The sequence below is a fragment of the Bacillus sp. SORGH_AS_0510 genome, from assembly GCF_030818775.1.
Taxonomy (GTDB): Bacteria; Bacillota; Bacilli; order Bacillales; family Cytobacillaceae; genus Neobacillus.
Genome location: NZ_JAUTAU010000001.1, coordinates 1,235,343 through 1,350,685, shown reverse-complemented (window position 1 = coordinate 1,350,685; position 115,343 = coordinate 1,235,343). Strand labels below are relative to the sequence as shown.

At 41.0% G+C, this 115,343-nt stretch carries 107 protein-coding genes, 1 tRNA gene, 1 other RNA gene, 4 pseudogenes and 2 riboswitches (2 of these 115 cut by a window edge); of the genes and pseudogenes, 22 read left to right on the top strand and 91 right to left on the bottom strand.

Annotation, left to right across the window (positions count from 1 at the left end):
* The 11 genes from QE429_RS06785 to QE429_RS06735 form a co-directional block, all read right to left on the bottom strand.
* Positions 1 to 190, bottom strand: partial view of a DUF72 domain-containing protein gene (locus QE429_RS06785; protein ID WP_307285532.1) — the 5' portion only. Its footprint begins 656 nt before the window's first position; 190 of the gene's 846 nt are visible here — the first part of the coding sequence; it begins with the start codon at positions 188 to 190; the stop codon falls past the left edge of the window.
* Positions 191 to 271: 81 nt separating this feature from the next.
* Entirely contained in the window at positions 272 to 1,669 is a 1,398-nt protein-coding gene (gene sufB / locus QE429_RS06780) for a Fe-S cluster assembly protein SufB (protein WP_307285530.1), read from the bottom strand.
* A gap of 168 nt (positions 1,670 to 1,837) precedes the next feature.
* On the bottom strand, positions 1,838 to 2,275 hold the full coding sequence (sufU, locus tag QE429_RS06775; RefSeq protein WP_307285527.1) for a Fe-S cluster assembly sulfur transfer protein SufU: 438 nt from the start codon (positions 2,273 to 2,275) through the stop codon (positions 1,838 to 1,840).
* The gene (locus QE429_RS06770; protein ID WP_307285525.1) at positions 2,265 to 3,494 is read right to left on the bottom strand and encodes a cysteine desulfurase; all 1,230 of its coding nucleotides are present in this window, start codon (positions 3,492 to 3,494) and stop codon (positions 2,265 to 2,267) included. Before QE429_RS06770 ends, sufU begins: the two co-directional genes overlap by 11 nt.
* A complete protein-coding gene (gene sufD / locus QE429_RS06765; protein ID WP_307285523.1) occupies positions 3,494 to 4,804 on the bottom strand; it encodes a Fe-S cluster assembly protein SufD in 1,311 nt (436 codons plus the stop codon). Before sufD ends, QE429_RS06770 begins: the two co-directional genes overlap by 1 nt.
* A 21-nt stretch (positions 4,805 to 4,825) precedes the next feature.
* Positions 4,826 to 5,611, bottom strand: a complete 786-nt coding sequence (sufC, locus tag QE429_RS06760; protein ID WP_307285520.1) for a Fe-S cluster assembly ATPase SufC — start codon at positions 5,609 to 5,611, stop codon at positions 4,826 to 4,828.
* Positions 5,612 to 6,014: 403 nt separating this feature from the next.
* Complete coding sequence (locus QE429_RS06755; protein WP_307285517.1) at positions 6,015 to 6,854, bottom strand: MetQ/NlpA family ABC transporter substrate-binding protein; 840 nt, start codon at positions 6,852 to 6,854, stop codon at positions 6,015 to 6,017.
* Between the two features lie 14 nt (positions 6,855 to 6,868).
* Positions 6,869 to 7,537: a methionine ABC transporter permease gene (locus tag QE429_RS06750; protein ID WP_307285516.1), complete on the bottom strand. Its 669-nt coding sequence runs from the start codon at positions 7,535 to 7,537 to the stop codon at positions 6,869 to 6,871.
* Positions 7,530 to 8,555, bottom strand: coding sequence for a methionine ABC transporter ATP-binding protein (locus QE429_RS06745; protein WP_307285514.1), 1,026 nt, complete (start codon positions 8,553 to 8,555; stop codon positions 7,530 to 7,532). Before QE429_RS06745 ends, QE429_RS06750 begins: the two co-directional genes overlap by 8 nt.
* Before the next feature lie 164 nt (positions 8,556 to 8,719).
* Positions 8,720 to 8,827, bottom strand: a riboswitch (SAM riboswitch).
* A 133-nt stretch (positions 8,828 to 8,960) separates the two neighbouring features.
* On the bottom strand, positions 8,961 to 10,277 hold the full coding sequence (locus QE429_RS06740) for an O-acetylhomoserine aminocarboxypropyltransferase/cysteine synthase family protein (protein WP_307285511.1): 1,317 nt from the start codon (positions 10,275 to 10,277) through the stop codon (positions 8,961 to 8,963).
* Positions 10,278 to 10,343: 66 nt separating this feature from the next.
* A riboswitch (SAM riboswitch) is annotated at positions 10,344 to 10,444 on the bottom strand.
* 79 nt (positions 10,445 to 10,523) lie between these two features.
* Positions 10,524 to 10,877 carry a hypothetical protein gene (locus tag QE429_RS06735; RefSeq protein ID WP_307285509.1) on the bottom strand — a complete coding sequence of 118 codons (354 nt, stop codon included), beginning with the start codon at positions 10,875 to 10,877 and terminating at the stop codon, positions 10,524 to 10,526.
* A 226-nt stretch (positions 10,878 to 11,103) separates the two neighbouring features.
* Here QE429_RS06735 and QE429_RS06730 point away from each other — a divergent pair, with 226 nt between their 5' ends.
* A complete protein-coding gene (locus QE429_RS06730) occupies positions 11,104 to 12,009 on the top strand; it encodes a nuclease-related domain-containing protein (protein ID WP_307285505.1) in 906 nt (301 codons plus the stop codon).
* A 1,563-nt stretch (positions 12,010 to 13,572) separates the two neighbouring features.
* Here QE429_RS06730 and QE429_RS06725 read toward each other — a convergent pair.
* The 8 genes from QE429_RS06725 to QE429_RS06690 form a co-directional block, all read right to left on the bottom strand.
* Positions 13,573 to 13,878, bottom strand: coding sequence for a thioredoxin family protein (locus QE429_RS06725; protein ID WP_307285502.1), 306 nt, complete (start codon positions 13,876 to 13,878; stop codon positions 13,573 to 13,575).
* Positions 13,879 to 13,884: 6 nt separating this feature from the next.
* Positions 13,885 to 14,241, bottom strand: coding sequence for a toprim domain-containing protein (locus QE429_RS06720; protein ID WP_307285499.1), 357 nt, complete (start codon positions 14,239 to 14,241; stop codon positions 13,885 to 13,887).
* Positions 14,242 to 14,391: 150 nt separating this feature from the next.
* On the bottom strand, positions 14,392 to 14,631 hold the full coding sequence (locus QE429_RS06715) for a YusG family protein (protein WP_307285497.1): 240 nt from the start codon (positions 14,629 to 14,631) through the stop codon (positions 14,392 to 14,394).
* A 140-nt stretch (positions 14,632 to 14,771) separates the two neighbouring features.
* Positions 14,772 to 15,155 carry a glycine cleavage system protein GcvH gene (gene gcvH / locus QE429_RS06710; RefSeq protein WP_307285494.1) on the bottom strand — a complete coding sequence of 128 codons (384 nt, stop codon included), beginning with the start codon at positions 15,153 to 15,155 and terminating at the stop codon, positions 14,772 to 14,774.
* A gap of 85 nt (positions 15,156 to 15,240) precedes the next feature.
* On the bottom strand, positions 15,241 to 15,597 hold the full coding sequence (locus QE429_RS06705; protein WP_307285492.1) for an arsenate reductase family protein: 357 nt from the start codon (positions 15,595 to 15,597) through the stop codon (positions 15,241 to 15,243).
* Between the two features lie 206 nt (positions 15,598 to 15,803).
* Positions 15,804 to 17,588 carry an acyl-CoA dehydrogenase family protein gene (locus QE429_RS06700; RefSeq protein WP_307285489.1) on the bottom strand — a complete coding sequence of 595 codons (1,785 nt, stop codon included), beginning with the start codon at positions 17,586 to 17,588 and terminating at the stop codon, positions 15,804 to 15,806.
* A 64-nt stretch (positions 17,589 to 17,652) separates the two neighbouring features.
* Complete coding sequence (locus QE429_RS06695; RefSeq protein ID WP_307285487.1) at positions 17,653 to 18,828, bottom strand: acetyl-CoA C-acetyltransferase; 1,176 nt, start codon at positions 18,826 to 18,828, stop codon at positions 17,653 to 17,655.
* A 44-nt stretch (positions 18,829 to 18,872) separates the two neighbouring features.
* Complete coding sequence (locus QE429_RS06690) at positions 18,873 to 21,257, bottom strand: 3-hydroxyacyl-CoA dehydrogenase/enoyl-CoA hydratase family protein (RefSeq protein WP_307285485.1); 2,385 nt, start codon at positions 21,255 to 21,257, stop codon at positions 18,873 to 18,875.
* A gap of 210 nt (positions 21,258 to 21,467) precedes the next feature.
* Here QE429_RS06690 and QE429_RS06685 point away from each other — a divergent pair, with 210 nt between their 5' ends.
* The 3 genes from QE429_RS06685 (at position 21,468) to QE429_RS06675 (ending at position 22,652) form a co-directional block, all read left to right on the top strand.
* On the top strand, positions 21,468 to 21,599 hold the full coding sequence (locus QE429_RS06685; protein ID WP_307285483.1) for a YuzL family protein: 132 nt from the start codon (positions 21,468 to 21,470) through the stop codon (positions 21,597 to 21,599).
* 281 nt (positions 21,600 to 21,880) lie between these two features.
* Complete coding sequence (locus QE429_RS06680) at positions 21,881 to 22,159, top strand: hypothetical protein (RefSeq protein ID WP_307285480.1); 279 nt, start codon at positions 21,881 to 21,883, stop codon at positions 22,157 to 22,159.
* Between the two features lie 142 nt (positions 22,160 to 22,301).
* Complete coding sequence (locus tag QE429_RS06675) at positions 22,302 to 22,652, top strand: spore coat protein (protein WP_307285476.1); 351 nt, start codon at positions 22,302 to 22,304, stop codon at positions 22,650 to 22,652.
* A 42-nt stretch (positions 22,653 to 22,694) separates the two neighbouring features.
* Here QE429_RS06675 and QE429_RS06670 read toward each other — a convergent pair whose 3' ends face one another.
* The 5 genes and pseudogenes from QE429_RS06670 to QE429_RS06650 all read right to left on the bottom strand — a co-directional run bounded on the left by QE429_RS06670 (position 22,695) and on the right by QE429_RS06650 (position 26,608).
* A complete protein-coding gene (locus tag QE429_RS06670) occupies positions 22,695 to 22,946 on the bottom strand; it encodes a DUF2573 family protein (RefSeq protein WP_307285473.1) in 252 nt (83 codons plus the stop codon).
* Positions 22,903 to 23,703: a siderophore-iron reductase FhuF gene (gene fhuF, locus QE429_RS06665; RefSeq protein WP_307285470.1), complete on the bottom strand. Its 801-nt coding sequence runs from the start codon at positions 23,701 to 23,703 to the stop codon at positions 22,903 to 22,905. Before fhuF ends, QE429_RS06670 begins: the two co-directional genes overlap by 44 nt.
* Positions 23,696 to 24,516, bottom strand: a pseudogene (locus tag QE429_RS06660) (ABC transporter ATP-binding protein). The gene fhuF and the pseudogene QE429_RS06660 overlap by 8 nt, the downstream one beginning before the upstream one ends.
* 35 nt (positions 24,517 to 24,551) lie before the next feature.
* On the bottom strand, positions 24,552 to 25,607 hold the full coding sequence (locus QE429_RS06655) for a FecCD family ABC transporter permease (protein WP_307285468.1): 1,056 nt from the start codon (positions 25,605 to 25,607) through the stop codon (positions 24,552 to 24,554).
* On the bottom strand, positions 25,604 to 26,608 hold the full coding sequence (locus QE429_RS06650) for a FecCD family ABC transporter permease (RefSeq protein ID WP_307285465.1): 1,005 nt from the start codon (positions 26,606 to 26,608) through the stop codon (positions 25,604 to 25,606). The genes QE429_RS06655 and QE429_RS06650 overlap by 4 nt, the downstream gene beginning before the upstream one ends.
* Positions 26,609 to 26,854: 246 nt before the next feature.
* Between QE429_RS06650 and QE429_RS06645 the strand changes: the two genes are divergently transcribed.
* Positions 26,855 to 27,823, top strand: coding sequence for an ABC transporter substrate-binding protein (locus tag QE429_RS06645; protein WP_307285462.1), 969 nt, complete (start codon positions 26,855 to 26,857; stop codon positions 27,821 to 27,823).
* 244 nt (positions 27,824 to 28,067) lie between these two features.
* On the opposite strand, the pseudogene QE429_RS06640 reads toward QE429_RS06645, so the two are convergent.
* Together QE429_RS06640 and QE429_RS06635 are read right to left on the bottom strand one after the other, a co-directional pair.
* Positions 28,068 to 29,239: pseudogene (locus QE429_RS06640) on the bottom strand (FtsW/RodA/SpoVE family cell cycle protein).
* A gap of 270 nt (positions 29,240 to 29,509) precedes the next feature.
* Positions 29,510 to 30,271, bottom strand: a complete 762-nt coding sequence (locus QE429_RS06635; protein WP_307285460.1) for a DUF4931 domain-containing protein — start codon at positions 30,269 to 30,271, stop codon at positions 29,510 to 29,512.
* Between the two features lie 184 nt (positions 30,272 to 30,455).
* Here QE429_RS06635 and QE429_RS06630 point away from each other — a divergent pair, with 184 nt between their 5' ends.
* A complete protein-coding gene (locus tag QE429_RS06630; RefSeq protein ID WP_307285458.1) occupies positions 30,456 to 31,238 on the top strand; it encodes an undecaprenyl-diphosphate phosphatase in 783 nt (260 codons plus the stop codon).
* Between the two features lie 706 nt (positions 31,239 to 31,944).
* Here QE429_RS06630 and QE429_RS06625 read toward each other — a convergent pair.
* Positions 31,945 to 32,607: an FMN-dependent NADH-azoreductase gene (locus tag QE429_RS06625; protein WP_307285457.1), complete on the bottom strand. Its 663-nt coding sequence runs from the start codon at positions 32,605 to 32,607 to the stop codon at positions 31,945 to 31,947.
* A gap of 245 nt (positions 32,608 to 32,852) precedes the next feature.
* Here QE429_RS06625 and QE429_RS06620 point away from each other — a divergent pair, with 245 nt between their 5' ends.
* The 5 genes from QE429_RS06620 to QE429_RS06600 all read left to right on the top strand — a co-directional run bounded on the left by QE429_RS06620 (position 32,853) and on the right by QE429_RS06600 (position 37,059).
* Positions 32,853 to 33,797 carry a substrate-binding domain-containing protein gene (locus tag QE429_RS06620; protein WP_307285454.1) on the top strand — a complete coding sequence of 315 codons (945 nt, stop codon included), beginning with the start codon at positions 32,853 to 32,855 and terminating at the stop codon, positions 33,795 to 33,797.
* Entirely contained in the window at positions 33,791 to 34,657 is an 867-nt protein-coding gene (locus QE429_RS06615; RefSeq protein ID WP_307285452.1) for an ABC transporter substrate-binding protein, read from the top strand. Before QE429_RS06620 ends, QE429_RS06615 begins: the two co-directional genes overlap by 7 nt.
* Positions 34,658 to 34,741: 84 nt before the next feature.
* The gene (locus tag QE429_RS06610; RefSeq protein WP_307285449.1) at positions 34,742 to 35,440 is read left to right on the top strand and encodes an ABC transporter permease; all 699 of its coding nucleotides are present in this window, start codon (positions 34,742 to 34,744) and stop codon (positions 35,438 to 35,440) included.
* Positions 35,437 to 36,180 carry an ATP-binding cassette domain-containing protein gene (locus QE429_RS06605; RefSeq protein ID WP_307285447.1) on the top strand — a complete coding sequence of 248 codons (744 nt, stop codon included), beginning with the start codon at positions 35,437 to 35,439 and terminating at the stop codon, positions 36,178 to 36,180. The genes QE429_RS06610 and QE429_RS06605 overlap by 4 nt, the downstream gene beginning before the upstream one ends.
* A gap of 123 nt (positions 36,181 to 36,303) precedes the next feature.
* Positions 36,304 to 37,059 carry a (S)-benzoin forming benzil reductase gene (locus QE429_RS06600; RefSeq protein ID WP_307285445.1) on the top strand — a complete coding sequence of 252 codons (756 nt, stop codon included), beginning with the start codon at positions 36,304 to 36,306 and terminating at the stop codon, positions 37,057 to 37,059.
* 267 nt (positions 37,060 to 37,326) lie between these two features.
* On the opposite strand, the gene QE429_RS06595 is transcribed toward QE429_RS06600, so the two are convergent.
* Both QE429_RS06595 and QE429_RS06590 read right to left on the bottom strand, forming a co-directional pair.
* Positions 37,327 to 38,700: a HAMP domain-containing sensor histidine kinase gene (locus tag QE429_RS06595; protein ID WP_307285443.1), complete on the bottom strand. Its 1,374-nt coding sequence runs from the start codon at positions 38,698 to 38,700 to the stop codon at positions 37,327 to 37,329.
* Complete coding sequence (locus QE429_RS06590; RefSeq protein ID WP_307285440.1) at positions 38,678 to 39,388, bottom strand: response regulator transcription factor; 711 nt, start codon at positions 39,386 to 39,388, stop codon at positions 38,678 to 38,680. Before QE429_RS06590 ends, QE429_RS06595 begins: the two co-directional genes overlap by 23 nt.
* 172 nt (positions 39,389 to 39,560) lie before the next feature.
* Here QE429_RS06590 and QE429_RS06585 point away from each other — a divergent pair, with 172 nt between their 5' ends.
* Positions 39,561 to 40,922: a sensor histidine kinase gene (locus QE429_RS06585; RefSeq protein WP_307285437.1), complete on the top strand. Its 1,362-nt coding sequence runs from the start codon at positions 39,561 to 39,563 to the stop codon at positions 40,920 to 40,922.
* A 44-nt stretch (positions 40,923 to 40,966) separates the two neighbouring features.
* Here the strand turns inward: QE429_RS06585 and QE429_RS06580 are convergent, their stop codons facing one another.
* From QE429_RS06580 to nadE, 7 genes are all read right to left on the bottom strand, one after another.
* Entirely contained in the window at positions 40,967 to 42,487 is a 1,521-nt protein-coding gene (locus QE429_RS06580; RefSeq protein ID WP_307285436.1) for a flotillin lipid rafts scaffold protein FloT, read from the bottom strand.
* Positions 42,488 to 42,502: 15 nt separating this feature from the next.
* Complete coding sequence (locus QE429_RS06575) at positions 42,503 to 43,048, bottom strand: NfeD family protein (protein WP_307290739.1); 546 nt, start codon at positions 43,046 to 43,048, stop codon at positions 42,503 to 42,505.
* 340 nt (positions 43,049 to 43,388) lie between these two features.
* Entirely contained in the window at positions 43,389 to 44,123 is a 735-nt protein-coding gene (locus QE429_RS06570; protein WP_307285433.1) for an amino acid ABC transporter ATP-binding protein, read from the bottom strand.
* 32 nt (positions 44,124 to 44,155) lie between these two features.
* Positions 44,156 to 44,854, bottom strand: a complete 699-nt coding sequence (locus tag QE429_RS06565) for an amino acid ABC transporter permease (RefSeq protein WP_307290738.1) — start codon at positions 44,852 to 44,854, stop codon at positions 44,156 to 44,158.
* Positions 44,841 to 45,665 carry an amino acid ABC transporter substrate-binding protein gene (locus tag QE429_RS06560; RefSeq protein WP_307285431.1) on the bottom strand — a complete coding sequence of 275 codons (825 nt, stop codon included), beginning with the start codon at positions 45,663 to 45,665 and terminating at the stop codon, positions 44,841 to 44,843. The genes QE429_RS06565 and QE429_RS06560 overlap by 14 nt, the downstream gene beginning before the upstream one ends.
* Before the next feature lie 158 nt (positions 45,666 to 45,823).
* On the bottom strand, positions 45,824 to 47,245 hold the full coding sequence (locus QE429_RS06555) for an amino acid permease (protein WP_307285429.1): 1,422 nt from the start codon (positions 47,243 to 47,245) through the stop codon (positions 45,824 to 45,826).
* A gap of 305 nt (positions 47,246 to 47,550) precedes the next feature.
* Positions 47,551 to 48,372 carry an ammonia-dependent NAD(+) synthetase gene (gene nadE / locus QE429_RS06550; RefSeq protein WP_307285426.1) on the bottom strand — a complete coding sequence of 274 codons (822 nt, stop codon included), beginning with the start codon at positions 48,370 to 48,372 and terminating at the stop codon, positions 47,551 to 47,553.
* 144 nt (positions 48,373 to 48,516) lie between these two features.
* Here nadE and QE429_RS24420 point away from each other — a divergent pair, with 144 nt between their 5' ends.
* Positions 48,517 to 48,720 carry a spore germination protein gene (locus tag QE429_RS24420; protein WP_373463180.1) on the top strand — a complete coding sequence of 68 codons (204 nt, stop codon included), beginning with the start codon at positions 48,517 to 48,519 and terminating at the stop codon, positions 48,718 to 48,720.
* 89 nt (positions 48,721 to 48,809) lie between these two features.
* Positions 48,810 to 49,322: an acyl-CoA thioesterase gene (locus QE429_RS06545; RefSeq protein ID WP_307285422.1), complete on the top strand. Its 513-nt coding sequence runs from the start codon at positions 48,810 to 48,812 to the stop codon at positions 49,320 to 49,322.
* Between the two features lie 51 nt (positions 49,323 to 49,373).
* Here QE429_RS06545 and QE429_RS06540 read toward each other — a convergent pair whose 3' ends face one another.
* The gene (locus tag QE429_RS06540) at positions 49,374 to 50,348 is read right to left on the bottom strand and encodes a cation diffusion facilitator family transporter (RefSeq protein ID WP_307285420.1); all 975 of its coding nucleotides are present in this window, start codon (positions 50,346 to 50,348) and stop codon (positions 49,374 to 49,376) included.
* A 151-nt stretch (positions 50,349 to 50,499) separates the two neighbouring features.
* Between QE429_RS06540 and QE429_RS06535 the strand changes: the two genes are divergently transcribed.
* The gene (locus QE429_RS06535) at positions 50,500 to 51,207 is read left to right on the top strand and encodes a DNA alkylation repair protein (protein WP_307285418.1); all 708 of its coding nucleotides are present in this window, start codon (positions 50,500 to 50,502) and stop codon (positions 51,205 to 51,207) included.
* 586 nt (positions 51,208 to 51,793) lie between these two features.
* Here the strand turns inward: QE429_RS06535 and QE429_RS06530 are convergent.
* From QE429_RS06530 to QE429_RS06520, 3 genes are all read right to left on the bottom strand, one after another.
* Complete coding sequence (locus QE429_RS06530) at positions 51,794 to 52,027, bottom strand: hypothetical protein (RefSeq protein WP_307285415.1); 234 nt, start codon at positions 52,025 to 52,027, stop codon at positions 51,794 to 51,796.
* A gap of 80 nt (positions 52,028 to 52,107) precedes the next feature.
* Entirely contained in the window at positions 52,108 to 53,121 is a 1,014-nt protein-coding gene (locus QE429_RS06525; RefSeq protein ID WP_307285412.1) for an AI-2E family transporter, read from the bottom strand.
* An 84-nt stretch (positions 53,122 to 53,205) separates the two neighbouring features.
* Positions 53,206 to 54,228, bottom strand: a complete 1,023-nt coding sequence (locus tag QE429_RS06520; protein ID WP_307285410.1) for a polysaccharide deacetylase family protein — start codon at positions 54,226 to 54,228, stop codon at positions 53,206 to 53,208.
* Between the two features lie 348 nt (positions 54,229 to 54,576).
* On the opposite strand from QE429_RS06520, the gene QE429_RS06515 reads away from it, so the two are divergent.
* Together QE429_RS06515 and QE429_RS06510 are read left to right on the top strand one after the other, a co-directional pair.
* On the top strand, positions 54,577 to 54,795 hold the full coding sequence (locus QE429_RS06515; RefSeq protein ID WP_307285408.1) for a hypothetical protein: 219 nt from the start codon (positions 54,577 to 54,579) through the stop codon (positions 54,793 to 54,795).
* A gap of 60 nt (positions 54,796 to 54,855) precedes the next feature.
* On the top strand, positions 54,856 to 55,488 hold the full coding sequence (locus QE429_RS06510; RefSeq protein ID WP_307285406.1) for a DUF2085 domain-containing protein: 633 nt from the start codon (positions 54,856 to 54,858) through the stop codon (positions 55,486 to 55,488).
* A 62-nt stretch (positions 55,489 to 55,550) separates the two neighbouring features.
* On the opposite strand, the gene QE429_RS06505 is transcribed toward QE429_RS06510, so the two are convergent.
* Complete coding sequence (locus QE429_RS06505; protein WP_373463233.1) at positions 55,551 to 56,729, bottom strand: MFS transporter; 1,179 nt, start codon at positions 56,727 to 56,729, stop codon at positions 55,551 to 55,553.
* 419 nt (positions 56,730 to 57,148) lie between these two features.
* Here QE429_RS06505 and QE429_RS06500 point away from each other — a divergent pair, with 419 nt between their 5' ends.
* Together QE429_RS06500 and QE429_RS06495 are read left to right on the top strand one after the other, a co-directional pair.
* Positions 57,149 to 58,771 (top strand): acetolactate synthase large subunit, encoded by a 1,623-nt coding sequence (locus QE429_RS06500; RefSeq protein ID WP_307285402.1) that lies wholly within the window; start codon positions 57,149 to 57,151, stop codon positions 58,769 to 58,771.
* A 532-nt stretch (positions 58,772 to 59,303) separates the two neighbouring features.
* A complete protein-coding gene (locus QE429_RS06495; protein ID WP_307285400.1) occupies positions 59,304 to 59,453 on the top strand; it encodes an LAGLIDADG family homing endonuclease in 150 nt (49 codons plus the stop codon).
* Positions 59,454 to 60,047: 594 nt separating this feature from the next.
* Here the strand turns inward: QE429_RS06495 and ssrA are convergent.
* The 6 genes from ssrA to QE429_RS06465 all read right to left on the bottom strand — a co-directional run bounded on the left by ssrA (position 60,048) and on the right by QE429_RS06465 (position 65,703).
* Positions 60,048 to 60,382: a transfer-messenger RNA gene (gene ssrA / locus QE429_RS06490) on the bottom strand.
* 190 nt (positions 60,383 to 60,572) lie between these two features.
* On the bottom strand, positions 60,573 to 61,040 hold the full coding sequence (gene smpB / locus QE429_RS06485; RefSeq protein WP_307285398.1) for an SsrA-binding protein SmpB: 468 nt from the start codon (positions 61,038 to 61,040) through the stop codon (positions 60,573 to 60,575).
* Between the two features lie 92 nt (positions 61,041 to 61,132).
* Positions 61,133 to 63,466, bottom strand: a complete 2,334-nt coding sequence (rnr, locus tag QE429_RS06480; RefSeq protein WP_373463232.1) for a ribonuclease R — start codon at positions 63,464 to 63,466, stop codon at positions 61,133 to 61,135.
* A 72-nt stretch (positions 63,467 to 63,538) separates the two neighbouring features.
* The gene (locus QE429_RS06475) at positions 63,539 to 64,285 is read right to left on the bottom strand and encodes an alpha/beta hydrolase (protein ID WP_307285393.1); all 747 of its coding nucleotides are present in this window, start codon (positions 64,283 to 64,285) and stop codon (positions 63,539 to 63,541) included.
* 134 nt (positions 64,286 to 64,419) lie between these two features.
* Positions 64,420 to 64,653: a preprotein translocase subunit SecG gene (gene secG, locus QE429_RS06470; RefSeq protein ID WP_307285392.1), complete on the bottom strand. Its 234-nt coding sequence runs from the start codon at positions 64,651 to 64,653 to the stop codon at positions 64,420 to 64,422.
* A 132-nt stretch (positions 64,654 to 64,785) separates the two neighbouring features.
* Positions 64,786 to 65,703 carry a DUF7916 family protein gene (locus QE429_RS06465; protein ID WP_307285389.1) on the bottom strand — a complete coding sequence of 306 codons (918 nt, stop codon included), beginning with the start codon at positions 65,701 to 65,703 and terminating at the stop codon, positions 64,786 to 64,788.
* Positions 65,704 to 66,343: 640 nt separating this feature from the next.
* On the opposite strand from QE429_RS06465, the gene istA reads away from it, so the two are divergent.
* On the top strand, positions 66,344 to 67,633 hold the full coding sequence (gene istA / locus QE429_RS06460) for an IS21 family transposase (protein ID WP_307282676.1): 1,290 nt from the start codon (positions 66,344 to 66,346) through the stop codon (positions 67,631 to 67,633).
* The gene (gene istB / locus QE429_RS06455; protein WP_307282679.1) at positions 67,626 to 68,378 is read left to right on the top strand and encodes an IS21-like element helper ATPase IstB; all 753 of its coding nucleotides are present in this window, start codon (positions 67,626 to 67,628) and stop codon (positions 68,376 to 68,378) included. The genes istA and istB overlap by 8 nt, the downstream gene beginning before the upstream one ends.
* A gap of 289 nt (positions 68,379 to 68,667) precedes the next feature.
* On the opposite strand, the gene eno is transcribed toward istB, so the two are convergent.
* The 9 genes from eno to QE429_RS06410 form a co-directional block, all read right to left on the bottom strand.
* Positions 68,668 to 69,966 (bottom strand): phosphopyruvate hydratase, encoded by a 1,299-nt coding sequence (gene eno / locus QE429_RS06450; protein WP_307285387.1) that lies wholly within the window; start codon positions 69,964 to 69,966, stop codon positions 68,668 to 68,670.
* Between the two features lie 52 nt (positions 69,967 to 70,018).
* Entirely contained in the window at positions 70,019 to 71,551 is a 1,533-nt protein-coding gene (gene gpmI, locus QE429_RS06445) for a 2,3-bisphosphoglycerate-independent phosphoglycerate mutase (RefSeq protein WP_307285385.1), read from the bottom strand.
* Entirely contained in the window at positions 71,544 to 72,305 is a 762-nt protein-coding gene (gene tpiA / locus QE429_RS06440) for a triose-phosphate isomerase (RefSeq protein WP_307285382.1), read from the bottom strand. Before tpiA ends, gpmI begins: the two co-directional genes overlap by 8 nt.
* 40 nt (positions 72,306 to 72,345) lie before the next feature.
* The gene (locus QE429_RS06435) at positions 72,346 to 73,530 is read right to left on the bottom strand and encodes a phosphoglycerate kinase (RefSeq protein WP_307285379.1); all 1,185 of its coding nucleotides are present in this window, start codon (positions 73,528 to 73,530) and stop codon (positions 72,346 to 72,348) included.
* A 146-nt stretch (positions 73,531 to 73,676) separates the two neighbouring features.
* Complete coding sequence (gap, locus tag QE429_RS06430; RefSeq protein WP_307285376.1) at positions 73,677 to 74,684, bottom strand: type I glyceraldehyde-3-phosphate dehydrogenase; 1,008 nt, start codon at positions 74,682 to 74,684, stop codon at positions 73,677 to 73,679.
* A gap of 48 nt (positions 74,685 to 74,732) precedes the next feature.
* Positions 74,733 to 75,755, bottom strand: a complete 1,023-nt coding sequence (locus QE429_RS06425) for a sugar-binding transcriptional regulator (RefSeq protein WP_307285373.1) — start codon at positions 75,753 to 75,755, stop codon at positions 74,733 to 74,735.
* 133 nt (positions 75,756 to 75,888) lie between these two features.
* Positions 75,889 to 76,152, bottom strand: a complete 264-nt coding sequence (locus tag QE429_RS06420) for a glutaredoxin family protein (RefSeq protein ID WP_307285370.1) — start codon at positions 76,150 to 76,152, stop codon at positions 75,889 to 75,891.
* A 76-nt stretch (positions 76,153 to 76,228) separates the two neighbouring features.
* Positions 76,229 to 77,551: an RNA polymerase factor sigma-54 gene (gene rpoN, locus QE429_RS06415; RefSeq protein WP_307285367.1), complete on the bottom strand. Its 1,323-nt coding sequence runs from the start codon at positions 77,549 to 77,551 to the stop codon at positions 76,229 to 76,231.
* Positions 77,552 to 77,784: 233 nt separating this feature from the next.
* Positions 77,785 to 77,856 (bottom strand) — tRNA-Arg (locus QE429_RS06410).
* Positions 77,857 to 78,063: 207 nt separating this feature from the next.
* On the opposite strand from QE429_RS06410, the gene clpP reads away from it, so the two are divergent.
* Positions 78,064 to 78,669 (top strand): ATP-dependent Clp endopeptidase proteolytic subunit ClpP, encoded by a 606-nt coding sequence (clpP, locus tag QE429_RS06405; protein ID WP_307285364.1) that lies wholly within the window; start codon positions 78,064 to 78,066, stop codon positions 78,667 to 78,669.
* A gap of 97 nt (positions 78,670 to 78,766) precedes the next feature.
* On the opposite strand, the gene QE429_RS06400 is transcribed toward clpP, so the two are convergent.
* From QE429_RS06400 to QE429_RS06230, 35 genes and pseudogenes are all read right to left on the bottom strand, one after another.
* Positions 78,767 to 79,024, bottom strand: a complete 258-nt coding sequence (locus tag QE429_RS06400; protein WP_307285362.1) for an HPr family phosphocarrier protein — start codon at positions 79,022 to 79,024, stop codon at positions 78,767 to 78,769.
* Between the two features lie 56 nt (positions 79,025 to 79,080).
* Entirely contained in the window at positions 79,081 to 80,031 is a 951-nt protein-coding gene (whiA, locus tag QE429_RS06395; protein WP_307285359.1) for a DNA-binding protein WhiA, read from the bottom strand.
* Positions 80,032 to 80,190: 159 nt separating this feature from the next.
* The gene (locus QE429_RS06390; protein ID WP_307285356.1) at positions 80,191 to 81,177 is read right to left on the bottom strand and encodes a gluconeogenesis factor YvcK family protein; all 987 of its coding nucleotides are present in this window, start codon (positions 81,175 to 81,177) and stop codon (positions 80,191 to 80,193) included.
* Complete coding sequence (gene rapZ / locus QE429_RS06385) at positions 81,174 to 82,067, bottom strand: RNase adapter RapZ (protein ID WP_307285353.1); 894 nt, start codon at positions 82,065 to 82,067, stop codon at positions 81,174 to 81,176. The genes QE429_RS06390 and rapZ overlap by 4 nt, the downstream gene beginning before the upstream one ends.
* A 68-nt stretch (positions 82,068 to 82,135) precedes the next feature.
* Positions 82,136 to 82,594, bottom strand: a complete 459-nt coding sequence (locus QE429_RS06380) for an NUDIX hydrolase (protein WP_307285350.1) — start codon at positions 82,592 to 82,594, stop codon at positions 82,136 to 82,138.
* A gap of 370 nt (positions 82,595 to 82,964) precedes the next feature.
* Positions 82,965 to 83,915, bottom strand: coding sequence for a thioredoxin-disulfide reductase (gene trxB / locus QE429_RS06375; RefSeq protein WP_307285347.1), 951 nt, complete (start codon positions 83,913 to 83,915; stop codon positions 82,965 to 82,967).
* Between the two features lie 93 nt (positions 83,916 to 84,008).
* Positions 84,009 to 85,499, bottom strand: coding sequence for a tetratricopeptide repeat protein (locus QE429_RS06370; RefSeq protein ID WP_307285343.1), 1,491 nt, complete (start codon positions 85,497 to 85,499; stop codon positions 84,009 to 84,011).
* A gap of 262 nt (positions 85,500 to 85,761) precedes the next feature.
* On the bottom strand, positions 85,762 to 86,388 hold the full coding sequence (gene hisIE / locus QE429_RS06365; protein WP_307285342.1) for a bifunctional phosphoribosyl-AMP cyclohydrolase/phosphoribosyl-ATP diphosphatase HisIE: 627 nt from the start codon (positions 86,386 to 86,388) through the stop codon (positions 85,762 to 85,764).
* Positions 86,385 to 87,146: an imidazole glycerol phosphate synthase subunit HisF gene (gene hisF / locus QE429_RS06360; protein ID WP_307290737.1), complete on the bottom strand. Its 762-nt coding sequence runs from the start codon at positions 87,144 to 87,146 to the stop codon at positions 86,385 to 86,387. The genes hisIE and hisF overlap by 4 nt, the downstream gene beginning before the upstream one ends.
* A gap of 47 nt (positions 87,147 to 87,193) precedes the next feature.
* Positions 87,194 to 87,919, bottom strand: a complete 726-nt coding sequence (gene hisA, locus QE429_RS06355; protein WP_307285340.1) for a 1-(5-phosphoribosyl)-5-[(5-phosphoribosylamino)methylideneamino]imidazole-4-carboxamide isomerase — start codon at positions 87,917 to 87,919, stop codon at positions 87,194 to 87,196.
* Positions 87,916 to 88,542, bottom strand: coding sequence for an imidazole glycerol phosphate synthase subunit HisH (gene hisH, locus QE429_RS06350; RefSeq protein WP_307285338.1), 627 nt, complete (start codon positions 88,540 to 88,542; stop codon positions 87,916 to 87,918). Before hisH ends, hisA begins: the two co-directional genes overlap by 4 nt.
* A 90-nt stretch (positions 88,543 to 88,632) precedes the next feature.
* Positions 88,633 to 89,220: an imidazoleglycerol-phosphate dehydratase HisB gene (gene hisB, locus QE429_RS06345; RefSeq protein WP_307285336.1), complete on the bottom strand. Its 588-nt coding sequence runs from the start codon at positions 89,218 to 89,220 to the stop codon at positions 88,633 to 88,635.
* Positions 89,221 to 89,492: 272 nt separating this feature from the next.
* Positions 89,493 to 90,770 carry a histidinol dehydrogenase gene (gene hisD, locus QE429_RS06340; RefSeq protein ID WP_307285332.1) on the bottom strand — a complete coding sequence of 426 codons (1,278 nt, stop codon included), beginning with the start codon at positions 90,768 to 90,770 and terminating at the stop codon, positions 89,493 to 89,495.
* A gap of 1 nt (position 90,771) precedes the next feature.
* A complete protein-coding gene (gene hisG / locus QE429_RS06335; RefSeq protein WP_307285329.1) occupies positions 90,772 to 91,410 on the bottom strand; it encodes an ATP phosphoribosyltransferase in 639 nt (212 codons plus the stop codon).
* A complete protein-coding gene (locus QE429_RS06330; RefSeq protein ID WP_307285326.1) occupies positions 91,403 to 92,575 on the bottom strand; it encodes an ATP phosphoribosyltransferase regulatory subunit in 1,173 nt (390 codons plus the stop codon). Before QE429_RS06330 ends, hisG begins: the two co-directional genes overlap by 8 nt.
* Positions 92,576 to 92,972: 397 nt before the next feature.
* Positions 92,973 to 93,506: an acyltransferase gene (locus QE429_RS06325; protein WP_307285323.1), complete on the bottom strand. Its 534-nt coding sequence runs from the start codon at positions 93,504 to 93,506 to the stop codon at positions 92,973 to 92,975.
* A 5-nt stretch (positions 93,507 to 93,511) separates the two neighbouring features.
* Complete coding sequence (gene ppaX, locus QE429_RS06320) at positions 93,512 to 94,156, bottom strand: pyrophosphatase PpaX (RefSeq protein WP_307285320.1); 645 nt, start codon at positions 94,154 to 94,156, stop codon at positions 93,512 to 93,514.
* Positions 94,149 to 95,093 (bottom strand): nucleoside recognition domain-containing protein, encoded by a 945-nt coding sequence (locus QE429_RS06315; RefSeq protein ID WP_307285317.1) that lies wholly within the window; start codon positions 95,091 to 95,093, stop codon positions 94,149 to 94,151. The genes ppaX and QE429_RS06315 overlap by 8 nt, the downstream gene beginning before the upstream one ends.
* Positions 95,094 to 95,132: 39 nt before the next feature.
* A complete protein-coding gene (gene lgt / locus QE429_RS06310) occupies positions 95,133 to 95,948 on the bottom strand; it encodes a prolipoprotein diacylglyceryl transferase (protein WP_307285314.1) in 816 nt (271 codons plus the stop codon).
* A gap of 20 nt (positions 95,949 to 95,968) precedes the next feature.
* Positions 95,969 to 96,904: an HPr(Ser) kinase/phosphatase gene (hprK, locus tag QE429_RS06305; protein ID WP_307285311.1), complete on the bottom strand. Its 936-nt coding sequence runs from the start codon at positions 96,902 to 96,904 to the stop codon at positions 95,969 to 95,971.
* A 132-nt stretch (positions 96,905 to 97,036) separates the two neighbouring features.
* Positions 97,037 to 97,405 (bottom strand): phage holin family protein, encoded by a 369-nt coding sequence (locus QE429_RS06300; protein WP_307285308.1) that lies wholly within the window; start codon positions 97,403 to 97,405, stop codon positions 97,037 to 97,039.
* Between the two features lie 14 nt (positions 97,406 to 97,419).
* Complete coding sequence (locus QE429_RS06295; RefSeq protein ID WP_307285306.1) at positions 97,420 to 98,532, bottom strand: DUF4097 family beta strand repeat-containing protein; 1,113 nt, start codon at positions 98,530 to 98,532, stop codon at positions 97,420 to 97,422.
* A gap of 38 nt (positions 98,533 to 98,570) precedes the next feature.
* Complete coding sequence (locus tag QE429_RS06290; RefSeq protein WP_307285303.1) at positions 98,571 to 98,885, bottom strand: magnetosome magnetite crystal formation protein family; 315 nt, start codon at positions 98,883 to 98,885, stop codon at positions 98,571 to 98,573.
* 49 nt (positions 98,886 to 98,934) lie between these two features.
* On the bottom strand, positions 98,935 to 99,840 hold the full coding sequence (locus tag QE429_RS06285; RefSeq protein WP_307285300.1) for an ABC transporter permease subunit: 906 nt from the start codon (positions 99,838 to 99,840) through the stop codon (positions 98,935 to 98,937).
* Positions 99,837 to 100,784, bottom strand: coding sequence for an ABC transporter permease subunit (locus QE429_RS06280; RefSeq protein WP_307285297.1), 948 nt, complete (start codon positions 100,782 to 100,784; stop codon positions 99,837 to 99,839). Before QE429_RS06280 ends, QE429_RS06285 begins: the two co-directional genes overlap by 4 nt.
* 315 nt (positions 100,785 to 101,099) lie before the next feature.
* Positions 101,100 to 103,974: pseudogene (gene uvrA / locus QE429_RS06275) on the bottom strand (excinuclease ABC subunit UvrA).
* A gap of 7 nt (positions 103,975 to 103,981) precedes the next feature.
* Positions 103,982 to 105,961, bottom strand: a complete 1,980-nt coding sequence (gene uvrB / locus QE429_RS06270) for an excinuclease ABC subunit UvrB (RefSeq protein WP_307285295.1) — start codon at positions 105,959 to 105,961, stop codon at positions 103,982 to 103,984.
* 478 nt (positions 105,962 to 106,439) lie between these two features.
* Positions 106,440 to 106,658, bottom strand: coding sequence for a DUF2198 family protein (locus tag QE429_RS06265; RefSeq protein ID WP_307290736.1), 219 nt, complete (start codon positions 106,656 to 106,658; stop codon positions 106,440 to 106,442).
* A 112-nt stretch (positions 106,659 to 106,770) separates the two neighbouring features.
* Complete coding sequence (gene panF, locus QE429_RS06260; protein WP_307285292.1) at positions 106,771 to 108,219, bottom strand: sodium/pantothenate symporter; 1,449 nt, start codon at positions 108,217 to 108,219, stop codon at positions 106,771 to 106,773.
* Positions 108,216 to 108,501 (bottom strand): annotated as a pseudogene (locus tag QE429_RS06255) (YhdT family protein). The gene panF and the pseudogene QE429_RS06255 overlap by 4 nt, the downstream one beginning before the upstream one ends.
* Before the next feature lie 379 nt (positions 108,502 to 108,880).
* Positions 108,881 to 110,659 (bottom strand): hypothetical protein, encoded by a 1,779-nt coding sequence (locus tag QE429_RS06250; RefSeq protein WP_307285287.1) that lies wholly within the window; start codon positions 110,657 to 110,659, stop codon positions 108,881 to 108,883.
* Positions 110,660 to 110,750: 91 nt separating this feature from the next.
* The gene (locus QE429_RS06245) at positions 110,751 to 111,731 is read right to left on the bottom strand and encodes an NHL repeat-containing protein (protein ID WP_307285285.1); all 981 of its coding nucleotides are present in this window, start codon (positions 111,729 to 111,731) and stop codon (positions 110,751 to 110,753) included.
* Positions 111,732 to 111,956: 225 nt separating this feature from the next.
* Entirely contained in the window at positions 111,957 to 112,886 is a 930-nt protein-coding gene (locus QE429_RS06240) for a cation diffusion facilitator family transporter (RefSeq protein WP_307285282.1), read from the bottom strand.
* An 85-nt stretch (positions 112,887 to 112,971) separates the two neighbouring features.
* Positions 112,972 to 115,056, bottom strand: coding sequence for a heavy metal translocating P-type ATPase (locus tag QE429_RS06235; protein ID WP_307285281.1), 2,085 nt, complete (start codon positions 115,054 to 115,056; stop codon positions 112,972 to 112,974).
* Positions 115,031 to 115,343 carry the 3' portion of an ArsR/SmtB family transcription factor gene (locus QE429_RS06230; protein WP_307285279.1) on the bottom strand. 59 nt of this gene lie beyond the right edge of the window, so only the last 313 of its 372 coding nucleotides appear in the window; the start codon falls outside the window, past its right edge; the stop codon is at positions 115,031 to 115,033. Before QE429_RS06230 ends, QE429_RS06235 begins: the two co-directional genes overlap by 26 nt.

Here is a 115,343-nt window from a genome sequence, read left to right as displayed (position 1 = left end):
ACTGGAAGCTCTCAGGGGTGTCCTGCATCCACTTCTCCGCATTCCGCTTGGGCTGAATTGCATAAAAAGCAGAATCTACCTCAACGATTGGAAAATGGCCTGCGTATTCTTTCAGCTTGTCCCGTGAGGAAATCCCGCTTGTGTATAAGCTGTCATGGTCTCCCCAGCCCGTTACACCGATATAAATCAATTCACTCACCCCCCCGTTATTAATAATACCATACAAAAACCCGCCAGCTATAGCCAGCGGGCGGGTTTCGTTTGTAAAATATTAACCGATAGAACCTTCCATCTCGAACTTGATTAGACGGTTCATTTCAACGGCATATTCCATTGGTAATTCTTTCGTGAATGGCTCAATGAAGCCCATAACGATCATTTCAGTTGCTTCCTGTTCAGAAATACCACGGCTCATTAAGTAGAAAAGCTGCTCTTCTGATACTTTAGAAACCTTCGCTTCGTGCTCAAGTGAAATGTTGTCATTAAGGATTTCATTATATGGAATTGTATCTGATGTAGATTGATTATCCATAATCAATGTATCACACTCAATGTTTGCACGAGCACCTTCCGCTTTACGCCCGAAGTGAACGACTCCACGATAGGTTACTTTACCGCCATGCTTAGAAATGGATTTAGATACAATCGTTGAGGATGTATTAGGAGCTAAATGAATCATTTTTGCTCCAGCATCCTGGTGCTGACCTTTACCTGCAATCGCAATCGATAAAGTCATACCACGAGCACCTTCACCTTTTAAAATAACGGCTGGATATTTCATTGTTAACTTAGAACCGATGTTTCCGTCAATCCATTCCATTGTTGCGTTTGCTTCACAAACTGCACGCTTGGTTACTAGGTTAAATACGTTGTTAGCCCAGTTTTGGATCGTTGTGTAACGGCAATAAGCATCTTTTTTAATGATAATTTCAACAACTGCACTGTGAAGTGAGTTCGTTGTATAAACAGGGGCAGTACAGCCTTCAACATAGTGAACATGTGCACCTTCATCAACGATGATTAACGTACGCTCAAATTGTCCCATGTTTTCAGAGTTAATACGGAAATACGCCTGTAAAGGAGTATCTACTTTTATACCTGGAGGCACATAAATAAATGAACCACCAGACCAAACAGCTGAATTCAATGCCGCAAATTTATTATCAGTCGGAGGGATTACCTTAGCCCAGTGCTCACGGAAAATGTCTTCATTTTCTTTAAGCGCAGAATCTGTATCTTTAAATACGATTCCAAGTGCTTCAAGGTCTTCCTTCATGTTATGATAAACAACCTCTGATTCGTATTGTGCGGATACACCAGCAAGATACTTTTGCTCCGCTTCAGGAATACCCAACTTATCAAATGTTGCCTTGATTTCCTCAGGTACTTCATCCCATGATTTCTCCGATTTCTCAGATGGTTTTACGTAATACGTAATTTCATCAAAGTTTAACGAACCCAAATCTCCGCCCCATTGTGGCATTGGCATATTATAGAAATGCTCAAGTGATTTTAAACGGAAGTCGAGCATCCATTGTGGTTCACTCTTCAGCTTAGAAATCTCTTCAACTATTTCACGTGTCAAACCACGTTTAGATCGGAATATGGAAACGTCTTTATCGGCAAAACCATATTTATAATCACCGATTTCTGGCATTTTTTTAGCCATCTCGTGTTCCTCCTTTTTAAAGCGGAAGCGCCTTGGTCAGCCCCGACAAGCAAATGTTCTCACCCCAATGAAGTCCGCACTTTGACTTCATTGGGGTGAGGTTATTTGACCTCGAGGGGCTAGGCGCTGGAGCTGGATATCAGTCCAGTTTCAAAACCGCTGTTTCGTTTATTCTTGTTCTTCTTCCTTCAAGCCTTTTTCCATCGCCTTCCACGCTAACGTGGCACATTTGATGCGGGCAGGAAACTTGGCAACCCCCTGAAGGGCCTCAATATCACCTAAATCAATATCATCATCATACTCTTTCCCTTGCATCATTTCAGAGAAGATCTTTGACATTTTCAATGCCTCTTCGATCTTTTTCCCTTTAATTGCTTGGGTCATCATAGATGCGGAAGACATTGAGATAGAACAGCCTTCCCCTTCTTGCTTTGCGTCAACCACAATTCCATTTTCCACCTTGAGGCTCAATTGAATGCGGTCTCCACATGTAGGGTTATTCATATTAATCGTGTGGCTGCCATCCTCCAAAACACCACGGTTCCGGGGATTTTTATAATGATCCATAATTACTTGACGGTATAGTGCATCTAAATTAGAAGACATCGCTGAAATACTCCTTTGTTTTGACAAGCCCTTCAACGAGTTTATCAATATCCTCTTCAGAATTGTATAAATAGAAACTTGCTCTAGCAGTTGCTGAAGCCTTAAGCCATCTCATCAGCGGCTGTGCGCAGTGATGTCCGGCACGGACAGCAATTCCTTCTGCATCTAGCACAGTTGCTACATCGTGTGGATGTACGTCTGTTAAATTAAAAGTAATAAGTCCTGCCCGCTTTGCTGCATCAAGCGGACCATAAATTGTCATACCTTCAACGACAGACATTTTGTCTAACGCATAGGCAGCCAGCTTATGTTCGTGCTCTGCAATGTTGTCTAATCCAACCTCTGTCAAAAAGTCGATAGCGGCTCCTAGACCAATCGCACCTGCAATAATAGGTGTTCCACCTTCGAATTTCCATGGAAGCTCTTTCCACGTTGATTCCTGCAATTGCACGAAATCAATCATCTCACCGCCAAACTCAATTGGCTCCATGTTTTCAAGTAAATGTTTCTTCCCATAAAGAACACCGATGCCTGTAGGAGCGCACATTTTATGACCAGAGAATGCAAGGAAATCACAATCCAAATCCTGTACATCAATTTTCATATGAGGTGCACTCTGAGCACCATCTACCACCATGATGGCCCCATTTTCATGGGCAATTTGAGCAATTTCCTTCACTGGATTGATGACGCCAAGTACATTCGATACCTGCATCACAGATACAACTCTCGTGTTTGCAGTAATCGTTGCACGAACATCATCAAGTGAGATGGTTCCGTCCTCTTGGAGCGGAATATATTTTAACTGGGCACCAGTCCGTCTAGCCACTTGCTGCCACGGGATAATATTACTGTGGTGCTCCATATAAGTGATAACAATTTCATCGCCTTCTTTAAGATTAGCCGCTGCATAACTAGCTGCAATCGTATTAATAGAAGTCGTTGTACCTCTTGTAAAAATAATCTCTTGTATCGATTTTGCGTTGATAAATTTACGGACCTTTTCACGTGCCCCTTCATAGGCATCCGTCGCTCTTGTTCCTAATGTATGCACACCACGATGGACATTGGAATTGATTTCACGGTAATATTTATCAACTGCCTCAATCACTTGAAGCGGCTTCTGTGATGTAGCTGAACTATCCAGATACACCAACGGCTTGCCGTTCACTTCTTGGTCTAGGATCGGAAACTGTTTACGAATATCATGGATATTCATTAGCGTACTTTCCTTTCGATCACTTCAGTCAGCTGTTTCTTAACTCCTTCTATTGGTAGCTGGTTAACAACTGGTGCAAGGAATCCATGAATGATTAAGCGCTCTGCTTCATGCTTAGGAATACCACGGCTCATTAAGTAGTAAAGCTGTACTTTATCCACTCGGCCGACAGAAGCTGCGTGACCTGCAGTTACATCATCTTCATCAATTAGAAGAATTGGGTTGGCATCTCCACGTGCTTTTTCGCTAAGCATTAATACGCGAGATTCTTGCTCTGCATTTGATTTAGAAGCACCATGCTCAATTTTTCCAATACCATTAAAAATGGATGTCGCACTGTCCTTCATAACTCCATGCTTTAAGATATACCCTTCGCTGTTCTTGCCAAAGTGAACAACCTTTGTCGTAAAGTTTTGCGTTTGTTCGCCACGGCCAACGACAACTGTTTTTGTATCACCGTATGAACCGTCACCAATTAGGTTGGTTGTGTTTTCAGAAATAGTGTTACCTTCGTTCATTAATCCTAATGCCCATTCAATACGAGCATCTCTTCCAGCAACACCACGGCGGTTAACATACGTAGTTGTTCCTTTTGCAAGATAATCCACTGCACCGTAAACAACTTTCGCATTCGCATTAGCGATAACCTCTGTAAGGATGTTTACGATTGAATTTGATTCTTCAATCGTTGAAATATAGTTTTCAACATAAGTAACTGAGCCATTATCTTCTGCAACAACAATCACGTGGTTAAAAAGGTTAGCCTCAGCATGATCATGAACGTAAACCGCTTGAATAGGTTCAGCAATTTCAACGTTTTTTGGAATGTATAAGAACACCCCACCGTTCACTAATGCCGCATGAAGAGCTGTAAGACGGTGCTCATCAGCATTAATAGCTTGTGTCATATAGTATCTTTTCAACAGCTCTCCGTGCTCTCTTGCTGCTGTAAAAATGTCTGTAAAGATAACTCCCTTATTCTTTAATTCTTCTGATAGAGATAAAAAGGCAGGAGTTTGGTTCCTTTGAATATATAGGTTTTTATCAGCTGCATCTACATCAACTAATGCCTTTACTTCTTCTGGCAGTTCAGCAAGTGAAGCATACGCTGCACTTTTAACTGTATGTTGATCAAACTGAGTGAAATTCCATTTATCAATTTTTGTTTTATCAGGTCTTGGCATTGGCAGTTGTTCAAAACTCTCTAATGCTTTGAGACGGAACGCTTCAAACCAAGCAGGCTCGTTCATTTCTTTCGAAAAGGAGCTTACAAAACCCTTATCAAATGGTAATTTTGTTTCTGTTGTCATTGTAATCCTCCTAACACTCTCTTACGCTTCTTGCCCAACTGTTTCATCTTCAATTCCAAGCTCTTGTTTGATCCAGTCATATCCTTCTGCTTCTAAGCGTTGTGCTAGCTCTGGTCCGCCTGATTTTACGATACGGCCCTGCATCATAACGTGTACATAGTCAGGAGTGATATAGTCTAAAAGACGTTGATAGTGAGTAATAACTAGGCATCCGAATTCTTCGCCACGCATTTCATTGATACCTTTAGAAACAACTTTTAATGCGTCGATATCTAGACCTGAGTCAATTTCATCTAGGATCGCAATTTTTGGTTCTAACATCATTAATTGTAAGATTTCGTTACGCTTCTTCTCTCCACCAGAGAAACCTTCGTTAAGGTAGCGCTGAGCCATATCTAAATCCATTTCAAGGAATTCCATTTGTTTATCCATCTTACGGATGAATTTCATGAGGGAAATTTCGTTTCCTTCGCCAAGGCGGCTATTTAATGCTGAACGTAAAAAATCGGCATTTGTTACGCCGTTGATTTCACTTGGGTATTGCATTGCTAGGAATAGACCTGCACGAGCGCGCTCATCTACTTCCATTTCAAGAACATTTTCACCATCTAAAACAATGCTGCCGCTAGTTACTTCATATTTAGGGTGACCCATAATTGCAGATGATAAAGTGGATTTACCAGTTCCGTTAGGACCCATGATTGCATGGATTTCTCCACCTTTTACTTCAAGGTTTAATCCTTTAATAATTTCTTTCCCATCAATTTCTACATGTAAATCTTTGATCGTTAAAGTTGATCCAGCCATATCTATACCTCCGAAAAGAAAGTGTTGTATCATGCAGACCGGGATTGGTCTGTAACTCTATTCTCATTTTATTCTCATTACAATCTTATAACAAATGAAATGTATTAGCAACTCCTAAACAGTAAAAACAATACCCCTATTTTCATTAAGCTGTTGCTAATTGAGAATAAGAAGTGTCTTTTAAAGAATTTTCTGATAAAAAATCCCTAATCCCAATATGTAAAAATACACTCGGTTAAAATCATACCTTATTCTTTCAGCATTTGCCAAGTGATTTTGGGTGCAATATCTCTTCTATTTTTACCCAATAATGACGTTTCATGTATGACTTCAGAAATACAAAAAGTCAGTGAGTAAATCACTGACTTTTCCTATTTTCTTCTTATTTAATATCGTTCGATTCTTATTCAGAAACAGGTACAACTGCACCTTTATATTTATCAAGAATGAAGTCTTGAATTTTTTTTGAATGAAGAACTTCTACAAGTGCTTTAATCGCAGGTTTGTTTTCGTCACCTTTACGCACAGCAATCACGTTCACGTAAGGAGATTCTTTATCTTCAATTGCAATAGAATCCTTCACAGGGTTTAATCCAGCATCAATTGCATAGTTAGAGTTAATTAGGACTGCATCACCTTCACCATTATTGAAGATTTGTGGTAAAAGCTTCGCTTCATAGTTTGCATCAAATTTTAAATCCTTTGGATTTTCAACAACATCTTTTAATTCAGCTTTTGTTTTATCAATGCCATCTTTTAGCTTAATTAATCCTTGTGCTTCTAGTAATGAAAGTAGACGGCCATGGTCAGCTACAGAGTTACTCATAATTAAGTGAGCACCCTTTGGAAGGTCACTTAACTTTTTGTACTTTTTAGAATAGACACCGATTGGCTCGATGTGAATGCCGCCAGCGTTAACAAATCCGTAGTTAAATTCTTTGTTTTGAGATTCTAAGTAAGGGATGTGCTGGAAGTAGTTAGCATCTAATTCTTTTGAAGCCAATGCTTTGTTTGGTAATACATAGTCAGTGAAAGTTGTAATTTCCAGATCGATTCCTTTTTCTTTCAATAATGGTTTTGCTTGTTCTAAAATTTCAGCGTGTGGAACAGTAGATGCACCAACTACTAATTTTGTAGTACCGCCTTTTTCTGAAGTACCTTCAGATTTTTCTTCTGATTTGCCACAAGCAGCAAGCGCAAGGGCTAATGTTAAAGCTAGTAAAACGGATAACCATTTTTTCATGTTGAACTCTCCTTTTATCTTTTATCTAATTTAGAAGTGATGAAATCACCAATTAACTGAATGATGAACACGACAATTAAAATAATGACTGTAGCCACAAAAGTTACGTCATTTTGATTTCGTTGGAAACCATAGTTATAGGCAAGGTTTCCTAATCCCCCTGCGCCAATGGCTCCTGCCATCGCTGTATATCCCACAAGGGCAATTGCTGTTACGGTAATACCGGAAATAAGTGCTGGCATAGATTCGGGTAATAGTACCTTCCAAATAATCGTTCCAGTAGTTGCACCCATTGATTTTGCCGCTTCAATGACACCTTTATTAATTTCCCTTAGACCAATCTCTACCATCCTTGCATAAAACGGTGCAGCCCCGATAATTAGTGCTGGTAACGCTGCGTCTTCACCAATCATGGTTCCTAATAGGAAGGTTGTAAACGGGATTAATAACACAATTAAAATAATAAATGGAATCGAACGGAAAATATTCACAATACCACTGATGACCGTGTTAACCGGTTTGTTTTCCCATAAGTTTCCTCTGGATGTTAGGAAAAGCAGCAGTCCTAAGAAGGTGCCTAGAATAAAGGTAACAAGGACGGAGATAGCCGTCATATACACCGTATCCTTCGTGGCTTCCCACATCATAAGCCAATCGACATTTGGAAAAAGCTCATTAATCATTTGTTACCACCTCCAAACCAACCTGCTGGGAACGAATAAAGTCTATTGCTTTGTTTACTTCTTTGTCGTCACCATCAAGATGAATAAAGAGAGTACCATATGAGCCGCTTTGTGTTTGTGAAATTTTCCCCTGCAGTATATTAACTGTTACATCATGCTGTTTAATTAGATTCGTAATGAGCGGCTGCTCAGCTGATTCGCCAATGAAAGTCAATTGAACAACCTGACCGGAATGGTAACGTTCGAGCAAATGTTCAGCCGTTTCTTTCGTTTCTTCCGGCTCTGTCACCTGCTGTACAAATCGTTTCGTGATTTGCTTTTGCGGGTTCTTAAATACATCTAATACGGAGCCAAGTTCAACTACTCGACCGCTTTCCATAACCGCCACCCGGTGACAAATTTTTCGGATGACATGCATTTCATGTGTAATCAACACAATAGTCAAACCTAGTCGCTTGTTGATATCGACTAATAACTCTAATATTGAATCGGTTGTTTGAGGGTCAAGCGCTGACGTCGCTTCATCACAAAGAAGTACCTTCGGATTGTTTGCTAGTGCTCTAGCAATCCCTACTCTTTGCTTTTGTCCCCCGCTCAGCTGTGAAGGATAGGCGTTTTCACGTCCCTCAAGTCCTACAAGCTTAATGAGCTCATTGACTCTTTTCTGTCTCTCTGCACCCTTGATCCCTGCAATTTCAAGAGGAAAGGCAATATTTTCACTTACTGTTCTTGACCACAATAGGTTGAAGTGTTGGAAGATCATGCTGATCTCCTGGCGTGCCTTACGCAGCTCACTACCCTTTATTTTTGAAATCACTCGACCTGCTACAGTGACAGTCCCATCCGTTGGGATCTCTAAGCCATTTAGCATCCGAATTAACGTACTTTTTCCTGCACCGCTATATCCGATGATTCCGAAAATTTCCCCTTCTTGTATTTCTAAATTTACTTCATCGACCGCTTTTAGCTGACCCTGTTTAGAAGGGAAAATCTTACGGACATTATTTATTGAAATCACTTGTAATCACCCGCTTTTTATCCTATTTATCTAAAATTCAGAAAGAATATCATATGACTAGTTGTTTATATATAGAGTTTGACTGTTTAGATGAAAAGATTCTATTTTAGGAAAATAAAAAGCCTTCCTGCACAGGCAGAAAGGCATTAGTAAAATAGACCTTTCTCCCATCTCCCAAAGCAATCGCTTTGTGTGAATTGGCACCATTTCAATGTAACATTGACGGTTGCCGGGCTTCATCGGGCACATCCCTCCACCTCTCTTGATAAGAGCTTACAGCATCTATATTCAATTAACAGATTAGTCAAATTAAGTAATCTTTTAACACGAAAGCTATCGTATCATGGATAAAAAGGGGTGTCAATAAAAATATCTTTACATTTTCTATTTTTTCATCTGGAAAATTTAAGCATTGGCTTTCGCTGATACCAGACCTGTTGCTGTTTCAATAGCTGATTCAAGATCGTCAATTAAGTCCTCGACATTCTCAATCCCGATTGAAAGACGGATTAAATCCTCTGAAACACCAGCCGCCCTGAGTCCTTCCGCATCTAATTGTTGATGCGTTGTACTTGCCGGATGAATGATTAAGCTTTTTGCGTCACCCACATTAGCTACATGGGCCCACAGGGAAAGGGAATCAATCAGCTTTGCCCCTGCTTCTTTTCCACCTTTTATGCCAAAAACAACCATGGAACCTGCACCTTTTGGTAAGTATTTTTTCGCTAATTCATAATCAGGATGTGATGGATGCCCAGGATAGGATACCCAATCTACTGCAGGGTGGTTTAATAAATATTCGACAATGGTTTTTGAATTAGCTACATGCTCCTTCATTCGGACATGTAGTGTCTCTAATCCCAACGTAAATTGGAAGGAGTTTTGCGGGCTTAAAGCCGGACCTAGGTCACGTAATAACTGTACACGCGCCTTTACGATATAGGCTAGGGCACCTAATGCCTCTGCATAGACAAGATCATGGTAGCTTGCATCAGGAGTTGTAAAGCCAGGAAATCTGGAAGAATTCCAATCGAATTTCCCTCCATCAACAATGATACCTCCTGTTGTTGTACCATTTCCTAACAACCACTTGGTTGCTGAGTGAACCACAATGTCAGCCCCAAACTCAATTGGTCTGCATAAATACGGCGTAGCAAAGGTGTTATCAATAATTAGAGGTACCCCCGCCTCATGAGCAATCTCTGCTACCTTTTCAATATCCAGGACACGCAAGCTTGGATTCCCAATTGTTTCTGCAAAAACAGCCTTTGTTTTCGGGGTGATTGCTGCACGGAAGTTTTCAGGATTTTCTGCATCAACAAAGTTCACCTTAATGCCGTATTTTGGAAGGGTTACTGCAAACAAATTATAGGTTCCACCGTAAAGGTTGGAAGCAGCTACAATTTCATCTCCCGCTTCAGCCACGTTGAGGATTGCAAGTGTAATAGCAGCCATGCCGCTTGCCACAGCCAATGATCCTACTCCGCCTTCAAGAAGTGCTACTCTTTCTTCGAATACGGTAGTCGTTGGATTGTGGATTCGAGTATATATGTAGCCTGGTTCTGCTAAGCTAAAAAGATTAGCCGCATGTTCAGTATTTTTAAATTGATAGGCATTGTTTTGATAGATAGGAACGGCACGAGCACCTGTTACTGGATCTGGAGCCAATCCTCCATGAACACTTAATGTTTCAAAGCGATACTTTTTTTGACTTTCTCCCATTTACCTGCTCCTCCTTTAAACAATAATAAACAAAAACCCCCGCTTCATAAGAAGAGGGGGTCTCTCTTCTTATCTTTCAGAGCTTTATGCTCTGCTGGATTTAGCACCGTGAATAAACCGGTTGCCGGGCTTCAAAGGGCCAGTCCCTCCGCCACTCTTGATAAGAATGTTTATGTGATTGTTTTAATTGATAGAATATTTAAATAATACAATACAGGATGTCAGAAAGACCGTCAATACTTTTATTCAAATAATTTTCGCAAAATCTTCCTGTGCTTTTGTTAAATAAAAAAGAGACTCAAGTAATAAGGTAATTCTTAACGGTGCATCTACTTTTATTTCCTCTTTTTGTTCAAGTACTCGCAGCCTTGTCGCACCTTCAACTAGTTGTTTCATTGATAAATCGCTGCCTCTAATTTCATAGCCCACTTGATGCTCAGATGGATTTTGGAGAATAAATACTGCTCCATTTTTTATTACTAGCTGGACTAGTTGCTGGTCGCAACGAAGATTTATATGGACATCTGCCTGACGAATTAAAGGATACACATGCTCCTGTTGTTGCATTTTCACTAGAAATTTTTGAATTTCCTCAATCATTTTTACCACTCCGGTCTATACTCTTATACCTAAACTATTCAGCAATAGGAGCGGAATTCCTTTTATAATCGCTCGACAATATATGGGCTACGGGTAAAATTTCCTGAGAAATATGTCGGATGCTTGGGGTTTATGAAATGTCGGTATTTGGTCACAGTTTTTTGTAGTGTTTGTCAATTAAACTTAGGATAATGGCACGGTTAATTTTTTTGAGGATGTGGACTATGTGGCTTATAAAGAGCGGTGCGAATCAGTGGAATTAAAAATATTAAAATTGCTTTCCCAACGAATGACTTTAACAGATAAATACAAAAAATCATATCACAACCTCGAAAAGGGGTATGAGGGCGAGGTGGCATTTGATATATTGACTGCAATGTTGAAATGTAAAAGTTTAATACTTAACGATTTATTTTTAGAAACCAGTGGTACTAAATTCCAAATAGATTCTATTATAGTTACTCAAGAACCAATCTATCTTTTCGAAGTAAAGAATTATGAAGGTGATTATTATTATGAATCCGGTAGATTCTACACCATCTATAAAAAGGAAATTACAAACGCTTTACTGCAAATAGAGAGAAGTGAATCCTTACTTCGGCAGCTGCTCCAATCTCTTGGCTATCGAAACCCTATTAAGGCGTATGTAGTTTTTATTAACCCCGAGTTTTATTTATATCAAGCTCCTCTTGACGAACCTATTATTTACCCAAATCAGCTTAATCAATTTATGAAAAAATTGAACAATCATCCTTCGACATTAACAGCCCATCACAAAAGGTTAGCTGACCAATTAGTTTCTATGCACCGAACTGATTTTAACAAGGACAAGATTCCCCCTTATGATTGGCATTCTGTTAAGAAAGGAATAAATTGTTGTTTATGCCATTCCTTTAACGTTACTGTTTTAGGCAAAAAATTAGTTTGTGGTGTTTGCGGTTATACAGAAGGTCTTGACAGCTCTATATTGAGGGGAGTAAATGAATTTAGTTTACTTTTTCCAAATGAAAAAATAACAACCAATGTGATTCATGACTGGTTTCAAGTGCTGGATTCAAAGAAGACTTTTTTAAGGGTTTTAAAGAAGAACTGTGATGCTCTTGGAAAGAAAGAATTTATTTTTATTAAATAGAATTAGTTTTTCCACGGAACTAATAATAGAAAAGGGTATGCTGATATTACTCGGGTTATGATTTTTCCTCTTTTTCGGGAACTACGGGATTTGTGCACCTTTCACATTTCCCATACTCGCTCTTTTTTGGAGGCTACGGGATTTGTGAACCTTTCACATTTCCCATACTCGCTCTTTTTCGGAGTCTACGGGATTTGTGCACCTTTCACATTTCCCATACTCGCTCTTTTTTGGAGGCTACGGGATTTGTGAACCTTTCACATTTCCCATACTCGCGCTTTTTCCGAGGCTACGGGATTTGTGAACCTTTCACATTTCCCATACTCGCTCTTTTCGAAGGCTACGGGATTTGTGAACCTTTCACATTTCCCATACTCGCTCTTTTTCGGAGTCTACGGGATTTGTGAACCTTTCACATTTCCCATGCTCGCTCTTTTTCGGAGTCTACGGGAATTGTGAACCTTTCACATTTCCCATGCTCGCTCTTTTTCCGAGAATACGGGATTTGTGAACCTTTCACATTTCCCATACTCACTCTTTTTTAGAGGCTACGGGATTTGTGAACCTTTCACATTTCCCATACTCACTCTTTTTCGGAGGCTACGGGATTTGTGAACCTTTCACATTTCCCATACTCGCTCTTTTTTGGAGGCTACGGGATTTGTGAACCTTTCACATTTCCCATACTCGCTCTTTTTTGGAGGCTACGGGATTTGTGAACCTTTCACATTTCCCATACTCGCTCTTTTTTGGAGGCTACGGGATTTGTGAACCTTTCACATTTCCCATACTCACTCTTTTTCGGAGTCTACGGGAATTGTGAACCTTTCACATTTCCCATGCTCGCTCTTTTTCCGAGAATACGGGATTTGTGAACCTTTCACATTTCCCATACTCACTCTTTTTCGGAGTCTACGGGATTTGTGAACCTTTCACATTTCCCATACTCACTCTTTTTCGGAGGCTACGGGATTTGTGAACCTTTCACAATTCCCATACTCACTCTTTTTCGGAGGCTACGGGATTTGTGAGCCTTTCACAATTCCCATACTCACTCTTTTTTAGAGGCTACGGGATTTGTGAGCCCTTCACAATTCCCATACTCACTCTTTTTCGGAGGCTACGGGATTTGTGAGCCTTTCACATTTCCCATACTCGCTCTTTTTCGGAGGCTACGGGATTTGTGAACCTTTCACAATTCCCATACTCGCTCTTTTTCGGAGGCTACGGGATTTGTGAACCTTTCACAATTCCCATACTCACTCTTTTTCGGAGGCTACGGGATTTGTGAACTTTTCACATTTCCCATACTCGCTCTTTTTCGGAGGCTACGGGATTTGTGAGCCTTTCACATTTCCCATACTCGCTCTTTTTCCGAGTCTACGGGATTTGTGAACCTTTCACATTTCCCATACTCACTCTTTTTCGGAGGCTACGGGATTTGTGAACCTTTCACAATTCCGATACTTGCTCATTTGGGCTCTGTGAGGCTATAAAGTCCAACTGTATTCGCTCAAATTTCCAACAAAAGTAAAAAGCAGACACCCCTAGGTATCTGCTTCACTAAATATAACTCTTAATTTTATCCAACAAAAACGGAACAGAATGAAAAGCATACAGCGTTTCTACTACCATGCCGTCTTTTATAAATAGCAGGCAAGGTACGCTTTCTATCGCCAATTCCTTCGCCAATTGCGGATAAAAGTTTAAGTTCATTTTTCCCATTTCAATTACTACCAGCTCTTCAACCACAAGCAGCATCTTTGATGCCAGCTGACAGGTACCGCAGAGCGGGGTATAGAAATAGATAAGTCCTGTTGACTTCCTTTCAAGGAAATTAACATAATCATTGTGGTTCCATTCGTTCATTACTCGTTATCCCATTTCTAAAAACTCAGTATGCACATCGATGTTCGCGCCTAAAAGGACCGTCGCTAAATGCTGAACTGGTGCCGTTGCGACCTCACGATACATCCGATCGATATATATATGTTCAGCATGTGGAAATTCTCGCTTAAATTGCTTACGGAGTTTCTCACCTGCTTGATCGGCATCAACAAGAATGTAAACATCCTTATCTTCAAGAAACTCAATTAATTCATCGAGCTTCGAAACACTGATGGTTCCATTCGTACAAATGATTTCAACCGGTTCCTTTACAATACTTTTTACCTTATTTTTATCTGACTTTCCTTCGACAATAAGAACTTTGTCAACATACGAATCATTCATATCCATCACCTGTAATAGAAGTTGTTTATGTTAACATATTCTAAATTTCTCATAACGTGTGCCTACTTGTTAGTATGTTAACTATATCATTATTGTCTTCTTAAAAATAGGTATTTGCTCATGTACAATGGCTGCAACAAGAATGCTTAGTTAACACCAACCGCCTTCGTCACAATCGGTATATTTGGCATCGGGTTGGTCTGTGACGGTTACATGCTGATAAATTTTTTGCTGGTCTGCTTCATAATGATGCTCCAGTTCATATTGCATATTCTCAGGCAATTTAATCTTACCAATGCTTGTGGATTCTAAGAAAAGTTCGATTTCTCCATTTTTAATTTTTCCTACTACCCGATCGGTCACATCTACCTTTTGCTGTTTTAATGACATATGTCCACCTTCTTTAATATATTTACGTTTAGTTTCCCCATTTTAGTAGAAGAAATCGTGGAAATAATTATTAAAAGAGGGACTTCTATACTATAAAAGAGAAAAAGCACCTTTAATATAAGGTGCCTTTCTTAAGATGATTAGTCTTGTTTAATCATTCCATCGTATTGTTCAGCAGTCATTAGTTTTTCTACTTCGCTGCTGTCAGAAAGCTCAATTACAATCATCCATGCTTTTTCATATGGAGATTCGTTAACGAATTCAGGGCTGTCATTTAAATCTTCGTTTACTTCTACCACTTTTCCACTCACTGGTGCGTATAGTTCAGAAACAGTTTTAACAGACTCTACGCTACCAAATGCTTCATCAGCTGATACTTCAGTACCCACTTCTGGTAGTTCAACGAAAACGATATCTCCTAGCTCATGTTGAGCAAAATCAGTGATACCAACGCGAACTCTTTCCCCTTCAACCTTTACCCATTCGTGCTCTTCTGAATAACGTAATTCTTTTGGTGTACTCATTAGCTTAAATCCCTCCATTGTTTTTTTCTAAAAAATCTATCATCGAATGAATTCGATTTCAATGAGTCAGGAACAGAAGAGCGGGTTATAACCACATTTTTTCATACTCTTCTTCTTTAAAGCCTACGGTGACTCGTTCGCCATCCGTCAAAATCGGCCGTTTGATTAACATCCCATCGGAAGCGAGTAATGCTAGCAGTTCTTCCTCTGTGGCAGTCTTCATCTTATCCTTTATCCCTAATTCACGATATTTCATACCGCTTGTATTAAAGAATTTTTTTAGTTCAAGACCACTTTTTTCATAAAGATCCTGCAATTGCTCACGAGTTGGGGGATGTTCCACAATATGTACTTCTTCATAGGAAAGATGATGGGCATCCAGCCATTTTTTTGCGTTTCGACATGTGCCGCATTTTGGATACCAGTAAAAAGTAAGAGACAAAAGTTTCACCGCCTTTTCCCACTAATTCAAATGACGCACAAACGTCATTTGAATATTATCATAACGTTTTTCAAAATCCTAATGCAAAAAATATGTACCAAAATTAAGATTCGACTAATTTCGTAAATACTCCTGCTTTTTCTACGATAATTTTATAAAAAAATATGGGCTCCCTTCAAACATAAAGGGAACCCTTAAAAGTTAGATTAAACAATATAACGTTCTGCTTCAATAATTACGTCTGCTGCTTCACGTTTTTTCGCTACCACGTTGATCGGCGTATGGCGAGTAAATTTGCGAAGAGATGACAGCATCATGCGTAAAGTATCTCCATGTTCAACGGCAACAAGTGTTTCTTTTGCATCTGCCTCAATTTTATTAAATGCTTCTTGGCAGAAGATTTGTGTGTAAAGAAGCTTTTGCTTGCTCTTTTCCACGCCGTCTTTTGCAATCGCTTTTTCTGTACGTAACACGGCAGATTCCATAGCATAAGCATTAGATACGATATCTGCAATGTTAACGAAGATTTCTTGCTCTTTTTCAATGGCTTTGCCATATTTTTGTGCGGCTAAACCAGCTGCAAGCAAGCCGATTTTCTTTGCATTTTTCACTAAATATTTCTCTTGTGCTAGCGGCTCATCACCTGGCTCTTCAGGCATAAGCATCATTAGTTCCTCTTGAAGGGCCATGGCCTTTTGGAATAATGGAAGCTCACCCTTCATTGCTTTACGGAGATAAGTGCCAAGCACTAACAAGCGGTTGATTTCGTTTGTACCTTCGAAGATACGGTTAATACGAGAATCACGGTATGCTCTCTCAATTGGATATTCCTGCATGAATCCATAACCACCATGGATTTGAACGCCTTCATCTACTACATAATCTAGCACTTCACTGTTAAAGAATTTATTCAATGAACACTCAATGGCATACTCAGCAATAGAATTAGCTACTTTTTTAATATCTTTCGCTTCTTCATCAGTGAGCTTTCCTTGGTTATCTTCATATAAGCCAATTGTACGGTAAACAGCACTTTCTGCTGCATAAATTTTGGATGCCATTGTACCAAATTTCTCTTTTGTTAAGTTAAATTGAGAGATTGGCGTTTTAAATTGCTTACGTCCGTTTGCGTATTTTACTGTCATTTCAAAGGCGTTCTTAGAACCGCCTACACCTCCGACAGCTAACTTGTAGCGGCCGATATTTAAGATATTAAAGGCAATTACATGACCTTTACCAAATTCACCCAATAGGTTTTCTACCGGTACAGGAACATCTTCTAGAATTAGGGTACGAGTGGAAGAACTCTTAATCCCCATCTTCTTCTCTTCAGCGCCTGTGGAAACGCCAGGGAATTCTCTTTCAACAATAAATGCAGTGAAGTGTTCGCCATCTACTTTTGCATACACGACAAATACATCGGCAAAGCCTGCGTTTGTAATCCATTGCTTTTCACCGTTTAGGATATAGTGTGTGCCTTCTGCATTTAGTTTTGCTGTTGTTTTTGCACCAAGGGCATCGGAACCTGAACCTGGCTCAGTTAATGCATAGGCAGCAAGCTTTTCACCTGAAGCAAGGCCAGGTAAATATTTGCCTTTTTGATCATCATTGCCGAATAAAACGATAGGTAATGAACCAATACCTACATGGGCACCATAGGACAGGGAGAATCCGCCCGCTTTTGACATTTTTTCAGTGATTAGTGAAGAAGTTATTTTATCTAGACCTAGACCATCAAATTCTTCTGGTACGTCAGCTGCTAATAGACCCAGTTCACCCATTTCCTTAAGAAGCTTTACTGTACGATCAAACTCATGGTTTTCTAAGTGTTCAATTTGTGGAAGTACTTTGTTTTCCACAAAGTCCTCTGCTGTTTTAGCAATCATTTTGTGCTCATCTGTAAAATCCTCTGGTGTAAACACCTGATTATAGGAAACATCCTCAATTAAAAAGCTTCCGCCTTTAATAATTTTTTCTGTTTGGTTTGCCATCTCTATTCCTCCTAATCTTTGAGTTAAGTAGCCAGGGGCTCGGTTCCCTGCCCCCTGATTTTTTTTACAAGAGTTCGAATACTCCGGCAGCTCCCATTCCGCCGCCGATACACATCGTTACTACACCGAATTGCTCATTTCTGCGCTTTAATTCGTGGATTAGTGAAAGTGTCAATTTTGCACCTGTACATCCGAGTGGATGTCCAAGGGCAATTGCGCCTCCATTTACGTTCACAATCTCTTCATTTAAGCCTAGTTCACGAATAACTTGTAAGGATTGGGAAGCGAAGGCTTCATTCAATTCGAACAGATTAATATCAGATAACTCTAATCCAGCAAGCTTTACTGCTTTTGGAATAGCAACCACAGGGCCGACACCCATGATTTCAGGTGGGACACCGCCAACTGCAAAGGACCTGAATTTGGCTAATGGCTTCAAACCAAGGGATTCCGCTTTTTCACGGTCCATGACCATCAATGCGGCAGCTCCGTCACTTGTTTGTGAAGCATTTCCAGCAGTAACTGATCCTGTTACAGAAAAGGCAGGGCGCAGTTTACCTAAAGTTTCAAGATTTGTCTCTGGACGAACGCCCTCATCCTGTGAAAACTTCACTGTTTTTTCAATAAGTTTATTATCATGTCCAACAGTACGAATGGTCACATCCACTGGTACGATTTCATCGACGAATTTCCCTTCAGCAATTGCTTTGGCTGCTCGTTGATGACTTCTTACGGCAAAAGCATCCTGGTCTTCACGGCTAATGCCATATTTCTTTGCCACTTCTTCTGCTGTATGGCCCATACCCATATAATATTGCGGAGCCGTTTCCGCAAGCTTGATGTTTGGTCGAACCACATGCCCCATCATAGGAATCATGCTCATTGACTCCGCTCCTCCTGCGATGGCTGTGTCGATTTGACCAGTCATAATTCCCTGGGCTGCATAAGCAACCGCTTGTAGCCCTGAGGAACAAAAGCGATTGATTGTGATTGCAGGAACTGTGTGTGGTAGACCAGCAAGTGCTCCGATATTACGGGCCATGTTATTGCCTTGTTCTGCTTCCGGCATGGCACATCCTATGATTAAATCGTCAATATTTCCTTCATAATTACCTGCACGCTTTAATGTTTCTCTTACTACCAATGCTCCCAAATCATCAGGACGAACATGGGCAAGCGTTCCTTTCTTTGCCTTACCTACCGGGGTTCTGGCTCCGGCCACGATTACCGCTTCTCTCATGCAAGTTCCCTCACTTTCTATCAAATTAGAAGAATATAAAATCCTTAGTTACGTAATGGTTTACCTTTCACCAGCATGTGCTGCATACGCTGTTGTGATTTTGGCTCTGCGATTAGACTTAAGAATGCTTCTCTTTCTAAATCTAATAGGTATTGCTCATCTACTTCCGTTCCAAATGGGACTCTTCCGCCAGCAATGACATAGGCAATTTTTTTGGCGATTTTTAAATCATGCTCGGAGATATAGCCAGATAGACGCATTGCTTCTGCACCTAATAAAAGGGTTGCATAACCCGTTTCACCGACCACAGGAACCTTTCTACGAACTCTCGGCTTATAGCCCTGCTCGTGTAGGGCAATAACTGCTTGCTTTGCATCATACAAGAGGTGATCTCCATTAAAGCTGATGCCATCCGAGGAGTCTAAGAAATTCGTTTCGCGGGCTTCCTCCGCAGATGTTGAAACTTTAGCCATGGCAATGGTTTCGAATACTTTATTTGCAACGTTCTGCAGATCAAACGGAACACCGCTTGGAAGATTTTCTAAGTGCTTAATATATAGCTCTTTGTTACCTCCACCGCCTGGAAGCAAGCCGACACCAACTTCGACAAGTCCCATATAGGTTTCTGATGAAGCTTGAATATGTGCAGTTGGAAGACAAACCTCTGCACCGCCGCCAAGCGTCATACCAAATGGTGCTGCAACAATTGGCTTCGAGCTATATTTCACTTTTAATAACGCGCTATGGAGGTGACGAACCACTAAATCAAGCTCATAGATATTGTCATCCTGTGCTTCCATCAGCATCATGGCAAGGTTTGCTCCAACGCAGAAGTTTTTACCTTGGTTACCGATAACAAGACCCTTATAATTCTTCTCTACCTCATCTACCGCAAAATTGATCATTTGGACGATATCAAGACCAATGGCATTATTCGGTGAATGGAATTCAAGAAGAGCAACACCGTCGCCAATGTCAATTAAGCTTGCACCGCTGTTCTTTTTAATGACACCTTTTTGTTGTTTAACCTTTTTAAGATCTATTACCTTCGGATTAAATTCTACTAAGCGGTATTGACCATTGTGATAGAAAAATGTCTCCCCATTTTCCTCAATATAGAAGGAGCTAAAGCCCTTTTCTAACATTTCAGTCACCCATAGAGGTACTTCGATTCCTTCTTCCTGCATCTTGTTAACTGATTTTTCAACACCAATCGCATCCCATGTTTCAAACGGTCCTTTATCCCAACCAAAGCCCCATTTCATTGCACGGTCAATAGCTACGATATCATCGGCAATTTCACCTAAAAGCTTCGCAGAGTATACGAGTGATTGCTTGGTGGTATTCCATAAGAATTGTCCAGCCTTATCATTTGCGAAAACAAGCGCTTTCAATTTGTTCCCTGAGCCTTTTTCCTGTTTTGCCAGCTCAACCGATGGAGTAGAAAGTTTTTTTCGTGGTCCGTACTCCAAGGTATTTGGGTCTAACTCAAGAATTTCTTTTCCTTTTTTCAAGAAAAACCCTTGTCCGGACTTGCTGCCAAGCCAGCCTTTTTCCACCATTGTTTTAAGAAATGCAGGAATTTCAAATACTTCTTTCTCATGACCATCTACTTTTTCGTAAACATTGTTGGCTACGTGATAGAAGGTATCTAAACCGACGACATCCAAGGTACGGAAGGTTGCACTCTTCGCGCGGCCAATCAGCGGGCCGGTGATTGAATCAACTTCTCCAACACTTAAACCGCCTTTTAACATTTCTTGAACAGTGACTAAAAGACCGTACGTACCGATGCGGTTTGCAATAAAGTTAGGTGTATCCTTTGCAACAACCACGCCTTTTCCAAGTACATCCTCACCAAATGTTTTCATAAAGGAAAGAATTTCTGGATCAGTGTACTGAGTTGGTATGATTTCGAGTAATTTTAAATAACGAGGTGGATTAAAGAAATGGGTTCCTAAGAAATGCTTTTGGAAATCTTCTGAACGCCCTTCAACCATTGCCTCTACAGAAATACCTGATGTATTGGAGCTAATAATACTTCCAGGTTTACGGAACTGGTCTACTTTTTCAAATACCTGCTGTTTTACCTTTAAGTTCTCAACGACTACTTCAATCACCCAATCTACGTCTTTTAATTTCACTAAATCGTCTTCCAAGTTACCAGCTTCAATGAGAGCAAGGTTTTTCTTTGCAGTTAGTGGGGCCGGCTTTTGCTTTAGCAGCTTTTGAATAGCGGTCGCACTAATTCGGTTGCGCACCTGTTTATCTTGTAATGTGAGTCCTTTTGCTTCTTCTTCTTTTGTCAATTCACGTGGGACGATATCCAATAAAAGTGTAGGAATTCCGATGTTCGCTAGATGCGCTGCAATCCCCGAACCCATGACTCCTGATCCTAGGACAGCTGCTTTCTTAATTAATTGGTTCAACACTGTCTCCCCCTTCAAACTTTGAATGAATACTCATTCATTTTTTAGTCAAAAAAAATTCATTACTGAATGAGTTTTGTTACTATTTACTATAAAATATTTCGAAAATTTGTGCAATCAATAATAGCGGAAAATTGAAATTTTTTTGAACACTTGTTTATCCTTACATAATTTCTAATCACTGGGCATCCTAATCATGAGGTGATAAAGATGGCGAAAATGAAGAAAAACCCTTCAAAAGCTGGAGTTAGTGCCGCCAGTGTCAAAGGTAACGGCGGACCAGGAAACGAAGAAGCCCACTTAGATAAAAAAAACAGCCAGAACAATCAATTTAAAAGGTAGGCTTTGTAGAGAACATTGTTGATTCTTATCCCCTGTTGATTGGAGCGGAAGGCACGAAGACTCCTCGAAAATGCTATCGCATTTCCTTCGTGCGTGGGCGAATTCAAGATGCAATTCAATGTCCTGTGGGAGTATGGTTCAGGGGAGACCCCGCAGGCGCTTGCGCCGAGGAGGCTCGCCGAAACACCCACCGAAAGCGAAGTGCCTGAAGCGGAAATCAACAGACAAAATCAACAGAACAATAAGGTAAGTAATTAAACAAACTAATAGGAGGGATCTTTATGCAGCAGCAAAATATGAACATGCAAAATCAACAAGCAACCATGCAACAACCTCCAGGTGTCGTATCCACAAAAGATGCTCTATATTTAACAGATATGATGTCATGGAACCTACTTTCTTCGAAAAAAGCCCATTTCTTTGCCAGTCAGTGTCAAGACCCTGAGATTAAGGCAGAAGCAGAAAAGGTTTGCCAAATGCATGAGCGTCACTACCAACAGCTTCTAGGCCACCTAGGCATGCATTCTAATCAACAACAACCATTAAATAATATGCAATAAAGAAAAGCGGAAGCGCCTTGGTCATCCCCGAAAGGCAAATGTTCTTTGACAAGAAAAGTCCGCCTTTTGACTTTTTTTGCCGAAGGTTATTTGACCCGAGGGGCTAGGCGCTGGAGCTAGACAAAAAAGGAGGAAAGCTACCATGAACCAAAACCAGCAAAAAATTCAAAACCCTGAATCTCAAGTACCTAAAACACCACAAATGAACGACCGTGATTTTATTAATGATATTCTCTCAACGGAAAAATACATGACTACCGCTTATACAATGGCACTGCATGAAGCAAGCCATGAAGGATTATATCAGGATGTTATGCAAATTTTCACTGAGACACAACAGTGTCAGCGTGATCTTTATGATCTAATGTTTAGAAAAGGCTGGTATTCAATTGAAGCTGCCGATCAACAAAAGCTTCAGCAATCCTACCAGCAGTTCCAAGGTTATACCAACCAACTGCCACAGCATGGCGGCGGAAATAACACAATGCAATAAGTAAAAAACCCGAAGGCGACGCCTCCGGGTTTCTTTATGTACTTATTGAACAGATTTCCGGTGCTGTTCGTTCATTTGTTTGATTTCACCAATAATCAGTTTCATTTCCTCTTTTGCCTCTGGGTAAAGTTCATTCCAATGCTTTGCTAAAGCAGGCATGGACTTCGCAATATGGGTATACAAAGCCCACGCCCTCACCTTTTCCTTTGTCTCTTCATTGGATTCTCCTACCAAAAGTTCGCTATACTTCTCAACCAAAGCTTCGAACTGCTGAGCAAATACTTTCTCCTCCATCGTTACACCTTCCGTCCTTACCCAAATGCGCACATGGGCATATTTTGCAGCGTTTACCTTCTGGTAACTGATAAGAAAAACAACAAGTCTTTCTCAAACGAATCTCCTCATTCGATTCCTCCTCGTACCTTTTTTCACCATAATATCTTTGAAGAGGATTGATATCGTATGTGCCGAATAGGGACCCCTCTGCTTCAAAAATTAAACAGCGAAAATCATCTGCAACATTACTATTCTCGTTCTCTTTCAATTCCTTTTCATAGAGCCAAAATAGGTATACAACAATATTTTCCCACAGAATGGATTTAGATATCCCCACAGCTTTTTCTATTGCAGTAATGATTGGATCAATGTTGTTCACAAATAGGTCCTTCATCACACTTGCACGCCATACGTCCCGGTCCTCCCCATTCCAATCCCTTGCTGTCAGCTCTTTTAACGAAAAGGATGGGAGCCACGGTTCCCCCTCTTTGGGTATTTCCATTGTAATGTTTTCGAGGGAGATATTCAGACTTTTATTCCAGACGGTCATGCTATATAGAGCCATCACCGGTAAAAAGGCATATCTTTTAATAAAAATAGATCCTGCTACTTTTAATGAAGGTGCACCAATAGTAAGTGCTACATTGGCAAGTAAATGTTGAACGAACGTTTCGTCATATAGCTTGGCAACAGGAAAGGAATCCCCCTCGTTACTGCCGTTCAGCCTGTATTTTTTTAATACTTGAAGTTCGTTCGAAGTCAGCTGTCTATCCATTCATCACCACCGCCTTATCGATAATACATCTTCCCCTGCCATAAGGAATGCATAATGGAGTCCCAAATAACGGGTCCATTGTTACCTCACAGTCCATTCCGAACACATTCTTCACCAGACTGCAATTGATCACGTGCTCCGGCTTCCCTTCTGCATATACCTTTTTATCCTTTATTGCCACTATATTATGAGCGTAGCGGCAGGCTAAATTAAGATCATGAAGCACCATCACAACGGTCCGCTTTTTCTTTTCATTTAATTCAAATAGTAAATCGAGGATTTCGATTTGATGCGTCATATCGAGATAGGTGGTTGGCTCGTCTAAAAGGATCACTTCTGTATCTTGAGCCAATGTCATGGCAATCCAAGCACGCTGTCTTTGCCCACCGGAAAGCGAGTCTACCGTTCTTTCCTTTAACTCCTCTAACCGCGTCGCTCTCAAGGCTTCGTTCACCTTTTTCTCATCCTCTTCTGACCATTGTTTTAACCATGATTGATGAGGATAACGTCCCTGTTTTACAAGTTGGAGAACTGTAAGCCCTTCTGGAGCAGATGGGGAGACTGTGGTAAAATGGCCATCTTTTTGGCTACTTCCTTGGTAGAAAGTTTGGCAATTGCTTTTCCTTCGAGCAACACACTACCGGTGGTTGGCTTTAATAGACGTGCGATGGAACGAAGAAGTGTTGACTTTCCGCAGCCATTTGCTCCAATAAAAACGGTGATCTCACCCTTTGGAATCGTCAATTCCAACTCATCAATAATGAGTGTGTCTCCATATGAAAGTGATAAACCCTTCGTTTCAATCGCATTCATCTCGTGCCAGCTCCTTTTTTCACGTTTATCTTGCCTTATGCATTTCTTGTTTTAAAAAGTAAATAAATAAAGTACGGTGCACCAATACCCGCTGTAAACACTCCTGCAGGTACCTCCAGAGGTGAAAACATCGTTCTTCCTATCAAATCTGCTGCCATCACAAGGATCCCGCCAATTAGTGCGGAAGCTGGAAGCAATGCACCAAAGGAAGAGCCTACTAAGCGTCTAGCCATATGTGGTGCCATTAAACCAACAAAGCCAATTCCGCCTGCAAAGGCAACAGAGCTTCCGATCAATGCTGTACTAATCATTAATAAGAGGAAACGTTGTTTTTGAACCTTGCCGCCTAATCCAGTCGCCACTTCGTCGCCAAGTTCCTGAATATTAATGGTTCTCGCTGCCAAGAACGCAATGATGAGAAACAAGACCGTCCACGGTACTAATGTTGCAACGTTTTTCCAGTTTGACCCGTAAACTGTACCGGTAATCCATATGTTTGCCTGACTCGCCTGGTAGATAGGTCCCATAATCATCATTAATGTAGTTAATGCCTGCATCAACGTAGAAATACCTATTCCGATTAAAACGAGGCGAATAGGTGAAACCCCATTTTTCCAAGCAAGGAAGTATACTAAGAACGCTACAATTCCAGCACCCAAAAAGGCAGCCAATGGAAGCCATGCAATACTGACGGTTAAGGCATTATTTTTATCACTAAAGAAGGCTAAAAAGCCAACCACTGCAACGGCTGCTCCCCCAGTAATCCCCAGAACATCTGGTGAGGCTAATGGATTCCGAATCATTCCTTGTAATATTCCACCGGCAACCGCTAATGAAATCCCAACCATTAAGGCAACTATAATTCTTGGCAATCGAAAGGAGGTAATAATAAGCTTTTCCATTTCAGGGCCGCCGCCAAATAATACTTGTACAACTGTTAACGGGTTGATTTTCATTTCCCCTGTCCCCGTACTAATAACAAAAACGATGAAGGTGGTTATAAGCAGAATGGCAAAAATCATAACTGCTTTCTTATCAATTAAAAAAGAAACTTTATCTTTAAATAACCGGAGGTTTCTATATTTGCTCATCGTGCATTAAACCCCCTTCTCGCAATAAAAATAAAGAACGGAGTTCCAATAACTGCCGTCATCACACCGACAGGCACTTCTGATGGCATTAAAATGTATCGTGCAGCAATATCTGCTGCTAATAAAAGAATAGCTCCTAAAATAGCAGATAAGGGAATGACCCAGCGATGATCAATTCCAATAATAGAGCGTGTGATATGAGGAACAACAATTCCCACAAACCCAATCGGACCAGCAACGGCAACAGAACCGCCTGCTAGTAAGATGACAATCACACCGATAGCCACTTTGATAAGCCCTGTATTCAGCCCAAGTCCCTTAGCTACATCTTCCCCCATGGACAGGATATTCATTTTTCCAGAAATGAGCACGGCTCCTAACCAGCCAATCCCAATATAAGGCAAAACAGAGTATAAGGTCTCTAACTTTCTTCCTTGAACCGAACCCGCCAGCCAAAACAGTACCTGCTCCAATGCCGCTTCATCCACCACAAGCAAGCCTTGTGTAAAGGAAGAAAACATGGCGGACATCGCGGCTCCTGCTAAGGTAAGCTTCATCGGTGTTAACCCTTCTCTGCCAAAGGAACCGATCGCATAAACACTCACTGCGGCAACGGCTGCACCTAAGAAGGCCAATCCGTTAAAAGCTTGGAGATCAGTCACAGAAAATACCGTAATAGCAACTACAACAGCAAATCCAGCTCCTGCATTAATGCCAAAAATCCCTGGTGATGCCAATGGATTTTTGGTTAGCGTTTGCATAAGAACCCCGGCAATTGCTAGGCTTGCCCCTACAGCAGAAGCAATGAGTGCTCTCGGAAATCTAACAGTTTGAATAATAATATGTTCGTTCGACCCATTATAATTCGTATAGGACTCAATCGCTGTCCGCCAGCTCGTATCTGTATAACCTAATATGACACTGGCACACATTAATAACAGCATGAGCAGAATTGCCGTAATGAGACCTACCCACTTTAATGATGTAGTTTTTAACAGCATGTGCTTAAAACCCTTCTAACATCTTTATAGTCTTAATTAATTCAAGTCTATCTCTAAATGATAATGATTGTCAATGACTATGAAAATCATTTTCATTTACCTTTTATTGTTGTTCACAAATTCGTAATTGATTTTGAAAATCATTTTCAATTAAATCGTTGACATCTTCCTTTTGTTCATTTTATGATAAGGGTGTCATTGAAAATGATTATCATTTACATTTACTTAAGGAGGATGTTTATACATATGAAAATGACAAAATCTATATTATCTATTTTCTCACTCCTAGCCATTTTCTTACTGGCAGCTTGTGGGGGGACAGAGGAAAAGACAACCGAAAAGAAAGAAGCACCGAAGACGGCTACTGAAAAAAGCTATACAGTAGAACATGCCATGGGATCGACAACGATCAAAGGTACACCTAAGCGTGTAGTTATTCTTACAAACGAAGGAACAGAAGCCCTATTATCAATGGGAGTTACTCCTGTTGGTGCCGTTAAGTCTTGGACTGGTGATCCTTGGTATGAGCATATTGCGGATCAATTAAAAGACACAAAAGTTGTGGGTACAGAAAGTGAAGTAAACGTGGAAGCAATTGCTGCGCTTAAGCCGGATTTAATTATCGGTAATAAAATGCGTCAAGAGAAAATTTATGAGCAGTTAAGTGCGATTGCACCGACTGTTTTTGCCGAAACATTACGCGGTGACTGGAAGACAAACTTTAGTCTATATGCAAAGGCTGTTAATAAAGTTGATAAAGGTAATGAAGTATTAGAAACGTATAACGGTCGTATTGCTGACATTAAGGAAAAACTTGGCGATAAGAAGAATATGAAGGTATCTATGGTTCGTTTTATGTCTGGTGAAGTTCGCATTTACCATAAGGATACCTTCTCTGGTGTAATCTTAAATGATCTTGGATTTGCTCGCCCTGAGAGCCAAAACGTGGATGATTTTGCAGAAAAGAATGTAACGAAAGAACGTATTCCTGCAATGGATGGAGATATCCTCTTCTACTTCACTTATGATACCGGGGATGGAAAAGGCAATACGCTTGCGAAAGAATGGCTTGCTGATCCATTATTCAAAAACCTTGAAGTAGCTAAGAAAGGCGAAGTTCACGAAGTAAACGATGCAATCTGGAACACTGCCGGCGGTGTTCTGGCAGCTAACCTTATGCTTGATGATGTTGAGAAGATTTTCTTAAAAAAATAAGGTAAAGTTTGGGCCGCCATGAATATAGGCGGTCTTTTTCATTGTAATTTATTGTGGGGTGTTAGGAGATTCCGCCAACTTTTGTATTTTTCCCGCCGACTTGGGCCGGAATTCCGCCAACTTCTCCATTTTTTCCGCCAACTTGGGCTGAAATTCTGCCAACTTCTCCATTTTTTCCGCCAAACCCTATTTTGGGACCAACAAAAAAGAGAGCAGGGCTCCGATGGCCCCGCTCTCTTCTCTATTACGCTGTAGTTGAGAACATGTATTTTTTATAATGGTATCGAATGGAGAAGATTAAGCCCAGTCCGAGCATATTCCCCATAAGGGCACTACCTCCATAGCTGATGAACGGTAATGGAATACCCGTAATCGGCAGGACACCTATCGTCATTCCAATATTTTGAAATACGTGGAAGGTAATCATACTGATTACTTCCTACACAGATATAGGTATAAAAGTTATTCTTCGTTTCCATTCCAACCTTTGTAATGTGATAAATCAATAAGAAGAATAAACTGATTAACACACTCGCACCGATAAATCCATATTCCTCACCAACGACACTAAAAATGAAATCGGTTTGACTTTCCGGCAGGTACACTTCACGGTTCCCCGTTCCTTTTCCACCTGTCTGCCCTGACCCAATCGCGAGTAGGGATTTAGTCAGCTGATAGGCGTCTGAGCCTTGGTAACTATAAGGGTCAAGCCAAGAATAAATCCGATTAAATTGATACTGTTTAACACCTAGATATTTTTCAAGCAAGTCTGGGTTCCACAATACAAAGTAAAAGATCGTCCCTATGAGCAAGACACCAGCTGAAAACATCGGCGTAAGCAATTTCCAAGAAATTCCCGAAATAAAAATCATACCTAATAAAATGGCAAGGAAAACAAGTGATGTTCCTAAGTCCTGTTTAATAATTAGGATCAGAGGGTCCCATTGTTACCAATCCCAGTTTAAGCAACAGCCAGAAATCTGATTGCATCGTTTTAATTAGATTTTTGTGATGGTGGTCCTCAATCGTTCGAGAAAGCGCCAAAATAATAAAAATTTTAACAAACTCTGACGGCTGGATGGTCCCCATTCCCGGAACCTTAAACCAGTTTTTCGCTCCATTAATAACAGGGGCAATACTTGGAGGTGCGATAATCAGGAAGGCAAGAAGAAAAATTCCGAACCCATACGCATACCAGGTAAGTTTCCGCAATTGATCAGAATCAAGTGTCATGACACTCGCGATGATCCCCCCGCCGACAACGTACCAAATGATTTGTTTTAGTAAGAAATTCTCCTTATATTGACCGCTTGCTTGAGCACTATAAATGGCTAAACAGCTGGCTAGAAAAAGTAATATTAATATAAAAACGAGATTATAATCAAGTTTAGAAGTTGTATTTTTGTTTGAAGTCATGCTAGGTCTCCACCTTATATTAAAACTTGTCCATTCCTCCATTATATTTTTAAAAACGACAAATCACAACTTCTAAACGACAATGGTTTTATTTACATACTATTTTCCTACATATTAAGAAAAGCGGAAGCGCCTTGGTCAGCCCCGACAGGCAAATGTTCTTCGGCAAGAAAAGTCCGCCTTTTGACTTTTCTTGCCGAAGGTTATTTGACCCGAGGGGCTAGGCGTTGAGCTGGACAATTCTCAAAGTCGAATTTTATTCTTTCTTAATTATGTAAAATAAATTCGTTTTACCTCGTCTGCCATCCAATCTAGATTGCTTGGTACTTGTGGTATGCCGTAACCAATATAGAGTGGCGTGGTGACAAAACGCGAGACAACCTTGGCATAGATTTTATCGTCAATATGATGAAAAAAGATGTTGTAGCTTGTCGCCTTAAAAGGAAAGTGATTGAGGATATAATGGACCGCCATTTGCAGATATTCCGAAAATGCTTCCTGATAGCTGGAATCTTTCATTTCCATATTAAACTCATAAAATCCGACACGAGGCTTGGTCGAAAGCGTGAACTTAGTCCCTTCTTCTTCTGCTATCACAAGCCCTTCAAACATTTCATGCGTCACTTTTTCCCTATAATCAATATCATTTAGTCCTACAATTTGCATATGCGGGTGTGCTAATGTTCCACCTGATAATGGACCATGATTTTTGAAAAAAATAACCGACCGATAGCGCCCGCTTTCCTCCATTTCTAACCAGTGCTTCAGTCCAAACTTAATTAAGCGGTGCAAATGATCCTTTGAATAAGTAGAGAGCTCTCCCTGACAATCGTCCGTTTCGATTAAAACGGTCTGGTAGGCATTTTCTAAAACAGGATATTTATTTTTTAATAGAATGATGGGGCCATCCACTGCAATAAGGTCCGTCAGCTGGTCACGTTCGCAAAAAGGACATGCCTGTTGTTTGTTCCGAATATTTTCTGGCTTCTTGACTCCGATAGACGTATTGAAATGAAGATGTGTATTTTCCAAACGCGTTTCTCCTCTCGAACGGGTATGTTTCTATTTTATGGGAGTCGGCCCTTCATTTGCACATAATTTGTTTGGTTCCTTGAGATTTTATGCGTATCAATAAAAGTGGATTTCATGAACCAACTGTTTGCTGCATATCTTTTTAACGTACAAGCTTATTAATAATAGAAATGAGAGGGGACTTATGTTAACAAAACTGGAAGCACTTATTCTCGGGATCATTCAAGGGTTGACTGAATTTCTACCTATTAGCAGTACAGGACATCTCTATTTGGGAAGGAACTTATTTGGATTACAGGAAGCTGGACTATTGCTCGACACAATGCTTCATATCGGTACCTTACTAGCAGTTTTTGTTTTTTATAAAAATGAATTTATAAAAATCATTAAAAACCCTTTTAGTAAATTAACCTTTTTGTTGATCGTCGGGACCATACCAGCAGTTATTTTTGGGCTTGCATTTAAAGATTATATTGATGAAATCTCCAAGACGGGGGTGACCATAGGTTGGGAATTCCTTTTAACAGGGCTATTCCTGTGGTTCGCTGATTCAGTGAAAAATGGTTATAAAAAGATGGATGATATTAGCTACAAGGATGCATTCATCATTGGTACATTTCAGGCAGTGGCTATTCTGCCAGCTATTTCCCGTTCAGGAATGACGATTGTTGCTGCTCTTTGGCGAAAGCTCGACCGTGAGACAGCTGCATACTTTTCTTTCCTTTTATCGACACCTGCTATTGCTGGCGCGATTGTCTTGCAGACGAAGGACTTATTGGATGGCCAAGGTGAAACCATATCTTTATCAGCCCTGTTGGTCGGCATTATTTCCTCTGCGATCTTCGGGTATATTGCCGTTAAATGGATGATCGGTTATTTGAAAAAGAAATCCTTAAAGCCGTTTGCAATCTATGTGTGGGCACTGGGAGTTATCGTGTTATTTTTCCAATTTACAGGGAAGTTTTAATCAGGGAAAGTAACAGTAAAGCGAGGCTACTTCAACTTTCACCCGTTTTTTTGAAGGAAAAGGAAACGTATAGGATGCCTACTTCTACTTTTGCTGGCATTTTTGAGAGAAAGTAAACGTAGAACGAGCCTACTTCTACTTTTGCTGGCATTTTTGAAGAGAAAGTAAACGTAGAACGAGCCTACTTCTACTTTTGCTGGCATTTTTAAAGAGAAAGTAAACGTAGAACGAGCCTACTTCTACTTTTGCTGGTATTTTTAAAGGGAAAGTAAACGTAGAACGAGCCTACTTCTACTTTTGCTGGCATTTTCGAAGGGAAAGTAATAGTAGAACGAGCCTACTTCTACTTTTGCTGGCATTTTTAAAGAGAAAGTAAACGTAGAACGAGCCTACTTCTACTTTTGCTGGCATTTTTAAAGAGAAAGTAAACGTAGAACGAGCTTACTTCTACTTTTGCTGGCATTTTCGAAGGGAAAGTAATAGTAGAACGAGCCTACTTTTACTTTCCTCATTTTTTGAAGGGAATGTAAAAGTAGAGCGAGCCTAGGCTGGGAAAGTTTCGCAAATAAAAGGCTGGTATTCGCAAATAAAACTTGTATTATCGCAAATAAAAAGTGAACTAACGCAAATAAACCCTGTTTTTTCGCAAATAAAATGGATGTCAGTCACAAAAAAGACAGTTCGAGATGACTCGAACTGCCTTTTATTATACTATTGCCGTTTGTTTCGCCATCTCACGTGCTGCTACTGCTGCTTGTTCTTTGGCTTTTGCCATAATTTCCGGTACTTTCTTCGGAAAATGGTCCATTCCCTCTGCAACAACTGTATCCAAGCTCTCAAAACCTAAGAATTCAAATACCTTCCTTAAGTAGCGATCACCGAATTCGAAATCAACCATTGGTCCTGTTGAGTAGATTCCACCTCTAGTTTGAATATGAATTGCCTTTCTGCCAGTAAGAAGTCCCTTAGGTCCTTCCGAGGTATTTGTAAATGTTTTTTCTACAATAAATAAGTTATCGATGAATTTTTTCAAAATGGACGGGGCACCTAGATTCCAGATTGGTGTAACAAACACATAATAATCCGCTTCGATAAAGCGATCAGCCAACTCATGCATCTTTTCCAGCTTTGTCCGTTCCGCCTCCGATAACTGATCCTTTGTATAGCCCATGAACGATAATTTCGCTCTCGCATAAAGTAGATCCATATCAATATCAGGGATTTCCATATCGTATAAATGCCAGCGCTCGATTTCCACATCTGGCTGCTCTTTTTTAAACTCCGCTAAAAATACTTCTCCAATTTGCATTCCTTTTGAAAGCTTACTATCATTCTTCGGATTAGCTGTAATATATAAAAGTTTTGACATGGCCATCATCCCTTTCTTTTCCACTAGTTTTATTTACTACTACTATAGTACAACAAACTTCCATGCTCACCATTGAACAAAACGTGAAGTTTGTGAACTAAGTGTGACAGTTGCGTCTCCATTTGAACAATACGTGACAATTCTTCACTAGAATAAACAAAACTTAACAAAACTTAACAAAAGTCACATTCAGTATGATAATCTTTTATTAAAGTTAACTTGGAATTGGAAAAGGTGGGTGACACATGGAAGAAAAGGCATATACTCCCGATGAAGTGGCACAGATCTTTCAAATCTCAAAACATACGGTTTATGAGCTGATAAAAAGAGGTGAGCTGCAGGCATTTAAGATCGGTAACAAAATGAGAATTGATCACGCTGAGCTTGAAAGGTATAAAGAAAATACAAAAGCTCCGGCAAAGAAAATTCAATCAAACCCAACAAGCACGACCAACAATCATGCTCTGTCCATTCGATTATCAGGGAGTCATGATTTTCTCGTCGAGCATTTTGCTAAACAAGCAGGAACGGCATTAAACGTACAAATTCAGCCTTCTTACATAGGCAGTCTAGAGGGACTTATGATGCTTTACCGCGGGCAGTGCGATATAGCAGCCATTCATTTATTAGATCCGACATCCCAAGAATATAACCTGCCATTCATTCATCAGCTTTTTGTCTATGAATCAATCCTGGTCCTTCGACTCGCTGCTAGACAGCAAGGCTTCATCGTCGCCAAGGGGAATCCAAAGTGTATTCTTGATTTCTCTGACCTTGTGAGGAAGGATGTCCAATTCATTAACCGCCAAAAAGGAGCAGGAACAAGATTCTTGCTTGACTCAAAGCTATCAAGCAATGGAATTAGCCCTAGTAAAATTAACGGGTACAACAATGAAGAGTGGAATCATCTTTCCGCCGCGTCCTATATTAGCAGGGGAATTGCTGACGTAGCATTCGGAATTCAATCTGCTGCTAGTCATTTAGGTCTTGATTTTGTTCCCGTTACCCAAGAACACTTTGACCTAGTGTTTCGTTTTACAGAGGAAAACAAGCAGAACTTAACAGATTTAATTCAATACCTGCAATCTCCTGAGTTCAAAGACAGCTTAACGGATTTAGAAGGGTATTCAATCGAAGATTTAGGAAAAGTAATCTATCAAACTACTTTAACGGAGGAAACCACATGTTAAAAAATCGCTATGTTGCTGTTTTATTCGCTTTCATGCTTTTAGTCCTTTCCGCTTGCGGAAATTCAGAAACAAAAGATGTTGCGGCAAAAGATCAAAAAAAGGAAACTAAGGCTGCACCAACAGAAATGATTCTTGCAACAACAACAAGTACACAGGACAGCGGCTTATTGGATGTTCTCATCCCCATGTTTGAAAAACAGAATAATGTAAAAGTAAAAACGATTGCAGTTGGTACTGGACAAGCATTAGAGATGGGAACAAAAGGAGAAGCAGATGCCCTTCTAGTACATGCCCCTGCAGCTGAAAAAGCAGTGGTTGATGCTGGTGACGCCATAAACTATAAGCGTGTAATGTATAATGACTTCATTTTAGTTGGTCCAAAAGAGAATCCAGCGGGTGTCAGTGGTGATGATGTTACTGCTGCGTTCAAGAAGCTGGCAGAAGCGAAAGCTACATTTATTTCCCGTGGGGACGACTCTGGAACGAACAAAAAAGAACTTGGCATTTGGACTTTAGCAAACATCAAGCCTGCAGGTGAATGGTATGTTTCAACAGGTCAAGGTATGGGGCAAACATTACAAGTGGCAGCTGAGAAAAAAGGCTATGTGTTAACAGACCGTGCTACATGGCTTGCCCAAGAGAAAAACTTAGACACTCTTAAAATTATTGTCGAAGGCGGCAAGGATTTAATGAACATTTATCATGTCATGCAAGTAAATCCTGAAAAGCATGATAAAATTAATAGCAAGGATGCGGAAAAATTCGTAGAATTTATGGTAGATCCAAAAATCCAAGATGTAATTGAAAACTTCGGTAAGAAAGACTACGGTCAATCATTGTTCTATAAATATACTGAATAGTTTGTCAAGCGAGGCTGACTCATAAGGGGATTGACACCTTTGCTATTGAGTTAGCCTCTATTTTCACCTGGAGGGAAGCAATGCATGGAACTTTTACTAGATGGACTTAAGAAAGCATTTGAAATGATCTTCTCTGGAGACACAGAGGTATTTGAAATTACTTGGCTGACTCTAAAGGTTTGTTTAATTGCCATTCTATTTAGTACCTTGCTTGGACTTCCCCTCGGTATTCTACTTGGATTAACTAGATTTAGAGGACGCAAATTACTTCTACTATTTATTAATATGGGTATGGGGCTCCCCCCTGTTGTTGCCGGACTTTGGATTACTATGTTTTTATGGCGTTCCGGCCCGTTAGGTGATTGGTCCCTGCTATATACACCTACAGCTATTATTATGGCACAAGTATTAGTGTCATTGCCTATAATTACAAGCTTAACTTGTTCCGCTTTTCAGCAAGTGAATGATAAAATGCTCCTGCAAATCAAAGCGCTTGGTGCAACGAGGCTCCAAACGTTAGTCATTCTCGTCAAACAATCAAAGATTGCGATTCTAGCTGCGGTAATGGCTGGCTTCGGCCGGGTTATAGCAGAGGTGGGTGCTGCCATGATGGTAGGCGGAAATATTCAAGGTGATACTCGAATATTAACTACTACGATCGTGATGGAAGTATCGAAAGGGAATTTTGATATCGCCCTCGCTCTTTCGTTTATTTTATTGACCGTTGCCCTAATGATTACGGCCATATTAACCTTTTTACAGCAAAGGAAGCGATTCTCATGAGCCCATTGATCGAACTGAAAAACATCACTTATAAAGCACAAGGTAGAACGATTCTCAATATTCCTGAATTCCAGATTCAGCCACGAGAATTCCTCGGCATAATGGGACCCAACGGTGCGGGGAAAAGCACGCTGCTAAAAGTACTTGCTTTTCTTGAGAATCAAACGAGCGGTGAGATTGTTTATCGTGGACAGTCCATCCCGAATGGAAATGCTCCGCTAGAGTTACGAAGGAAATTCTCGATTGCCCTTCAGCAATCTTTACTCTTAGATGCGACTGTTTTTCACAACATCGCCATCGGCTTAATCTTACGAAAGATTCCAAAAAGCATTATTAAGGAGAAAGTCGCTCATTGGATGGAGGTATTTGGTATCACGCATCTGGCTAAAAAAAATGCGCTCTATTTATCTGGTGGGGAGGCGCAAAGGGTCAATTTAGCACGAGCTATGATTGTGGAGCCAGAGATTCTTTTTCTCGATGAACCATTTTCTGCTTTAGATTTTCCGACTAAGATAAAGTTAATGGAAGATTTTAAACGAATTATTGAGGAAGCAAATACAACTGCTGTGTTTGTCAGCCATGACTTGATGGAGATTCATTATCTTACGAAACAGCTTGCCATTATTGCTAATGGTGAAGTGAAGCAAACCGGACCAACATCAAGAGTGTTAGAACATCCGAATGCATCCACCTCCCCTTTCTTAAATGAATGGAAAAAATTCTATCCAGTCGCACGATGAATGACAGCTCCCACGGAGACTGTCTTTTTATTTGATTAGAAATGAGGTCAGGAATAAAATATGGTAGAAGTTTACTTTTTATAGATACATAATAACTTGGGGTTTTAAGGAGGAGTTCATGCCATGAAATACGCCATTATAACCGGTGCGTCCAAAGGGCTAGGTGCAGCGATTGCGAAACGCCTCATTCAAGAACAAATTGGTATTGTTTCAGTTTCAAGATCAGAAAATCAGGAAATAAAACAATTAGCAGACGAAAAAGGTCTATTTTATCAGCATTATTCCTGCAATCTCTCTTTGGAAAAAGAAGTTCAGGAAGCATTTATGGAAATTGCCCATTTGATTTTTGAAAAGGATCCTGAAGAAATTCTACTTTTTAATAACGCGGGCGTCATCGAACCAATCCGGACTGTCGGCAATTTAGATCAAACGCCGATCATTCGCAATATTCAAGTCAACTTAATTGCACCGATCATTACAACCAATCTCATTTTAAACAAAGCACAGGTCACAAATACGAGAGTACAGGTTGTGAATGTAACCTCCGGGGCAGCCGTCCGTTCGATCGAGAGCTGGAGTGTGTACTGCAGTTCTAAAGCGGGTCTTAATATGTTTACACAGACAGCAGCACTCGAACAGGCTGAAATGAACACGAACAACAAAATCATAGCTTTCAGTCCAGGAGTCATGGATACCAACATGCAGGAAACCATTCGCTCTTCTTCTAAAGAAGCGTTTAAGGATTTGGAGCGCTTCAAAGAATTCAAAGAGAAAAATCTTCTCCTATCGGCAGATACAGTGGCAAATGCATTAGTAGATTTACTGCTTAGTGGAAATGTAGAAAGTGGAAAAGTGTACAATGTGAAAGATTTATTGTAGGAAAAAAGCCTTGCATGCAGCACAGCGAGGGTTCCGTTTTAAGGTGCTCTTCTTAAAATACGTGCCAAAATGACAATCGTATTGGCACCGTTTTTAGTATAAAATAAACGGAGATTTTCCGGTTATGTAAAGAAAAATCCCCATTTTCCAATTTTTCGAGTCAATAGGCGGAATTTCTCCGTCTATTTAGTAGCTCGCGCGCTTAACCTGATTCCCAACCGATAATAAGGGACTCTCTTGATCCTAAGATTCGTAGAGAGGCCTTTTTTAGTCTTCATGTGGAAACCATAATGTAACACTGGTTCCCTTGTTTAATTTACTTTTTACTTTGATCAGCCCTTTATGAGCATCCATTAAAGCCTTCACAATGGAGAGACCAATGCCAACCCCGCCTGTTTTCCGGTCACGTGATTTATCGCCGCGATAAAACCGTTCAAATATATGTGGGATATCATCCTCGGCCATACCAGACCCTTCATCTTGAATCTTGAAGCCGACATATCCTGCCTTCTCCGTTTCAACAGAGAGGGTGACATTCTTCCCTTCCGGTGTATATTTCAGGGCATTATTTAAGATATTTGACAGGATTTGCATGAGCTTGTCTTTGTCCGCTTCGAACAATTCTTCCTGTTTTGGCTCCTCGATATGAAGGTGTATCCCCTTCTCCTTAAATATGGGCATAAACATTTCGTAAAGTGCCTCTAAAACACTGCCAGCCTCTAATTCTATTTTTTCCAGCTTAATTTGCGGATTTTCCGCAGCCAGTAATTTTTCCAGTTCATTCACTAGTCTTACCAGACGCATCAATTCTTCGTGACTTACCTGAAGCCGCTGTGGTGTGGGCTCCCAAATTCCATCCTGAAAGGCCTCGATTTGACTTCTTAACGTGGCAAGCGGCGTTCTTAATTCATGTGCCAAGTCCCCCGTAAACTGCTTCCGAAGCATCTCTTCCCTTGCCAAGGATTCTGCAAGGTTATTGAAGGAGATAGCAATTTGCTTCACTTCAGTAGGCAAACCTGACAATGGGATTCGAATGTCCAAATTATGCTGCTGAAGTTCATTTGCGGCAAAAGAAAGCTTTTTTAAACCGGCAGTCAGCTTTTTCGAAAAAAGCATGCTGAAGATGATGGCGAGAACAATCGTTAAACAAACCGCCGCGTAAATATAAAGCTGAATGGTTTGAATAAATGTATACTCATCATCAATTAAGCCTTTGGGATAAATCGCCACCAGTTTCCCAATAAGATTATTATCTACTTTTAGGATATAGGATTTAGAATGCCACTCCTCCCCATCCGGTGCTGGCTCTGTCAATCCGAAGCTATTCAGCATGCTACGAATGTTAGAGGAATCCATCTGCAGTTGTCCAAAGCGATCATATAATTGAAAATACAGCTGATCGGTCATGGCATGCTCGTGCAATAGGCCATACACAGGATCACTGGTAAAATGGCCATTTTTCCTATAATCCTTCTCAATTTCCGTGATAATTCTATCAATCTTCTTTTCCCTATTACGATCCAAATAACTATTAAAGCTCTCTTCAAACCCATACTGAATAAAGAAGCTGACAATGACTATTCCAATCATAGAGATCAAAACTAAATAAAACAGGATTTTAGACCGGAGTGTTTGCAGCATCTAGTACCCCTCCAAATTTATACCCCATCCCAAAAACCGTTACGATGAAATCCGGCTGCCGTGTATCTTGCTCAATTTTTTTTCGGAGGTTCTTAATATGGGTATCGACGCTGCGTTCATATCCTTCGTAATACATACCCTCATCCTGAATTTTCTCTAATAAGTCCATCCGGCTGTACACACGACCCGGATTCTCAGCCAAATTCGTTAATAACTTATATTCGATTGGAGTTAATGTCACGTATTTATCGTTTACTCTAACTTCCTTCTTAATAATGTCAATGACAAGCTTTTTACCGTTGAATTCAAGGAGTTGTACTTTTTCCGCCTTTTTCACACGCCTGAGGATGGCTTGAACGCGAACAACCACTTCCCGTGGGCTGAATGGTTTGGTTAAATAGTCATCTGCTCCCATGACAATTCCATTGATTCGGTCATCCTCTGCCGATTTAGCCGTAAGCATCAGAATGGGAACATCTGATTCTTTCCGTACGAGCCGGCAAACCTCTTCCCCAGAAATATCGGGTAGCATGAGATCTAATATGATTAAGTCAGGTTTGATCGATTTCGCTTTTTTTAACGCATCTAGTCCATTATCAGCACTGTGAATTTCATAGCCTTCTCTCTCTAGATAGGCTTCGAGAACTTCTACAATTCTTCTTTCATCATCCACTAATAATATTTTCATTATGATCACTCCCCATATATTTACTATATCATCTTGGGTCTGTGATTTTTGTAACTTCACAAATTCGTTACAACTTAGTCAAAACATCTTCAATTTTAGAAAAATAGCTACAAAATGAGCGGTTTTCCTTTTTGAAGTTGTAGTATTCTTAGGGAGTGAGGAGCTGACTGAAATGAATAAAATATCCTTTAAAATAGGCTTACTTTTCTTCTTAACTATTTTCCTGTTAGAAACGATATCCATGTTCTTTTTGCATAACAATATCATTCATTCCCGCGTGCATGAGGAGTTGTCTGCACTCCAGACCAGGGGGAATAATCATCGTGAGGTTTTAGAGGCATCGTTCCATGAAGAAACGATTAGACATATTGCCATGATGGAAGCACGGACCGATACACAGGTGATTTTAACAAAACCAGATGGATCAATTTATATGTCATCCAATAAGGTGACAGATGAAATGAAGCATATTCTTCAACGAACACCGAAGAAGATTCCACATGAAGGACTCATCTTAGAAGATGATTGGAAAAAGGCGACGTATATTGCTTCTATCAGTCCTGTCGTGGTTGATAAAAAGACTGATGGCTATGTCTATATGTTTCAAAATACACAAAAGATAAAAGACTTAATTGCCGGACTGAACCAACATTTTCTGTTCGCAGGACTGCTTTCTCTTCTCTTTATGATGATTATCATCGTGTTTTTAACCAGGGTGGTCACAAACCCGCTTATTAAAATGAGTGAAGCAACCAAACGAATCAGTAAAGGTGACCTTAGCGTCTCTTTACCGAAGCTAGGGAAGGATGAAATTGGAGAATTGGGAGAATCAATTAAAGTCTTAGCTAGTGATTTAGAAAGTTTAAAGAATGAACGAAATGAATTCCTGGCAAGTATCTCTCACGAACTGCGAACACCGTTAACCTATATTAAGGGGTATGCTGACATCGCCCGACGTAAGGAAACGGACGAAAAGGATAAGGAACACTATCTAGTTATCATCCATGAAGAATCACAGAAGTTAGCCAAATTGGTGATAGACCTGTTTCATTTGGCGAAAATGGACGAAAATACATTTTCTATCGAAAAAGAGGAGGTTCATTTGCGCCCTTATTTTCAAGGAATCATAGAAAAAGTTTCTCCAGCTTTAAAGGAGCAGCATTTGGATCTAGATCTGGAATGTACGGATGACCTATATTTATTAATTGACCCCATCCGTTTTGAACAGGTCATATTGAATCTGATTGATAATGCACGTAAGTATTCCGAGCCCTATACACAAATTAAGGTTGGGGTTAAACGAATGAGTGGGAAGGTCCATTTCAAGGTCCAGGATGAAGGAAAGGGCATACCAGAGGAAGATTTACCAAGGATATTTGAACGCTTCTATCGTGTGGACAAGTCACGAACCCGCGCCTTGGGCGGATCGGGGCTAGGACTTGCCATTGTGAAGCAATTGGTTGAAGCCCACGGGGGCACCGTAGAGGTAACAAGCAGCCCGAATAAAGGGACAACTTTTGAGATTATTCTCTAAGTAAAAACTCCTTATCGCCATATTCGATAAGGAGTTTTTGTTGTTTATTCTGTCTTCTTTTTCACTTCATCCGTTAATTCCTCTATGCTTCTTCTCACGTTGCCTTTGCCTGAATAGTTTTCGATTAATTCTTTCACATCGATTCCACTTGAAGCCTTTAACGATTCCTGAAGGCTAGCCATTAAGTTCGTTGCATAACTGGTGATTTTATTGGCACCGCCATTTTCACCTGAGCCGCCGCCCGTATCCACAACCGTAATTTTATCGATATTAGATAATGGAGCTGCCACTTGCTTCGCATATTCAGGTAGCATTTTAATAACCATATCCAAGATCGCCGCTTGCCCGAATTGCTCGAACGCTTCGGCGATTTTTTCCTTGGCTTCCGCTTCTGCCAAACCTTTTAAGCGGATAATTTCTGCTTCGGTAGAACCTTGAGCTTTTTGTGCTTCTGCTTTCGCCAAACCATCTAGGCGGATTCTTTCAGCTTCTGCTTTTGCCATGGCCTCGATGCGGTATTTATTTGCTTCCGCTTCCGCCATTTGCTTCGCTTTGTCAGCAGCAGCTGATTGCTCAACAGAATAACGGTCCGCATCTGCCTTCTTCTTCACTTCTGAATCATATTGACGCTCGCGGCGAAGGATTTCTTTCTCTTCGAGTTCGATCTGCTTTTGTCTTTCGATAATCTTGATTTGCATTTCCTGCTCCATTACCTCTTGCTTCGAACGTGCACTTTCAAGATCGTACGCCTGGTCGGCGCGGGCTTTGGCTATATCTTGCTCACGGCGGAAATCAGCAACTTTCAGCTGATTCGTTTTTTCAGCCTCAGCGATTTCTGTTGCCCGCTCTAATTCAGAACGCTTTGCTTCCTTAGAGGCTTCCGCTTTTTTAATCCGTGTTTCTTTCTCTGCCTCTGCCGTAGCAATATCTGCATCCCTTTTTACTTGCGCAATACGCGGCTTACCAAGTGAGTCAAGGTAGCCGTTTTTATCACGAACATCTTTAATTGTAAACGAAACAATGACTAATCCCATTTTCGCCAGGTCCTGTGAAGCAACTCTTTGGACCTCCTGGGAAAACTTGTCGCGGTTTTTATAGATTTCTTCTACCGTCATTGAACCAAGAATAGAACGTAGATGTCCTTCAAGGACTTCCCTTGCTTCATTCTCGCGGTCTTCCTTCGGCTTGCCCAGGAACTGCTCAGCAGCCGTTGCGATTTCACTAATAGATCCACCAATTTTAATAATCGCAACGCCGTCTGCCATAACTGGAACACCCTGTTCTGTGTACACCTCAGGCGTGGTTACTTCTAGCTTACTTGAAAGTAGACTAAGCGGTTTTGCCTGTTGAAATACCGGTAAAATAAAACTACCGCCGCCGCGAATGATTTTAATTTTATTCCCTGATTCGTCCACATGAACATTTCCGTTACCGAGGAAGCTACCTGTTACAATAAGTGCCTCATCAGGTCCGGCTGTTCGATACTTAGTAATAAATACACCAATTAATGCTAAAAGAATAAGTACGGCAATACCAATAACAACCCAAATAATGCTAAATTCCATTTCTTAAAACCCCCTCTAAATAAAACTTTCTATTTCTTGATGGACGGTAACTTCAAGTACCCCATTTTTCACCTGCACGACAAGCACAGTTGAGCCATACGGGATTTGCTCTCCGTCAAAGCTGGATGCTGGTTTCGCAATTCTTCCACTTATACTATCTATCAGCACTTCCCCAAAACCATCAGCAGGGATGCTTGTAATCACGGTACCAATACGTCCACGTAAATCTGATTCATTATAGACCAACGACTCTTCAGCAGAAGATAAGGGTACTAATACAAACACATTTAATAACGTGACCACTATAAACGCGGCGACTGCAGAGATAGCTAATATTAATAAATAATGTAAGGATGATAGCTTTTCGAACAAATAGCCGCTTGCCGACATGACAGTGATAAAAGCAAAAATTAGAACAGGATTTAGAAAGTGTAATCCCCCATCTCCTGCTCCATGGAAATGAAACACATCTGCAAACAATACATACAAAACAGTTAACACACCTGAAATAATCAGGCCATACAGATAGATGGTTTCTAAAGGAATGCTGAATGGTTCCAAAGGCATCAGTCCCTTCTTATGTAGGTACCTTATTTACGTTTACATGTGGAAAAAGTTTCATTTTTCTTCAAAAATTTACCGAATACTTATTATTTCAACACGGAAATTGAGTATCCTGCCGGAGTATGAGTAGATACTTTGAACAATATTTGCTGGTGATTTTGTGATTGGCTCATTTTTTGGGGGGATTGGCTGATTTTTGGACTGGATTGGCTCTATTTTTAATGGAATTGGCTCATTTTTGAACCAGATTGGCTCATTTTCAGAGGTTAATGGATATTTTTCCAAATATTAGGTTTTTACCGCAACAAAAAGTGCCATAGCTCCGAGCTACAGCACCTTACTGAATCATATTCAAAAACTTCCTAGTTCGTTCTTCTTTCGGTTGAGTAAAGATGGCTTCTGGCTTGTCTCTTTCGACCACGACACCTTGATCCATAAAGATGACCTCGTCTGCCACGTCACGAGCAAAGCGCATTTCATGAGTAACAACAATCATAGTCATGCCTTCATTAGCAAGGTCCTTCATAACCTTTAAAACTTCGCCCACTAGCTCCGGATCAAGCGCAGATGTCGGTTCATCAAACAGCATGACCTCTGGTTCCATGGCAAGCGCCCGGGCTATTCCGACACGCTGCTGCTGACCACCAGAAAGCTGTGCCGGATAGTAGTCTATTTTATCTCCTAGTCCCACTTTCTCTAAGAGGGTCTGGGCCTTTTTACGGGCAGCATCTTTACTTTCACCCTTCACCACAACCGGTCCCTCCATCACATTCTCAAGGGCCGTTTTATGAGGAAAAAGATTATAATTTTGAAACACCATTCCCGTTAAACGTCGAAAGGAAGCGATATTCTTTTTCGAAACAGCCTTTGAAAAATCGAGACTTTGATCTTCAATAGAAATGATCCCTTTTGTTGGAGTTTCGAGCACATTCAAGCACCGAAGCATGGTCGTCTTACCAGAACCAGATGGCCCGATGACAACCACCACTTTCCCCTTCTCCACTTCAAGGTCAATCCCCTTTAACACTTCTAATTGACCGAACTGTTTATATAGACCTTTAATTGAAATCATCGTAAAACTCCCTTTTTCCTATAATCCCCATGCTAGGCTCCATATCGGTCCAGTCTTTTTTCCATAAAACCTTGAATGACAGATAGAAAAAAGCAAATGACCCAATAAAGGAGGGCTGCTTCGGAATAAACCAATAGAAACTCATAATTGGTTGAAGCGATTTCCTGTGCACGGCGGAACATTTCCGTTACGAGCACCAGTGAAGCTAGTGACGTATCTTTTACAAGGCTGATAAAGGTATTCGATAATGGGGGAATGGATACTTTAGCTGCTTGTGGCAGAATAATTCTCCGCAATGCTTGTGTATAGGTCATCCCAATGGAATACCCTGCTTCCCATTGGCCTTTCGGGATGGAAAGTATGGCAGCCCGAATAATTTCTGATGCATACGCCCCCACACTAAGTGAAAATCCAATAACCGCTGAGATAAATGGATCGAGGGTAACACCGAGATTAGGAAGTCCATAAAAAATGATAAATAATTGCACCAGTAATGGTGTTCCTCGAATCGCAGAAACATAAACTCTAGCGATTATTTGCAAAACTTTCACATGAGAAATTCGGGCCAATGCAGTCAGCACGGCTAAAATTATACCGCAAATAAAGCTTATAATTGTTAATGGAATCGTATTGACAAGTGCTCCCTCCAGCATGGGCTGAAGGGAACTTTTTGCAATATCGAATAACTTTTGCGCTCTTTCTGGATCAGTAAAAATACTATTTAAGTACATCTTCACCAAACCATTTCTCTGAGATTTTTTTGTATGTGCCATCATCAACAATATCTTTTAACGCTTTGTTGACTTCATCTACAAGGGCACCGCTATTTTTTCTAAACATAAAGCCACTCGTCGACGCATCGTCACTTGTTGCCGCAATCTTAACCGGGGCATCTGGCTTACTCTTTTTGAAATCTAAAAACGTTAACTTGTCATTGACCGTTGCATCGACACGTTTTTGTCCAAGCAACTCGATTGATTGTTGGAATCCTTCAACCCCAACAAGATTCGCACCGTATTTCTTAGCGATATCAGCGTAATTACTTGTCAAAGATTGCGCAGAGTTTAACCCCTTAATATCTTCAAAGCTTTTTACTTTATCGTTATCCTTGCTTACGATTAATACAGCAGATGACGTAATGTAAGGATCTGAGAAATCATACTTTTCTTGACGATCTGGACGAATTCCCACTTCGTTCGCAATCATATCAAATCGCTTGGCATCAAGTCCTGCGAACATAGCATCCCATTGTGTCTCTTTGAATTCGGCCTTCACACCTAGACGCTTCGCTACTTCTTCAGCAAGCTCGACATCAAATCCTGTTAATTTTCCATTTGTATCATGGAATGTGAATGGTGGGTATGTACCCTCTGTTCCAATGGTAATCGTGCCGTTATCTTTGATTTTTTTCAAAACATCCCCATCAGCTTTTTCAGCTGTTTTGTTCTCTTTTTTCTTATCAGCATTTTCATCTTTACCACATGCTGATAGAACAAACATAAAGCTTAATAAGAGTGCAAATAGTACAGTTAATCTTTTCAAAACGAAAACCCCCTAAATCTGATAGTTTTTGTAGGATTTAATTATCATAGTACATCATTTCTTTTCTGTCAAAGAAAAATTGTTGGGAATCGAAATTTATTTTGCCCCTTTATAAATAAAAAAAACCTATCAGAGAATCCCTGATAGGTTTTGCTTACTTATGCTACTTTTTGTTCCGACTTAGGAGCATTTTTCTTTTTCAAAAGCGGTCCATAGAAAAGGATACCACTTGCTAAAAGAATCATTCCATAGGTAAATGTTTTAATATCTGCTGTACCTGCGATAATGACCCATACAGAATAAATTGTAGAAAGGAGTGCAATGATACCATCTCCTACTCTTGATTTATCTCCTTTATAGGTGTCACCAGTGACAACTAGTTTTAGTTGATAAACCGATGAGATAAAGTATGGGACTAAATACGATAAAGTAGCTATGACAATTACAAAATCAAATGCTCCTGAAATTGATTTTGAGATCGTCGAGAAAATAAATAATTGCCCTAGCCCGTTAGAAACGATCATTGAAAAGACTGGCAGGCCTTTTTTGTTTTCTTTAAGGAAGGCAGGAAGGAATAAGCCTTGCTTTGCTGCTTGATATGGAACTTCAGCACTTAACATTAACCAACCGATTGTTGAGCCAAATAAACTGATCAACCCCACTGCTGCTAAAATTTTTCCACCAATTGGTCCTAAAACTGTTGAAATCGCATCAATTAATGGTTTATCAGAGTGAATAAGTGTGTTTTGGTCTAACATCCCCATAACTAGTGTACTAATTCCTACATAAATTCCAAGTGCTATAAATAAGCCAAGGATCGTTGCACGTTTTACGTCAGTTTGTCTTCTCGCACGTGAGGCAAACACCACTGCTGATTCTACCCCAATAAATGCCCATAATGTATTCACCGCTGCATTGTTTATTTGCTTCATCATACTGATGGAGTGACCAGCATCATCGAGTCTTTCTGCCATGAATGGAAGCATGTTACTTTTTTCAAAAGCAAACAATCCAACGATAATAAATAAGATAAATCCTGCAACCTTCGCAGCAGTAGCGGCAAAGTTTAATTTTCCGGCACTTTCCATTCCACGGAGAATGATGGTGTGCGTTCCCCATAAAAGAACAGAACAAACAATGAAAGTTAAACCATTACCTACCTTAAGTGTAAAGTTACCAATGGTAAACCATTCTGCTTGACTTGTTAAAATCGGGAAAAATGTTGATAGGTAACCAGCAAATGTTGTAATCATCGCTACGTTTCCTGCTAAGTTTCCGATCCAATAACCCCAAGTGGACATAAAGCCTGCTAATGTTGATGCATGTGACCCTTGCTTAAACAAGTCTTTTGCATAGATTTGCGGTCCGCCTTGTAATTTTGGCTTACGAATGGCTAAGTTTCCGAATACGAGTGCAGTCATCAACACCCCGAAACCTGTGACAAGCCATGCAGAGATAACGCCGGCGGGACTTGCTGATTCAGATAGTGAACGTGGCAGCATAAAGATCCCCGAGCCAACCATATTACCAACTACCAGTGCTGTTAACACCCAAAATCCTAATTTATTTGTCTTCCCCATGCTATGAACACCTCTCTCCAATGAATGTTTATTTTTATTGTAAGATAATGTTTTAAATTAACAATTGATTGCATAAATATGAAACAACGTTATTAACTATAGGATTGATAGGTCTTTATGTCAATGGAAAATTTTATCTTGCTAAAGTATTAGTGAGTCAAAATGTAAAAAATAGTAAACAACAACATGAATCATTATAACTTCCTATTGTTCTCTTTCAAATATGGGGTTAATGGAAATTAGAATAGGATTATCCAAAGAAAGAGAGAGCGCCATTTTGGCACTCCCTCTTTCCATGTAATATTTTATTTCCACCAGTCATCAAACATCGTAGCAGGTAGCTGGCGCTTATGTTCTGTTATGAGATAACGCTTTTCTACTTTTTCAGCTACATCCTGTGATACAGGCTTTCCTTCTAAATAATCATCCAATTCATCATACGTGATTCCTAATTCCGTCTCATCCGCTTGACCCGGTTTTTGATCGAGGAGATCAGCTGTTGGTACCTTTAAATAGAGGCGTTCGTCAGCTCCCAGTTCCTTAAGAAGCTCTTTCCCTTGGCGCTTGGTTAACCCAGACAGTGGCAGGATATCTGCACCGCCATCACCATACTTAGTATAGAACCCCGTTACTGCTTCCGCAGCATGATCCGTCCCAATCACAAGGAGACCTTCCATTCCGCCAACAGCATACTGGGCAATCATTCTCATACGTGCTTTCACGTTCCCTTTATGATAATCGCTTAACGGCTCAGCATCGATGCTTGAGTTATATTCATTTTGAACTTCATCGACGGCCGCCTTGATATTAAACACAAGCTGGCGGTCAGCTCGGATGAAATCTAATGAACGCTGAGCATCTTCCTCATCCTTTTGAACGCCATATGGAAGACGAACAGCAATAAAAAGAGCATTCTTTCCTTCATTTCGTAGTTCTTCTACTGCCAGTTGTGCTAGTCTTCCGGCGAGTGTAGAATCTTGGCCGCCGCTAATGCCTAATACGTATCCCTTTGCCTTTGTTCGTAACAGATAATTTTTCAAGAAGTCGACTCTCTTGCGTATCTCCTCTTTTGGTTGAATGTTTGGAGCAACGTGTAAGTCTTTCATGATTTGTGCCTGTAAACTCATTGAGTATACCTCCTGACCAAATATTAATATATGTACTGTACCACAACTTTATTTCATTCGCTCATTATTTAACTGCTTGTTCTAGGTGTGTGGACAATCACCTGCCCTATTGAAAAATATAATAAAATAGGACGGTGATCAAAAATGCCTTTTTCAATTAATATTGGCAATTTTAAAGTTAATTCTATAAATAATAATGCAAATATTAACCTTGGTCCTACAGTTCAGGATAGTAATACGGCTAATAGTAAAGTAATTGGCTGTACCATTAACCTAGGTGACCATTGTATCATCAACACCAAACAAGTCACAAAATCCGTTGTAAGTGACATGAATAAAGCGGACTGATAATCTATTACTATCGTGGCCATACTAACAAAAAATATGCCCATGGCCATTTTATGTTTTTTAGAGGGCTGGATAGTGGAGTGATGAAAATGGAAGCTAAAACATGTAATGAATCTAGAGTGGTTCGAACGAGCAGGATTTTTCCTAATGATGTTAACAACCATAACACATTGTTTGGCGGCAAATTAATAAGCGATATCGATATGATCGCATCCATTTCAGCCGTAAGACATTCACGGGCAGAATGTGTGACGGCGTCGATTGATTCCGTGGATTTCCTTAGTCCGATTACGCCAAAGGATTCGGTATGTATTGAGACCTTTGTTTCATACACAGGCAATTCCTCTATGGAAATTTTCGTCAAGGTCATTGCTGAGAACTTAATGTCCGGCGACAGGAAAATTGCTGCAACGGCCTTTTTAACGTTTGTTGCGTTAGACGAGAATGGAAAACCCACGAAGGTCCCTGGTATTATTCCTGAGACTGCAGAAGAAAAGAAGCTTTTCGAAACAGGAAAAGATCGTGCTGAAAAGCGAAAAGAACATAGAAAAAGCAGTAAGGAACTTGCTGGGGTTTTTACAACGAAGAAGCCTTGGGAATAGTGAAGTGGGCAGCCAATATAAGATATTGGTTGCCCATTTCACTAATTGCCTTTATTCAGTCTCTAATTCATTCTTGCTTTTCCAGGTCATGACGCCATCTTCTTCATCGATCTCAATCGTAACGTCTACGACCCCTTTTTCTGCCATGATTTTTTCTTCCAAACGATCTTTAATATCATCGGCCGCTGCTACTGTTAATTTCGGATCCACCTCAATTTCCAGCTCAACATGGAGATCTTCTCCCTCTTTAATGACCGTAATCCCCTGAATGTCCTTCACATCCGGGTCGGCCATTACAAGTGCACCAATTTTATTTTCCATCTCTTCATCCGCTTGTCCGATTACCCCAGCTGCGTTATCTAAAAATACTTTACCTACTACGAAAAGCATCATTATTCCAATGATAATAGAAGCAAGGCCTTCCAATTGGTGCAAATCGGTGTAGTGTGAGATAACAACCGCGATAATGGCTAATAAGCCACCCATAGTTGCGACTAAATCCTCCATGAACACTAGCTTTGTGGCAGGCTTCGCCCTTCCCAGATTTGCAAAGCTTTTTCCAAACACCGCGAATCCACTGGCTTCTACCTCAATTTCATGTAACACTTCCTTCATCGCCTTAAACAAGACAAAGGTCTCTAACAGCGTAGCAACCGCTAGAACGGTAACATTTATGGCAAATCCGCCGGCTTCTGTTGGATGCACCACATGATGATAACCTTCTTTAATCGTTTCGAAAGCCATAATACCAACTATAAGAACAGCCCCTAACAGAACAAGATTGACTAAGCGGCCGAAGCCATTTGGGTATTTTTCCGTCGGTGCCTTTTTACTTAATGCAGAGCCGATAAATACAAAGAACTGGTTCGCTGCATCACCCAAGCTATGCATCGTTTCCGCAAACATCGCAACATTTCCAGTAAACATATAGGCGACGCCTTTAATAATTGAAATGACCGTATTAATAATGGCTGCCAGCAGAGCTGATTTATTTCCGCGCTTTAATAATTGAAATATTTCTCCCATCGTATCCTCTTTTCTTTGTGAAGTGTGTATCCTTACTATTTTCAAAAATAACCTTTTTCATGAAAAATAAACAGATTCCTTTTCAGGCGAAGGAATTTTCATCAGTAGATGGTAAAATAATGAAAAGTATATGACCAATGGAGGTTACATAATGACATTAGAGGAATTGATGCTGGAGTTGGAGAAACTGGGATCAGAGCAAACAAAGAAAACCTATTTGAATCATGGCGCAAAAGGAACCTTCTACGGTGTAAAAGTGGGCGATTTAAAGAAGCTTGTAAAGTATGTGAAAAAGGATCAAGAACTAGCATTGGCGCTCTATAATACGAATAACCATGACGCTATGTATTTAGCAGGACTCTCCGTAAAGCCTAAGCTAATGGAAAAAGAAACACTTCAGGATTGGGTGAAGAATGCCAACTGGTACATGCTTGCGGAATATACGGTTGCCAGCGTCGCTGCTGAGAGCAAGTATGCTTTAGAGTTGGCTCGAGAATGGATGAAATCAGAAGTCGAAATGACAGCTGTAGCTGGGTGGAGTACGTATTCTAATTATTTATCAATTACGGCTGATGAGGAGCTTGACCTGGAGGAAATAAGATCGCTTCTAAAGCAAGTAGAAACGACGATCCACTCGGAAAAGAATCGTGTCCGTTATATGATGAACAATTTTGTTATTTGTGTTGGAGCTTATGTTGTGGAGCTTCACGAAGAAGCGATCCGGGTTGCAGACATTATTGGCAAAGTCCAAGTTGATGTTGGAAACACTGCCTGTAAGGTACCGATAGCTACCGATTATATAAAAAAAATCGAGCAGCGTGATAAGATTGGAGTCAAGAAGAAGACGTGTATCTGCTAAGTGGATAGGAATTTAAAAAATAGCGGGCTAAAGTTGATGTAGGCTTGTTCTACTTCTATTTTACCTTTAAGAAAACGAGTAAAAGTCGATGTAGACTCCCTCTACTTCTACTTTTCCTTCAAAAATGCGAGCTAAAGTCGATGTAGACTTGTTCTACTTCTACTTTTCCTTCAAAAATGCGAGCTAAAGTCGATGTAGACTCGTTCTACTTCTGCTTTTCCTTCAAAAAAACGAATTAAAGTCGATGTAGACTTGTTCTACTTCTGCTTTTCCTTCAAAAAAACGAATAAAAGTCGATGTAGACTCGTTCTACTTCTGCTTTTCCTTCAAAAAAACGAGCAAAAATCGATGTAGACTCCCTCTACTTCTACTTTTCCTTCAAAAATGTGAGTTAAAGTCGATGTATACTCGTTCTACTTCTGCTTTTCCTTCAAAAATGTGAGTTAAAGTCGATGTAGACTTGTTCTACTTTTACTTTTCCTTTAAGAAACCGAATTAAAGTCGATGTAGCCTCCCTCTATTCAATAAAATCAAATAAAAGGGGTCGTGTAGCTTTACCATTCTACGCGACCCAATATTGCAGCTATTATACGTTCCTTAACACCAAATACAAACGCTGATTACGTGCACTTTGTTCTTCTGCAGACGCTAAATCATACTTTTTCAACAAATGGAAAACTTCATTTAAAAGCTCCTGTGTATGCTCACCAGAAAAGAACTGATTGAATAATGGCTTCATATCCTCTGGCAAAAATTCCGCCTGTGATTCGTACTTACTTTTCACATCTTCTTGTGAATGGTTCAACTTACATTCGCCCATGGTAACTCCTCCTCGACTACATCATACCTCTAGCATATCAAAAAATTGGACAAACAAAAAAGCCCACAAGCGGGCTTTTTTTACGTTTTCTTTATATCCGATTTCGTCTCCGTTACTTCTAATACATCCAAAAGGAAAACAAACACAGGAATTCCGATAATCAGACCCCAGATTCCAAAGAAGTGTTCCGAAAAAATCAATACGATGAAAGTATAGAAAACAGGAAGATTCGTTTTTGAGCTCATTAGATTTGGATTTAAGATATAAGCCTCTACACCATGGATAATCATAATCGCAATACCGACGTAGAGAACCTTCATTAACCCACCAATACTATAGGCAATAATAACAAGCGGAATCAAGGAAATTATCACACCGGCTACAGGGATTAAACCCAGGACAAAAATCATGATGGACAATCCGCCTAATTGTGGAAAATCAAGCAGCCATAATGAAATTGTTGTTAAAATACAATTGACTACAGCAATAATTAATTGTGCTTCAATGACTTTACCGAACGTACGCACAAATTTTTGGGCGAAAAATTCAATTTCCGCATAAAATGGTGCAATTTTACTCGTTTTAAATTTCTTTGTAAATTCGATTAAGCGTGGCTTTTCTAGCAAGAAGAATAAACTGAGTAACAAGGCTAACAAAACCTGTAATGTGATTTTACTAATATCTGTAAAATACTTTAAAACAAAAGTAAAACCTTGTTCCAGATAACTAGAAATTTTAATTTCTTCAAGCCGTTTTACCACATAGTTTAAAAAGATATTATCATGTTTGGATGTGTAAAAGGCCGTTAACTGCTTGATTAATGCCGTTATTTCTCCGGCAATCATTGGTAAGTACATTACCAAGCCATAAGAGAGCAAGCCGACAATACATGCATAAGATGTGACTACAATTAACTTACGATTAAGTGGAATTTTCTTTTCAATGAATTGCACTAACCGATCCATTAAAAAGGCAAAAATAAATGTAAGTAAAATTAGATTAATCATGGATTGCATTGCGTATAAAACGAGTGCAATTAGGACAAAAATTGATATTCTCTTAAAACCACTGCTGCTCAAAAGTTTATTTATCATCGTTAATTATCTAACCCCATTATTTTTACTATTAACTGTATGTTAATTATATCAGACCCGAAGGCATTCTGTCCTTAAAAAACCCTATCTTACCGTAAACTGAACTGGCGTCATCGAGCTATCGATTGCTTTCCCCTCATACCCCTGCTTACTTAGGTAATCGAGTAAGGCAGGCAAATGAGCAAGCGTTTCTTTTCTCTCGTGCATAAGAATGACAATTGGACCATTATGATTCGCCAATTTGATTAACTGTTGTTTGACACTCTCGACATAGCGTGCATCTTTATAATACCAGTCTTTACTGTCAATATTCCAATCCCACATTAAATAGCCATTATCATTCACAGCTTTTCGGTATTCAGCTGTCATACCCGGAACACTTCCATAAGGAGTTCTCATAATATAAGAATCTACCCCTGAAACTTCTTTTAATGTATTGCGATTTTGAGTTAATTCATTAATAACAGAAGCGGCAGATGCATAGAACACCTTCTGGTTGTGCGACACACTGTGAAGTCCCACAGTTTCACCCGTTTTCACCATTAACTTTACCTGATTGGGATATCTTCTGATATTTCCATCAATCATAAAGAACGTTGCTTTATAATGATATTTTTCTAACAGGGCGATAATGTCACCGGAAAATGCAGCCGGACCATCGTCGAATGTTAAGTATACCGTTTTTTTTCCTGCAGCAGGAGTTTGTGTTGCAGGGGGTTGTGTTGCTGGCGCTTTTGTGTCCGTTGACGTTGGTTTTGTGGTTGCTGGATCTTTTGTTGTTGTAGGTGGTGCCGCGGCTGTGTCTGTGGTTGGTTTTTCTTGAGGCTTAGTTGCCTCTCGCTCTTGCTGATTTCTCCAAGCCGTTGCTTGTTCCTGTTTTTTGTGAATCATTTCCTTTTCGTGCCTTGAATCTTTGCTATTTTGAACTATCGTTTCTGAGGTTGAATTTGGATGATTACTAAGTTCATTTTTTTCTTGAGTAATAGGTTTACTTGCAGCTTTTGCCTTAAAATAGTTATTGACAAAAACGCCCGCAAACAAGAACCCAATAGCTACTATGACAATAGCTATTGTCCCTTTAGACCATCCGTGCTTTTGATCCCCCATGTTTCATACCCTCTTTGATGTTTGATATCTTTCCTTATTATAGACGAAGATTCGCCCAAATTGTTACTATTCTATTAAATATATTACAATTATATTAAAATATAACTATACTAGGCTCCGCAACCTCCAAAAGTAGGTATCTGATAAATTTCCTTTTATACCCTCTCCACTTTTTACCAATCTATTATAACAATAAAAAAAGAAATTTGTACCAGCAACAGGAAATTAAATCAGAAATTTCTAAAAGGTGGACAGGCAAATTCTCCAGAAGGCTAACATAGATATCATTGAACGGTATTTTCTTTCTAGACGGAATTCCTCTTATTTTTGGGTATGGAGGTGAAGTAAGTGTCAGGTGGGCAAAAAGCACTCTTTTATATCTTATCCATACTTATCCCTGTAGTTGGGATTGTGCTCGGAATTATTTGGATGAACGATCAAGATCCTGAAAAGAAAGCTGTTGGTAAGACCTGTTTATACATTGCTTTGGGGATGATTATATTAAGCTGTATTTGTTGGTTTGCTCTTTCAGCCTTTTCCTTCTTACCGTTTATGTCGGGATATTAAAATGCAGAAGAACCCAATTCCAGTCTTGAGAATTGGGTTCTTCCTATAGGAGTGATCGGGTTGTTACACGAACTATTGGATTTTTTTGGAAAAGCAATCTGCCACCAGCTAGAGGAACGATCACTCCAAATATCAGGAGAAACCCTTTCCGTTTGTGCCCGTGATACAGGAATTTATATAGGAATATTTTCCTCGCTCACCTATTTGCATTTATCAAAGAGAAACAAGAAAATTACCATACCTACCATTAAAGTAAGCCTCTTACTTCTATTATTAATGGTTCCTATGATGATTGACGGCTTAGGCTCCTATTTGCATCTTTTTGAAAGTGACAATATCAAACGCTTGGTGTCAGGCACCAGTTTTGGTCTCGTTCTGCCCTATTTTTTGTACCCATTGCTATCGTCAAAGTCGCTGGAGGTGGATAGTGAACCGTGCTTAACGGAAAGAAAAGATTTCCTTGTGCCGCTGCTTGTAAGTTTGGTATTGTGTGTAATTATTTATAGTGGAGTAATCTCCTATTATTTGGTTGATAGCTTTATTATTTTGATGATAATCGTGTGGTTTAGCTTATTTACTTTTAAACTTTTTCCATCCGTCTCTAATTTTAGAGTAAAATCGATTTTTTCTATCCTCGTCGGCCTTGGGGTCCTTGCACTCCTTTCATTACTGCACAGTCTTCTATTCTCCTAAATGAAGAATACTACATAAAATAAATACCCCTCTTTGATGTATGATCAAAGAGGGGTATTTTTTTAATCAGTAGATTGAAGCACCTCAGGCTTTGATTGCGCCTTCTGATTGTATATAGGCAAGATGACTATTACACCGATAATAAACATGACGGCTGAAAGTTCAAAGGTCGTGACTAATGAAAATTGCTCTTTTAAAATACCCGCTAAACTCATAGTGATAACCATCGATCCGGCAAATAACGGACTTAAGATTCCATTTACCCTTCCAATAAAAGCTTCCTCTGTTTTCTGTAAAATCAACGTGTTAATTCCGATTTGAATACATGGCATCATGAGCCCGTTGCAAAGCTCTGCTGCCAGCGTAACCCATAGGTTGGTTGATAATCCCATCACAGCGATGCCTATACCGTTGACTAGCATGCCAAATACAAGAAGTCTTTGCGGTGGAACATTTTTGGCGAAAATCATCGCACAAGCGCCTCCAATAATCATTCCCACTCCATTGACCATTAGCAGCCACTGAAGATTCTCTTTTGGCAGACCTAGCTGTTCTGTTACGAGAAAGATGGATAAAGGGTTAATAAAGCCCACTCCCAGGCCTGCAGCCATAAAGCATAAGCCTAGTAGACTTAATTCCTTTTTCCCTAATACATACTTAATTCCACTTTTCATTTCTTGCAGTAAAGTGGATTCCGGTGCTTCATCCATTGGGCGGTCCTTAGGAAGGAAAGCAAGTGCACCTGCAGAGAGCAAGAAAGCGATGCCCGTAATCGCAATGGAAACGTCGATGCCAAATGATTGAAAGACGAACGTTCCAATAACCGGTCCTAATACCATAAATAGAGCGAAAACTGTTTGATAGACTGACATGGCCGCCTGTACTTGATTTTCCGATAAATGCATTTTAAACAATTTCATTCCTGACGGCTGAGAGAATTGTGAAAGAATAGCTGAGATTAAGGTGGCAAAAAAGACTACTTTCCAGGTTCCAAATATAAGTGTAATCAACACGACAAAGATGGATATAGCACTTAAGATATCACACCAAACCATCGTTTTTTTCGGTGCCCAGCGATCCGCAAAGGTTCCGCCGATAAAGGAAAAGATAAAGATTGGTGCAAATTCAGCCACTGATATCATGGAAACTGCGAATGCATCGCCATTTGTTTGGTCCATTACAAATAGCAAAACAGCGAAGTTACGAACCCAAATCCCCACTTGTAAAAACAATCCGGACATGATGATGGCTAAAAATACGCGATTCCGGAATAAGTTACCTGATGATGCTGTTGTGACTTCAGTATTGTTTAAATCCATATAAAAACCTCCTGCTTCATTTCTGGACAGGAGGCAGTACTATACAAAATTCGAGTAACATTCTATCCCTGACAGAAGGGAAGTAATGATCTTTCCGACTTGTATAAAAGTACAGACTAATCCTATCCAGAAAAATAATCGTATTTGATAACGAGTTTTTTCATGAAAAATAGGATTAAAAGATCATCGTCCCAAGGTCACCCTTCCGTTTTTTAGTAAGTTGATTGTATAAGATATAAGATAGGAAATCAAGTGTAGTCACAGGAGGCCAAGTAAATATTTTTACTTTTAAAGTAGTGTATACCTGAAATAAGACCAAACTAATAAAAAAGGAGGTCGCTATGAAAGTATCGGATGTAATCGTAAAATGCTTGGAAAATGAAGGTGTGGAATATGTTTTTGGGATTGTAGGCAAGGAGACTCTCGACCTTGCAGATTCGTTATCAAAATCTGAACAAATATATTTTGTTAATGTGAGACATGAACAAGGTGCTGCATTTATGGCAGATGTGTATGGGAGATTATCTAAAAAAGTAGGTGTTTGTTTTTCCACCCTGGGTCCTGGAGCAACAAACCTGTTGACTGGTATAGCCAGTGCACAGCTCGATCATTCACCCGTGTTGGCATTAGTTGGGCAAGCTGGTGTGGAACGGCAACATAAAGAATCACACCAATACATAGACCTTCTAACTCTATTTAAACCCGTCACAAAGTGGAGTACACAAATCCAGGATTCATTGTCTGTACCTGTGACCATTCGAAAAGCATTCCGATTGGCCCTAATGGAAAAGCCTGGTTCGGTGGCTGTTACCATACCAGAGAACTTTTGCTCTCAAATGATTTCTAATCTGCCTCTCCCCATAAAGCCGATGCCGGAGAGTGTCCCTACAATAGATGCAATACATGCTGCCTACGACATCATCCAAAACAGTACGAAACCCTTTCTACTAGTAGGAAATGCTGTGATTAGGCAAAATGCGGTCCAGGAGCTTCAAACACTGATCAATACTCTTCAAGCCCCTGTTACTCACAGCTTTAATGCAAAAGGGATATTAGCTAAAGAACATCCTTGTAATTATTTCACCTTCGGATTTAACGAAAATGATGAAGTTTTACAGGGTATTGACCAAGCTGATTTATTAATTACCATTGGTTTTGACTTTATCGAAAAACTGCCAAAGGATTGGAATAAAAAGAAAATACCTGTTTTACACATTGATTCATCGCCAGCAGAAACAAATGAATATTATCCAGTTGAAAGTGAACTGGTTGGTAACATTAAGAAGACACTTCAGCTGCTGAATCAAAAGGGACAGTCCCCCGGCGCTTTAGCGCAACGGGGGACTGTCCCCAAAACATGGGAACCTTCCGGGAATCTGAGAGAAGAACTATTTTCTACTTATCAAATAAATCAGGGGCAACCCAAACCATCAAATCAGCACCTTACCATTGAAAATATACTTCACTGTATTGAGGATTTTACACCAGAAGAAACTATTGTCATTTCAGATGTCGGTGCCCATAAAGTATCCATTGCCAGAACCTATCAGCCTAAAAAGCCAGATCGGTTAATCATTTCAAATGGTCTTGCATCGATGGGAATAGGCATTCCGGGGTCGATTGGTGCAAAGCTTGCATGTCCACATGATCCCGTCATTTGTATTACAGGTGACGGCGGTGCGTTAATGAATTTTGCTGAAATAGAGACGGCAAACAGACTTGGGCTTTCGTTCATTATCATCGTATTAAATGATTCCGTTTTAAAACTGGAGCAGCAGCAAATGGTTCAACAATTTGGAGAAAGTTACGGCGTAACCTTTCAGAACCCCGATTTTGTTCAATTAGCTGCAAGTTTTGGAATCAAGGGTATGCCTGCTCGAACCCTAGTTGAATTTGAGTGCATACTGAAGGAGGCCTTACAAATCTCCGGAATTGTATTAATTGATGTTCACTTACAAAGCTGATCATAAAAAATGTATGGTACAGTTGCTACCGGGGTGATTTGTAAATCCCTATAACGGGTCCTAACAACCCTGTTGTAAATGGAAATACAATTAGTTCACCTGGTTGTAGTATGAGTAGTAATACCATTGTCAGAAAATAAGTTATTACTCCAATCGGTAAAGAAAGCATTGAACATAACAATACAGGTGCAGTAGCAAGCGGACTAATTAAATATCCTACCCCTGGTAAAAAACCACCGGCAGACTGAAGAAACGCTGTCATACAGGCAAAAATAGACCCTAAAACGAGCCTACAGGGTTTTAGACCTTTTATGAAAGTTTAATCGCGTCAATCTAACTTCATCGGATATGGGTTTTAAAAAGTACATCCATCCACCTCATTCTAAATGGTTTATACGCTACAATATATTAACCATTTTTTGGAGGTGGAACTTTTTAAATAAAGAGACTTTATTTTAAATAACGATAGTAGTACAATTAATACGGAACATATGTTCCTTTTTTTACGTAAAAAAGACTAGGAGGATTTCTAATGGAAAATTGGGAAGCTGCCTATATTGCTGGGATTATTGATGGAGAGGGATCAATCACACTAACCAGAATGCATAAAAAAGAACATCGTCGACCCTGTATTACAATTGCTTCAACAGATAAAGAATTGCTTTCTTATGTACATACTTAAACTGGAGGAACAATTAACAATAAAAAGAACTATAATCGTAAGAAACATAAAGATTCCTACACTTTAATAATTAAGAAAAAAGAACTCGTTTTATTCACTCTGAGACAAATTTCTCCCTATCTTCGTGTCGATAAAAAAAGAAACCGTGCCCTTTGGATACTCGATAATTATGAGAAGGTTACCCCTCGAAACGGCAAATACAGTTCATTACTACTTAAACAGAAAATAACATTTGAAGATACCTTTTTCCAGATATAAAAAAAGACCAGCATTTCTGCTAGTCTTGTTATCCACCTATGTATGGTGGAGACGGCGGGACGTGCTCTTCCATGCTTTCGTCATGGCACTGACTATATCTTGAACCTGCCTAACAGGTCCTTCGGCGTCTTATGCGAAACATAAATTTACCTCTTCAAGGTATGGATTTCGCATCCTAGTACTACCATTTATGCATGGCAGCCTATAAGTCGATACACGGCTGTTGGATTGCTCCACATACCGCTCGGCATTGCCCTATCGCAAATCGTGCGACTTAGGTTTCACCGATAAAGCCGAATTTTCACTTATGTGTTACCACATAAGGCGACTAATTACTAATCGAACCCGCGTCCAAAGATATCGCCACTTAAGCATCTACGAGTGTAGTCGATATATTGGCGTTTCACTGATCCTTTTGCCTATCGACCGGCGTCCGGTCAGCTAGCCTGGTTGTTCTCTTCCTTCATCCTCAGGCGGTGGAATCCGGCGTAGCCCACTTAGAGTGAGTCCCTTACCCTACCACATGGGCAATGGAGGGAGGAACCGCTATGCAGTATTAAGCTGCGAAAGCGAAGTTGTTGTTAGTTTTGCCAGTTATGGCTTTGACGTTTTAACGAGGCCGATCCCCTCGACTCGCAACCTAAGCTCAAACTACCCCTGTCGAATCCGTAGCGTCCCCATTATAAAATGAGCTGAAATCTAGTTAAAGGATTTCTGCATCAGACGTTAGGATTGCTCGAACGTTTGTAAGAGCAAAAGTTAATGTCGCATCACTTAGCGACAAACTTATTATAACACACTCAAAACATTTTTCAATTGTAAGGTTTTGTAAAATAATTACCAGTTTCTCCGAACTACCCCTTACATTTTTTGACGATCGCGGAATGCTCGTTCAATTTCACGCTTCGCTTCTTTTTGCTTTAAGGATTCACGCTTATCATAATTCTTTTTACCCTTTGCTAACCCTACTAAAACCTTACAGAAACCATTTTTTAAATAAAGCTTTAATGGAATTAAGGCATATCCTGCCTCTTTCGTTTCCCCAATCAGCTTATTGATTTCACGTTTGTGGAGTAATAGCTTACGCGTTCGTAATGGGTCATGATTAAAAATGTTTCCTTGTTCATATGGGCTGACATGCATTCCAAAAAGAATCGCTTCCCCATTTTGAATTCTAGCATAGGCATCCTTGAGATTCACTTTTCCAGCACGAATGGATTTGATTTCAGTTCCCTGAAGAACAATCCCCGCCTCGTATGTTTCTTCAATAAAGTAATCATGGTACGCTTTCTTATTTTGCGCGACTACTTTCCCTTCACCTTTTGGCATCTTTTATCACCTCATCTTACCATCCATTTTAACAGAAGGAACAAACTACTACAATTGAAAGAGAGCCTCGTAGATAAGGCTCCCTCTCGCAATTATTTATTTTTTCGTTTTGTACTCTTCGATTTTGGTACGTTATCGTAAAACTTGCGTTTCTTCTTCTTTTGACCCTGCCCGGTGCCAGTGCCTCCGCCTGCTTCCGATTTATTCCGGTCGCGATTACGGCCACCGCCACTGCCCCCACGGCCTTCTTGCTGCTTGTTTCGGCGCGGCTTTTTCGTATCACTACCCGTTTTGAAAACCTTCGGTGTCTCTGTCCGCTCTCTGCGGGTACCCTTCATGCCGACAATTTCAAAATCAATCGAACGCTCGTCTTTATTTACTTTTACAACCCGAACAGTTATTTCATCACCAATTCGGAACACTTTTCCTGTCCGTTCACCGATCATCGCATAATGGCGCTCATCAAAACGATAATAGTCGTCAGTCATATAGCTGACATGAACGAGACCTTCAATCGTGTTTTGCAGTTCGACGAACATACCAAAGTTCGTGACAGAACTAATAATACCGTCATATTCTTCGCCAATTTTATCTTCCATGTATTCCGCTTTCTTTAACTCATCCGTTTCACGCTCGGCATCCACAGCACGGCGCTCCATTTTTGAAGAATGATCGGCAATCTCAGGCAAGCGGGCATTCCATTTTTCCCGAGTTGTTTCATCAAGCTTGCCTTCGATTAAATACGTGCGAATTAAGCGATGTACGATAGTATCCGGATAACGACGGATTGGCGATGTAAAATGGGTGTAAAACTCCGTTGATAATCCGAAATGTCCTAAGCTATCAGGATTATATTTTGCCTGTTGCATCGAACGTAACATAACGGTTGAGACAACCATTTCTTCTGGCTTTCCTTGGACCTCTTCAATAATTTCTTGAAGTGCTCGAGGATGCACATCGTTGGCTGTTCCTTTTACGATGTAGCCAAAGTTCGTGATAAATTCGAAAAATTTCCGAAGCTTATCTTCCTTCGGATCCTCATGAATACGGTAAATAAACGGTACTTCCATCCAGTGGAAGTGTTCCGCTACCGTTTCATTGGCAGCTAACATAAATTCCTCAATTAGACGCTCAGCTACTGACCGCTCACGAAGGACGACGTCAGTCGGTTTTCCTTCATCATCCACCAGCACTTTTGATTCTTTAAAATCAAAGTCGATTGCGCCACGCTTCATCCGTTTATTTCGTAGGATTGCAGCCAATTCTTCCATCATTTCGAACATCGGGACAAGGGCTTCGTATCTTGCTCTTGTTTCTTCATCCTGTTCCGCAAGAATCATGTTCACATCATAGTAGGTCATCCGCTCTGTTGTTTTAATAACACTTTGGAAAATTTCGTGTGAAACAACAGCGCCCTCCGATGTGATTTCCATCTCACATGATAAAACCAGTCGGTCTACCTTTGGATTCAAGGAACAGATTCCATTTGAAAGACGATGTGGGATCATCGGAATTACGCGGTCTACTAAATACACACTCGTTGCACGATCCTCTGCTTCTACATCAATAGGCGTACCTTCTTTTACATAGTAGCTGACATCGGCAATGTGAACCCCAAGCTTGTAGTTGCCGTTTTCTAGCTTTGAAACGGTTACCGCATCATCAAGGTCCTTTGCATCGGCACCGTCAATAGTAACAATGGTTTCGTTTCGCAAATCACGGCGGTTCTTTAATTCGCTTTCATCGATGGTGTCAGGCACCTCATTTGCTTGTTGAAGAACGTCGTCTGGGAAAGCCATCGGTAAGCCGTGCTTATGGATGACGGAAAGGATGTCCACGCCTGGGTCATTTTTATGACCGAGGATATTGATCACTTCGCCCTCTGCACTTTTTCTCCCTTCAGGATATGTAACAAGCTTAACGACTACCTTATGTCCCTCAACAGCTCCTTTAGAAGCAGATTTGGGGATAAAAATGTCACTAGCGAACTTTTTATCATCTGGAATGACAAAGCCAAAGCTTTTGCTTTCGACATATGTCCCTACTACCTGTTGAACGCCGCGTTCAATGATGCGGATGATGCTTCCCTCACGGCGCTGTCCTGATGTTTCGGATGAAACACGGGCCAGAACTGTATCGCCATGCATTGCCGTATTCGTTTCATTCGGTGGAATAAAGATGTCATCCATTCCCGGTTCATCCGGTGTCACGAACGCAAAGCCCTTCGCATGACCGATTAGTTTTCCGCGAATTAAGTTCATTTTTTGCGGCAAGCCGTAGCGATTGCTCCGAGTCCGAACGACTAGGCCCTTTTCTTCCATTTGTACGAGTGCTTTTACAAACTCTTTAAAATCACTAGAATCTTGAATGCCAAAGGCTTCTTCCAGTTCTTGAACTGTTAGTGGTTTGTATGCCTCATCTCTCATATATTGCAAAAGCCGATCTACGTGCTTTTGAATGTTATCTTCCAAGGCGATCCCTCCTTTGTGGGTGCTTTATTAATCGTGCCAGTCAAGTTTTTCTAAAAAGGCATAGACATCTTCATGTAGCTGGTCACGTTCTTTATCTAACGTTATTACATGTCCAGATTCTTCATACCATTTTATTTCCTTTGTTTCTGACTCAATTTCATTGTAAATAATGTTGGCACTGTCCGTATTAATCATATGGTCGTGGCGTGCTTGAACAACGAAGGTTGGTGCATAAATCATGTCCACATTATCACGAACATCCGCTATTAAAGCTTGAAGCTCTTTCAATGTTCTCATTGGAGTTTTCTTAAACTCTTCCATTTCCATTTCGATTTGTTCCTCTGTTTTTCCTTCACGCTTTTTAAATTCGCGAGCATATTCGAGGATTCCTTCGTACATAATCTCTTCACTTTTTATATACATCGGAGCACACATCGGTACAATACCCTTTATAGGTACAGTGTAACCCAATTTCAAGGAAAATACGCCGCCAAGAGATAGCCCGGCTACTGCAATTTCCTCATGTCCTCTATTTTTTAAGAATTCATAACCACCTAAGACATCCTGCCACCAATCTTTCGGGCCGGTATGTACAAGCTCTTCTGGCGGCACTCCATGACCCTTATAGTGTGGGGCATGGCAGGTGTATCCTTTCTTTTCTAAAAATCGTCCCAGCATCCGGACATCGGCCGAATTACCGGTGAAACCGTGGAGCAGCAATACTGCTCGTTTTCCTCCTTCAAAGGTGAATGGTTTCGGTGAAGCAACTTTCATCTTAAAAAACTCCTTTAATTTCAATTCACTTAGTTTAGTTTAAGCAATGATGTGGTGAACATTCCAGAAAAACGACTTTCTCTATTGTGAAAAAACAAAAAACCTGGCTGGTTGGCCAGGTTTGAGTGCTTAAATTAGATTTTAAAGTAAGTAACAGCAAGAGCAAGTATGAAGAATAATACTGATAATACAATCGTGATACGATGTAGAATCAAGTCAATTCCACGTGCTTTTTGTTTGCCGAAAAGGGATTCAGCACCACCAGAAATGGCACCAGATAATCCAGCGCTCTTACCAGATTGTAATAAAACAACCGCAATAAGACCAATACTTACGATAACTAATAATGTTACGACCAATGCATGCATGTAAGCCACCTCCTGTTAGACGTACAGTTCACAGTATATATAATTTATCATAATATTTCACTTTCTACAATACTAATCTGGGGACAGTCCCCCGTTGCGCTAAAGCGCCGGGGGACTGTCCCCAAATTTGTTTTATCTCAAAACGGAGGAGGCCATTCTTACGTATGTATGGCGTTTTCCTCTGACTACGATGCTGTAGGCGGTGATGTTTTCTGGGATGGCGATTCCTGCTGCACCTGCGTCACCGATATGGAATAGATCCGCGCCTGCCATCTTACTATTTAGGGCAATCTGACGTACCGTTGCCTCATCGGATCCCTCTTGACTTGTTCCAGTAGTCAAGATTGCAAGGGCGCCTTTTTCATGAACACTGTCAACCAGTTGGGCTGTTTTTTCAACCGTAAATCCAGGTACGGTTCCTGGTGAAGGGATGAGGATAATGTCTGCCCCCGCTTCGATAAATGAATGCAAGGTTTCAGTAGACATAAGGCTTCCACCTACTTCTCCAGCTACTCCTGCACTGTGCATTTTACCAGCAATGATTAATCCGTCTTCGCCCAACACAGTCCGAGCCACTTGAATGGCCTTGGTAATCTCTGCATTAGAGACTCCAGTTTTAGGGTTTCCTGTTAGGCACACAAAATCAAATCCTAGCTCTTTAGCCTTTTGCAGTGATTTTTCAGTAGCCAATCTTCCTTCAGGTAATTGAATTAACGCCTCAACCCGTTCCGCACTAAGGTCAACTGGTTCCAAATTAAGACCAACGGGACGACCAACAAGTTTTTTCAAGGTACGAACAATGCTGTCAGGCTCCACTTCTGGAAGTCCTTCCATCGTTGGCTCAAATACATCAAAGAAGTTTAATAGGATAAGGTCAGCACCAAAGGCAGCCGCCATTTCTGCGTTTGTCACCGCAGGATAATAAGGGGTTACACTGCCGATTACTTCGGCCACAATCGTTCTGCCCTCTGATGCAAGGATACTTTGCTTCAGTTCTTTTCCAGTCATTTTTTCAAAATCAGCAGCTGTACAATCAAGAAGACGCTTCAAAAAGATCCACTCCCAACCAATTTTTTCTAACTATCTATATGAAAAATACCACAAATAGACAATTTGTGATAGTAAGAAAAGTGCAACCGCATTGGTTTTACAGACAGAGAGCTGTACTTAAGAATTCAAAAGTACTATTCTTAGTAGCTAGCAAACCTTTTATGGACATTAGAAACTTCTTCTATTTACCGGTCGTGAGCTTTTTCCCTTACCACGGGCATATAGCCTTGTCTAGGCGACCTTAACCCTTCTCCATCAAGCAATTCGGGCTCATAGAACCCTTCTATACGACCTTAACCCCTCTCCATCAGGCAATTCGGGCTCATAGAACCTGTCTATGCGACCTTACCCCTCCTCTTCCAGGCAATTTGGGCTCATAGAACCTGTCTATGCGACCTTAACCCCTCTCTTCCAGGCAATTCGGGCTCATAGAACCTGTCTATGCGACCTTAACCCCTCTCCATCAGGCAATTCGGGCTCATAGAACCCTTCTATGCGACCTTAACCATTCTCCATCAAACAATTCGGGCTCATAGAACCTGTCTATGTATAAATGCTAATTTTAATATGTACAGAAATGATTGTATAAGAATGTACAGTTTTGGGTAGTACATGGCATACTCTTATCGAGGTGGAGAGTATGTATGTTCAACTAGATATTACAACAAATTTTGAAATCAACAGTCTTACAGACTTACCAAAACTTAAACTTCTTATGGAGAATTTAAATATGAAAATTAACAAGAGTAAATTAGCTAGAGAATTAAATGTAGATCGGAGGACAGTTGATAAATATATTAATGGATATGTGCCTCAAAAGAAACGAGATAGAGAATCTAAGATAGATGATTATTACGGAGTAATAAAGCTACTGCTTTCCCGAGAGTCTAAGCAGAGATTTTTTTATAAACGTGTTCTATGGCAGTATTTAAAAGATAATCATGGACTGGAATGTTCCCAGTCAACATTTCGAGCTTATATAGCTCGTAAACCAGAGTTTCAAGCATACTTTAGTGAGGGGAAACGTACAGAAACTGTTCACTCCGTAATTCGTTATGAAACCCTTCCGGGTGAACAAGCTCAAATAGATTGGAAGGAGAATATCCGGTATATAACGAAAGATGGAGAAATTCTTTATGTAAATGTGGCTGTTTTTCTTTTGTCCCATTCCCGTTTTAGAACCTTTCATTTAACAATATCAAAGTCACAAAGCGTATTGATGTCCTTTCTGACAGAAAGCTTTGAAGCCATTGGGGGAGTGCCTAAAAACCTTGTGACGGATAATATGAAAACAGTAATGGATGAACCACGAACCGAGTATTCAAAGGGAGTAGTGAATGAACGCTTTGGTCAATTTGAAAAGGATTTTGGGTTTAAAGTAAGGCCTTGTATTGCAGGACGACCAAGGACGAAGGGGAAAGTTGAAAGTCCTATGAAATTGATAGACGAGATTCATGCCTATCAGGGAAAATTTGATTATGAGGAGCTTCATGCGTTTGTGCAGAGCCTTTGTGAACGGATTAACCACAGTTACCATCAGGGTACAGGGAAAATACCTATTTTGGCCATTGAACAAGAAAAAAATCTCTTATTGCCCCTACCAAGAAAGCAAATAAGAGATTCTTATAAGATCCACCATAAACTTGTACAGGTCAATTCCGCTTGCATGATTACTTATAAATCAAACCAGTATTCAGTTCCAGCTGAATACAAAGGGAAAACCGTTGGTTTACAAGTATATGATAATCAAATCCATATTTATTATAACACGGAGTTAATCGCGAAACACGAGGTCAGTGAAATCAAACTCAACTATAAAAAAGAACACTACGTTGAGGCACTCTCAAGAGGGCTTCCGCACTTTCCGGATATTGATGAGCTGGCTAAAAATAACTTACGAGCGATTGATGAGGTGTATAAAAATGAATAGTAGTTATCAACAATTAATGCAAAACCTTGAGTATTTAAAATTAAAACAGATGATTGGTCATCTTGGTGAAACGATTGATTTTGGTATGAGTAATCAATTATCTTTTGTAGACACACTCTTAAAACTAACAAATTATGAAATCGATATGCGTGAAAAAACCATGGTTAATTCAATGGTCAAGGTGGGGGCCTTCCCCCACCGTAAAGAGATAAAGGATTTTGATTTTAATTTCCAACCATCAGTAAACAAGCAGCAAATACTTGATTTTACAACATTACGATTTCTCGAAGAGAAAGAGAATATCGTATTCTTGGGACCTAGTGGAGTCGGAAAGACACATTTAGCAACAGCCATAGGGATAGCAGCAGCCAAGAAACGAACCAGTACCTATTTTATAAAATGTAATGAATTAATCCTGCAATTAAAAAGAGCAAAATTAGAAAATCGCTTAGAAAGTCGATTAAAGCATTATGGAAAGTATAAGTTATTAATTATTGATGAAATTGGATATCTACCAATTGATCGTGAGGATGCCAAATTGTTCTTCCAGCTAATTGATTTAAGATATGAGAAAAAAAGCACCATATTAACCACAAATGTAAGCTTTAAGCAGTGGGATGAGGTCTTCCAGGATACAAAAATAGCAAATGCCATATTGGATCGTGTATTACACCACGCAACAGTTGTGAACATAATTGGTGATTCGTATCGTATTAAAAATCATTTGGAAAAGGAAAACGAGTAATTTTTGTACATTCTTAAACAATCAAAAATGTACATACTTAGCTTGACATTTACATCTATGCGACCTTATCCCTTCTCTTCCAGGCAATTCGGGCTCATAGAACCTGTCTATGCGACCTTAACCCCTCTCTTCCAGGCAATTCGGGCTCATAGAACCTCCCCTAGTTACTAATCACTCACTTTTTCTCTTGCCATAGGCTTTGGCGTTGAATAATTCTCGAAATTGAACATTAAACTTTTCAATATGAAAAAAGACACCCCGGAATACGGAGTGCCTTTGAATAGTAATATTACTTGCTTAAGTTATAGAAAGACTTAAGACCATTGTATTGACTAGTTTCACCTAGTTGATCTTCGATACGAAGTAATTGGTTGTACTTAGCTACACGGTCTGTACGTGATGGCGCACCAGTCTTGATTTGACCAGCGTTTGTAGCAACTGCGATATCAGCAATTGTGTTATCTTCAGTTTCACCAGAACGGTGAGAGATAACAGCTGTGTAACCAGCACGCTTAGCCATTTCGATTGCATCAAAAGTTTCAGTAAGAGTACCGATTTGGTTAACTTTGATAAGGATCGAGTTACCGATTCCTTTTTCAATACCTTCAGCAAGCTTCTTAGTGTTCGTTACGAATAAGTCGTCACCAACTAATTGAACTTTTTTACCAATACGCTCAGTTAAAAGCTTGTGACCTTCCCAGTCGTTTTCATCTAAACCGTCTTCGATAGAGATGATTGGGTATTTAGAAGCAAGCTCTTCATACCAGTCAACCATTTCAGCAGATGTCTTAACAACACCTTCACCAGAAAGATGGTACTTGCCGTCTTCTTTGTTGTAGAATTCAGAAGATGCAGCATCCATTGCTAACATTACTTCTTCGCCAGGCTTGTAGCCAGCTTTTTCGATTGCTTCAACGATTGTTTGAAGTGCTTCTTCGTTTGAACCTAGGTTTGGAGCAAATCCACCTTCGTCACCAACAGCAGTGTTAAGACCTTTAGACTTAAGAACTGATTTTAATGTATGGAAGATTTCAGCGCCCATACGTAGTGCTTCTTTAAAGCTTGGTGCACCTACAGGCATGATCATGAATTCTTGGATGTCTACGTTGTTATCAGCGTGCTCTCCACCGTTCACAATGTTCATCATTGGAACTGGAAGTTGCTTAGAGTTGAATCCACCAAGGTATTGGTATAAAGGAATATCAAGGTAGTTAGCTGCAGCATGAGCAACCGCCATAGAAACACCAAGGATTGCGTTTGCACCTAATTTTCCTTTATTTTCTGTTCCATCAAGCTCGATTAACGCATGGTCAACACCCACTTGATCAAGTACGCTGTACTCTTCGCCAACAAGCATTGGAGCGATAATTTCGTTTACGTTGTCAACTGCTTTTTGAACACCTTTACCAAGGTAGCGAGACTTGTCACCGTCACGAAGTTCAACTGCTTCGTATTCACCAGTTGAAGCACCACTTGGAACTAACGCGCGACCAAACGCACCTGATTCTGTGAAAACTTCTACTTCGATTGTTGGGTTACCACGGGAGTCTAATACTTCACGAGCGTATACATCTGCAATAAATGGCATTTAATATCTCTCCTTAAAAATGGTTTAATCGTTCGAATAAAAACGAACAGGATTATTTTATTAATGAAGTTCCAGTCATTTCTGCTGGTTTTTCAACCTTTAATAAATCTAACATGGTTGGAGCTAAATCTCCAAGTATTCCACCGTCGCGTAACTCGGCACCTTGCTTTGTTACAATGACAGGAACAGGATTTGTTGTATGTGCAGTCATTGGTTCGCCTTCTAAAGTAACTACTTCGTCAGCATTCCCATGATCTGCAGTGATAATTGCTGTGCCGCCTTTTTCAAGGATCAGATCAACAATTTTTCCTAAGCATTCATCCACTGTTTCAATCGCTTTAACAGTCGGTTCAAGCATTCCTGAGTGTCCAACCATATCCGGGTTGGCAAAGTTCAAGAGAATCGCATCAAATTTATCGTTTTGGATTTCATTGAGCAATGCATCTGTTACTTCATAAGCACTCATTTCTGGCTTCAGGTCATAAGTAGCAACCTTTGGTGAGTTGATTAAGATCCGCTCTTCACCAGGAAATTTCTCTTCGCGTCCGCCGCTCATAAAGAACGTGACGTGAGGATATTTTTCAGTTTCCGCAATACGAAGTTGCTTTAGGTTATTTTGAGACAATACTTCACCTAACGTGTTGTCCAAGTTTGTAGGTTTAAAAGCTACATATCCATCTACACTTTCACTGAAGTGTGTTAAGCAAACAAAGAATAAATCCTTCGGATGCTTTGGACCACGGTCAAATGCACGGAAATCAACGTTGGTAAATGTATTAGAAATCTGGATCGCACGGTCAGGACGGAAGTTATAGAAAATAACCGCATCATTGTCCTGGATTGTAGCAACCGGCTGACCATCTTCCTTTGTAATCACAGATGGGATCACGAATTCATCAAAGATACCGTGTTCATAGGAATCCTTAACAACATCCATAGGGTTTGTGTAGGATGGGCCTTCACCATAAACCATAGAACGGTAGGATTTTTCCACACGCTCCCAACGCTTGTCGCGGTCCATAGAGTAGTAACGACCTGAGATTGTTGCGAACTCACCCACGCCATACTCCTTCATTTTATCCAAAGTTTGCTGAATATATTTTTCAGCTGTTTTTGGACCAACATCACGTCCATCAAGGAAAGCATGCACATATACCTTTTCCACGCCTTCTTCCTTTGCTAACTTCAGCAGAGCAAACATATGTTGAATATGGCTATGAACACCACCATCTGATAGTAAGCCAAATAAGTGTAGAGCCGTGCCATTCTTTTTCACGTGCTCCATCGCACCTGTGAACGTTTCATTTTTTTCAAATTCACCTTCACGGATAGCAATGTTTACACGTGTTAAGCTTTGGTACACGATACGTCCTGCACCGATATTCAAGTGTCCTACCTCAGAGTTCCCCATTTGTCCTTCTGGTAGGCCGACTGCCTCACCAGATGCCGTTAAATGAGAATGTGGATAGTTGCTCCAGAAGCGGTCAAAGTTAGGCTTTTTCGCGTGTGCAACCGCATTACCTTTTTGTTCTCCTCTGCATCCAAAACCATCAAGGATAATCAGAGCAACTGGAGATTTACTCATAACTGCCTGCCTCCAGTAACTGTAAAAATGATTGTGCTTCAAGGCTTGCTCCGCCTACTAATGCACCATCAATATCAGGCTGTGCCATGTATTCTTTAATATTTTCCGGCTTTACGCTGCCGCCGTACTGAATTCTAACAGCGTCCGCTACGTCTTGAGAGAATTGCTGTGCCACTACTTGACGGATATGCGCACAAACGTCGTTGGCATCCTTAGAAGTAGAAGATTTACCAGTTCCGATTGCCCAAATTGGTTCGTAAGCGATCACTGATTGCTTCACTTGCTCATCAGTCAAACCTGTTAATGCCTTAGCAACCTGGTCACCAACTAACTGGTTGGTTTCACCATTTTCACGCTGTTCTAACGTTTCTCCACAGCAAATGATTGGAGTTAGGTTATTTTTAAACGCTGCTAACGCTTTTTTGTTTACTGTTTCATCCGTTTCATTAAACATTTCACGACGTTCTGAATGTCCGATGATAACATAGTTCACTCCAAGATCAGCAAGTGCATTCGGGCTGATTTCTCCTGTGAACGCTCCACTTTCTTCAAAGTGCATATTTTGAGCACCAATTTTCACGTCGCTGCCTGAAGTGACTTCTACAAGGTTTTGTAAAAATAGAGCCGGTGCACAAATAACAGAATCAATTTTATTTGCAGCTGGTACAAGACCTTTTACTTCTTCTGCAAAACTCTTTGCTTCAGAAAGCGTCTTGTTCATCTTCCAGTTCCCTGCAATGATTGGCTTACGCATGTCGAGCACATCCTTTCATGGTTGTAAAAAAGAGCAATAATTATTTATCGTTTAGCGCTACAACTCCTGGTAATGCTTTACCTTCCATAAACTCAAGGGAAGCGCCGCCGCCTGTAGAAATATGACTCATTTTATCAGCTAAATCAAATTTCTCTACTGCTGCTGCTGAATCGCCGCCGCCGATAACGGAATATGTACCTTCTGCTTCAGCAAGTGCTTCTGCTACAGCTTTTGTACCGCCTGCAAATTTGTCAATTTCAAATACACCCATTGGTCCATTCCAGATGACAAGCTTAGATTTTTTGATCACATCAGCATAAATCTCTCTTGTCTTTGGTCCGATATCAAGAGCTTCCCAGTCAGCTGGAATCTCTTCAATTCCTACTACTTTTGAATTGGCATCTGCACCAAAGTCATCTGCTACTACAACATCAACCGGCATATAGAAATTAACGCCTTTTTCCTTCGCTTTTTCCATGAATGAGTTAGCTAGGTCAATCTTGTCTTCTTCAAGAAGAGATTTTCCAACTTCATGGCCTTGCGCCTTAACAAATGTATAAGCAAGTCCACCACCAATAATGAGGTTGTCGACTAATTCTAACAGATTTTCAATTACGCCGATCTTGTCCTTAACCTTAGCACCACCAATAATCGCGGTAAATGGACGTTCTGGGTTAGAAAGTGCTTTACCAAGTACGTCAAGTTCTTTTTCCATTAAGAAGCCTGATACCGCTGGCAGGTTATGAGCAATTCCTTCTGTTGAAGCATGAGCACGGTGTGCGGCACCAAAGGCATCGTTCACATAAACATCAGCAAGCTCCGCAAATGCTTTTGCCAATTCAGGATCATTCTTTTCTTCACCTGGGTAAAAGCGAACATTTTCTAGTAAAAGAACATCGCCTTCTGCCATAGTATCAATTAACGCTTTCACAGAATCACCATAAGCTTCATCTGCTTTTTTCACGTCTTTACCAAGAAGTTCTGAAAGTCTTACACCGACTGGAGTTAAGCGCATTTCTTCTACTACTTTGCCTTTTGGACGGCCGAAATGGCTTGCCAAAATCACTTTTGCTCCTTGGTCGATTAAATACTGAATCGTTGGCAATGCTGCACGAATACGTGTTTCATCCGTAATTTTCCCTTCCTGCATTGGAACGTTAAAATCAACTCGGCAAAAAACACGTTTACCTTTAACATCTACATCTTTTAATGTTTTTTTGTTCATGTAAAGGACCTCCTTTAATTTGGGCGCTTAGAATGCTTCAAATTTCATTAAAAAAGGAGGGGGAATCCTCCCCGCTCCCCTTTGGAATACCATTTAACATTATAATTTGTTTATGACTGGAATGCCAATCATAAACAAGTTAAAAATTAAAGTCCTTTAGCTGCGATGTAATCAACTAGGTCAACAACGCGGTTAGAGTACCCAACTTCGTTATCGTACCAAGATAATACTTTCACCATGTTTCCTTCAAGAACCATAGTTGATAATGCATCGATTGTAGAAGAAGCAGTGCTTCCGTTGTAGTCGCTAGAAACTAGTGGAAGATCGCTGTATTCTAAGATTCCTTTTAATGGACCTTCAGCAGCTGCTTTTAATGCATTGTTTACTTCTTCAGCTGTTACTTCTCTTTCTAATTCTGCAACTAAGTCAACTACAGATACGTTTGGAGTTGGTACACGCATTGCCATACCGTTTAACTTACCTTTTAATTCAGGAAGAACTAGAGAAACTGCCTTTGCAGCACCAGTTGATGTTGGGATCATGTTCTCAGCTGCTGCACGTGCACGACGGTAGTCTTTGTGTGGTAAGTCAAGGATTTGTTGGTCATTTGTGTATGAGTGAACAGTTGTCATCATACCGCGCTTGATGCCGAAAGTATCGTTTAATACTTTTGCAAATGGTGCTAAGCAGTTTGTAGTACAAGATGCGTTAGATAATACGTGGTGGTTAGCTGCATCGTACTTGTCTTCGTTTACACCCATAACGATTGTGATATCTTCGTTTGATGCTGGAGCAGAGATGATAACTTTCTTAGCGCCTGCTTCAAGGTGCTTCGCTGCATCTTCACGCTTTGTGAAACGTCCAGTAGATTCAACTACTACTTCAACACCAAGGTCTCCCCAGCCAAGTTGAGCAGGATCGCGCTCAGCGATAACTTTTACTTTGTGTCCGCCAACTACTAGGTATTCACCATCAACAGTTACATTTTCTTGAAGAGTTCCGTGAACTGTATCATATTTTAAAAGATGCGCAAGCATGTTTGCATCAGTTAAGTCATTGATTGCAACGATTTCTACATTGCTATTGTTTAATGCCGCACGGAATACGTTACGACCAATACGTCCAAATCCATTAATACCAACTTTTACTGCCATGTTAATTTCCTCCTTTTATATGGGAAAAGATATATTTTTTAAAAGGAATTATCCTTTCAACAACCGTTTTGCGACACCTTCATCAGTAATGAGAATTGTCGACGATGGTGCTTGTTTAAAATAGGCTTTAATAGCCTTTGCCTTAGAGGCTCCGCCTGCAACAGCAATCACATGTGGAATCTGTGCTAGGTCTTCCAGCTGAAGTCCAATGGTAAATACCTTATGGACAATCTCGCCTTCTTCGTTAAAATAATAACCAAAAGCTTCCCCGACTGCCTCCCCATCTTCAAGTCTTTTCTTAATATCCGGGTTGGTTTTACGCCGTTCAGCCATTGTGATAGCATCCCCAATTCCATGAAGAACCATGCTTGCTGACTTAATCAAATGTAAAACCTCATGAATATCGGGTTCTTTAATAAGGGATTCATAAATTTCCGAACTAACCTGATCGGGAACATAGAATACACGATGCTTTGAATCGGTATTTTTCGCCATATTCGAGCAAATGGTGTTTGCCTGATTATGGACATCTTCACCAACTCCGCCTCGAGCAGGGACAAATAGCAAATCCTTCTTGGAAAAATCAGGCGTTAATCTTTCTGCAACAGCAGCCATAGTTGAACCGCCAGTAACAGCGATGATATTTTTCCCGGTTAGAAGCTTTTTCATGCAAATCGCACTTGCTTTGCCAAGCTCGCCTTTGACCATGGGTGACTCATCACTATCGCCAGGGACGATGATTACCTTCTTGATCCCAAGCCGGTGCTTTAATTCCAATTCCATTACATCAATACCCTTTAGCTCACGCATCAAACCTTCTAAGTCTTCTAGTAAATTTTTCCCTTCAGATGTTAAACTCATTCCCACATTATTTGTAAAAATAAGGTTTTGATCTTTCAGAAAATCCACTTCACCACGAAGGACTCGTTCGGTTAAACCTAAGCTGACAGCTAAACTTCTTCTACCTACCGGCTGCATAAAACCTATGTATCGTAGGATAGAATAACGTTTCTGCAGGACTTGAAGAAGGTCGGGTACTAATTTTTTTTGGATATCGATAAATGACTGCATGATGTTCATGCTCCTTTATTCTATGTAGTTGGTCAAAAAATGTCCACCATAGACATATTGTGTCCCACCTACTCTAAAAAAAATCACCCCTACTACGCTTTTCATTGTAACAGGAGTGAAAACCTATTTCAACTTATAAAATCGCCTTTTTTTCATGTAAACGGTTACTAATGTCAAATTTGTTAACGAAGCCATATCCTGCCTCTTCTCCGTCAATGAAAACCACAGGAATCATCAATCCATAACGTTCCGTCAACTCATCACTTGTCTCAATATCAATTTCTTCGAGGGAAAAATCCCACTCTTCTTTTAACTCAAGGAGAGTATTTTTCGCTTTATCACACAACGGGCAGCTTTTTCTCGTATATAAGGTAATCATAGTAGTTTGTTGTTCCATCTCTGTATTCCTTTCCCTAATCAAGTCATTCAACCTGACATTAAGATAACAAGTTTTTTAATTGAAATCTACTAGATTACGTAAACCTCTTTCTTTTTGATGAGGATGGAATTCCTAATTGCTCGCGATACTTGGCAATCGTCCGTCTAGAGACAACTATTCCTTTATTTTCCTTCAAAAGTTCAACAATATCTTGGTCAGATAGCGGCTTTTCCTTATTCTCTTGTTCTACTAAATGACTAATTTCATTTTTCACATGTGTAGATGATGTACTCTCAGCACTTGCGACAGTCTGTATGGTACTCGTGAAAAATGATTTCAGGGGAAACGTCCCTAGCGGCGTTTGAATATATTTTTCACGAACGGCCCGGCTAACTGTCGATTCATGGATAGCAAGCTCCGAGGCAATTTCCTTCATGGTCATGGGCACTAAATACTGCATTCCTTTTTGGAAACATTCCGTTTGTTTCTCAACGATTTTTGTGATGACCTTAGTTAATGTTTCTCTTCGTTGTTCAATACTTTTTAATATCCATTGATAATCTTGTATCTTATCCTGCAAAAATTTGCTGACCTGTTGATCCTGGTCTTTGAATTTTTGATAGTAGGAATCATTGAAGCTAATTCTTGGAAGGGAGTCATCAAACATTCGCACTTCAAGTCCCGCAATGGTTCGTTCTACAATCGCATCTGGAATGATATAGGAGGATGTCTCTCCTCTTAATCTGGCTCCCGGCCTCGGATTGAGTAATTGAACCTGGTCGAATAGGTCTTGAATCTCCTTTAGTGAAACTTGAAGGTCTTTAGAAATTAGTTTCCATTTCTTTTCTGCAAAAGGGACAAAATAGTCCGCAATAATTGTATGTGCTATTTCGTTAGTAGGATTTTGATAATATAACTGCATCAGCAGGCATTCCTGCAGATTTCTTGCGCCAATCCCAGCTGGTTCTAATGTTTGAATCACAGCCAGACAATCTTCAACAAGTTCCTCTTCCACTTGGAGGTTTTGAGCAATTTCTTCAAAGTCACCGATAAAGTAACCGTTTTCATCGAGATGTAAAATGAGATGACGAATCACCTTAAGTTCTGCCGCTGATAAATGGGTTAGTTTAAGTTGAGAGAGTAAATGGTCTTCCAGTGAGAAAGGCTTTTCGGCAATTTGTTCGATCCAGTTCTTTTCCTCTTTCTGATGTTTCCGTCGGTTGCGATCCATTAGGGGATTCATCGGCTTGACCGTGCTATTTTCCAGTTTCATCAAGGGATTTTCGAGGACCTTATCTTCTAAAAAAGCCGTCAGCTCCTGTGCTGAATATTGTAATAAGGCAATCGCCTGAGATAATTCTTGTGTCATGGCCAACTTCAACGTTTGTTGCTGCCATAAACCCGCTTTCAAGTTCATACTAATCCCCCCATGTTTCCTATTTTACACGATAGAGGGATATTGGTGTATTGGAAATATAAGAAAGCGAGAGTGTATTTGGTGGTTTTGTGCAGATTTAAGTGGCTTTTGTGCTATTTTCATAGACTTTCGTGCCATTTTAAAAGCGTTTTGTGCAAATATCCATTTATCAGGAGAAAACTAGACAAAAAAATACCTCTGTTCTTAGTAAAAAGAACAGAGGTATTTACTGACGCCCTCGGCAGGAATCGAACCCACATCTCAAGAACCGGAATCTTACGTGCTATCCGTTGCACCACGAGGGCAAATATATTAACGACTTACATATTATATGTCATTGTACTGCAATTTGCAAGTATCGAATGGGTTTAAAAATATGTGAAGTGGGTATGATGAATTAGGGAAAGCTGTCGAACAAATTTAAGTCAAACCGTTTGACCTTTATTGACCATCCAGTGTATGATAACAATACATAATATTTTTTACCTTTCTATTCAAAAGGAGGAAGAAACATGAATTTAATCCCTACAGTTATTGAACAAACGAACCGTGGCGAAAGAGCATATGATATTTACTCTCGCCTGCTTAAAGACCGGATTATTATGCTTGGAAGCGCCATCGATGATCATGTCGCAAACAGCATTGTAGCTCAATTATTATTCCTAGAAGCTGAAAATCCTGAAAAGGATATCACTCTTTATATCAACAGCCCAGGCGGAAGCATTACTGCTGGTATGGCTATTTATGACACTATGCAATACATTAAAGCAGATGTATCCACTGTATGTATCGGAATGGCTGCGTCTATGGGTGCCTTCCTTCTTGCAGCAGGTGCGGATGGCAAACGTTTTGCTCTACCAAATGCGGAAGTGATGATTCACCAGCCACTTGGCGGCGCTCAAGGACAGGCAACTGAAATTGAAATCGCAGCGAAGCGTATCCTTTTCCTTCGTGAAAAATTAAATGGTATTTTAGCAGAACGTACTGGCCAGCCACTTGAAGTGATTCAACGTGATACAGAGCGTGATAACTTCATGACTGCTGAAAGAGCAAAAGAATACGGCCTAATCGACAGCATTATCACTCGAAAACCTACTGATTCTGCAGAAAAGAAATAATTACACTTAAGCAACCGGCGTTTTGCCGGTTGCTTTTTTATTTACAACAAAAAAAAGGGCTCTGACTCTGAATCGCAAGTCTGAACCCTTTTAAAGTTTATTGTTCTTTTTGGATAAAATCAGTTAAAGAGTGGATCGCCTTTTCTTCATCGTCGCCATCAGCAATAATGTTGATCACCACGCCAGAACCAACTGCTAGGCTCATTAACCCCATAATACTCTTCGCGTTAACCTTTTTACCGTCTTTCTCTAGAAAAATATCTGATGAAAAACGGTTTGCTTCCTGCACAAAAAGTGCAGCTGGTCTAGCTTGAAGACCCGTTTTTAATTTTACTTCTACTTCTTTTGCCAACATCGCGCATTTCCTCCTCGTATTCATTCTCTATGTTTATAAAACAATTTCAACCAGTGCTACTCTCTTGAAGCGATTTCTCCCATTCGCAGCTTCTCAGCTATTTCATCAATTTTCCTAAGGCGGTGATTGATGCCTGATTTACTGATGGTGCCGCCGGAAACCATTTCACCCAGCTCCTTCAGTGTTACATCCGTATATTGCATACGGAGTTCTGCGATTTCTCTAAGCTTATCTGGTAAAATCTGAAGTCCAACGGTTTGATTGATAAAACGGATATTTTCTACCTGCCTGATCGAGGCACCAATCGTTTTATTCAGATTGGCGGTTTCACAGTTCACAAGTCGGTTGACTGAATTCCGCATATCCCTAACAATCCTTACATCTTCAAAGCGCAATAAGGCATTATGAGCACCTATGATATTTAAAAACTCGGTAATTTTCTCCGCTTCTTTTAAATAAGTAATATAGCCTTTTTTACGCTCGAGAGTTTTACTGTTAAGACCAAATATATTCATCAATTCGCATAAAGAGTCGTTGTGCTCTTTATAAAGCGAAAAAATTTCCAAATGATATGAAGATGTTTCTGGGTTATTGACCGACCCGCCTGCTAGAAATGCTCCGCGTAGATAAGAACGCTTACAACACTTCTTCTTTATCAGGTCTGGCGAGATATCATGAATAATGGTAAATCCTTCCCCGAGAATTTTTAAATCCTCAAGAATTTCTTTGGCTTGTTCAGACAGACGCACAATATAGACATTGTTTTTTTTCAATCTCATTTTCTTTCGAACAAGTAATTCTACCTGAATTTGGTAACTCTTTTTCAATAAGGTATAAATCCTTCTAGCAATGGCAGCATTTTCGGTTTGAATATCAACAACTAACTTCCTATTTGAAAAGGAAAGGGAACCATTCATGCGGATCAAAGCCGATAGTTCAGATTGGATACAGCATGTTTTCACTTCCAGGTTAGTTAATTCTTTTTTCGTCTCCGAAGCGAAAGACATCCCCTCACCCCCTAAAACCTAGTAATGATTTTAAAAAAGCTCTGTTAAACTAGCCTGTTGATTTCCGCTTCAATCAACAGGGTGTATAAATCCACACTGTTCTTTTAACACAGCCTAAAAAATATATCTTAATCTTAAATTAAACTATTCACAAAGTATTTACGCTTCATAACGCTTTTTGGTTTCATCTAAAAGCAAATTATATAAAATTTTGGCTACTTTTTTGGGATCATGTCTTAAAGCTCCATTTTCCTGGTAGGCAATATCGGCATGCACGACCTCCAGACCCATCTCATACAGCTTTGACAGGTCATACTCGACAGGATTTGCCAACTCCTCATTATACCGAAGCTGTATGTCCTTTGGAATTTCCTCATTATTTACTAATATGGTATTGATAAAAGGGCAACTCATATGATCATAGATAGCTTTTACATGATCGCTGGCTGAATAACCATGGGTTTCTCCTGCCTGTGTCATCAAATTACAAATATACACCGTTTTCGCCTGGGAGCGGCACAATTCCTCCCCTAACCTCGGCACTAGCAAGTTCGGTAAAATACTGGTGTATAAGCTGCCAGGACCAATAATTATTAAATCGGCCTGACGAATTGCTTGAATCGTCTCTGGCAATGGACGGATATTTTTTTTGGGTGTTAAAAATACTCGCTTAATCTTCTTCCCTGAATAAGGAATTTTGGACTCACCTGAAACAATTGAACCATCTTCCATCTCTGCGTGCAAAACCACACTTTGGTTGGCCGCTGGCAACACCTTGCCACGCACATTCAAAATCTTACTCATTTCCTGAATGGCATGAACAAAGTTTCCAGTAATCGATGTCATCGCGGCCAATATTAAATTACCAAGTGAATGGCCGGAAAGTTCATTTGACGTCTTAAAACGATGTTGAAACATCTCCTCTACAAGCGGTTCCACATCTGATAATGATGCCAGCACATTGCGCACATCACCTGGAGGAGGAATATGCAGATCATCGCGTAAGCGACCTGAACTGCCCCCGTCATCCGCGACTGTCACTATGGCAGTAATATCCACAGGAAACTGTTTTAACCCTCGCAGTAAAACAGGTAATCCTGTTCCTCCGCCAACAACGACAATTCGAGGCTGTCCGTAATTACTCATGTTGTTTTATCCTTTCTCCTCTCAATGTCACGGTGGGAAACAATTGTCTTATAATCATTTTTGAAATAGTCACCAATGTATTCAGCCAAAGCAACTGAGCGATGCTGACCGCCCGTACAACCAATGGCAATCACCAGCTGTGCCTTTCCCTCTCTCTTATAATGCGGCAGCATGAAGGTGAGTAAATCAGTGACTTTCTCTAAGAATTTATGCGTTTCATTCCATTTTAAAACATAGCTAGACACTTCATCATCTAGCCCCGTTTTTGGTCTCATATGCTCGATATAATGCGGATTTGGTAAAAAGCGCACATCAAACACAAGATCAGCATCAATCGGAATCCCATGCTTAAATCCAAAAGACATGACATTGACAGTAAAGATTAGTTGTTTATTAGCTGTAAACTCAGTTAATATCTTTTCGCGTAATTCACGCGGTTTCATCTGAGAAGTGTTATAGATCAACTGTGCCCGGCCTTTTAGCTCCTCTAAAAGCTCTCTCTCAAGAGTAATCCCTTCAAGTGGAAGACCTGTTTGGGCAAGCGGATGTGACCGCCTTGTTTCCTTGTATCTGCGTACCAATGTTGAATCATCCGCATCTAAAAATAAAATCTGCGGCGTTACCCAGGAGGTTTCAGCTAAATCATCCAATGCTTTAAAGAGATGATCAAAGAATTCTCTTCCCCTTAAATCCATGACAAGGGCAACTTTATTCATTTTATTCCCTGATTCCTTCATAAGTTCAAGAAATTTAGGAAGCAACGTAGGAGGCAGATTGTCGACACAGAAGAACCCCAAATCTTCAAAGCTTTGAATGGCTACAGTTTTTCCAGCCCCAGACATTCCTGTAATAATGACCATTTGCGTTTCGCTTGTCGAACCAGTACTCATTTCCTATTCCCCCCAAAAATTTAACCTCTATTCATTACACACTATTGCTTGTCAATAATGCGTTTACATTAACTCGGATCTAAACGATAGCCAATTAATTGGAAATCTTTTGTATAAGTAAACGTACCGTAGATAATTCCTTTTCCATGTACCATATAATCTATGATATGATAGTCCCCTTCAGCCATAGGAAGATTCTTTACCTGGTCAAATGATTGCCAGGCTAACTTTCCTTCAGGTGATTCCTCTAGGTCCACTCCATCCGATTCTGTTGCACAAAAAGTAAACATCATCCATTCTGAAAGAAGCTGATCTCCTTCCTTCATAATCATTGTGAAGATGCCTTTAAGCTGTGGATTTTTCAAATAGATTCCCGTCTCTTCTCGGTATTCCCTGATACATGAATCACGAACCGACTCACCAGGCTCCATTTTTCCACCAGGTGCTACCCACCAGCCGCGGCTCGGTTTTTGCAGCAACAAAATTTTATCATCTTTTATTAATACACAATTGGTGACCCGCTGCATGTTTCCACCTCTTTATTCTAAGCACAAGCTCCTAGGTCATGCCTGTGCAAGTATGCTAAATATCCTAATATAACAATTTATTTATTCTTTTCATTATACTATTTTTAGGATACCGCCACAATGAATACAAATTTGATATTTCTGTTAATTATTTCTGATATACAACGTGGGAAACAACTATTTAAGGCAGGCATTATTTAGAGCACAAAAAAATTGCACAAGCTGCTGGGCTTGTGCAGGAAGGTATATATTTTTAAAGGGGGTCAATTACTATTTATCATACCCCATCTTTATTTCACTTCTGTTACAGAAGAGTTAAAACAGGATTACGTTTCTGTGAACGTTATGTTAACGTATAATTTTACTTATACTATTTTCTTGCCTTCATCTCTTCCTTCAATTCCTCAACAAAATGCTGTGCACTCTGCGCCGCAATACTACCATCACCTGTTGCCGTAACAATTTGGCGAAGCGTTTTTTCACGGATATCCCCGGCAGCAAATACACCTGGCACTTTTGTTTCCATGCGGTCATTTGTTTCGATATAGCCATTTTGATTTGTAATGCCTAGGCTCTCAAATGGTTTTGAAAGTGGAACCATCCCGACATAGATAAACACACCATCTGCTGGCAATTCTTGTTCTTCCCCAGTTTCAGTTGAAACAAGCGTCACGCTGCCAACCTTGCCGTCTTTACCATTGATTGTTTTAACCGTGTGATTCCAGATAAAATCGACCTTTTCATTTGCAAACGCACGGTCTTGAAGAATCTTTTGCGCACGAAGCTGATCGCGGCGGTGAACAATCGTTACTTTAGAAGCGAAACGAGTTAAATAGACGCCTTCCTCAACCGCAGAGTCTCCTCCACCAATAACGAACAATTCTTTTCCTTTGAAAAAGGCACCATCACAAACGGCACAATAAGATACGCCGCGTCCGCCAAGTTCTTTTTCACCAGGAACACCAAGCTTCTTATATTCAGCACCTGTTGAAATAATAACAGAGTGCGCCTTGTATTGCTTTGCACCCGCTGTTACGAGTTTGTAATCGCCGTGGTCAACGATTTCTTTAATATCACCATAAGCATATTCAGCACCGAATTTTTTCGCATGCTCGAACATTTTTGTTGATAAATCTGGGCCTAAAATACTCTCAAACCCTGGATAGTTTTCAACATCCTCGGTATTGGCCATTTGTCCGCCCGGCATCCCACGTTCAATCATAAGTGTGGAAAGATTGGCACGTGATGTATAAACAGCGGCGGTCATCCCAGCAGGACCAGCCCCCGCAATAATAACGTCATAAATTTTTTCCTCAGACATTAGTTGGTTTCCTCCTTAAATAAAAAAAACGATTAAGTATATATTTCCCTACTTAATCGTAATAAACAATGGGTTTATAGTCCATTTATCTGCTTAATTTAAAAAATCATTCACCATTTTAACATATTTACCAATTGTGGCGCTTGATAAGCCGTAGCGGTTCGCCACTTCCTGCTGGGAAATTTTTTCGCTGCGCAATTTATACCACAGATATTCTACCGCCCCAGCCCAGGCACGTTTATTTTTCAAGCTGACATTAGCCTTAGATAATTCCACAAATACAGAGAACCACATGAGATATAATCCTGACTCCATCGTCCCAATCGGTTGATGATTTTCATAAAAAATCTCTGCAACTTCCTGAGCGTCAGCTGTTGCCGATGGTTTTCCGGAGCGGATTAACGAGATGTATTCCTTCTCCAATGTCGTAAACTTTTGATTTTGAAAAAGCCGCTTGGAAGAAATAATTTCTTCTTTTTTACTTGATACAGTTGTAAGAAAGAGAGCGAATAATCTCTCCTCGACATAATCGCTTTCTAGCTTTTGAAAAATCGAACCTGACAAATCCTCGAAGCCATTTGCTGCTACTTTTTCTCCCCAAGGCTCTGAGCCTTCTTTATCAGGATTTAGTTCCAGCACCTTTTTCCATATGCTTTTGGCAAAATGATCATGACCATTATAATATGCCGAGTAAGAAAGCCAATAATAAAAGGGACCGTCCCCATCATAGCCATGCTTATAAAGCTTCTTTAACCACATATAGGCATGTTCATATTCACCCACGAGGGCGAACGTAGCCCCAAGCTTAAACTGGTGTTCGCTAAGCATCGGCTGAATCTTCTTTAAGGAATCAAGCAATTGGCCGGCATTTTTCAGTTGACCTTGATAATGAGCAAAGACAAGCCGGTTGCAAAGTGCATGTAAATTTCCAGGATTCCGCTCAAGCACATCGTCTAATATGCTTTCTGCCTTTTCTGTTTTTCCTAAGTAAAAATAAGCAAGTGCCAAATTATTATAAGCAGACCAATATTCCGGATATTCCTTCACGACATCCTTAAGCAGCTCAATCGCTTTCGGAAAGTATCCGGATTCTAACAAATCACGAGCCTGTTCTTGTTTGACAATCAAATCATCCTGCTCATACCAATCGTCCTCTAGATCCTCTGACTCTAAGGTTAGAAGTTCTAAGAGATCCTCTGTGTCCTCTGAAAAATCACCTTCTGGATCGAGTTGCAGGTAAAGCTGTGCGTGGTGATACGCATCTTTAAAAAATCCCAAGTGGGCATAATTATTCGCTAAAAAGTAGTGGCACTCCACCATGTCCGGATCGAGTTCTTCAAGGATGAGATGCAAGAGTCGGTTGGAATTTTCAAACTCGCCAAGTTCTGTTGACACAATTGCCAACTGGCATGTAATCATCGGTTCGCCCGGCTCAAGCTGAATCGCTCGCCCAAGATATTTTTTTGCTTTTATAAAATCACGTCGATGGTATGCCTTTAAACCCTTCGTGAAATAATATTCCCCCGTAGGAACAAATGAAAGTATTTTTCCCTTTTGCATTCTTGCTTTCACGTCTTTTACCATGAAGTCCTCCACATTCATCAATATAACTTACGTAGTATAACACATTTACGGCATGTTCGAGAAGGGAATGTGATTTAGTCGCTGTTGGAAAAGTTTTTTTCTACACATTTTTGAAGGATATCTACACGTTTTTTAAATTTATCTACACACTTCTTAAGTTTATCTACACACTTTTGGTAGATTTCTACATAAAATCAGGATTTTTCTACACAAATTTGTACTTTATCTACAAATTCCTCTCCACATAAAAAAACCAGTCCCTTTAGGACCGGTCCTTATGTCTTTCTTCTAATGTTCGTAACACTTCTTTAAATGGCAGACCTTGTTCAACCAATAAAACCTGCAGGTGATAGAGCAAATCTGCTGCTTCCCATTTCAGTTCTTCCCGGTCACGGTTTTTTGCCGCAATAATTACCTCTGACGCTTCTTCTCCGACCTTTTTCAAGATCTTATCGACGCCTTTTTCAAAAAGGTACGTAGTATAGGCACCTTCCGGACGCTCCTGCTCCCGTTGCACGATGACTTTTTCCAACCTCTGAAGAATGGCGTAATCGGCTAATCCTGTCTTCCGATCCGCCACCTCGTCTGTAAAGCAGCTAACGGCACCTGTATGACACGCCGGTCCCTTTGGATTCACCAACACAAGCAGAGCATCCTTGTCACAGTCATATTTCATGCTAACAACGGATTGCGTATTGCCGCTTGTCGCTCCCTTGTGCCATAGTTCCTGGCGAGAGCGGCTGAAAAACCAGGTTTCTCCCGTCTCAAGTGTTTTCCCTAGCGACTCCTTATTCATATAAGCTAACGTTAGAACTTCCATCGTTTCGGCATCTTGGATGATTGCAGGGACAAGTCCTTTTTCATCAAACCGGATCTCTTCTATATTCATCGGACGACAACTCCTTTTTCCCGCAAATAGCTCTTTACTTCATGCACCGACGTTTCTTTGTAGTGGAAAATCGACGCAGCTAGGGCCGCATCCGCTTTCCCACTAACATAAGCTTCTTCAAAGTGTTCGGCATTTCCTGCCCCACCAGATGCAATGACAGGAATGGTAACTGCCTCACTGACCGCTTTCGTTAATGATAAGTCAAATCCATTCTTTTCCCCGTCACTATCCATGCTGGTCAACAAAATCTCGCCTGCCCCACGTTCTGCCGCTTCTACTGCCCAATCAACAACCTTTTTCTCCGTAGGGGTCCGTCCCCCGTGTGTATATACACGCCACGTTCCGATTTCAGGGTCGTATTTAGCATCGATGGCAACAACAATACATTGCGAACCAAAGTATCCTGCACCTTCCCCAATTAGCTCCGGATGCATCACGGCTGCGGTATTCAACGATACCTTATCCGCTCCAGCTCGAAGAATTCTCTTCATGTCCTCTAATGAGTTAATCCCCCCGCCCACTGTAAAAGGAATGGCCAGTTCGGAAGCAACTGCCTTCACCACTTCGACCATGGTTTTTCTTCCCTCGACGGAGGCAGAAATGTCTAGAAATACAAGCTCATCGGCCCCCTGCTCATCGTAAAATCGTGCTAATTCTACCGGATCGCCTGCATCGCGCAGCTGCACGAATTGGACTCCTTTCACGACACGTCCTTCTTTCACATCAAGACAAGGAATAATTCGTTTTGTTAATGTCATCATTTTCACCATCCTTTTCCGTGCCTTGTGATGTTTCTTTGCTAAAATTAAGCTTTGGCTGTTCCTAATGCTTCCTCTAGTGTAAAACGATTTTCATAGAGGGCCTTTCCAACAATCGCCCCGCTGATGCCTTTTTCAGAAGCTAACGCCTTTAAATCCTCTAAACTGCTTACTCCACCGGATGCAATGACATTTTTTCCAGTTACTTCAGCCATCTGGCAAACCGCCTCAATATTGGGTCCAGAAAGTGTACCGTCGGTTGCAATGTCTGTAAAAATAAAGGTATCTGCCCCTGCATCCGCAAAGCGTTTGCCAAGATCTATTGCACGAAGCTCCGATGTATCCAGCCACCCATGTGTGGCGACATACCCATTTTTCGCATCGATGCCGATGGCAATTTTTCCACCGTACTTCTTAATCATGTCCATAGCGAATTCCGGGTTCGAAACGGCAATACTCCCGATGATCACCCGATCCACGCCATTATTGAGATAATGCAGGATATCTTCCTCTGAACGAATGCCACCGCCAATTTGGATTTTTACGTTCAGCTTTTGGGCGGCCTCAATGACAAAACGGTCATTGACACGCTTGCCGTCCTTTGCGCCGTCCAGGTCGACCATGTGAATCCACTCCGCCCCGTTAGCAGCGAAGCTTCTTGCCATATCAAACGGAGAGTCCCCGTAGATTGTTTCCTTATCATAATCGCCTTGAAGCAGCCGTACGCAATTTCCTCCTCGCATATCAATGGCTGGATAAATTATGAAACTCATCGAATTGCCTTCCTTTCCTCCACCATTTGTAAAAAATTATTTAGAAGGGCCATACCCAGCTTGCTGCTTTTTTCAGGATGAAATTGCATCCCCATAACATTGTCCTTGCCTACTACTGCTGACACCTGTTCGTGATACTCGGCTTTGGCGATCAACACTTCAGAATTTTTGGCATCTACGTAATAAGAATGAACGAAATACACATAATCCTCTTCCAGGTTTGTCGTGAGGGGAGAGTCTTTTACGAATTCAAGCTTGTTCCAGCCCATGTGAGGTACTTTATAAGATTCACCTTCTGCTGTTTGCCCTGGGAAGCGGCGAACACTGCCAGGTAACAATCCTAATCCTTGTGTTACCCCATTTTCTTCACTGCTTTCGAAAAGCAGCTGCATGCCCAGACAAATGCCGAGCACAGGCTTACCTGTTGCCGTATATTCCTTAATGGTGTTTACCGGAAGACGTTCCATGGCATCACGGAAGGAACCAACGCCAGGGATAAGCAGTCCATCTGCACTAAGCAATTCCTTGTGATCAGCCGAAATAAAATACTCGGCGCCTAGCCGTTCCAATGCCTTACTCACACTAAACAAATTCCCCATGCCATAATCAACAATCCCAATCATCCGTTCCCCTCCTTTCTAGGTGCTTTGCATTTTAATCATGTCCATCTCAGGCGGACACTGTCCACGAGTGGTGCCTGACACCACTGTTTTTTATAGCATCCCTTTTGTGGATGGAATGCCTTTGATGCGTGGGTCGATGGTGGTTGCTTCGTCTAGAGCTCGGCCTAGTGCTTTAAAGACTGCTTCAATCATGTGGTGGGTGTTTTTTCCATAGTGAACAATCACGTGGAGGTTCATTCTTGCCTCTAGGGCTAGTTTCCAAAGAAATTCATGGACAAGTTCCGTATCAAATGTTCCCACCTTCTGACCTGGAAACTCTGCGCGCATTTCAAGGTGCGGACGATTGCTGAGGTCAACAACTACTTGAGCTAACGCTTCGTCCATTGGAACGAAAGCATTTCCGTAGCGTTTGATGCCGCGTTTGTCGCCAAGGGCTTCTCGTAAAGCCTGCCCTAAGCAGATACCGATATCTTCTGTTGTGTGGTGATCGTCCACCTCTGTATCTCCGTTGGCATTTACAGTCAGATTGAATTGCCCGTGTTTGGTGAATAAATCAAGCATGTGACTGAGGAATGGGACACCTGTTTCCAAATTGGATTGTCCTTCCCCATCCACTGCTAATGATAGTTGGATTTTTGTCTCGTTCGTGTTCCGTCTAATATTCGCCACTCGTTCCATGAAGATGCCCTCCTGTAATTCTTGCTTCATTTTTTAAGATTCTTATGTACATTAATAGGGGTTCTGCTTTATGAAAGACAGTTATGCCTTATTAGTGATTAATTTTGTACTTCAAATGCCTGATGAAGGACATTTTCAACCCTCATTCAGGTCATTTTGTCCTTCATACGCCTGATAAAGGACAGTTTTACCTCTCCAACAGGTGATTTTGTCCTTCATACACCCGTTGAAGGACAGTTTCACCGTTTGAACAGGTCACTTTGTCCTTCATCCTATTTATTATCATTTTCCAATCGAATTTCCACGGCCCGGGCGTGTGCCTCTAGCCCTTCCATTCTTGCAAACTTCGCAATCTTCACTGCATTATCAGTTAATGCCTTCTTGCTATAGACAATCACGCTCGATTTCTTTTGAAAATCATCGACATTCAGCGGACTTGAGAAGCGCGCCGTTCCGTTTGTCGGTAGCACATGGTTTGGTCCGGCAAAATAATCACCCACCGGCTCTGAGCTATACCGCCCGATAAAAATTGCCCCTGCGTGACGAATTTTTCCAAGAAGCTCTATCGCATTTTCCGTCATAATCTCCAAATGCTCTGGCGCTAACTGGTTAACCGTCTCGACCGCTTCATCCAAATCAGCCGCTACATAAATCACACCATAATCCGCAATCGAACGGGCCGCTATTTCTTGACGCGGCAACACAACAAGCTGTTTCTCCACCTCTTGCGCTACCTCTTCCGCCAATCTCATAGACGGGGTAACCAACACACTGCAGGCACGTGGATCATGTTCTGCCTGTGATAACAAATCCGCCGCCACCTCATCGGCCCGGGCTGTTTCATCTGCTAAAATAGCAATTTCACTCGGACCGGCAATCATATCGATATCGACATCCCCGAAGACTTCGCGTTTAGCCAGCGCCACAAAAATATTCCCGGGGCCTGTAATTTTATCAACGGATGCAATCGACTCTGTTCCATAAGCAAGAGCAGCAATCGCTTGGGCACCGCCTACTTTATAAATTTCTTCAACGCCCGCTTCTTTCGCAGCAACCAACACCGCGGCTGGCAAATTCCCCTCGCTATCCGGCGGAGACACCATCACAATCCGCTTTACCCCAGCCACCTTCGCTGGAATCACGTTCATCAGCACCGATGACGGATAGGCTGCTGTGCCTCCTGGAACATACACACCCACGGAATCAAGCGGGGTTATTTTTTGACCAAGTATTGTTCCATTCTCCTCCGTCGTCATCCACGATGGACGAAGCTGCTTTTCATGGAAGGCACGAATATTTTCCGCCGCCTCCCGAACAATAGCGACAAAGTCTTCATCGACCTTTTGATAAGCCGCTTCCAATTCCCCTTCGGTGACAGAAAAAGAAGACAGGTTCACTCGATCGAATTTCTCCGTATACTCTCTTAGCGCTTCATCACCACGTGTACGAATCTCCTGAATAATCCCCTTAACGATGGCTACCTGCTCAGCGGTACCCGCTTCGATTGAGCGTTTAATCGAAACCTCGTCTGATACTTTTACTATTTTCATATCACATTCCCCCCTGCGAAACCACTACAGCCAACCGGCTCACTAGTTCATCAATCCGAGCGTCATGGATGCGGTAGCTGACAGGGTTCACAATTAACCTTGATGTCACATCACCGATTCGTTCATATTCCACCAACCCATTTTCCTTCAGGGTACGTCCTGTTGAAACGATATCCACAATTCGGTCGGATAAGCCAATGATTGGTGCAAGCTCGATCGAACCGTTTAACTTAATGATTTCGACCTGTTCCCCTTGCTCGCGGAAATAGGCTTCTGCTACATTCGGATATTTAGTCGCCACTCGTGGAGCGACATCATTCATTTTAGTGTTTGGAAGGCCGGCAACTGCCAAGTAGCAGTAGCTTATTTTTAAATCAAGGAGCTCATACACATCGCGCTCCTCTTCTAGCAAAACATCCTTTCCGGCGATTCCTACATCAGCCACGCCATGCTCCACATAGGTAGCCACATCCATTGGCTTGGCTAGTATGAAGCGTAACCCTTCCTCTTCCACATCTATAATTAGTTTTCGAGAATCATCAAACTCTGGTGGCAACTGATAATTTGCTTTCCGGAGCAATTCAACTGCCTCTTCAAAAATCCGCCCTTTTGGCATTGCAATTGTTAATATGTTACTCATCGCCGCGCCCTCCGATTAAATAGGTTGTCTCGGCAAACCTTTTTGTAAAAGCATCTAAATTATTCACACCGGATATATCTTGCAGGACTGCCTTTTTCCCCTGCTCGTGCATCTCACTCGCTAATTGAAAGGCTTCCTTGCGACGTTCCTGGCTGAAAAAGATACAGTGAGTGCTGTTTTCCAGTTGACCGCCTCCAAGTGCTTCAAGCAACATATCCACCCGGACAGCAAATCCAGTGGCACTCGCCTGTTTCCCAAACTTCTCTATTAAACTATAGCGTCCACCATTTCCAATCGGAAAACCTACATTCCCGGCATACGCCTCGAATAATATGCCGGAATAATAACTCATATGGCTGACGATGGTAAAATCAAACTTCACATAATCCTCGACACCGTAGTCCTTAATGACATCCCAAAGCTCTTTCAACTCGACAATCGCTTCTTTTCCCTTGTAGTTTTCAATGATATCCAAGGCCTGGCCGATGACTTCTTCTCCGCCTCTTAATTGTAAAAGCTTTAAGAGACGCTGCTTATCAATCGACGAAAGCTGTAAAGAGTTTACATGCTCGCGATAGCCTACATAATTTTTCTCAAACAAAAACTTACGTAAGGCATTGGCACGTCCATTGGTTCCAAGAATTTGGACAAACAATTCCTGGGCAAAACCAACATGCCCAACGGATACTTGAAATTGTGGCAGCCCCGCTTTTTTCAAGGAAGAAATCAGTAAGGCAATGACCTCGCCATCACAAGAAACCGTGTCCTCATTCAAACATTCCACACCGATTTGTTCGAATTCTGCCGGCCTCCCACCTTCACGCTGCTGGGCGCGAAATACATTTGCTGAATAGGCCAGTCTTACTGGCAGGTCTTCTTCTAACAGTTTGGATGCTGCCACCCGAGCGATGGGTGCAGTCATATCTGGACGTAGGACTAACGTATGCCCTTCTTTATCAAGTAATTTAAATAACTGCTGGTCAGCGATTGCAGACGCTGCTCCAACTGTTTCATAGTATTCAAGCGTAGGTGTTTCAATAAATTGATAGCCCCAAAGTTTCATCGTTTCTGCCATGTATGTGCGTACACGATCTTTTTTTTCATAAAGCTCCGGCAGGGTATCCCGCATCCCCAAGGGCTTTTCAAACATAAACAAGCGACTCATCTGGCTCACCCTTTATTTGTAAAAATTGCATTTGCTTTAGTCTGCTAATATGCTAACGAATTAAAGTTATTAGTAGTTTACCTCTAGTGACACAGTACGTCAATGAAAAAGTGTTATTCTTGTTGGAAAATAGGCATAGTTTTGATTATTTTACCCTAGTTTTTGGATTCATCCATCGGAATGCAATTTTTGTTCTTGAGGTCATTTGGTACGATTCCGCAACTTTTTTGATTTTTTCCGCCGACTTTTAACAGAATTCCGCCAACTATTCTATTTATTCCGCCAACTTTTGGCGTAATTCCGCCACTTTTCTCATTTATTCCGCCAAACCCCAAACTCCAGCTGCATTTTTCCCAAAAAAAAAAGCCCAGTCGTTAAACTAGGCTTCCTTCAATGTTTATTTTTGAACACCGTAGATTGGGTCGTCTGCCCAGCGTTCGGCGAGCTCTTCCTTTGAATAGATTACCCGCATCGGATTGCCACCGACAAATGCACCTGCAGGAACATCCTTGTGCACAAGCGTTCCTGCCGATACAATCGCTCCGTCACCAATCGTTATCCCCGGTAGAATCGTAGAGTTGGCCCCAATCATAACCTCACTGCCAATCGAAACGGGCCCGAGGCGGTATTCTTTAATTAAATACTCGTGGGCCAGAATGGTTGTATTGTATCCGATCACCGTGTTACGGCCAACGCTGATTTTTTCTGGGAACATGACATCAAGCATCACCATCAATGCAAAACTGGTTTGCTCGCCCACCTTAAGTCCAAGGAAGGTGCGATAAAGCCAATTTTTCATTCCCAAAAATGGCGTATAACGCGCCAGCTGAATGACAATAAAATTTCTGACAACCTTCCAAAATGGCACCGTCTTATAGACATGCCACAAGGAGTTCGCACCTTCAACAGGGTAGCGGGTCGTGTTCCTCATGTTTCTCACTCTCCGAGAATAGTTAATAAATCCTTCATGTTCTCTAGCATATAATCTGGTTCGTACTTAGCTACATATTCTCTGCCTTTAATCGACCAGGCCACGCCAGCAGTTGCCGTACCTGCATTTTTTCCGGCCAAAATATCATGGAAGTTATCTCCTACCATGATCGACTCTTCAGGTGTCGATCCTAGCTGTTCAAGAGCCTTAAAAATCGGTTCTGGGTCTGGCTTCACTTTTTCCACATGATCATACGCCACAATCACTTCGAAATAGTCTTCGAGATTCATCAAGCGTAAGCCTTTTAGGGTAACATCATGACGTTTTGTTGTGACGATACCCATCTTATAGCCGCGCTCCTTCAATGTCTGCACCGTCTCTAGTACACCTTCAAATTCTTTCACTAATTCGTCATGGTTGGCAATGTTAAAGGCTCTATATTCTGAAACCATTTCCTCTACGCGGTCAGGGTCCATATTGCCAAACACTTCATGCAGCGTTGGTCCGAGGAAGGGCAAAACATCTTCTCTTTGATATTTGCTTGGAAAGTATTTTTCCAACGTATGCAAATAGGTCGTAATAATTAATTCATTTGTATCAATCAATGTCCCATCTAAATCAAATAGAACGGTTGTAATTTTGTTAGTCATAAGTTGCTTCCTTTCTTTTTACTAGGCCCGAACGTGTCCATATGGTACCTACGATTAAGGTGAGTACAACGGCTACCCCAAGCCGGATCAAAAATAATGGCCAGACAGGGATGCCAAGCGGCACAAAGATGAGTGTATCTTCCACCACTGCATGGCAGGCCATTAGAAAAATAAATGCCAGTGTAATATCCTTCTTGCTGACGCCGTCTTCTTTTACCGCCTGAATCATCACGCCTGCCCCATATGCTAAACCGAATAATAATCCGGCAGCCATTGTCGTTGACGTATTTTCTTTCATACCAAGTGTTTTTGTCACTGGTGCCATTGTTTTTGAAAAACGATGTAACCACTGTAAATCCTTTAAAATTTGGATGACGACCATAAGCGGAATTACAATCATCGCTAACTGTAAAATACCCAGCCCTGCTTTTTGCATAGCCACCATGAGGATGTCAAAAACTCCATCCGCATGGACAGTACTTTGCTCAATGAAACCGTACTGCGCTTTTTCTCCGCCCCCATGCCATACAAGGTTAATCACAACCGCAGAAAGAAGTGCAAGTCCTGGTCTTGTCACGAGCACGACCCACAACTTTACACCTGCCTTCATCGCCACACTGGATTCGATGAACAAGTTATGCGAAAACGATAGCATGACCGCAAGGATAAATACTTCTTTGACTGAAAAATCTAATGTTAGTATGGCACCAATTGCCGCATATAGATTCAGGAAATTCCCCAGTACAAGCGGTATTGCAGCATCCCCTGACAAACCGATCAACTTCATGAGCGGGGAAATTAATTTGATAATCCAAGGCAGTACAGGTGTATACTGCAGGACGGCCACAATCAAGGTAACCGGGAAAATAATTTTCCCCAAGGTCCATGTTGTTTTTAAACCAACGAGCAGCCCTTTTTTTATTGAACTTACTAACATTTCCCCCTTATCCCCTTTCTATTCTTTATTCCTTCGATACTAATTGGTTTGATCTAAATAATGTGCCTTAGAAAGATGCTTGGTACGACGGTAAATGATGATCGCCACTGCCGCAACAACAAGGACAATCGAAATCGTCTGTGCCATACGGAGGCTTCCAAGCATTAAGCTGTCTGTGCGCATCCCCTCGACGAAAAAGCGGCCTATGGAATACCAGATAACATAGGAAAGGAAAAGCTCTCCACGGCGGAAGTTCACGCGACGAAGTAAAAGTAATAAGAAAAAGCCGACAAAATCCCAGATAGACTCATATAAGAAGGTTGGGTGGTAGTACGTTCCATTAATATACATTTGATTAATAATAAATTCCGGTAAGTGGAGATTCTCAAGGAAAGCTCTTGTGACTTCCCCGCCATGTGCTTCCTGGTTCATGAAGTTTCCCCAACGGCCTATTGCCTGTCCAAGAATAATACTTGGCGCTGCGATATCAGCAATCTTCCAGAAGGAGATTCCACGCTTTTTCGAAAACACATACGTAGTGATAACCGAACCAATCAATGCACCATGAATAGCAATTCCACCATTCCAAATCTGCGGTACTTCAATCGGGTGTTTAATATAATACTTCCATTCGAAGACAACATAATAGATACGGGCTGAAATTATTGCAATCGGAATCGCCCAAAGCATTAAATCAGCAAATGTATCCTTTGGAAGTCCACGTCGCTCCCCTTCTCTAATTGCCAGGAACAGGGCAAGCGCCAAACCTGAACCAATAATAATTCCATACCAATGTACATCGATAGGCCCTAGAGAAAAGGCAATCGGGTTTAGCGGCTGAATCGATTCGTTCATCTCTCTCTCTCCTTTACTCTTTAAATATCCTCGTGTTCACCGTCTTCAATCACATCTGATAGACGGTCTGTAAATTGCTGAGCGGCGTTAACACCCATCCGTTTTAGACGGTAGTTCATCGCAGCTACTTCAATGATAACTGCTAAGTTTCGTCCTGGGCGGACAGGTACGGTCATTTTCGTAACCTCTGTATCAATAATCTTCATTTTCTCTTCGTCTAATCCAAGGCGGTCATATTGTTTTTTTGCATCCCAGATCTCTAAATTCATAACGAGTGTAATTCGCTTGTTACTGCGAACGGCACCGGCACCGAAAAGGGTCATAACATTGATGATACCTAAACCTCGGATTTCTAATAGATGTTCGATTAACTCTGGAGACGTACCAACTAATGTATCCTGGTCTTCCTGGCGAATCTCCACACAATCATCTGCGACAAGGCGGTGTCCGCGCTTCACTAACTCAAGTGCGGTTTCACTTTTACCTACACCGCTTTTTCCTGTAATTAAAACTCCAATTCCATACACATCAACTAAGACGCCGTGAACAGCTGTAGTTGGAGCGAGCTTACTTTCTAGAAAGTTTGTTAAGCGGCTGGAGAAACGGGTCGTTTTCATGCTTGTCCGTAAAACAGGTACAGACTCGCGTTCCGACGCTTCAATTAATTCCACTGGTACTTCAATATCTCTTGTCACAATAATGGCTGGAGTAATATCGGTACATAACCGCTCCATTCTTGATATTCGCTCACTCTCAGAAAGCTCTTCGAAAAAGGAGAGCTCTGTTTTTCCTAGAAGTTGAATACGTTCCGCTGGATAAAATTCAAAATATCCGGCGATTTCAATTCCTGGACGCGAAATATCACTCGTAGTAATGGGACGATTAATTCCCTCTTCACCACTGACCAATTCAAGCTGAAATTTATCTAATATGTCTTTCGTGCGTACTTTTGGCAAGTAGCTTCCTCCTTCATGAATGGGTATCATTTATAAACGATTGTTCACAAATAATACAAAAAATTTCATTACCTCCTATTTTAGCATTTTTTGAAAAAGAACCAAATAAAAAAAGGGTGCAAGGTTGCACCCTCATGTATCCTTCGAGTTACTAGATGGTTTTAAGATCGTTTTATGAATGATAATATTCACTAAAGACATCACGACAGCAAAGAACAGTGCCATACCGAAGCCTTGAATTTCAAATGCGTCACCCATTAAATAATCGGTTAACTCAAGTGTGATGGCATTGATGACAAATAAGAACAACCCCAACGATAAAATGGTCACAGGTAAGGTAAATAAAATTAAAAGCGGTCGCACGAGAACATTTAAGATGGATAATAAAATGCTCGCTTGTATGGCGGCCCAAAATCCTGTCAATTGAAAGCTTTCCTGAAAATAGCCCGCAAGTGCCATGAACAATACTGCGTTAATTAAACATCCTATCAGCCATCTCATAATAAAAAATTCGCCTACTTCTCTTCTAGTGATTTGTGGATCGTAATCGAACCTGTTTTGGTATCTGCATAGATTCTCATCATTTTATCAGGATGGTTGACTGATTGGAAGCGAAGTATCTTTTGGATCATTTCCGTTTTTTCCTCCAGCACTTGGACACCGACGAGGTTCACATGAAAACCACCTAGATTGGTTTTTAGCTCACCATTGACAGGAATCCCCTCTGGAATAAAGACATCAACGCCTCCCGTAATTGCTTTTGCTTGAATCCATTCGGCACTGTTTCCTCGTACGTTATAACTAATATTTCCGTTAAAGGATTGGGTATCGACCTTTTTAAACTCACCCTCTAGCATAATCGCACCATGAATAGTTTCTGCTTCGATCTCATCGAATAGACTACTGTTTACATTGATTCTGCCGTTGGCTGTCTCCAATTCCGCTTTCTTTCCGTTCACCTGATTCAGTTTTATTTTTCCATTCGCGGTTTTGACACGAAGATCGCCCACATTCATTTCTTCTCCTACAACCAACCCATTAAACATTCTAATTCGCACCCTGTCATACTGGGACTTTGGTACAAAAACAATTGCATCGACCTTCATCCATTTTTGCTGGGTCGAAAACCGTAACTTCTCGTTCTCGATCGTAAAGTGCACATCGCGGAGAAAGTTTTGGCGTGCTTGGTCTTGGTTTTCCACACGATAGACCTTTGCCTGACATTCAATTCTTACATCTGGTTGGTCCCAGGCAGCGATTTTGACGGAGCCATTTGCCACGTCAATGTCGATATCCTTCATAGTTGCATCCCCATGCTGAAAAATATGAGAAATATCAACGGATTGACCAAAATTTAAATCAAAATCAAAGTCTTTGATTTTTTTCAATGCGGAATCAACAAAGTCAAAAATCTTATCCTTTGTTGATTGGTACTTTGCCTGAAACGCTTCTTCCTTTTTAGCCTCTTCAAATTGAACCGCATTCGAAAGCTCATTCACCATTTGCTCCTGCTTCTGCTCCATTGTCTGCTGTGCTTTTTCTAATTCCTCAAGAAGTGTTAAAGCTTCTTCCACCTTCAACTTGCCTTCTTCCACCATTTTTAAAATCCTGATTCTTTCCTCTTTCATGGTTTCCACCTCAGCTCATAATTTTTCCCTCTAAAAGTTTATTCAGAAAGCAATACCTTTACGCCTTTAACAATGTTCCAAATCGTGACTGCAATTCCGCTGATTGCAATGACGATTAAACTAATAATTGTAAAAATAGGAATCTCGTTCTGAAAATTAACAGAATCATTTATGACAGCAACCACAACAAACGGCATAAAAATAAGCGGGATTAAATGTGAGAACAACGATTTCTTGGCATGTGCTTTCGTTCCTTGATCACTGCTGGCGAAATACACCACAAGCGGAAAAATAAATCCTGCAAAAAAAATACTAAAGTAACATAAGCTTGATAAAACCTTTCTTGATTCCATTCGTACATCACCTCTTTCCTCTATGTACGAATCGAAAGAGAAAAAGTTTCTATAAATCGGATCGAAACGTTCGATATTTTTTTTCAAAAAATCGCTGCATGCCCTCCGCAAACATATTGAAAATAAATATGGTAACGGCAATGGCCCCGATCACTGAGAACGGAATCCACTCATACGTAAAAATATCCTTTGTAATGGTCGAAAACATGGTAGGCCAAGCGAGCGAAGTATTCACGACCTCATATGCACCACTCTCCACGGTCACAAATTTATGCGTGACATAGATATGGACAACACCCAGCTGTGCAATGAGGAACAGCACCCGTCCCATATCGTTAATGATTAAGATAATGATATGAGGGATGACTGCGGGAAAATAATAGTTTTTAAACATCTTAAAAGGTGAGCCGCCAGATGCAATCCCCGCTTCAATATAAGGCCTCTGCTTGGTCTCCTTCATGTGTTGTAGGATAATTTCTGCCACACGGCCCGTTTCCAGGACTGCCAGGATCACAATCACCCGGAACCCGCGGTCGGGAGAGAAAAAGACTAACGGCAGGGTCACGAAAAAAGAGACAAAAAAGATAGGCGGCATAAACGAAAAAAGCTGCTGCCATGCTTGCAGGAATTTTTCCAACCACTTGGAATAAAAGCCGGCAACTGCTAACGGAATCGCCAACACATAGCGAATGAGAACAACGGATACCACAATGCTTAATGTCTCTTTTGCTCCCATTACTAAAAGACTTAAGATATCTACCCCTTCATGATTACTGCCAAGCGGATATCCTTCCATTGGAGGAAAGGGAGGCAAATAGAACTTTCCCGCCTCGGTTTTAATGACTCCAGTTTGTTTTAACTGATGATCGACAAATGGCATGGAAGGGCCGGCAAACACAAAAATCAATAAGACTAGTAGAAAAATAGAGCTGATCCACAGCTTATAATTCTTCAATTGAATCCCTTCCTTTCCAACGGTGACACGAGTCCTTTTGCAATTTCACTCAGAACCTTCGCTAGAAATATAACGGCGGTAAAGAGAATGATATATCCTGCTGCCGGGTATAGCTTAACCTGTATATTCATTCCGATAGTGAAAAATTCAGGGGAGGTCACAGTTTCATAAAAAAAGAAGGCAGCCCCTCGGTAGTTTGTAAGAAATTCTACAATAAATAAGTTTGATAGAGTATAGAGTGTAATCGTATTGGTATGGCTGAGTATTTTTACGAAGCAATTTTTCAACACATGGCGATATAGTACTCTAAAAGAAGAGGTTCCTTTAGAGAAAGCGGTGCGTATGTAGTCCATTCCCTGTTCGTCTCGGATGCTGAAATAGGTGATGTTGGCTATGTAAAATAGCGGATAAATAGCTAAGAAGAGGATGTCTAATAGAACAACACTTACCTGGTCGCTGCCATAAACAACAATATGAGGTAAGATTCCTGCTTCGTATCCTTCCATGATGAACAACTGAAGGGCAATGATTAAAAAGAGATCGGGAATGGAGAGGAAGAATCTTGTTGTGCTTACTCCAAACAGTTTCCCCCTTCGTCTGCGTATTCGGAAATCAAAGATTCCTTTTGCGACACCAAGGAAAAAGCCAAGGAAGAGAGCCGGTATGACGATAAGCATGCTTTTCTGAAAGGTGCGCCAAATATTCGTCGTGAGAGAGTAACCATTGTAGATGGTGCCCAGCCCCTTGTTTTCTTTTATGTATTGAAAAAACTCCTTAAATTGATTCATATGCTGGTCAAACGAATAACTATAGACAGCACCGAGTAACTCGCCACCGGAACCGGTCTGATAGGAGGTGGTTCGCGGTAAAAATAGTAGACTTAAAAATAGAAATATAGTAATTAACCACAATATCGCTTGATAGGCGATGGAACGAATGATCATTTTGCCAACTCCTTTATTCCTATATTTTACCAATACACCATAAATGTTTCAATATTCGAACTAATATACATATAAGTAGACGTAAGAATGAAGGAAAGGTGGCTGAATTTCAGGATTTTTTATAAGGTGGCGCGGGGGAATTCCGCCAGTTTATCGGTTTATTCCGCCAGTTTTGACCAGATTTCCGCCAACTTTTGGCGCTATTCCGCCAACTTTGGCCAGATTTCCGCCAACTTTCCGAGTTATTCCGCCAAACAGGTTTTCAGCAACAAAAAAAGCCGAAACCAGAATCTGGTTTCAGCTCTTTTCTTTGTTTCAAGCTTTTACTGCACTTTTATCTTCAATTTGTTTCTTCATTCTTAAGCGGTCACGCTCAAGGATTGGTTTTAAGTATTTGCCCGTATAGGATTCAGGAACTTCTGCTACTTTTTCAGGTGTACCATGTGCAATGATGGTACCACCCTTGTCACCGCCCTCAGGTCCAAGGTCGATGATATAATCTGTTGCCTTGATGACATCGAGATTATGCTCGATGACAAGCACGGTATCGCCATTCTCAACCAAGCGCTGGAGAACCACGAGCAAACGAGAAATATCATCCACATGAAGGCCAGTTGTCGGCTCATCTAAAATATAGAAGGATTTACCGGTTGACCTGCGATGCAATTCCGAAGCAAGCTTCACCCGCTGCGCTTCCCCACCGGAAAGCGTCGTAGCCGGTTGACCAAGCTTGATATAACCGAGACCTACATCCAAAATCGTTTGCAGCTTGCGGCTGATTTTTGGAATGTTTTCGAAAAATTCCACTGCTGCTTCAACCGTCATATCAAGAATATCGGAAATGTTTTTCCCTTTATACTTCACCTCAAGTGTTTCACGATTGTAGCGCTTTCCATGACACACTTCACAAGGGACATACACATCAGGTAAAAAGTGCATTTCAATTTTGATGATTCCATCCCCACGGCAGGCTTCAACAGCGGCCACCCTTTACGTTAAAGCTAAAGCGGCCTTTTTTATAGCCCCGAACCTTTGCCTCATTTGTTGAAGCAAACACATCACGAACATCATCGAAGACACCCGTGTATGTGGCAGGATTGGAGCGCGGTGTTCTGCCGATTGGCGATTGATCAATATCGATGACTTTTTCTAAATAATCAATGCCTTTAATGCTCTTATGTTCGCCTGGCTTCGTCTTGGCATGATGAAGCTTTTGTGCCAGCGACTTATGAAGAATCTCATTAATTAACGTACTTTTTCCGGAACCCGAAACCCCGGTAACAGCAATGAACATCCCAAGTGGAATTTTCACATTGACGTTTCTCAGGTTGTTTTCAGAAGCACCTTTAATTTCGACGTAGCGACCATCTGGTTTTCGGCGTTCTAATGGCAATGGGATAAATTTCTTTCCTGCCAAGTACTGCCCTGTTAACGAATTCGGATCGGCCATAACCTCTTCCGGTGTCCCTGCTGAAATCACCTGGCCACCGTGGACGCCAGCACCTGGCCCGATATCAATTAAGTAATCGGCCGCTAACATGGTATCTTCATCGTGCTCGACGACGATTAGTGTGTTCCCGATGTCACGCATCTGCTGTAGTGTTCCAATTAAGCGGTCATTGTCCCGCTGATGAAGTCCAATCGATGGTTCATCTAGAATGTATAGGACACCCGTTAACCTTGAGCCTATTTGGGTTGCTAAGCGGATCCGCTGAGCTTCCCCACCGGAGAGCGTACCGGCTGTTCTGCTGAGTGTTAAATAATCGAGACCGACGTTAATGAGGAACCCTAGACGTTCACTGATTTCGCGAAAAATCAGCTTAGCAATTTGCATCTCTTTTTCAGACAGCTTCAATTCTGAAAAAAATTGATGCGCTTCCTCTATTGAAAGGTCTGTAACATGGGCAATATGGTGGCCGTTAATAAGCACAGCAAGTGATTCTTTTTTCAGACGGTATCCTTTACAGGTCGGACACGGCTGCTGTCCCATGTATTTTTCCATTTGCTCCCGGATATAATCGGAGCTTGTCTCTTTATAGCGGCGCTCAACATTCCGGATAACTCCTTCAAATTCAATATGGCCTTCACGAATTTGACCGAAATCATTTTCATAACGGAAATAGATCTTATCTTTACCAGATCCATATAGAACTTTTTCTAAAAGATGTTCTGGAATATCCTTGACGGGTATGTCCATGTCAACCCCGAAATGGTTACATACCGCCTCAAGCAGCTGCGGATAATACTGTGAGCTTGTCGGCTCCCATGGCGCAATGGCATGTTGCTTTAAAGATAAGTCCTTATTAGGGATAACTAGGTCCACATCCACTTCTAATTTGGAACCAAGTCCATCACACTGAGGGCAGGCACCAAAAGGACTGTTAAACGAAAACATCCTTGGCTCTAATTCTCCAATCGAAAAACCGCAAAGCGGGCAGGCGTGATTTTCACTAAATAACAGCTCTTCCTCGCCAATGACGTCGACAATGACTTTGCCCTCACCTAGTTTTAATGCCGTTTCAAGAGAGTCGGCAATCCGGGCAGAAATGCCCTCCTTGACTACGATACGGTCGACAACCACTTCAATCGAGTGCTTTTTGTTTTTTTCTAATTCAATCTCATCTCCAAGATCGAGCATTTCACCATCCACACGAACCCGAACAAAGCCTTGTTTCTTAATGTCGTCTAGAACTTTTACATGCGTTCCTTTTCTCCCTGAAACAAGAGGGGCAAGGATCTGCATCTTTGTTCGTTCTGGATATTCGAGGATCCGGTCCACCATCTGCTCAATGGTTTGTGAGGATATTTCAATATTATGAATGGGACATGTTGGATGTCCTACTCTTGCAAATAATAATCGTAAATAATCGTAGATTTCTGTCACAGTCCCGACTGTAGATCGCGGGTTCCGACTTGTTGTCTTTTGATCGATAGAAATAGCAGGGGATAATCCTTCAATTGCATCAACATCAGGCTTATCCATCTGTCCTAAAAATTGTCGGGCATAAGCAGACAAGGATTCCACATAGCGGCGTTGTCCCTCTGCATAAATCGTATCGAAAGCGAGCGAGGACTTCCCTGAACCGGAAAGCCCCGTCAACACAACAAGTTTATCTCTCGGAATGGTGACATCAATATTTTTTAAGTTGTGGGCTCTGGCGCCTTTTACAACCAGTTTCTCCATCGCCATGTGTACGTCATCCTTCCGCTTTAAGTTCCAATAATAGGTCACGAAGCTCAGCAGCACGTTCGAAGTTTAGTGCCTTTGCTTCTGCCTTCATCTCTTTTTCCATCGTAGCAATCAGTTTTTCTCTTTCCTTTTTGTTCATCTTGCTGAAGGATGCAGCAGGTGTGTATTCTTCCTGCTCTTCGGCTGCATGTGTTGCACGAATAACATCACGGATTGCCTTCTGAATCGTTTTCGGTATAATCCCATGCTTTTCATTGTATTCTTCCTGGATGGCACGGCGCCGTCTTGTTTCCGAAATCGCCAGCTCCATAGAATTGGTGATTCGGTCGGCATACATAATCACGTGTCCATTGGCATTCCGCGCCGCACGTCCAATGGTCTGAATTAACGATCGCTCGGAACGAAGGAAACCTTCTTTGTCCGCATCAAGAATGGTTATGAGTGACACCTCAGGAATATCCAGACCTTCACGAAGCAAGTTGATTCCGATAAGAACGTCATATTTCCCCATTCGCAGTTCACGGATGATTTCAATCCGTTCGAGCGTTTTTACTTCTGAGTGTAAATATTGAACTTTAATACCGATTTCTTTTAGGTAATCGGTTAAGTCCTCTGACATTTTCTTCGTCAAAGTAGTTACGAGAACACGCTCATTTTTCTTTACTCGCTCTTGAATTTCACCAATTAAGTCATCAATTTGTCCCTCAATCGGCCGAACTTCAATCGTTGGATCTAAGAGTCCAGTAGGGCGGATGATTTGCTGAACCATGTCCGGTGTATGCTCAAGCTCATATGGTCCAGGAGTCGCTGAGACAAAGATGGCGTTGTGAACATGCTTATCAAATTCATCAAACGTTAACGGCCGGTTATCAAGAGCCGATGGCAGACGGAAGCCGTGGTCCACAAGGACTTGTTTCCTTGCTTTGTCACCATTAAACATACCCCTGATTTGTGGTAGGGTAACATGTGACTCATCGATAATCATGAGAAAATCGTCTGGAAAATAGTCGAGCAGAGTATATGGTGTTGAACCTGCAGGTCTTAATGTCAGGTGCCTTGAATAATTCTCAATGCCTGAACAAAAACCCATTTCTCTCATCATTTCTAAATCATAACGGGTCCGCTGTTCGATCCGCTGCGCTTCAAGCAGTTTGTCCTCAGACCGAAGTACCTCTAGCCGTTCCTCAAGTTCTTTTTCAATGTTCTGAATGGCAACGCGCATTTTCTCTTCTCGTGTAACGAAGTGGGAGGCTGGGAAAATGGCGATATGCTCGCGTTCACCGATAATCTCACCGGTGAGAGCATCCACTTCACGAATCCGGTCAATTTCATCACCGAAAAATTCAACGCGTACGCAATGCTCGTCACGGGAAACCGGAAAAATTTCGACTACGTCTCCGCGAACACGAAACGTCCCACGTTTAAAGTCGATATCGTTTCGTTCATATTGGATATCGACCAAGCGATGGAGCAGTTGATTCCGCTCGATTTCCATACCGCTTCTAAGTGAAAGAACCATCTCACGGTATTCTTCAGGCGAACCGAGACCATAGATGCAAGAGACACTGGCGATGATGATGACATCTTTCCGTTCAAAAAGAGCAGAAGTGGCCGAGTGGCGTAACTTATCAATCTCATCGTTGATGCTGGCATCCTTTTCAATGAAGGTATCGGTTTGCGGCACATACGCTTCTGGCTGATAGTAATCATAGTAACTAACAAAATACTCTACGGCATTGTTCGGGAAAAATTCTTTAAACTCACTGTAAAGCTGTCCTGCTAATGTTTTGTTGTGGGCGATCACAAGGGTCGGTTTATTTACTTCTTTAATCACGTTTGAAACGGTGAAGGTCTTACCTGTACCTGTTGCCCCAAGGAGCGTTTGATGACGCTTATTATTTCGAATCCCCTCGACTAACTGGCGGATGGCCTCCGGCTGATCCCCCTGTGGAGAGTACGCTGAGACTAATTCAAATTGGTCTTTCACACGATTTCCTCCCGTACATATAAATCACTTTTCAGCTAAATTAATTGTTTGGGACCAGGATGGTGCTGGAAAGTGTATCCTCTAAAATTTCATATTAACATTCTACCACATTACCCCAAAAACAAACCAACAATATGCGAACTAGTATTCGTTTTTTTGTTGTTTTTGTATAAATAATAGGCTGTGTTAAAGAACAGTGTTGATTTTTACACCCTGTTGATTGGAGCGGAAGGCGCGAAGATCCTCGAAAATGCTACCGCATTTCCTTCGTGCAGTGTTGATTCGAAGAAGCATATTCAATGTCCTGTGGGAGTATGGTTCAGGCGAGACCCCGCAGGCGCGTTTCGCCGAGGAGGCTCGCCGAAACACCCACGGAAAGTGAAGCGCCTGGAGCGGAAATCAACAGGCCAGTTTAACAAAGGAAAATAATAAAAAGCCTGTCAGTTTCCTGACAGACTTGCGGGGAGTTATTAGATTACTAGGTCTTCTTCACGGTTCTTGGCTTCAGTTTAGTCGCTAGCCAGAAGCCGGCAGTCAATGAGAATGCATCAATGACAATTAACACAAACGTATTCGTATACCCTTTATATACAGAGGCTGTGATCAGTGCAACCGTTAATACAAGGCCGATCAGTCGATTGTAAGTAACTCGTGTGAAAAGCAGGACTAGTAACCCTGGCAAAATAAGTGCGGACATGTATTCAATAACATTTACCAATGGGTACACCTCATTCAATAAATTTCTGTTAATTAATTCTAGAAATTTATGAACAAAATTGCAACAAAAATATTAATTGACTACAGACTTATTATTCCTGTCTCATTTGAAAGCTAACTTCTTTTTGACGTGTCATCAAGCTTACAATGATAAAACAAAGTAGGGACAGCAAGATCGGCAGCACCACTGTATGTACACCAAAGGCATTCGGATGCAATCGATCAAATAGAATATAAGAACCCATTCCTACAATCATGGAGGTAATGGCCCCATATTTATTCCCTTTACTCCAATATAAGCCCAAAACCACCGGCCAAATAAAGACAGATTCAAGACCGCCGAACGAGAACAAATTCAGCCAGACAATTAAATCAGGTGGACTCAAGGCAAGCAAGATGACAAGAATTCCAATAATTGCTGTGACACTGAAGCTAACCTTTTTGATATGATTGTCCTCTGCTTTTGGCTTAATGTAATTTAAATAAACATCTTTTACTAAAGCAGAACTTACTAGAATTAAAAGGGCATCAACTGTAGACATGATGGCTGCCATTGGTGCCGCTAGAACAATCCCCGCAACATAAGGTGGCAGCACTTTCATCGATAGCAATGGCATAACGGTATCTCCAATTTTTACATTTGGTAGAACAGGACGCGCAAACACACCTATTAGATGCATCCCAAGCATGATAAAACCAACGACAATCGTTCCAATAATAATTGCATTATGCATCGCCTTGGAATTTTTATACGACATGGCACGAACCGTAATTTGCGGTAAACCGACTACTCCAACCCCTACCAAAATCCAAAACGAAGAAACATACGCCGGGGTTAAATTGTGCTGAGCACCAAACGGGCTGATCAGGTTCGGATTCTCGGCTGCTAAATCAGAAATGATTTTAGGAATCCCTCCACCCGCCTTAATGGTGGCAATCAGCAGTATTAAGGTCCCAATGAACATCACAACGCCTTGAACCGTATCCGTTAGCGCAACCGCTCGAAAGCCGCCAACAATAACGAAAACAAGAACTGAGAATGCAAAAATCAGTAATGCAGTGGTATAGGAAAGTCCTGTTAAGCTTTCTACCAACCGTGCTCCACCAATCCACTGAGCAGTCATCGAGGAAAACAGAAAAATAATAATACTTGCTGCAGAAAGCAGCACGACCGTTTTACTCTTATATCGCTCCTTCAGGAAATCAATTAAAGTGATGGCTTTATACTGCCGAGCAACAATTGCAAACTTTTTCCCCAGGACCATTAAGGTAAAATAACCGGTTGCCAGCTGCGCCATCGCTAGCAATACCCAGCCTAAGCCTTGGGTATAGGCAATACCTGGACCACCGATAAAACTACTGGCACTTCCATACGTCGCAACCATGGTCATGGCGAGAATAAATCCGCCCATTTGTCTTTCCCCTAGAAAGTACTCCTCGAGGAATGAATTGGATTTGATCACCACTTTGTTCGACCAAAGACCGATTGTAAAAATAATTAATAAAAAGAAAATCAATGGCGTGATAACGGGCCAGTTCATTTGGTCTCCCCCTCTTCGTCTTCAAAGGGTACGTCTTTGAATTAAAAATTTGACCGTCAAAATGACGAGGATGACCATCAAGATAAACCCAACAATACAGCTGTAAAAGAACCACGCAGGCAGTCCAAATATGTATGTATAGTGCTTGACATTATCGCTTCCCAGCCCATAAGCGAAGCCATACCACCAAATAAAATTGATGAGGACTAGAACGATACCGATTAAAGCTTCTCTGTGCGCAATCTTGAAACGCTTGTCCTCTGGATTGACTGTTTTTTTCAACAGTACTCCCCCTCTAATATTTTCATATTATGTTTCACTAATATTGAACATTTTACCAAACATGGTGGAGAAATAAAGAAAAAATTGATTGGCCATGTATGCTTGGTGCCAGTTAGTGGACTCCACAACTGACCGTTCTTGCTTTCACGGGCACTAGGCGGCTGGTCTAGTTACCGTTCTTCCAATTTTTCACCTTTCACGGGCACTAGTCGACCGGAATAGTTACCGTTTCTCCGATTTTTATCCTTTCATGGGCACTAGTTGACTGGACTAGTTACCGTTCCTCAAATTTTTCTCCCTTCACGGGCACTAGGCGCACAAAAAGAAAAAACCATTTGAGCATGTGCCAAAAAGGCCATTTCAAATGGTTTTCCATTATCTATTTAATCATCGCACCGGTCGGTCCAAGCTTGTAGCCGCCGATTTTTGTATTGTAGGCCATCGCACCGCTGCTGTAGAAGTAGTACCAGCTTTTTCCAACAAGAACCCAACCAGTCTTCATTGCACCACCTCTAGTGAAATAATACCAAGTGGAACCAAGTTTCAACCAGCCTGTTCTCATCGCACCACTACCATCTAAGTAATACCAGGTCTTACCTTCTTTTAGCCAGCCAGTCTTCATCGCACCGCTGTTTGCAAAGTAATACCAAACATTCTTAACCTTTTTCCAGCCTGTCTGCATTTCGCCAGCGGTATTAAAGTAATACCAGATTCCTGAAACCTGTTTCCAGCCTGTCACATAATCACCGATAGACGGATCATAGTAATACCATTTGCCATCATACTGCTCCCAGTTAGAGGCTGTTTTAAACGTAATAACAATATCATTTGCTAAATATTGACTTGACTCCCCTGTTAACGCCTCTTTTTTAATCGTAAGGGTGTAAGTCGTACTTCCGTTCAGCATGGATGGAACAACGAATAGTGTGTCATCATATCCGTAACTATAGGTTTCAGCATTGCCTTCTGGTCCCTTAATGGTTATCAGAGTTTCATCGTTAAGTTCAACATTTTGGTCGAAATGGAAACCAAATAGACTATCTAATGGCACATTCTTGGCGCCATTACTAAAGTTATCAACATAGTCAAAGTCCGCGGTATCTTCGTTCCAAACAAGAGTCGCAGCTTCTAGCCATCCTACCGGTGACGCCGGTGTTCCTGGATCCGTTGGTGTTCCTGGATCTGTTGGTGTACCAGGGTTTGTCGGATTAGTCGGTGGCACATCAGCTGTGCCCTCTGTTTTAGCATCGAAACTTACAATAGAATACTTACCATCACCATTAGTAGTGACAGCGATCAATTGGTCCTTCTGTAAATGAAGCTTCTGAACCGTAAGATCTTTTTTAATCGTGTATAAATACTTATTCGTATTATATTGATACACATCAATACCGCTGTCTGTTCTAGCGGCAAATGTTAATTGATTCTGTACACTAAACTCATAATCTCTGTATTTTCGACCTAATTGGAATGCATACGTCAGATCTCCTGACTGATACGTCGCAAGGTCAAAAACCACACCGCTATTGTTATACATCTTTTCACCGTCTGGCGTAATTTTTGCAAATGGTTCTAAAGGATAATCTCCGTGATATGGAGAATCATAATGCCTCTTAATTACTCCATTATCTACTTCAAAACCATCTACATCCCTTGGACTTGAATCGGTGGATATAGAATAAATCTTTGAACTTTCAGGATTACCATAGAGATAGGACCATGCTCGCATATTAGCAATATATGTGTTTGGTACTTCTCCACCTGTTGTCAGCGAGTACACCTTCATGTTCTCCCACTGATCAGAACCCGGAGAAATATAAATATAACCATTTTTATCAATCGCAATGTCATAAGGGTCGGCATCAACATCTATCACTCTCGTTAAAGCAAAGGTTTTTGTATCTACCTCTGCAATCGCTCCAATGAAAGTGTCAGCAACGTATTCATGCGTCATTTTATGCTGGGTCACATAGAGCTTATTGTTATATAACTCTAGCCTCTCTGCAGGATATGGCAGGGCTAACGATTTAATTTCACCAGTAGCAGTGTTGGCGGCATAAATGGTTTTACTCCCCAACCTTGTCATATATACAACCGGGCTATTCGGATCAATTACCGTATCATTCGGCTTAAATCCAAGATTCGCAAGTGTTCCCACTGGATCTGGGACACCTGGAGTCGTTGGGACACCTGATGAAGGCGGCGTATCGGCACTCATAGTTTCTATAAAATAATTCCCGTTGCTATCCTTATTTTTTCGTTATCAAGACACCGTTTTGAATATGAAGCTTTTGCACGTTCAAATCTTTTCTTAATGAATACAAGAATGTTTTTGTATCGTATTGATACACATCGATCCCACTAGTTGTGCTCGCTGCAAAGGTCAGACCAAGAGGCATGCTAAACTCGTAATCATTATATTTTTTCCCAAAAGAAAAACGGTAGGTCATATCCCCAGATTGATAGGTAGCAAGCTCAAAGACCGTACCACCCGTGTTATAAATATACTGACCATCTGGAGAAAATTTAGCAGATACATCTAGCGGATAATCACCATGATAAGGAGAATCATAATGATTTTGAATCATACCATTCACTACTTCAAAAGCCTCAATATCTCGTGGACTAAGAGACGTATCAATGCCATAGACTTTTGAGGTTTCGGCATTGTAAAAGATATTGGTCTTTTCATAGATGTTTGTACCTGAATTTTTTACCGTTTGTACTACTTCTTTTTTATCTTTCATAGAATACACTTTAAAGTTGTCCCACTGACCGGAACCAGGTGAAATATAGACAAATCCTTGATTGTCAGCAGCGATATCATATGGATCTTGGTTAATGTCTAAAACACTGCTGAGCGTAAAAGTGCCAGGGTCCACTTCAGCAATGGCGCCAGAGAATGGTCCGTCATTATAAGAATCATGACTCATTTTTAGCTGTGTAACATAAAGCATATTATTATTAAAGTCTAATCTTTCAGCTGGATATGGCAGATTAAGAGTCTTAATTTCCCCAGTGGAAAAATTCACTGCATATATCGTCTTGCTTCCCAATTTTGTTGCATAAATTACTGGTTTATTTGGGTCGATAGCTGTGTCATTCGGTTTGAAAGGCAAACTAATAGGGCCACTTATCCCCTCAGCCTTAACCGACTTTCCGGTAATAAAAGGGCCCACACTAGCAAACAACAGAACAAAAATAAATAAGGACCGTACAAACGCTTTCAAATACAACATTCCTCCTAGAAAATTACAATATTTAGAATATCATATCATGGTAGTTTCCAATTGACTATTACTAATTTCATGCCTTTTTCCATGATAATTAACGTAATAAAAATACTATAATTTTACTAGAAATTAGTAGCCTAATTAGGGAGTAATAAGTGAATTTCGCAGAAATTATGGATATTTTCCCACAAAAAAAGACATCTTTTCCAGATGTCCTAATGTTTAATTACAAGTCCCATGCGGACTTGGGCAGCCGATACATTTTCTTTCCACCTGGATCGTACTATGCTCGATATGAAAATCATCATGAAGTATTTTTTGTGAACGGGCAAGAATTTCATCATGAACACCCTCATCGCAAATAGTGATATGACAACTTAAAACCGGATACCCAGAAGTAATCGTCCAAATATGCAAATCATGGACTTCCTTCACCAATGGAATTTTACCTAGGGCTGTCTTTACCTGATTCATATCGATTTGCTCTGGTGCTCCTTCCATTAATATGTGGAAGGAATCCTTCGTCACTCTATATCCGCTGATTAGGATTAACACAGCTACAATCACACTGGCAATCGGGTCTGCAATTCCCCAACCAAAGAACATGATAAGCAGTGCGGCAACAATGGCTCCTACTGACCCAAGCATATCACCAAGTACGTGTAAAAAGGCACTTCTCACATTTAAATTTTCATCCTTGTCACCTTTCATTAAAATCCAGGCAGCAACAATGTTAACGATTAAACCTAGTACAGAAATCATCAGCATCCCCGTGCTTTGTACAGCTGGAGGATTAACGAAGCGATGAATAGCTTCATAAAAGATATAAAGAGAAATAACGACAAGCGTGATCCCATTTAACGCTGCAGCGATAATTTCAAAGCGTTTGTACCCATAGGTTTTTTCATTAGACCCTTTCTTCTCGCCCAGCTTAATGGCAAAAAAGCTTAATCCTAGTGCGGCTGCATCGCTAAGCATATGACCTGCATCAGATAACAGTGCTAAGCTATTGGTAACGAAACCGCCAATAACCTCGACAATCATAAAGGCGGCGATTAGTATGAAAGAACTTAATAATGCTTTTTTGTTACTTGTATGTGAATGGCCGTGTGAATGGCCGTGTGAATGTCCATGATGATGATGGTGACCCATGTCAATTCCCCCTGAGAGCCTTTTACAGTGGCTCCAATTTTTTCTACAAATGAAGAAATTTGATTTTGTTAGTTTTTTCTACTCTTTATTCTTTTACTCTTAGTAATCGTAAACCGTTCAAGGTAACCAGTAAGGTAACCCCCATATCAGCAAAAATCGCAATCCACAATGTTAACCAGCCTGGAACTACTAGCAATAGCGCTAACAGCTTTACAACAATCGACAGGGCAATATTTTGCTTGATAATCTGAAGAGTTTTTCTGCTTAACTTGATAGTAAACGGCAGTTTTTTTAGGTCGTCATTCATTAGAGCAATATCTGCGGTTTCAAGAGCGGTATCCGTCCCTGCTCCGCCCATCGCAATTCCTACTGTTGCAGCAGCGAGTGCCGGGGCATCATTCACGCCGTCACCGACCATAGCTACTCTTCCATATTGACTTTGTAGTTTTTTTATAAAAGCTAATTTATCCTGCGGCAGTAATTCACCCTCAATTTGGGTGACTCCTGCTTCGATTCCGATCGCCTTTGCGGTTCCGTGGTTATCTCCTGTTAACAGAATGGTATGTTCAATTCCCAGCTGGTGGATACGTTCAATCACCGCCCGACTGCTTTCACGCACTTCATCGGCAACAGCAATCAGTGCGAGAATTTCGCTTGTGGTCCCAACTATCATGACGGTTTTTCCTTGTTCCTGAAGTAAAGTTAAGTCATTCCTAACAGGATTCGGAATCCCATCAAATAATTTTATGTTCCCCACCCTATATTCCGTTCCGTTGACCACACCTATAATGCCTTTGCCTGTTACTGATATGAAATCCTCAACTTCAATTTCTCTGTTAACATATGCAGCTTTTTTGATAATGGCATTAGCAAGTGGGTGCTGTGACTTACTTTCAAGTGCAGCAACGATGGATAGTAAGTCTTCATTGTTTGTATAACTTATGAAATCTGTTACAACAGGAATCCCTTTGGTCAAGGTACCCGTTTTATCAAAAGCAATTGCTTTTAGTGCACCGGCTTCCTCTAAAAAGCTTCCGCCTTTGATTAACACCCCATTCCGAGCAGCATTTCCGATGGCAGTTACAATAGAAACAGGGGTAGAAATGACAAGGGCACATGGGCAACCGACCACTAATACAGCCAATCCCTGGTAAATCCAATCCTGCCAGCTTGCGGCAAACAGTAATGGAGGAAGCACTGCCACGAGCACAGCAATGACCATGATCACCGGTGTATAATATTTGGCAAACCGGTCAATGAATCGTTGTGATGGTGCCCTTTCTCCCTGTGCTTCTTCTACTAAGTGAACAATTTTTGCAATTGTTGTATCATCCACTAACTTTGTTACCTTTATTTTTAGAAATCCTTCTACATTTAATGTACCCGCGTAAACCTCGTCGTTAACAGCTTTCTCGACTGGAACGGATTCGCCTGTAATCGCAGCCTGGTTGATAGAGGAGGCTCCTTCTAAAATGACTCCATCCATAGCAATCATTTGTCCTGGTTTAACGAGCATTAAATCTCCTACTTCTATATCTTCTGCCTTTAATACTAGTTCTTTACCGTTACGTACAACGAGTGCTTCTGTTGGTGCCATTTCCATCAATGAACGAATGGAGGCCCTGGCTTTATCCATGGAATAGCCTTCAAGGACTTCGCTAATCGCAAACAGGATTACAACAACTGCCCCTTCACGCCATTCACCAATAATTGCTGCCCCGATAATTGCTACGGTCATAAGTGTTTTCATATCGAAATCGAGGCGGATTAAATTCTTTAAGCCTGTTTTAAAAAGAGGGAAGCCTCCTAGTAAAATTGAAGCAGCAAACAGGATATTTTCTGAAAAAATGTACCCTGCTAGCAGTAACAGCAAGGACAGGCCCAGAAGGGAGTAGCGTTTCCAAAACGGCTCCTTTACTGCCACTGGTGGCTGGTCTTTTTCTGGGTAAATAGTTAATTTTTCAAATGCACCCGCTTCATGTAATTCGTCTAACGTGGTGTCTCCATAGACTGTGAGCTTAGAGGCTCCAAAATTTATTTTTGCATCAACCACACCATCCAGGTGTTGGACGTTCTTTTCGAACTTTGTGGCACAGCTTATTCAGGAAAAGCCTTGAACTCGGTAGACTTGCTTTTCAACTGTCTCACTCACGTCCTGCCACCTCCTCATGATGGGCAAACGCAATATGAATTAATTGTTTCACATGGTCGTCATCAAGGGAATAATATACAAGCTTGCCCTCTTTCCGATATTTGGCGAGGCCAAGATTTTTTAGATGACGTAAATGATGGGATGCAGTAGCCGTTGTTGCTCCAACAATATGGGCCACATCACAAACACAAAGTTCCTCTTCAAGGGTCAGAGCATAAGCTATTTTTAACCTATTCTCATCGGACAGAGCTTTAAAAATCTTGGTTACCTCAGGGATATGATGGTCTTTTAAGATTTGCTGCTCT

Bases quoted from the DNA above. Each gene is read 5' to 3' on its own strand.
- sufB (WP_307285530.1), bottom strand. From the start codon at position 1,669: ATGGCTAAAAAAATGCCAGAAATCGGTGATTATAAATATGGTTTTGCC.
- sufU (WP_307285527.1), bottom strand. From the start codon at position 2,275: ATGTCTTCTAATTTAGATGCACTATACCGTCAAGTAATTATGGATCAT.
- QE429_RS06770 (WP_307285525.1), bottom strand. From the start codon at position 3,494: ATGAATATCCATGATATTCGTAAACAGTTTCCGATCCTAGACCAAGAA.
- sufD (WP_307285523.1), bottom strand. From the start codon at position 4,804: ATGACAACAGAAACAAAATTACCATTTGATAAGGGTTTTGTAAGCTCC.
- sufC (WP_307285520.1), bottom strand. From the start codon at position 5,611: ATGGCTGGATCAACTTTAACGATCAAAGATTTACATGTAGAAATTGAT.
- QE429_RS06755 (WP_307285517.1), bottom strand. From the start codon at position 6,854: ATGAAAAAATGGTTATCCGTTTTACTAGCTTTAACATTAGCCCTTGCG.
- QE429_RS06750 (WP_307285516.1), bottom strand. From the start codon at position 7,537: ATGATTAATGAGCTTTTTCCAAATGTCGATTGGCTTATGATGTGGGAA.
- QE429_RS06740 (WP_307285511.1), bottom strand. From the start codon at position 10,277: ATGGGAGAAAGTCAAAAAAAGTATCGCTTTGAAACATTAAGTGTTCAT.
- QE429_RS06735 (WP_307285509.1), bottom strand. From the start codon at position 10,877: ATGATTGAGGAAATTCAAAAATTTCTAGTGAAAATGCAACAACAGGAG.
- QE429_RS06725 (WP_307285502.1), bottom strand. From the start codon at position 13,878: ATGAACGAATGGAACCACAATGATTATGTTAATTTCCTTGAAAGGAAG.
- QE429_RS06720 (WP_307285499.1), bottom strand. From the start codon at position 14,241: ATGAATGATTCGTATGTTGACAAAGTTCTTATTGTCGAAGGAAAGTCA.
- QE429_RS06715 (WP_307285497.1), bottom strand. From the start codon at position 14,631: ATGTCATTAAAACAGCAAAAGGTAGATGTGACCGATCGGGTAGTAGGA.
- gcvH (WP_307285494.1), bottom strand. From the start codon at position 15,155: ATGAGTACACCAAAAGAATTACGTTATTCAGAAGAGCACGAATGGGTA.
- QE429_RS06700 (WP_307285489.1), bottom strand. From the start codon at position 17,588: ATGGCAAACCAAACAGAAAAAATTATTAAAGGCGGAAGCTTTTTAATT.
- QE429_RS06695 (WP_307285487.1), bottom strand. From the start codon at position 18,828: ATGAGAGAAGCGGTAATCGTGGCCGGAGCCAGAACCCCGGTAGGTAAG.
- QE429_RS06685 (WP_307285483.1), top strand. From the start codon at position 21,468: ATGGCGAAAATGAAGAAAAACCCTTCAAAAGCTGGAGTTAGTGCCGCC.
- QE429_RS06680 (WP_307285480.1), top strand. From the start codon at position 21,881: ATGCAGCAGCAAAATATGAACATGCAAAATCAACAAGCAACCATGCAA.
- QE429_RS06675 (WP_307285476.1), top strand. From the start codon at position 22,302: ATGAACCAAAACCAGCAAAAAATTCAAAACCCTGAATCTCAAGTACCT.
- QE429_RS06670 (WP_307285473.1), bottom strand. From the start codon at position 22,946: ATGGAGGAGAAAGTATTTGCTCAGCAGTTCGAAGCTTTGGTTGAGAAG.
- fhuF (WP_307285470.1), bottom strand. From the start codon at position 23,703: ATGGATAGACAGCTGACTTCGAACGAACTTCAAGTATTAAAAAAATAC.
- QE429_RS06655 (WP_307285468.1), bottom strand. From the start codon at position 25,607: ATGAGCAAATATAGAAACCTCCGGTTATTTAAAGATAAAGTTTCTTTT.
- QE429_RS06650 (WP_307285465.1), bottom strand. From the start codon at position 26,608: ATGCTGTTAAAAACTACATCATTAAAGTGGGTAGGTCTCATTACGGCA.
- QE429_RS06645 (WP_307285462.1), top strand. From the start codon at position 26,855: ATGAAAATGACAAAATCTATATTATCTATTTTCTCACTCCTAGCCATT.
- QE429_RS06630 (WP_307285458.1), top strand. From the start codon at position 30,456: ATGTTAACAAAACTGGAAGCACTTATTCTCGGGATCATTCAAGGGTTG.
- QE429_RS06625 (WP_307285457.1), bottom strand. From the start codon at position 32,607: ATGTCAAAACTTTTATATATTACAGCTAATCCGAAGAATGATAGTAAG.
- QE429_RS06620 (WP_307285454.1), top strand. From the start codon at position 32,853: ATGGAAGAAAAGGCATATACTCCCGATGAAGTGGCACAGATCTTTCAA.
- QE429_RS06615 (WP_307285452.1), top strand. From the start codon at position 33,791: ATGTTAAAAAATCGCTATGTTGCTGTTTTATTCGCTTTCATGCTTTTA.
- QE429_RS06610 (WP_307285449.1), top strand. From the start codon at position 34,742: ATGGAACTTTTACTAGATGGACTTAAGAAAGCATTTGAAATGATCTTC.
- QE429_RS06605 (WP_307285447.1), top strand. From the start codon at position 35,437: ATGAGCCCATTGATCGAACTGAAAAACATCACTTATAAAGCACAAGGT.
- QE429_RS06600 (WP_307285445.1), top strand. From the start codon at position 36,304: ATGAAATACGCCATTATAACCGGTGCGTCCAAAGGGCTAGGTGCAGCG.
- QE429_RS06595 (WP_307285443.1), bottom strand. From the start codon at position 38,700: ATGCTGCAAACACTCCGGTCTAAAATCCTGTTTTATTTAGTTTTGATC.
- QE429_RS06590 (WP_307285440.1), bottom strand. From the start codon at position 39,388: ATGAAAATATTATTAGTGGATGATGAAAGAAGAATTGTAGAAGTTCTC.
- QE429_RS06585 (WP_307285437.1), top strand. From the start codon at position 39,561: ATGAATAAAATATCCTTTAAAATAGGCTTACTTTTCTTCTTAACTATT.
- QE429_RS06580 (WP_307285436.1), bottom strand. From the start codon at position 42,487: ATGGAATTTAGCATTATTTGGGTTGTTATTGGTATTGCCGTACTTATT.
- QE429_RS06570 (WP_307285433.1), bottom strand. From the start codon at position 44,123: ATGATTTCAATTAAAGGTCTATATAAACAGTTCGGTCAATTAGAAGTG.
- QE429_RS06565 (WP_307290738.1), bottom strand. From the start codon at position 44,854: ATGTACTTAAATAGTATTTTTACTGATCCAGAAAGAGCGCAAAAGTTA.
- QE429_RS06555 (WP_307285429.1), bottom strand. From the start codon at position 47,245: ATGGGGAAGACAAATAAATTAGGATTTTGGGTGTTAACAGCACTGGTA.
- nadE (WP_307285426.1), bottom strand. From the start codon at position 48,372: ATGAGTTTACAGGCACAAATCATGAAAGACTTACACGTTGCTCCAAAC.
- QE429_RS24420 (WP_373463180.1), top strand. From the start codon at position 48,517: ATGCCTTTTTCAATTAATATTGGCAATTTTAAAGTTAATTCTATAAAT.
- QE429_RS06545 (WP_307285422.1), top strand. From the start codon at position 48,810: ATGGAAGCTAAAACATGTAATGAATCTAGAGTGGTTCGAACGAGCAGG.
- QE429_RS06540 (WP_307285420.1), bottom strand. From the start codon at position 50,348: ATGGGAGAAATATTTCAATTATTAAAGCGCGGAAATAAATCAGCTCTG.
- QE429_RS06535 (WP_307285418.1), top strand. From the start codon at position 50,500: ATGACATTAGAGGAATTGATGCTGGAGTTGGAGAAACTGGGATCAGAG.
- QE429_RS06530 (WP_307285415.1), bottom strand. From the start codon at position 52,027: ATGGGCGAATGTAAGTTGAACCATTCACAAGAAGATGTGAAAAGTAAG.
- QE429_RS06525 (WP_307285412.1), bottom strand. From the start codon at position 53,121: ATGATAAATAAACTTTTGAGCAGCAGTGGTTTTAAGAGAATATCAATT.
- QE429_RS06520 (WP_307285410.1), bottom strand. From the start codon at position 54,228: ATGGGGGATCAAAAGCACGGATGGTCTAAAGGGACAATAGCTATTGTC.
- QE429_RS06505 (WP_373463233.1), bottom strand. From the start codon at position 56,729: ATGTCCGGATTGTTTTTACAAGTGGGGATTTGGGTTCGTAACTTCGCT.
- QE429_RS06500 (WP_307285402.1), top strand. From the start codon at position 57,149: ATGAAAGTATCGGATGTAATCGTAAAATGCTTGGAAAATGAAGGTGTG.
- QE429_RS06495 (WP_307285400.1), top strand. From the start codon at position 59,304: ATGGAAAATTGGGAAGCTGCCTATATTGCTGGGATTATTGATGGAGAG.
- smpB (WP_307285398.1), bottom strand. From the start codon at position 61,040: ATGCCAAAAGGTGAAGGGAAAGTAGTCGCGCAAAATAAGAAAGCGTAC.
- rnr (WP_373463232.1), bottom strand. From the start codon at position 63,466: ATGAGAGATGAGGCATACAAACCACTAACAGTTCAAGAACTGGAAGAA.
- QE429_RS06475 (WP_307285393.1), bottom strand. From the start codon at position 64,285: ATGAAAGTTGCTTCACCGAAACCATTCACCTTTGAAGGAGGAAAACGA.
- secG (WP_307285392.1), bottom strand. From the start codon at position 64,653: ATGCATGCATTGGTCGTAACATTATTAGTTATCGTAAGTATTGGTCTT.
- istA (WP_307282676.1), top strand. From the start codon at position 66,344: ATGTATGTTCAACTAGATATTACAACAAATTTTGAAATCAACAGTCTT.
- istB (WP_307282679.1), top strand. From the start codon at position 67,626: ATGAATAGTAGTTATCAACAATTAATGCAAAACCTTGAGTATTTAAAA.
- eno (WP_307285387.1), bottom strand. From the start codon at position 69,966: ATGCCATTTATTGCAGATGTATACGCTCGTGAAGTATTAGACTCCCGT.
- gpmI (WP_307285385.1), bottom strand. From the start codon at position 71,551: ATGAGTAAATCTCCAGTTGCTCTGATTATCCTTGATGGTTTTGGATGC.
- tpiA (WP_307285382.1), bottom strand. From the start codon at position 72,305: ATGCGTAAGCCAATCATTGCAGGGAACTGGAAGATGAACAAGACGCTT.
- QE429_RS06435 (WP_307285379.1), bottom strand. From the start codon at position 73,530: ATGAACAAAAAAACATTAAAAGATGTAGATGTTAAAGGTAAACGTGTT.
- gap (WP_307285376.1), bottom strand. From the start codon at position 74,684: ATGGCAGTAAAAGTTGGTATTAATGGATTTGGACGTATTGGTCGTAAC.
- QE429_RS06425 (WP_307285373.1), bottom strand. From the start codon at position 75,755: ATGCAGTCATTTATCGATATCCAAAAAAAATTAGTACCCGACCTTCTT.
- QE429_RS06420 (WP_307285370.1), bottom strand. From the start codon at position 76,152: ATGGAACAACAAACTACTATGATTACCTTATATACGAGAAAAAGCTGC.
- rpoN (WP_307285367.1), bottom strand. From the start codon at position 77,551: ATGAACTTGAAAGCGGGTTTATGGCAGCAACAAACGTTGAAGTTGGCC.
- clpP (WP_307285364.1), top strand. From the start codon at position 78,064: ATGAATTTAATCCCTACAGTTATTGAACAAACGAACCGTGGCGAAAGA.
- QE429_RS06400 (WP_307285362.1), bottom strand. From the start codon at position 79,024: ATGTTGGCAAAAGAAGTAGAAGTAAAATTAAAAACGGGTCTTCAAGCT.
- whiA (WP_307285359.1), bottom strand. From the start codon at position 80,031: ATGTCTTTCGCTTCGGAGACGAAAAAAGAATTAACTAACCTGGAAGTG.
- QE429_RS06390 (WP_307285356.1), bottom strand. From the start codon at position 81,177: ATGAGTAATTACGGACAGCCTCGAATTGTCGTTGTTGGCGGAGGAACA.
- rapZ (WP_307285353.1), bottom strand. From the start codon at position 82,067: ATGAGTACTGGTTCGACAAGCGAAACGCAAATGGTCATTATTACAGGA.
- QE429_RS06380 (WP_307285350.1), bottom strand. From the start codon at position 82,594: ATGCAGCGGGTCACCAATTGTGTATTAATAAAAGATGATAAAATTTTG.
- trxB (WP_307285347.1), bottom strand. From the start codon at position 83,915: ATGTCTGAGGAAAAAATTTATGACGTTATTATTGCGGGGGCTGGTCCT.
- QE429_RS06370 (WP_307285343.1), bottom strand. From the start codon at position 85,499: ATGGTAAAAGACGTGAAAGCAAGAATGCAAAAGGGAAAAATACTTTCA.
- hisIE (WP_307285342.1), bottom strand. From the start codon at position 86,388: ATGAATATAGAAGAGATCCGGTTTGATGAAAAAGGACTTGTCCCTGCA.
- hisF (WP_307290737.1), bottom strand. From the start codon at position 87,146: ATGACATTAACAAAACGAATTATTCCTTGTCTTGATGTGAAAGAAGGA.
- hisA (WP_307285340.1), bottom strand. From the start codon at position 87,919: ATGAGTTTCATAATTTATCCAGCCATTGATATGCGAGGAGGAAATTGC.
- hisH (WP_307285338.1), bottom strand. From the start codon at position 88,542: ATGATTGGGATTGTTGATTATGGCATGGGGAATTTGTTTAGTGTGAGT.
- hisB (WP_307285336.1), bottom strand. From the start codon at position 89,220: ATGGAACGAGTGGCGAATATTAGACGGAACACGAACGAGACAAAAATC.
- hisD (WP_307285332.1), bottom strand. From the start codon at position 90,770: ATGAAAATAGTAAAAGTATCAGACGAGGTTTCGATTAAACGCTCAATC.
- hisG (WP_307285329.1), bottom strand. From the start codon at position 91,410: ATGAGTAACATATTAACAATTGCAATGCCAAAAGGGCGGATTTTTGAA.
- QE429_RS06330 (WP_307285326.1), bottom strand. From the start codon at position 92,575: ATGAGTCGCTTGTTTATGTTTGAAAAGCCCTTGGGGATGCGGGATACC.
- QE429_RS06325 (WP_307285323.1), bottom strand. From the start codon at position 93,506: ATGAGGAACACGACCCGCTACCCTGTTGAAGGTGCGAACTCCTTGTGG.
- ppaX (WP_307285320.1), bottom strand. From the start codon at position 94,156: ATGACTAACAAAATTACAACCGTTCTATTTGATTTAGATGGGACATTG.
- QE429_RS06315 (WP_307285317.1), bottom strand. From the start codon at position 95,093: ATGTTAGTAAGTTCAATAAAAAAAGGGCTGCTCGTTGGTTTAAAAACA.
- lgt (WP_307285314.1), bottom strand. From the start codon at position 95,948: ATGAACGAATCGATTCAGCCGCTAAACCCGATTGCCTTTTCTCTAGGG.
- QE429_RS06300 (WP_307285308.1), bottom strand. From the start codon at position 97,405: ATGAGATGGCTGATAGGATGTTTAATTAACGCAGTATTGTTCATGGCA.
- QE429_RS06295 (WP_307285306.1), bottom strand. From the start codon at position 98,532: ATGAAAGAGGAAAGAATCAGGATTTTAAAAATGGTGGAAGAAGGCAAG.
- QE429_RS06290 (WP_307285303.1), bottom strand. From the start codon at position 98,885: ATGGAATCAAGAAAGGTTTTATCAAGCTTATGTTACTTTAGTATTTTT.
- QE429_RS06280 (WP_307285297.1), bottom strand. From the start codon at position 100,784: ATGATCATTCGTTCCATCGCCTATCAAGCGATATTGTGGTTAATTACT.
- QE429_RS06265 (WP_307290736.1), bottom strand. From the start codon at position 106,658: ATGTCCGCACTTATTTTGCCAGGGTTACTAGTCCTGCTTTTCACACGA.
- panF (WP_307285292.1), bottom strand. From the start codon at position 108,219: ATGAACTGGCCCGTTATCACGCCATTGATTTTCTTTTTATTAATTATT.
- QE429_RS06240 (WP_307285282.1), bottom strand. From the start codon at position 112,886: ATGGGTCACCATCATCATCATGGACATTCACACGGCCATTCACACGGC.